Consider the following 115343-nt stretch of genomic DNA (forward strand, 5'->3'; position numbering starts at 1 on the left):
TGGCCGGTGTAGCTGCCGTTGTGACAGCTGTCGCAGCGCGCGGTCGATACCGCCGCGTGGTTCATGGTGTAGGTGGCGAAGCTCGCCGCGGTGTTGGTGTGGCAGTTCGAGCACTGCAGCGTCCCGGTCGGGATGTGCGGCGGCGTCGTCATCCCCATCGCGGTCTTGCCGTTGTGGCAGGTCGCGCAGTTGGTGTCGGTCGCCGCATGCTTGAACGCCGCGCCACCGAAGCTGGCCGTGCTGGTGTGACAGGACTCGCACGGCAGATTGGTCTGGAGATGATTGCTGGACTTGCCGCGCGCCGTCGTCCCGTTGTGGCAGTTGGCGCAACCGGCGACGATGCCGGCGTGGTCCATCTTCATTCTGATGCGGAAACTCGCCGTCGACCTGTGGCACACATCGCATGGCGCCGCCGTCGTGATGTGGTTCTTCGACTTGCCCCGTGCCATCACGCCGTTGTGGCAGGTCGTACACGACGCTTTCGCCTGGGTATGATCGATCGCCCGAACGTCCTTCCATGTCGAAGTCTGATGGCAGCTCTCACAGCGCCTCGTGGTCATCGGATGGTTGACCGACATGCCGGCCGTCTGAGCGCCGTTGTGGCAACTGGCGCACTGCGTCTGCGTGCCCTTGAACCGCCCACCGACGTGGCAGGACGAGCACTCCACTCCAACATGGCTTCCGGTCAGCGGAAACCCGGTCGAGACATGATCGAATGAACTCTGCGCAGCAGCGTGCCCTGCCAGCGCCAGAGCGAGCAGCATACCGGCAAGCAACCACCGCACCACGTAGTGCGATGCTTGCGCCAACAGCCCCCGCTTGCTGTAGCAGCTGCTCAACTCAAACTCCGATCTTCACTCTCGACTCGATCGCCATCCGAATATTCAACGGAGACCGGTCGCCCCGAATCCAGCCGAAACCCTTGAGCGGCCCGCTGCTCGCCGGTCGCCCCAACAAACCCAAGACACTCCTGCGGATTTCCTCCCCAAACGGCCCGGCAGCATGCCTTCCCTGCTACCGAACACGCGGAACGCCCCCGGCCCCTTCAATCGAGCGCTACGTTGATCGGCGGCGACCAAGTCATCAGCCAGATCACGCAGCGTCACGCCCAACACAGGGCTTCATAGACCGGCAAAGCTGGCCCAAAACTGGGCCAAGCTGAACTCAAGCTGAATGGGTGGTAATGTTTCTGGCGTCCTTCGCTCACGAGGTTCTCGCAAGCGCATCGCGCAAACCGTTGATCTGCAGGCGAACTGATAGCTGCTGCGAGCTGATGTCAGCTCGACACGATGTCGGACGACCGATGCGCCAGCGCAGCCGTCCGAATCAGTTCCTGATCTGAACGTTGCGCCATCCCGTTGCGACATGGCAGCGCTCGCACGTCTGACCGAAAGTGCCATTGTGCACGTCCGAGCTGCGATGACAGCTGAAGCAATCCATCGGCAACTTCAGATCCGGCGGCGACTTGGCCTTGTGGCAGGCCTCGCATGTGATCTTCTGGTGGACACCAACCAGCGGGAATCGTGTCTGCCGCGCGTGATCAAAGCGCCACAGCCGCCACCCATTCGGATTGTGACAACTGGCGCACCGTCCTCCGAGCTTCCCCTGGTGGAAATCCTTGTGGCAGCTCTCACAGGCCATCGGCGTATTCTTGTAGGTCGGCGTCCGGTGGCACTCCTCGCAAGGCACCGACTTGTGCAGACCTATCAACGGAAAACGCGTAATCTCGTGATCGAAGGAGAGCCTCTTCCGCCAGCCCGCATCGCTATGGCAGGTCTCGCAACGTTCGCCGAGCTTACCCTGATGCGGGTCCTGCTTGCGGTGACAGGACACGCATGACGTCGCGAGCTTGTCCCGATAGAGATCACCCGTATGGCAGCTCTCACACTTCACCTTGGCATGCGCATTTCGCAACGGGAAGCGGGTCTTGTCGTGATTGAAGCGGACCGTCTTCCACTTCTCCTGATCGTGACACGTCTCGCACTTGTCGCCGAAGCGGCCGGCATGGACGTCTTGAAGACGGTGGCATGAGCCGCACGACGTCTGCAGATCCTTGTATTGCTGGCCGGAGTGGCACGTTGCACAAGCGACCGACTTGTGGGCGCCCACGAGGGGAAACCTGGTCTTCGTGTGGTCGAATTCCTTGGTCGCGCGCCATTTCACCGCCGTGTGGCAGTTCTCGCAGCGCTCACCGAGCCGGCCGCGATGAGGATCGAGCGCCTTGTGACACTCGAAGCAGGTCGAGGGCGTGTTGCGGAACTTCACCTTCGCGACATGACATCCAGCACAAGGAACGTTCTTGTGCGCATCGACCAGCCTGTAGTTCGTCATGTCGTGGTTGAATGTTTCCTTGTCGAGCTGGACGATGTCGGTTCCACGCCCTTTGTGGTCGGTGTGACACTGCCTGCATTCCTGGGTCAGCGCCGCCTGCTCGCGTCCATGCAGGCGCTCATGCTGCCTGCGATCGACTGCAATCTCCTTGTGGCAATCGAGGCAGAGGCCCGACTGCGCCTTCCGCGTGAAGGCTTCGTGGCACTTTCCGCATTCGCTTTCGAGCTTGGCATGCTTCTCGGCCAGCGGGCCCGGCATAACCAATTTTTCAAGCAACGTCTGCGCTCGAAGCCCGGCCGACAGCAGCGCAACACCGACCATGACAGCGACAACCGCCGCTAGGCGCCACCTCATCACGAAACTCCGTCAATAGTGATGGACGGCCCAGACATGAACGAAACCCGCCAGCAGCATGAGAAAAAACAGCGGCAGATGCAGAACGTGCCACAGCGAAAATAGCCGTTCGAAAAATGTCAGTTCTGCGGCCTTCCGCACCGCAGCGGTGTACCTCCGCACGACTTCTTCGATTCGCTTCTCGCGCCGTCGCCGCTCGAACCACGACCATCGCGCACGCTTGGCTTCGGCGCGAATGAGCCGGCGCGCTTCCGCAACCACGTTGGCACGCAGCCGCCTCGTCCGCGCCGCGATGATCGCCCCCGTCCGCAGGCTCCCCAGCGCAGTTCGCGGCACCCTGTTGTCGAGCCCCTTGCTGAAGGCAGCCAACTCCCGCGACACGAATGACGCTGCCTGCATCTCCTGACCGAGCTCCATCCTCATCGCCTCGGCTTCCGCAAGCAGCTCCTTGATGCGCGCCCTTCCACCATGAAGACCCATGTGGATCTTGCCGTAGATATACCGGCCGATCACGCCGCTGATCGCAACGATCAACATGGCAAAGAATGCCACGTTGCTGTTGAGTGCTCCCAGCTTGAAGTTGGCATGAAACAGGATCAGCACGGGGCCAACGACGCCCAGCAGCATGTGCGTTTTGAACCAGAATGGCACCGAGCCGATCCCGCGGAGCGACTTGAAGCGCTTGCGCATCGAATAGGCCAGCAACGATAGCATCGCGACGCTGCCGTATATTCCGAGCCAGTAGCCGGTCCCCGATCCCGGCGTAATATATTCCTCCTCCTTCTGCAGCCATCCGATGCCGATCGCTGCGACAACGAGAAGTGTGACGATGACCGGGATGGTTCCTCGAAGAGGATCGCCGTTCGCGCGAACGACTGCTGTTCTGCTCATGTTCTCGACGCTTCCTGTGAAACCCAAATGCCGGATGGGCGAATGTCCGGCTTGCCTGCGGATCTCCGGATCTCAGTCGAGAGATTCCTTCCTGATAACCACTTGCAAATAACTGTTGCGTCCTCCGGCACTGACATCATTCGTGTGAGATCAGTGCGAGCCATATTTCCGCCGACGGCATCTGTTCAACGAATGAACTACTCCTTGTCCGCAAAACTACAAATCATTCTGGAATTTCTATGTCGGCATCTGTTGAGACGAATTTGCATCTAGCGATGCGGCCGACCTTTCCGGGCGGCCACCACAGCCGGCACCTGCTGCCGCCTACTGTCAGGACTTAAGAAGGGGAAAGAGAGGACATGGCGCTCGATCTCCTGATCGTCTACGCCGCGCCGATGCTTGGCGTCTGGGCCACCTACATGGCCGTGCGCAAGCGTAAAGAAATAAAGAGCGTCGCGAAGCTCTCGGCCGCCAAGGACGCCGGTCTTCTCGAACCGGCATCGCTCCACCCCATCATCGATCCTGCCTTGTGCATCGGCTGTGGCTCATGCGTCAGGGCATGTCCGGAGGGCGACATTCTCGGCCTGATCGGCGGCAAGGCGGCGCTCGTCGAGCCTTCGCATTGCATTGGACACGGCGCCTGCAAGGCGGTGTGTCCCGTGAATGCCATCACGCTGGTGTTTGGCACCGAAACGCGCGGCATTGACATTCCAAACGTGGACAAGGCGTTTCAGACCAATGTGCCCGGCATCTTCATCGCGGGAGAGCTCGGCGGGATGGGGCTGGTGCGAAATGCCATCGAGCAGGGACGCCAGGCAATCGACTCCGTCCGCAAGATCAAGAACATCGGCAAGTCGGACATGCTCGACGTCGTGATCGTCGGCTGCGGTCCGGCCGGACTCTCCGCCAGTCTCGCCTGCCTGCAGCATCGGCTGCGCTTCGTCACCCTCGAACAGGACTCGCTCGGCGGCACCGTCGCGCACTTCCCCCGCGGCAAGCTGGTGATGACCGCTCCCTTCACGCTGCCGCTCGCGGGCAAATTCAACTTCAGAGAGCTCAGCAAGGAGCAGCTGATCGCCTTCTTCATGAGCATCGTGCGCAAGTCCCGCCTCAAGGTGAACGTCGGCGAGCGCGTCGAAGCGGTCGCCCGCGTCGGCGATGGCTTCGACGTCAAGACGAACTGCAGCAGCTACAGAACGCATGCGGTGCTCTTGGCAATCGGACGACGCGGAACACCGCGCAAGCTGGACGTCCCGGGCGAAGAGCAGACCAAGGTCGTCTATCGACTGATCGACCCCGAACAGTATCGCGGCCAGCACGTGCTCGTCGTCGGTGGCGGCGACGCCGCGCTGGAAGCCGCCTGCTCCATCGCCGACGAGCCCGGAACGACGGTGACTCTCTCCCATCGCAGCGACTCGTTCAGTCGCGCCAAGCTGAAGAACCGTCAACGGACGGAAGCAGCCGCCCAATCGGGACGGCTCCACGTCATGTACAATTCGTCAGTCAAACGAGTTGGCGGTGACGACGTCGAGATCGATGCCGATGGTAGGACGAGCACGATCCGAAACGATGCCGTCATCGTGTGCGTCGGCGGCATTCTGCCGACGGCGTTCCTGAAGAGCATGGGTATCGAGGTTGAGACGAAGTATGGCACGGCATAAATCCTCTCCTGTCATCCTCCCGCTGATCTGTCTCGTCAGCTTGACCGTACCATCGGTCGCCCTGGCCGGCGACACGGCGGTGCTGGGCGGCAATCCAGCGGGCGCGAGCTCCGAAGTCCCCGGCACGAGCCAGGCTGCGGACGCAGCAATCCGGGCCGGACGTCCCGAGGAAGCACTGAAGCTGCTCGAGCGCGCGGCCATCGCCGGGGATCCAGAGGCGCAGTACCGCCTTGCATCACTCTACCGCGCCGGCCTCGGCACCAGATCAGACGACGCGCTGGCGTTCAAATGGATGGAGGCAAGTGCAAGGAAAGGACACGTCAAGGCACAGTACAATGTCGCAGCGATGTGGCTCGCAGGACGCGGAACGCCCGCCGATCCCGACCGGGCGCGGGATTGGCTGCGTAAATCGGCTGCGGCCGGTTATCAGCCCGCCGAGCAGTTGCTGGCCGATACGGCCAATCGAAACGCGCGCCCGCGCGCCAGGGAGCCGGAGCGGGAAACCGCGCGCAGGCCCGCGCCGACGCTCGATGCGCAGGCCGCAATGCGAAACGGCCATCCGGCCATCATCGACGCCGCCCTGCGCGGCCAGCTCGATCCGATGCGCCAGCTCATCGCTGCGAAGGCTGACGTCAACGCGGTCAACCAGGACGGCGATACGCCTCTGGCGATCGCCGCGGCCGCCGGGCATCTTCGGCTGGTGGAGCTCCTGCTCGCCTCGGGAGCCAACCCGAACACCGGCAACCGGCGCGGCGACACGCCGTTGATGCTGGCAGCGGACAAGGATCATGGAGACATCATCAAATTGCTGCTGACAAAGGCGGCCGACCCATCTGCAGCGCGTGCGGATGGCGCGACCGCACTGCTGATGGCACTCAGCCGCTGCAATGGTGCCGCTATCGCCGCGCTCCTCGACGGCGCTTCCGGCAGCCTGCCTCCGTTGGCAGACGGCCGGACCCCACTCATGATCGCGGTCGCGTCGTGCACCAATGGCCCGCTCGATCGGCAACTCGTTCAGAGATCCGACCTCAACGCCGCCGATGGGCAGGGCCGCACCGCACTTTGGCACGCGGCCGGCAATGGCAATACGCAAGCGATCGGGCAACTGATCCGCGCAGGTGCGGACGTCAACCGCGCTGACGCCGACGACAAGACGCCGTTGCTGAATGCAATCGAAGGCCGCAGCGCCGCGGCCTCGCTGCTTCTGTTGGACCACGGCGCCGATCCGAAACGCGCGACAAGAGGCGGAAATACCGCTCTCATCCTCGCTGCGCGCGCCGGCCTTGCCGATGTCGTCGGTGAACTTCTCAGGCGCAAGGCCGATCCGAACGCGCGCAACGGCCAGGGCATGAGCGCGTTGATGATGGCGGCCCATGAGGGAGACATCGGCATTGCGCAAAGCCTTCTGGCCGCCGGCGCCGAAAAGCAATTGAGGAACAAGCGGCGCGAACGTGCCACGGACATCGCCGCCGCCAGCGGTCACAGCGATATTGCCAAGCTTCTGGAATAGCAGCCGATCTCGTTTCGCCTTCCTGCCCATCATGCGGTCGACGCAGCGTTCGCTGTTCCATGGCGCCGCAGACGATTCGACCGCTATTTACCAACGAATACAACGCTCCGTGCCGAGACGACCGATGATACCGTTCTCCGGCAGTGAGTGAGAATGAGTTGCAATTTCACGACGATACGCGTCGATGGATCATCATCTTTCCGTACAAATGATGCCTCATTCGGCGCATTGATTGTCGACGCATCACAGACACTTGATAGTTAGCTGCAGGAATATCCGCTGCAGTCGGAGATACTACATGACAGCGGAGGCCGGATCGTTTGCGCTCATTCTCGCGCTCATCGTGTCGCTGGTACAGTCGATCGTTCCGTTCGCAGCGCTGCGTCGTCAATCCGCGATGATCGCCGGCTTCGTTCGTCACGCTGCCCTGACTCAGTTTCTCTTCGTTGCGATCGCATTCGCGTGCCTGACGTCGCTGTTCGTCCACTCCGACTTTTCAGTCCAGGTCGTCGCAGCGAACTCGCACACGCTGAAGCCGCTGCTCTACAAGGTCTCCGGAGTCTGGGGAAACCATGAGGGATCCATGCTGCTGTGGGTCCTGATCCTCTCCTTGTTCGGCGCGGCGGTAGCATTGTTCGGAACGAACCTTCCCGAGCGGCTGCAGAGCAACGTTCTCGGCGTGCACGGCATGATCGGTCTCGGCTTTCTGGCGTTCATCGTCTCGACCTCGAATCCGTTCGCGCGGCTGGTCGATGCTCCCCTCGAAGGCAACGGACTGAATCCGATTCTGCAGGATCCCGGCCTCGCCTTTCATCCACCATTTCTGTACCTGGGTTACGTCGGCTTCTCGATGGCGTTCTCGTTCTCGGTCGCCGCGTTGATCGAGGGAAAGGTCGATGCCAGCTGGGCCCGCTGGGTTCGACCGTGGGTGCTCGCCGCCTGGTGCTTTCTCACGATTGGAATCACGCTGGGCAGCGCATGGGCGTACTACACGCTCGGCTGGGGCGGCTGGTGGTTCTGGGACCCCGTCGAGAACGCCTCCTTCATGCCGTGGCTTGCGGGGACTGCGCTGCTGCATTCCGCCCTTGTGGTCGAGCGTCGGAGCGCCCTCCAGAGCTGGACGATCCTGCTGGGGATCGTGACCTTCTCATTGAGCCTGATCGGGACTTTCCTGGTGAGGTCCGGCGTGCTCACCAGCGTTCATGCCTTCGCACAGGACCCGTCGCGTGGCGCATTCATCCTGGCGCTGATCCTGGTAGCGACCGGCGGGGCATTGACGCTGTATGCGATCCGGGCGCCAAGCCTGAAGCACGGCGCGCTGTTTGCAGCGGTCAGCCGCGAGAGCGGCCTCGTCCTCAACAATGTGCTGCTCACGGCAGCCGTGGCCACCGTGTTTCTCGGCACGTTCTACCCGCTCCTCGTCGACATGCTCGGGAACGACAAGATCTCGGTCGGCCCTCCCTACTACAACTTGACGTTCGTTCCGATCATGGTTCCGCTGCTGCTTGCCATGGTGATCGGCCCGGTTCTGAAATGGAAGCGCGATCTCCTCGTTGCGGCGCTGCAACGGCTCCGCCTGGCCGGGGGGCTTGCGGCATTCGTCGCCGTCGCAATCCTCGTCGCGACGTTCGGACAGCGTTTCCTGGTCGCATTCTTCTTCGGCATCGCCGTCTGGCTCGTGATCGGCTCGTTGATGGTGCTGGCTCATCGCGTCCGCCTCGGCACGACGACTCCCTTGGCGACCTCGCTCAACCTCGCGCGCACCACCCCGCTCGCGGTCTACGGGCTGGTGCTGGCCCATGCGGGAATGGGCGTCACCGTCGCAGGCATTACCGGGATGACCGCGTGGGCCTCCGAGAAGGTGCAGATGCTGCGGCCGGGCCAGAGCCTGCAGCTCGCGGGCTATGACATCAAGTTGCGCTCGATCGGAAAATTTCCGGGCCCCAACTACGAAGCCGAGCGTGGCTCGTTCGACATCACGCGGAACGGAAAGCCGTTCACGCAGCTTTCCAGCGAGCGCCGCTTCTATCCCGTCAGACAGCAGCAGACGACCGCCGCCGGCATTCGAACCAACCTGATCTGGAACCTCTACGTGACGCTCGGCGACCCCGACGACAAAGGCGCGTGGGCGGTGCGCTGCTACTATCACCCTCTGGTGCCGCTGGTCTGGATCGGCGCACTGATGATGGCTTGCGGCGGCTTCATCTCGCTGGCCGACCGGAGATTTCGTGTCGGTGCTCCGCGACGGGCGATGCGGGCCGTACCGACTGCCGTTCCTGCTGAATAGGACGAGATATGCCGCGCCTACCCTATCTCATACCTCTCGTGGCCTTCGCCGCACTGGCCGCTGGATTGGCTTTCAGCCTGACCAACGATCCGCGGCGAATGCCCTCGACCCTGATCGACAAGCCGACGCCGCGCTTCCAGCTCGCGTCGCTCGACGGCAAGGGCGGCGGTCTTGCCAGTACCGATCTGCAGGGCGATGTGGTCCTGCTCAACGTGTTCGCATCCTGGTGTCCCGGATGCCGCGTCGAGCACCCGATGCTGCTCAAGCTCGCGGAGAGCTCCGCCATCCCGATCTACGGACTGAACTGGAAGGACGATCGGAACGACGGCAAACGCTGGCTTGCCAAGCATGGCAGTCCCTATGCCCGTGTCGGCTCCGATGAGTCCGGCCGGGCCGGCATCGACCTCGGCGTGACCGGCGTTCCCGAAACCTTCGTGATCGATCGGGCCGGCCGCATCCGCTACCGCTATCCCGGCCCGCTGACCGAAGATGTATGGCGTGACGATTTCGAACCTCTGCTGAAGGCACTCAGGAGCGAGTCATGAGCTGCCGGCGGATGAAGGGATTAACCGGAGCGCTGCTCGTCAGCTCGCTCGTGCTGACGGCGACCTTGTCGCCGTCCCGTGCGGTGCTTCCGGACGAAATGCTGCGGGATGAGGGGCTGGAGGCCCGTGCGCGCGCGCTGGGCCAGGAGTTGCGCTGCGTCGTTTGTCAGAATCAAAGCATCGACGATTCGAACGCTCCATTGGCGCATGATCTGAGGGTTCTGTTGCGCGACCGCCTGCAGGCCGGCGACAGCGACCGGCAGGCGGTGGACTTCCTGGTCGCACGCTACGGCAACTTCGTCCTGCTCAAGCCTCCCTTGCAGTGGAATACGATCCCGCTGTGGATCGGCCCGCTCCTGGCGCTGCTGGCGGCCATCGTCGGCTTCGGCCGCTACGTGCGCCGCGCGGCAGCCAATGCGACCGCGCTCGGAGCGGAGCACGTCGCTCCGCTCAGCGCCGACGAACTCAAAGCCATCGAGGCGATCCTCGATCGACGGAGCCTTTCATGATGCTATGGCTGATCCTGACGGCGATGATTTCCGTGGCCGCCGTGCTGATATCGACGCCCTTCATCCGCAACTACGAGCGGAGACGGTTGGCTTCGGCTCAGGGACTTGCCGTCCACCACGACCAGCTCCGCGAGATCGAGAACGAAACCGCACGGGGCCTGATCGACAAGTCGGATGGCGAGAACGCGGCCAGCGAGATCAAGCGGCGCATTCTCGCCGCAGCCGCCGCCGAACAGCCGCCGGCGCCCTCCCTCACCAGCTCCGAACGAAAATTTGCGCTCGCCGTCGTCACGATGACGGTGGTGTTCGGCTCCGTCATCCTGTACGCGGTCATCGGAAATCCGGATGTCCCCGCAGCCGCGCCGGGCCAGACCGCCAGCAGCACGACGGCGAGGTCGGTTGGCGAGGCGCGATCCGACGCCGGCACCCGGGCCATTGCCTCGCTGGAGCAGATGACCAGCCAGGACGGTCGCGACCGACCGCAGCAGGGCAGCGGACTGCCGCCGGTCGAAGAGATGATCCAGCGTGTGCAGACCAGACTGGAGCGGAATCCCAAGGACGCCGACGGATGGCGGCTGCTGGGCTGGTCGCTGTTCAACATCGAGCGCTTTGCCGAGGCGGCACAGGCCTATGCGCGCGCAATGGAGCTGCGGCCGGGCTCGGCCGAATACCGCAGCGCACGCGGCGAAGCGCTGGTGCGGGCCGCGGACGGCACCGTCACGTCCGAAGCCCGCGCGGATTTCGACGAAGCACTCAAACTGGATCCCAAGGACGCGCGCGCCCGCTTCTTCATCGGCGTCGTGAAAGAGCAAGAGGGCGACAAACGGGGTGCGATGGCCGACTGGACGGCGATCGTATCGGAGGCCGATCCGAACGAGCCGTGGCTGCCCGATCTCAAGCAGCGACTCGGCGCGCTTCGTCGCGAGCTCGGGGAGGATGACGGCTCGCCATCGCCTGCCCGGCCGAACCTGTCCGCCGAGCGCATGCAGGAGCTCCTGCGCTCCGGCAAGACGGCGGCGACCGAGCCGGCGGAGCCGCGCGGCCCCCGCGCCGAGGACATCCGCAAGGCCGAAAGCATGTCCACACAGGACCGCAACCTCATGATCCGCGGCATGGTGGATGGCCTTGCAAGCCGCCTCGAACAATCACCGCGCGATGTAGAAGGCTGGATCAAGTTGATCCGCTCGCGGGTCGTGCTGGGCGAGGTCGAAGCGGCGAAACAGTCGCTGCAACGCGCACTGTCGGTCTTCGCGGAGGACGTCCCGGAGCGCACGCGCATAGCTGACGCAGCCAGAGAGCTCGGAATCAATCCATAACGTTCGAGGGCCCGATCCGCGTGTCATCATCGTCGGAACCCGTTCGGCAACCGGAGGAATGGCAATGCGCATTCTGCTCATAGAGGACGAGCCCGTCTACGCGGAGCGCATCAGGGAAAGCTTGGCCGATGCCGGTTTCGAGGCGGATCTCGCCACCGATGGCAAGCAGGGCTGGATGCTGGGCAACAGCCAGCCCTATGATGCCGCGGTCCTCGACCTCGGCCTGCCGTGCATTTCGGGCCTCGACGTGCTGCAACGCTGGCGTCATACCGGGCACACGCTGCCGGTGCTGATCCTGTCGGCCCGCAGCGGCTGGGCCGAGCGTGTCAACGGCCTGAACGCTGGCGCGGACGACTATCTCGAAAAGCCCTTCAAGGCGCAGGAGCTGGTCGCGCGGGTCAAATCGCTGCTCCGTCGGGTCTCCAGCAGACCGGAGGCCGTGCTCCGCCTCCGGCAGATCGAATTCAACGCGGCGGCTGGCCTGGTCAAGAAGGACGGGCAGATCGTCGACCTGACTGCACTCGAGTTGCGCGTCCTCGAGCTCCTCATGCGCCGCGCCGATCATATCGTGTCGCAGACCGAGCTACTGGAGCACATCTATCCGAGCAGCGACCATCGCGACTCCAATACGGTCGAAGTCTACATTGCCCGGCTCAGGAGAAAGCTGGGGCGTGATTGCATTCGCACCGTCAGAGGCATGGGATATCGCTTCGGATAGAGCAATGTTCAGCCGCAACTTCCGAGCCCGCATGATCGTGGTCGCCGCGATCTGGATTTCCATCGTCTTGTTCGCCAGCGGGCTCGGACTCTCGATCGTCATTCGCCGTGTCGTCGTGGCCCACTTCGATCATGACCTCCTGGATCACGCCCGCGAGCTCGCCGACCTCGTGGAAATCGACGCAACGCAGCGGCTATTCATCGCCCGCAATCTGAGCGATCCGCGTTTCTCCCCTGCCAGGTCCGGAATGTATTGGCAGGTCATTCTGCAGAACGGCGAAACCGCGCGTTCGCCGTCGCTACAGGATGACCTTTCTCTTTCATTCACGCCCGACCAGACTCGCGAGGGTTCCCTGCCCCCCTCCACGGCGCTTACGAATGTGGAGGGACCGACTGGGCCGATGCGCATGGTCCGAAACATCAGCGAGCCGTCTCGTCTCGGGCAACCCGTCGAAATCCGTGTCGGTGCCGACGAGCGACTGATCAGTGACGAGATGCAGCACCTCAATCTGACGCTGATCGCGACGCTGGGTATCATGGCCCTCGCCATGGTTGGCACCGCCTACGCTCAAGTCGTTTACGGCCTGCGGCCACTCCAGCGCATGAGTCGCGCCATCGTGGACGTGCGCAGCGGCAAGACCACGCGGCTGCCCGAGGACCTGCCGGAGGAAATCATGCCGCTCGTCACCGAGTTGAACGGAATGATTGCGGCAAATCTCATCATGGTCGATCGCGCTCGCGTGCTCGCAGGAAGTTTTGCACACGCGCTGAAGACGCCTCTGGCAATTCTCGACGAGGAGGCAGCACGGCTGAAAGCATCCGGCCAGGAGAGCCACGCTCAGATTCTGTCGGAGCAGTGTTCGCGAATGGCGCTGCTCATCAACTACCAGACGGCGCGCGCAAAGGCCTCCACGATCGCGAATGCAGGTGCGTTTGCGGTCGTCGCAGACGTCTTGAGGAGCGTCATCAATACCTACTCGCGATTCAGCCCGGGGCACGACCGGCGGTTCGAAGTCGAAGGAGCAGCCGACGTCGTCGTTGCCTGCGATACGAACGATCTGACCGAACTCATCGGCAACCTGCTCGACAATGCGGCAAAATGGGCACATGACCGCGTCGTGATTTCGATCGAGGATCTCGACAGCACCGTCTTGATCACGGTGGAGGACGACGGGCCCGGCATTCCAGTCGAAGAGCGAATGCGCGTATTCGACGTGGGCACGAGACTTGACGACGCGAAGCCGGGCACTGGGCTCGGTCTGGCGATTGCCCGCGACCTGACCAGTCTCTATGATGGCCGACTATGGATCGAGGATTCGAGAATTGGGGGCGTCGCCCTGAAGCTCGCACTTCGAAAGAAGGGTGATCCAAGCTCATCGTGACATGACTTGTGCCCGCAGCGCCACACGAAGCCGCCCTGGTCGATGCGTTTGGTGAACAGACGCCCCCCATTGCCGTCACAGAACCGGACCTTCAGCACCAACGCCTTCTTGCCGCGGAAAGCAAACGGGTAGCCGAAGAACGGCCCTTCGTCGGCGCGTCGTGTACCAGCATCGAGCCCCCGAAATGCCGGCTCACGACATCGCCCAAGCCAACCGTGAGAAGCCTGGCATCAGCGGAATGGACGAGGTGGTCGCGTTCGACCAGAGCCTGTCATCGGAGGATTTTCTCAAGCCCGTCGCAGAAAACAGGACAGCAACGCCCCGCGGGAACGATCGGCAACATTCCCGAGCAACAGACAGACAGAAAGTTCAAGGATTTCAAGGATTAAACGAGGATTTATGGTGCGCTCGGAGGGACTCGAACCCCCACGGTGTTACCCACTGCCACCTCAAGGCAGCGCGTCTACCAATTCCGCCACGAGCGCGAAGAAGAAGCCGGGGCCAGAGGAAGGGCGGCACCGGATCAGTGGCGCCCGTGTATCAAATCGATGTCGGGGGGACAAGGCCCGCCCTGCCCTAAAATACCGGATTGTGGATGGTTTTCGCGCCGCCCGGGGCTGCTATCGCGACGTCGGCGTCGGCGAGCGCGGCAGCATCTGCTTGACCTCGACCGCGATGCGGTTGCGGTCGACCAGCACGACCCCGTTGGCGATCGGCAGGTTGTTGGCGAGCACCTTGACGTCATCAGCCTCGGTGGCGTCCAGCTCGATGATGGCGCCGCGGGACAGGCGCAGAACCTGGTGGATGGGCATGGAGCAGGTGCCGAGAACGACCATCAGGTCGACTGTCACTTTATCGAGGGTTGACACTGCAGGACCACCGAAGTCACGACTGGATTTTCGTTGCCCAGACATCACCATGTTGTGGTTAGCCAATGGTTAACAGCCGCCAAACACTCGACCTGACCACCTTTGCGGGCCCCCCCGGCAACGCCGTGGCGTGGTGCATCTCCGATTCGCTGGTCGACTACGCCCAGGCCACCGAATTCATGGAGGCGCGGGCGGCCGCAATCGCCGCTCACGAGGCCGCGGAGTTGGTCTGGCTGCTCGAACACCCGCCGGTCTACACCTCCGGTACGTCGGGCAAGGCGGAAGACCTGCGCGATCCGCGCTTTCCGCTGGTGCCGACCGGCCGTGGCGGCCAGGTCACCTATCATGGGCCCGGCCAGCGGGTGGCCTATGTCATGCTCGACCTGAAGCGGCGGCGCCCCGACGTACGCGCCTATGTCGCCGCGCTCGAGGAGACGATCATCCGCACCCTCGACGCCTTCAACGTGCGCGGCGAGCGGCGCGAGGATCGCGTCGGTGTCTGGGTCAAACGGCCCGACAAGGGCGAGGGCCATGAGGACAAGATCGCCGCGATCGGCGTGCGGCTGAAGCGCTGGGTCACCTTTCACGGCATCGCCATCAATGTCGAGCCGGACCTGTCGCACTTTCAGGCCATCGTGCCCTGCGGCGTGACCGATCCGCGCTACGGCGTCACCAGCCTGGTCGATCTCGGCCTGCCGGTGACGCTCGCCGATGTCGACATCGCGTTCCGGCAGGCGTTCGAGAGCGTGTTCGGCGCCGTCAGCGTCGCGCAGCCGGAGACGGCATGAGCTCACGCAGCGCCCTGCTGCGGCGGCACCCCGAGCTTCGCCGCGACATAGCGGCGCTCCTGGCTCAAGCCACCGAAGCCGTAGGCATCCGCCTTGACCTCATCGACATGAAGGTAGGTCTCGTGATGCAGCGGTCCGATCAGCTCGGCCATGCGCGCGAACACCGCGGCGAGATAGGCGGCCTTCTCGTCCTTGGTATTGGTGCCCTCGCTGACGTGAACGTCGATCCAATAGCTTGAAAGCCCCTGCTCCGCCAGCGCGGCGCCGCCGGCGAACCAGTCCGCGGCATCCGCTTCCGAGACGATGACGGCGGTGACCTTGGGATCCTTGCGCAGGATGCGTGCGGTCAGTTCGGTGACGGCGTCCGCAATGTCCTTCTTCAGCGCGGGCGAGCGACGCTGGCTGGCATAGACGATGTTGATCAATGGCATTTTTGGCTCCCGATCTCGAGCGCGTGACTGCGCTTCGAGAGCAAAGCTAGCCCCACGCCGCCCATTTTGGTACGTTATCGATATGGATATCAATGATAACAGACGCATATGACCGCCACGCTCGACATCGCGACCGTCCGCGCCTTTCTGCTGGTGAGCGAGCTGCACAGCTTCACGCGGGCGGCCGAGACGCTCGGCACCACCCAGGCCGCGGTCAGCCTGAAGCTGCAGCGACTGGAAGCGCTGCTCGGAAAGCGGCTGGTCGAGCGTTCGCCGCGCGCGGTCCGGCTCACCGCCGACGGCGCGGCTTTCGCCGAAAACGCCCGCGCGCTGGTTGCCGCTCATGACCTTGCGCTCACGGGAGCGCCCCGCACCCGCCCGCTTCTGTCGCTCGGGATCAGCGATCACGTCGCCGGCCCCGAGCTGGTGCCGATGCTCGAGCAGATGCATGCAGCCATGGCGGACCTCGTCCTGTCGGTCAGCATCGGCTTCTCGCGCGACCTGCTCGACCGCTACGATGCCGGCAAGCTCGACGCCGTGATCGTCCGCCAGGAGGCGAGCCGCCGCGGTGGCGAGGCGTTGATCACGGACGAGTTCGGCTGGTTCGCAGCTCCCAGATTTCGTCTGCCGGCGGGCGGCACGCTGCCGCTCGCCACGCTCGCGCCGCCCTGCGGCGTGCGCAGCATCGCGGTCCGCGCTCTCGAGCGCGCCCGAATCAGCTTCAGCGAGACGTTCGTCGGCGGCGGGGTGACGGCCGTTGCGGCGGCCGCGCGCGCCGGTCTTGCCGTTGCGCCGCTGGCCCGCCGGATCGCGCCGAGCGGACTGATCGATGTCGGACCGGATCTCGGCCTGCCCAAGCTCGGCCGTTCCAAGGTGATGCTGCATGCAAAGGCGGGAGATGCGGCCAAGCGCGCGGCCTTGCGCACGCTGGCCGCGGCCTTCCGAAGCGCCGCGATGTCGAAGTAATTGACGCCCGCGGAGCCTGATGTAGCATGGGTTGATGATCGGAGCTCAGGAGCAGCGGCTTGAACCGTCTCTTGACCGCAGCTGACCTCGTCAGCGCCCCAGCAAAGCCGAGCCCGGCCTCGACCGGCGCGACCGGCCTCGAACCTTTACATCGCCACGCGCTGATCCGAACCTCCAACGCCGACGTGCTGCGCGACCTCGCGGGGCGCCGGCTCGGCGCCGAGCGCGTCGACTTCAGGAACGCTGAGCGCTTCGAGGCGATCGTCAACCTGATCGAACTCGAGACCATCGGCCTCGCCTTTGGCACCACGACCTGCGACATGGTCTGCGACCATCGTGCGGCCGACTTCATCAGGGTGCAGATCGCCCTGAAGGGACGCGCGGTCAGTTGCGCCCGCGGCGAGGCGACCGACGTCAACGAGCATCAGCTCGCAGTCGCGCCGGCTGGCGTGCCATGGCAGATGGCGTGCCAGGGTGGCCATCGACGCCTCACTTTGCGGCTCGATCCGCAAGCGCTGCGGCGGCGCCTGACGGCGCTGGTCGGCGTGCAGCCGCGCGCCGACTTTGCGATCGCCCCCGCCATTCCGGCCGCCGATCCGCAGGCCCGCAGCCTGATGCGGCTGCTCGATTTCCTGACGACCCAGCTGAACGAGCAGGATGCGGCGTTCCCCGCTGCGGTCTATCGCGAGCTGGAGGATGCGGTGCATGTCGCCTTCCTCTGCGCGAGCCGTCATCGTTTCCGCGACACGCTCCTGGATCCCTCTCCGATGCCGGATTTCGGCCTGGTCAAGCGGCTCGAAGATTACATCGAGGCCAACTGGCGCGAGCCGATCACGATCGAGCGCCTTGCGCGCGAAGCCGGCGTCAGCGCCCGCTCGATCTTCCGTCTGTTCGAGCGCGTGCGCGGCTATTCGCCGATGGCCTTTGCCAAGTCGGTGCGCCTGCGGCGCGCCCACGAGATGCTGCGGTCCGGCGATCCGGCCGTCACGGTTGCGGCGGCGGCCGCCGCCTGCAACTTTGCCAATGCCGGACACTTCGCCCGCTACTATCGCGCCACGTTCGGCGAGTTGCCATCGGCGACGATGACGCGCGCCGAGCAATCGTGACGCTTTCGGCCGCTCACAGGATGGCTTCGAGCGCGCTGCGCAGGCTCTGATGGCGGAACACGAAACCGCTCGACAACGCCTTGTTCGGCACCACGCGCTGGCCGCCGAGCAAAAGCTCCTCGGCGAGGTCGCCGCCGATCCGGCGCAGCAGGCCGGCGGGAACGCGCAGCAGCGCCGGGCGCCGCAGGCAGCGCGCGAGCTCGGCGGCGAAGGCGAGGTTGCGCACTGGCAGCGGCGCCGTCGCGTTGATGGGACCGGTGATGCTGTCGGTCGCAACGACATGCGCGATCAGCCGGATCAGGTCGTCGCGCTCGATCCAGGACATCCATTGCAGGCCGGAGCCGAATGGCCCGCCCAGGCCGAATTCGAACGGCGTCAGCATCCGCGCCAGGAAGCCGCCGTCGCGGCCGACGACGAGACCGATCCGCAGCAATGCGACGCGGACGCCATGTGCTTCGGCACCGCGAGCCGCCTGCTCCCAGGCGTCGCAGAGGTCATGACTGAAGCAGGCATGCGACTTGGCGGATTCGGTCAGCGGCTGGTCCTGCCACAGGCCGTACCAGCCGATCGCCGAGCCGTTGACCAATACATTCGGCTTGCGGTCGAGCCGAGCAATCAGAGAGACGACGGCTTCCGTCGTAGCCAGCCGCGACTGCAGGATCGTCGCGCGCTTGGCCGCCGTCCACGGTGCGTTGCCGATCGGCTCGCCGGCGAGATTGACGATCGCGTCGATGCGGATGTCGGAGGCGAGCTGATCGAGACCGGTGATCAAGGTCAGCGGCGCCGGCAACATTGCGGCCTTGGCCGGGTCGCGCACCAGGGCGACGACATGATGGCCGGCCGCGGCGAGACTGGCCGCCAGCCGCGCGCCGATGAAGCCGGTCGCACCGGTGATGAGAATGGTCTGCGCCGCCGGCAGCGCCGCGACCAGCCCAGCGGCATCCGGCCGTGACATCCGCGCGAGGCGTCGCGCCGCGGCGAAGTCGCGCAGACCGCATAGGCCAGCGCCAGCCGCGGCGGCAGCCGCAATCCAGCTCAGCACGCCGGCATTGGCCGGCACGATTGCCGAAGGCCACATCGCCCAGCCGATCAGCAGCGGCACCAGCAGCATCAGGATCGCGCCGTAGTTGATGGCGAGCAGCGTGTGATTGATACGCTCGCTCGGTGGCAGCCTGCGCGTCAGATCCTCCTCGACGAAATCGGTCAAGGTGATGGCGATCTCGGCCACGAGCACCGCGAGCACGAGGATTGCGAACAATCCATGCACCTCGCACCAGCCGAGGACGGCGAACAGCAGCGCATAGAGCACGTTGCGGATACCGTGCAGCTTGAGCTCGCCCCGCTGCGACGGCCGCCACGCCAGGCGCTCAGTGAACTCATGGTGATAGAAGGTGTCGAACACGCCCATCACGATCTGGAGCGCGATCAGGGGCCAGAGCAGCGGCGTCATGGTGTGGACTCCCGGAACACGGCGCTCTGGCGGATGATGCGCCCGAAGCGCGGGTGGGTGATCTCGAGCGAGAAGCGAAAGACGCCGCTGCCGAGATCGGAATGGGTGACGGTGAGGTCGCCGGGCGCGAGCCATGCCGGCAACGCCCAGCGCCGGCCGGCGAAGTCGAACGTGTAGCCGGCGCCATGGAAATGAAGCGCGCCATCGGCGACGCCGACGCGCAGGCTCATGCTGAGGCCCCAGCCGAGATACTCCTCGAGTCCCGTCGGACCGGCGAAGCGCTTGGCGGAATGGATCACCTGCGGGAAGCCATGCGGGCGCCCGCAGATGCGCGTCCAGATCTGACCGCCTCTCGCCGCGTCCTCCGTCACCGCGACGATCATCGGCACACCGATGTCCGCGCGCGTCGGCAGCGGCCCGCCGATCAGCCGTGCCAGATGCGCGAACCAGAAGCCGGCACGGCTGATCTCGGCCTGATCGACCTCGCCGACATAGACGACGGTGGCGCCATCGGCGAGTTTCTTGGAGAAGCGGCGCCAGATCGACACCGGCAGTCGTCCCCAGTCTTCGGCGGACAGCAGCGCGCGGAACCTGTGATCATCATGGAGCCGGGCGCTGGAGGGCGTTGAAAGTCCGAGATGTCGCATGGTGACCATGACGCCCTCCACTCTCCTCAAGCGCTGCCGGACCTGGACCTTCCCGACGGCAACAGATTTGCAATCTTCTCGCCGAGCTTGATCAGCGCGACGAGACGCGGCCGCGGCACCTTCAGCATCTGCACGTACCAGCGGTCGATCAGCTCGGTGAACGCCAGCATGTCTTTCAGACGCTTGGCTGCGACCGCGCTGATCGTGGGATCGCCGGTCGCTTCCGCGACGCAGGCGCGCAGCGCCGCGATGGCCGGGTCGATCTCGCGTTCCTTGCGGCCGGCCGCGATCCGCTGCGCCACCTCCCAGATGTCGGTCTCGGCCTCGAAATGATCGCGGCGGTCGCCGAGGATCGGCACGCGCCGGATCAAGCCCCAGGCGAGCAGCTCCTTCAGCGAGTTCGAGACATTGGAACGGGCCATGCCGAGCGTGTCGGCGATGTCCTCCGCCGTCATCGGCTTCTCGGCGAGATACAGCAGGCCGTGGATCTGGCTCACCGAGCGGTTCACGCCCCACTGGTCGCCCATGTCGCCCCAGTTGAGGATGAAGCGCTCGACGGCGGGCGGAAGCTTCCGATTGCCTGGTGTTTCTGTCATGACAGAAATATCTGACCGTAGAGAGTGAATGTCAAGAGCGTCTTATTTGAACCGGGCGGGTGGCCGGCAAGACGGATGTTACAGCGCCCCTCTTGCGCGCGCCGAGACCGCCTGATCCCCGCCTGCCCCATCTGCAACAGGAGCAAGCCATGACGGCATCCGACAAGGCTTTCACCGGATCGATCCCGCAGATCTACGATCAACTGCTGGTGCCCTTGATCTTCGTGCCCTACGCGCAGGATCTTGCGCGGCGCATCGCGGCCTGCCTGCCGCGCGACGTGCTGGAGACGGCGGCAGGCACCGGCGTGGTCACGAGGGCGCTGCACGCGCAACTGCCGCCGGAGGTCCGGATCACCGCCACCGACCTCAACGAGCCGATGCTCGCACAGGCGAAGACGCATCTCGCCACCGAGAGCCGCATCGCATTTCGTCAAGCGGATGCGCTGGCCCTGCCCTTTGCCGACGCGAGCTTCGATGCCGTCGCATGTCAGTTCGGCGCGATGTTCTTCCCCGATCGCGTCAAGGGTTATGCTGAGGCCCGCCGCGTGCTCAGGCCCGGAGGACGTTTCGTCTTCAATGTCTGGGACCGGATCGAGGAGAACGAAATCCCTCACGTCGTTCACGAGACGTTGCAGCAGGTGTTCCCCGAAAACCCGCCGCAGTTCTTCACCCGGACTCCGCACGGCTACTACGACACCGGGCGGATCGAGGCCGATCTGACAGCAGCAGGCTTCACCGATATCGTGATCGAGACGGTTGCACATCGCAGCCGCGCCGCCTCGCCACATCAGTCGGCAATGGCGTTCTGCCAGGGCACGCCGATGCGCGGCGAGATCGAAGCGCGCGGCACGCCCGGCCTCGCAGCCGTCACGCAGGCGGCCGCGGACGCGCTGGCGCGCCGGTTCGGCGACGGACCGATCGAGGGCCGCATACAGGCGCTGGTGATCTCCGCGGCGTGAGCGACAGCGGCCGCTCTACGGTGCACCGCGGGTGAAATGCACCCGCAGCAGGACCAAAGCCGTCCAGAACAGGAAGCCGACAAATGTGCACGATCGGTAGTCGGCAACGGAAGACGACTACGCCGTCTGCAGCACCGAGAACGATTCGCCGGGCCGACGCAATGCGAGCTGATCGACCGTCCCGGCGACGTCGATCACGTCGTCGACACGCGCAGCCGGCGGCCCTTTGCGGCAGGCCGTGACCATCGCCGCGACGTCATCGGCGGGACCGGCGAAGACCGCCTCGACGCTGCGGTCGCTGCGGTTGCGGACCCAGCCTTCGAGCCCGTTGAGGATGGCCTGGTCCTCGACCCAGGCGCGGTAGCCGACGCCCTGGACGCGGCCGCGGACCGTGACGTGGACGATGGCGCGACCGATCATGAACCAAGCCCCAGGAACTCGCGAAGTCTCTTCTTCACGTCGCCATCGCGCATGACGCGCGCGGTCAGTTCGGCCGACGGCAGCCCCTTGAGCTGCTTCGGCGAGGCGCCCTCGCGCAGCGCCTTCAGCGTCTCATACACCGCCTGCGTCGCGGCCGCGATCGGCGCATGGCCCTGCAGCGCGACGCGGACGCGGCGCGAGGCGAGATAGCCGAGATCGGACATCTCCTCCGGCGCGCCACCGAGCACGATCGGCAATGTGGCGACTGCCGCAATTGCATCGAGCTGATGGCGCGAGGTGATGCCGGTGAAGAACAGGCCGTCGACGCCGCAGGCCTCGTAGGCCTTGGCGCGCGCGATGGCGTCGTCGAGCGAGGCGATGGAGACGGCCCCCGTTCGTCCCAGAATGACCAGCGCGGGATCGCCTCGGCCGTCGAGCGCCGCCTTCACCTTGCCGACCCCTTCGGCAAGCGAGATCAACTGCGGCTTCGCCTCGCCAAAAGCCTGCGGCAGCAGCGTATCCTCGATGGTGAGACCCGCGGCACCGGCCGCCTCCAGCTCCTGCACCGTGCGGCGCACGTTCATCGCATTGCCATAGCCGTGATCGGCATCGACCAGCACCGGCAGCGCGGCGGCGCGCGACATCCGCCGCATCTGCTCCGCCAACTCGGTCAACGTGATCAGCGCGATGTCGGGATCGCCGAGGACGGCGAGCGAGGCAGCCGAACCGCCGAACATGCCGAGCTCAAAGCCGAGATCTTCGGCGATGCGGATCGAGATCGCGTCGTACACCGAGCCCGGGTGGATGCAGCGATCGCCGGCGAGGATCGCACGGAGCGCCTCTCTGCGTGCACGGAAGGTCATCCTCGCCTCCTCTCTCCCGTCATTGCGAGGAGCGCAGCGACGAAGCAATCCAGAGCTATCTGTCGAACTCTGGATTGCGTCGCTGCGCTCGCGATGACGATGACTGCTGCTTACGCAAACTCCAGGATCAGCGCGTCCACCGCGAGCGTAGCGCCGGCTGTCGCGTGGATCTTCTTCACCGTACCGTCCTGCTCGGCGCGCAGCACGTTCTGCATCTTCATGGCTTCGACCACGGCGAGCGTCTCGCCGGCCTTGACCTCCTGCCCTTCGGTCACGGCGATCGAGACCACGAGGCCGGGCATCGGGCACAACAGCTTCTTGCCGCTGTCGCCGGCGGTGACGACCGGCATCAGCCGCGCCGCGGTCGCCTCGGCTTCCGTGTAGACGTAGACTGGCGCTTCGACGCCCTGATGCGCAAGCCGCACACCGTTCGCAATGAGGCGCGTCTGCACTGCGATGGCCGCGCCATCGATGGTGCCGTGCCAGACCGCATCGCCCGGTTTCCAGTCCGACACCAACTGATGCGCCGGGCCGACCTTGCCGTCGGCCCCGACGAAGCGAACCGTGATCGCGCCGTTCTCCCTGGTGATGTCGAGCAGGATCTCGTCGCGTCCGAGCCACACCGCGCGGCGGCCCTGCCGCTTCACGGGCCGGCCGATCATCTGCTGCGAGATCTGCCGCTTGCGCTCGCCGAGCACGTGGTCGATCGCGGCGCCCACCGCCGCCAGCCGGCGCGCGATCTCGCCTTCCGGCGCACGCGCGGCGAAGCCCTTGGGAAACTCCTCGGCGATGAAGCCGGTCGACAGCCTTCCCTCGCGCCAGCGCGGATGGTTCATCAGCGCCGACAGGAACGGGATGTTGTGGCGGATGCCGTCGACATAGAACGCGTCGAGCGCGGTCGACTGCGCCTCGATCGCGGCAGCCCGCGACGGCGCATGGGTGACCAGCTTGGCGATCATCGGATCGTAGTAGATCGAGATCTCGCCGCCCTCCTGCACGCCGGTGTCGTTGCGCACGGTGACGCCGTCCGCCTTGCTCTCGGCCGGCGGGCGATACTTCACGAGGCGGCCGATCGACGGCAGGAAGCTGCGGAACGGATCTTCCGCATAGACGCGCGACTCCACCGCCCAGCCGGTCAGCGCGACGTCCTTCTGCGCAAGCGCGAGCTTCTCGCCGGCAGCGACGCGGATCATCTGCTCGACGAGATCGATGCCGGTGACGAGCTCGGTGACGGGATGCTCGACCTGCAGGCGGGTGTTCATCTCCAGGAAGTAGAAGCTCTTGTCCTGGCCGGCGACGAACTCCACGGTGCCGGCGGAGTCGTAGTTCACGGCCTTGGCGAGCGCGACCGCCTGCTCGCCCATCTTGCGCCGCGTCTCCTCGTCGAGCAGCGGCGACGGCGCCTCCTCGATGACCTTCTGATTGCGGCGCTGGATCGAGCACTCGCGCTCGCCGAGATAGATCACGTTGCCATGCTTGTCACCGAGCACCTGGATCTCGATGTGGCGGGGATCGACGATGAACTTCTCGATGAAGACGCGGTCGTCGCCGAACGAGGCCTTGGCCTCGGCCTTGGCGAGGTTGAAGCCCTCGGCCACCTCGGCGGTCGAATGCGCGATGCGCATGCCCTTGCCGCCGCCGCCGGCGGAGGCCTTGATCATGACGGGATAGCCGATCTCGTCGGCGATGCGCACGGCATGCTTGTCGTCCTCGATGACGCCGAGGAAGCCTGGCACGGTCGAGACCTTGGCCTTGGCGGCCGCCTTCTTCGATTCGATCTTGTCGCCCATCGCGGCGATGGCGCCGGGGTTGGGGCCGATGAAGACGATGCCAGCCTCGGCCAGCGCCCGCGGAAACGCCTCGCGCTCGGACAGGAAGCCGTAGCCCGGATGCACCGCCTCGGCGCCGGTCTTGCGGCAGGCCTCGACGATGCGGTCGATCAGGAGATAGCTCTCGGCGGCGGCGGGCGGGCCGATCAGCACGGCATCATCGGCCATCTCGACATGAAGCGCATCGCGGTCGGCTTCCGAATAGACCGCAACGGTCCGGATTCCCATGCGGCGGGCGGTCTTGATGACCCGGCAGGCGATCTCGCCGCGGTTCGCGATCAGAATGGTTTTGAACATTTCTTGCTTGATACCTTTGGGCGGGCTCCCCGCTCGTGGCACAGGCGTAACACCGCGAGCTTGACCGGTTCGTCTATACCAAAATCGCCCGCGCGCAACCCGCCTCTCGTTCCGACGTTGCCGTCCGGCGAGGCATGCCAGCTGCGTCCCTTGCCGTCAGCCGGAATAGCTGTGGAAACGTCCGCGGGCATAGGCGTGCGACACCGCCTTCATCAGTTCGCCGACCTCGGTCTCGAGAAAATCGTTCGCAACGATCAGGGCACGAATGGCCGCCCGCGGATCGCCCCCGCAGGCAGCAATGGCCTAGTCTACGGCGGCGTCCAGCGCGAGGTCTTCGGTGTCCGCGGCATCGGTCTTGGATTGCGATCTGGGCATGCGCGATGACGGTCCTCGCTCCGGTCACGCCGCCATGTTCACTTTATGTTCGAAGGAGTCAAGGCGGATCACGCCGCCCCGATCTCTTCCTGCTGCGGCTCGGCCTGTGGCTTTTCGGGAGCCAGAGCGACAGACTTTTGCTGTGCGCCCTGCCGCACCAGATGGTGGACGAAGCCGAGCTTGCCGATGACCGGCGGCGTCAGGATGAATGGATAGAGATCGCGCGCGCCCATCGCCCGTGCGACGCTGTTCATGGCGAAGGTGAATGGCAGCCAGGCGTTGACGATGGTGTCGAAGTCCTCCGCGACATACGGATCGAAGGTGACGCGCGCCGTCAGCCCGCCGATCTGGTCGGCGGGCGGATCGATCTCGATGCCGAACTCGGAGGCCATCTCCAGCGTGTCGACGATGTGGAGGTAGTGCGCCCAGGTCTCGGCAAAATCCTCCCACGGATGCGTGGTGGCGTAGGCCGAAACGAAATTGTCCTGCCAGTCCACCGGAGGCCCCTGATCGTAATGCCGCCTCAGCGCCTCGCCGTAGTCCTGGGTATCGTCGCCGAACACGGCCCGGCATTCCTCGCGCCTGCCGGCATCGCGCACCAGCACGTCCCAGAAATAGTGCCCGACCTCGTGGCGGAAATGACCGAGCAAGGTCCGGTACGGCTCGTCCATTTCGAGCCGCCGTCGCTCGCGCTCGAAATCGTCGGCCTCGGCCAGCGCGATGGTGACGAGGCCGTTGTCGTGGCCCGTCATGACCTTCTGCTGGCCGGCGGGGTCATCGGCGAGGAAGTTGAAGATCAGCCCGTGCTCAGGATCCTCGATCCGTGTCTTCACAGGGAGCTTCCATCGGATCAGCGAGTAGAACAGTCGGTGCTTGGCCACCTCCAGCTCGCGCCATCCCGCGAGCTGCGCGGGATCGGACAGATTGGGAATGGTGCCGTTGTGCCGGCAGGCGCGGCAGAAGCCTGCGGTCTCGCCGGTCTCGAGCAGCCAGTTGCAGGCGTCGTGCTCGGCATTGGCGCAGAAGAAGCGCCCCGTCCCGTGGTCGGCGAGCGTCCGAAAGCCCTCCTCCGCCGGCTCGATCGCCGACAGGATCTGGCGCTCCGGCATGAAGGCGAGCTGATGGCCACAGCGCCCGCAGCTCCGATTCTCGAAGTACAGGATGTTCGTGCAGACCTGACAGACGAAGAGCTTCACGGCGTGGACCTACGTGTTGCGGTGTTCAGGGCCTGACGACGCACGACAGTAACAGTCCGTTCCGGGAGCGCGGAACTTTTTGTCTGCCCCGACGTTCTCGTCATGCCGGCGTTTGCCCGCCTTAATCTCTGGTCAGTTTGCTTTCCTTGGTCCCAATGTCGCCAAGCTTCCGAACACCCGCGATGGAATTCTCGGGCGACTGCTCGCCACATCAGTGCAGGTCAGCATGAACAGCGCGGATGCGCCCAGAGACGACGTGAGGCCGGAGGCTGCCGCCGACGCGCTGCGCCAGCATATCGAGGAGATTGCGCGCGATCGCGATGAGGCCTATCGCGCGCTGCAGGAACGCGAGGCGGAGCTCGCGCGCATCCAGCGGATCGCCCGGGTCGGCGGCGTCGAGGTCGACCTGCGCGAAGGCTACCGCAACCGCCGCTCCCCCGAATACCTGATCATTCACGGCCTGCCGCCGGAAGCCGTTCACGAGACTCACGAAGACTGGGTCAGGCGCGTCCATCCCGACGACCGCGTCAAGGCCGAGCAGGAGTTCATCGCCGCGGTCAAGAGCAAGCAGGAGGACTACACCACCGAATACCGCATCATCCGTCCCAGCGATGGCGAGATCCGGTGGGTCCGCGTCATCGCCCGCATCGAGCGCGACTGGAACGGCCGCGCCATCCGCCTGGTCGGCGCGCATATCGACGTCACCGACCAGATGCTGGCTCAGGCCAAGCTGCGCGAGAGCGAGGAGCGCTTCCGGCTGATCGCCGACAGCGCCCCGGTGCCGATCTGGGTGACGAAGCTCGACCGCACCCGCTCCTTCGTCAATCGCGCCTATGTCGATTTCCTCGGCCTGCCCCATGACGAGACGCTGGCCTTCGACTGGCGCAAGGTGCTGCATCCCGAGGACCTTCCGCGCATCCTGGAGCAGCAGCAGTCGGGAGAGCGCTCGCTGAAGCCGTTCTTCCTCGAGGCGCGCTACCGCCGCGCCGACGGCGAATGGCGCTGGCTGCGCTCGGAATCGCAGCCGCGCTGGGACGCGAACGGCAAACATGTCGGATTCATCGGCGTCGCTCACGACGTCACGGCCGCCAAGCAGGCCGAGATCGAGCTGCGCCGCATCAACGAGACCCTCGAAGAGCGGATCAAGGAGCGCACCGCCCAACTCGAGGCCAATGAAGCGCGCATGCGCGCGATCTTCGACACCAGCAATCAGTATCAGGCCATCCTCGACGTCGAGGGCCGCGTGCTGCATGCCAACCGCATCGCGGTCGCCGGCATGCGCGCCGGTGAAGTGAACGTCATCGGCCAGCCGCTCTGGGATGCGCCCTGGTTCACCCATACGCCGGGCGTGACCGAGATGCTGCGCAAGGCGTTCGCCCGCGTTCTCGCCGGCGAGAGCTTTCGGACCGAGATGCGGCTCGATTTCGCCAGCGGCCAGCGACATTTCGAGCTTTCGATGCGGCCTCTGTTCGACCAGCATGATGTGGTCACCGGCGCGGTCGCCGAGGCGGTCGACGTCACCGAACGCATCCAGGGCGAGGAGCTGTTGCGGCAGTCGCAGAAGATGGAGGCGATCGGCCAGCTCACCGGCGGCGTCGCGCACGATTTCAACAACCTGCTCACCATCATCCGCTCGGCCACCGACTTCCTGCGCCGCCGCGATCTCCCCGAGGAGCGGCGCCGGCGCTATGTCGACGCGATCTCCGAGACGGTGGAGCGCGCCTCGAAGCTGACCGCGCAACTTCTGGCCTTCGCGCGGCGGCAACCCTTGACGCCGCAGGTGTTCAATGTTGGCGAGCAGGTCGAGAATGTCGTGCAGCTGATCCGTCCTCTCGTCGGCGGCCGCATCCAGATCGAGCTCGCGGTCACGAACAGCGGACTGTTCACCCTCGCCGACGTCGCGCAATTCCAGACCGCGTTGATCAATCTCGCGGTCAATGCGCGCGACGCCATGAATGGTGAAGGACATCTGAAAATCGGCGTGCAGCGGACCGAGAGCATCCCGGCCTTGCGTGGCCAGGGCGCCCGGCCCGGTGCCTTCATCGCGATTTCGGTCGCCGACACCGGGGGCGGCATCGCGCCTCAACATCTCAACGCGATCTTCGAACCCTTCTTCACCACCAAGGAGGTCGGCAAGGGCACGGGTCTCGGCCTCAGCCAGGCGTTCGGCTTCGCCAAGCAGTCCGAAGGCGACATCGCGGTCGACAGCCGCATCGGCCACGGCGCGACCTTCACGATCTACCTGCCGCAGGCCACGGCACCGCAATCCGGCACGGAAGCCGGCTCCGCGCGCATCGAGCCGGCGACCATCGGGCGCGGCTACCGCGTGCTCGTGGTCGAGGACAATGACGAGGTGGGGCAGTTCTCGACCGAGCTGCTCGAGGACCTCGGCTATGTGACGCGCCGCGTCGCCAATGCCGCCGATGCACTGGCAATCCTGGCGAACGACGAATTCGCGGTCGACCTCGTGTTCTCCGACGTCATCATGCCCGGCATCAACGGCCTGGAGCTCGCCGGCATCATCCGCGACCGCTATCCCGGCCTGCCGGTGGTGCTGACATCCGGCTACAGCCACGTGCTCGCGGAGAACGCCCATCACGGCTTCGAGCTGATCAAGAAGCCCTATTCGGTGGAGTCGCTGTCGCGCATCCTGCGCAAGGCGATGGCCGAGAAGGCGCCGCTGCCGCGCTGAGTAGGTAGTGCGCGCTTCGCGCGCCCCGGCGCCGGCATCTTCGGCGCGATCATGCCGGTGATCGTCGCGGACCTGATGCGCGGCACCGGCCGCTTCAACATTGCTCAGGGCGCCGTGATTACAGCGCAGAGCATTGGCGCGGCGCTGTCGACCGCGCTGGCGGGCCTGGTCGTCGTCCATGGCGGCTACAGCGCCGCATTCCTGGCCCTCGGCGCGGCCGCCGCGCTCGCCGTGATCGTATGCTGGCGGCTGCTTCCCGAGACCGGTGGACCGGAGGCCGCGCATCCGGATGCGGCGTCCTCGCCCGCTATCCCCGCCGAATGATTTGCTCTATCGATCCCTGATCATGTCCCTGCAAGATACCTGGCTCGCTTACGCCATCATCATTCCCGCCACCGCCGGCGTCATCATCCGCCCGTTTCGGCTGCCCGAGGCCGTGTGGGCCGTCGCCGGCGCGATCCTGTTGGTCGCGCTCGGCCTGCTGCCTGTCGCTGATGCGCTCACCGGCATCCGCAAGGGCGTCGACGTCTATCTGTTCCTGATCGGCATGATGCTGATTGCCGAGCTGGCCCGCCGCGAGGGCTTGTTCGACTATCTCGCGGCCTATGCCGTGGAGCATGCGCGCGGCTCGCCGCAACTCCTGTTCCTGTTGGTCTATGCGGTCGGTACCCTGGTCACCGTGGTGCTCTCCAACGATGCCACCGCGATCGTGCTGACGCCGGCCGTCTATGCCGCCACGCGCGCCGCCGGCGCTTCGCCGCTGCCCTATCTCTACGTCTGCGCCTTCATCGCCAATGCCGCGAGCTTCGTGCTGCCAATCTCCAATCCGGCCAATCTGGTCGTGTTCGGCGAACGCATGCCGCATCTCAGCGAATGGCTGCGCCAGTTCACTTTGCCCTCGATGGCCGCGATCGCCCTGACCTATGTCGCGCTGTGGCTGACCCAGCGCCGCGCGCTCCGTGAGGAGACGCTGCGGACCGATGTCGACAAGCCGCATCTGAGCCGCGAGGGTCGGCTGGCCGCGGTCGGAATCATGGCGATTGCCGCCGTGTTGCTGACCGCCTCGGCGCTCGACGTCCAACTGGGCCTGCCGACCTTCGTCTGTGGCGTGGTCACGGCGGCCGCAATCCTGCTCGTCAGCCGGCAGTCGCCTTGGCCAACCATCAAAGGTGTGTCCTGGGGCGTGCTGCCACTGGTCGCCGGCCTGTTCGTGATGGTCGAGGGTCTGAATCGCGCCGGAGCGATCGGCCAGCTTAGCGCCTGGCTGCATCAGGGGGTGGCCGGCTCGCCTGTCGGTACGGCCTGGGCGGCCGGCCTGATCACTGCGGTGGCCGACAACATCGCCAACAATCTTCCCGTCGGACTGGTCGCCGGCTCGGTGGCGGCCAGCGATCACCTGCCGCATGAGGTCATCCGTGCAATTCTGATCGGCGTCGATCTCGGCCCCAACATCTCGGTGACCGGCTCGCTCGCCACCATCCTGTGGCTGACCGCCCTGCGGCGCGAAAAAATCGAGGTGTCCGCCTGGCAGTTTCTCAAGATCGGACTCGTAGCAACGCCGCCGGCGCTGATGGCGGCGCTGGCCGCAGCGATCTGACATCGATGTGATGGCGGTGGCACGGTGACGAAGGCGGGAGCCCGCCCTACCTTTCCAGGGCACCGTTGAAGAAGTCGACGAGCCCGAATGGTGCGCTGTCGCCGAGGCACAGCTTGAGGATTTGATGCGCGCCTGCGGCCGCCGACGAGCTGCGCGGGAATAGCGCCGCTTCGTAGACGGTGAGTGCCGCTTCGATGTCGCCGGGGTGGGCGGCGATCGCCTTGCCGAGCTCGGCGCCGTCGAACATCGCCAGGTTCGCGCCCTCGCCGGCCGGCGGCGCCAGGTGCGCGGCATCCCCAAGAAGCGTCACCCCAGGCACACGGTCCCACCGATGGTCGTTCGGAAGCGTGTGGATCATGCGCGGGACCGGCGGGGTTTCGCCGTCGGTGATCAGCGCGGTGAGCGCAGGCGCCCATCCGTCGAACTCGGCCGCAATTCGGGCCGTCGCGGCGGCAGCGTCCATGAAGTCGATGCCGGCGATCCACTCGGCGGAGCGGTTCAGCGCGACGTAGGCGTGAAGAACCTGTCCTGCCTCACGGTGCGCGCAGATCCCCTGTCCCGGAGCGAGCGCGAACAATGCGCCGCCGCCGACTGCTTCGGCCGCCGCGGTGTGCCGCTCGTCGGCGTCATGCAGGTAGGTCTCAACGAACGTCGTGCCGACATATTCTGGCTTGGCGGCCGACAGCAGGGGCCGGACCTTCGACCAGGCGCCGTCGGCGCCGACCAGCAGGCTCGTGACCACGCTCGCCCCGTCCGCGAACCTCAGCTCGTGCCTGTGGTCGCCAAGGGGCACCACGCCGGTCAGCTTCTTGCCCCACTGGATCGTCTCAGCTGGCAGGGACTCGAGAAGAATCCGCCGCAGATCACCCCGCAGCACCTCGGGGCGTCGGCCGTCATCGGGCTGCGCGAGCAGCACCGTGCCATGCCGGTCAAGCACGCGCGACGCCGCGCCGCCCTCATGGATGATCGCACGGAACGCATCGATGAGGCCGGCGTCTGCGAGGGCACGTTGCCCGTCGTGCTCGTGAATATCGAGCTGGCCGCCTTGCGCCCGGGTTTCGGCGGATGGCTCCGCCTCATAGATCGTCGCCGGGATACCGTGGACATGGAGGACGCGTGCGAGCGTAAGGCCGCCGAGGCCCGCGCCGACGATCGTGACGGGTGTCGTCATCATCTGCCTTTCAAATTGACTGGAACGTCGTTCCATGAAAGTTGATTGGAACAACGTTCCAATCATGTCAAGATGATGGTCATGGCGAGCAGAACACAACGGACGGAACGGCGCGCGGATGCGCTCTCGAAGGAGAGAATCGTCGAGGCCGCGATCAAGATCCTCGACACCGAGGGCGAAAGCGCTCTGACCTTCCGCGCGCTCGCAGCTCGCCTGGCGACCGGCAGCGGGGCGATCTACTGGCACGTCGCCAACAAGAGCGATCTGCTCGCAGCGGCCACCGATGACGTCATTGCCCGTGTCATGACCGGCGTCGTGGGCGATGCAGAGCCGCGACAGGCGATCCGTGCCGTTGCCCTCGGGGTGTTCGACGCCATCGACGCCCACCCCTGGGTGGGTGCCCAGCTTTTCCGTGAACCGTGGCGGTCCGCGATGCTGCAGATCGTCGAAAGCGTCGGCGGACGGCTCCAGACGCTCGGTGTCCCCGAAAGCGCCCTGTTCGATTCCGCGTCCGCGCTCTTGAACTACATCCTTGGCGTGGCCGGGCAGAATGCCGCGAACGCCCGCCTCCTCCCGCGCGAGACGGACCGCGCGGCGTTCCTCCGATCGGTCGCCGCACGGTGGACACAGCTCGATCCCGCGGAGTATCCGTTCGTGCATCGGGTGGCGACGGAGCTGCGCGAGCACGACGACCGCGAGCAATTTCTTGCCGGCATCGACCTCATCCTGGCCGGGATCGGGACCATCCGATAGGCAGCGGCTGACTTGCAGCCCACCTGCCTCCTCCGAACGCAAGGAGATGCGCAACCGGCGGGAGAATATCGAGGTCGGCGCCTTGGCAGGCTCCAACCAGGCTCCGAAGGTGCGACTCGTGACGCCGCCGCCAGCGCTGGTGGCACGCTGGCGGCGTTGTGATCACGATCGGCCGATGGTCAGGCCGCGGCTTCGTAGTTGACCGCAGTCTCAGCGATCTTGGTCAGCGTCTCGTCGGTCTTCCGCTCTTCATTCAGCGTCTGGTCGAGCAGCTTGGCGGCCTTCGGCAGGTTGAGCTTGAGCGCCCAGGCCTTCAGGGTGCCATAGCGCGACATCTCATAGTGCTCGACCGCCTGCGCTGCCGCAAGAAGGCCGGCGTCGAGCGCCTGTGTCCCCTTGTACTCGTCCATGATTTCCTTGCCCTCGTCGATGATGCCCTCGATCGCATCGCACTTCTTGCCGCGGGCGGGCTTGCCGATCAGCTCGAAGATCTGCTCGAGCCGCTCGATCTGGCCTTCGGTCTCGTCGTGGTGCTTCTCGAACGCCGCCGCCAGCTTCTCCGACTGCGCCGCCTTGGCCATTTTCGGCAGCGTCTTCAGGATCTGCTTCTCGGCGTAGTAGATGTCCTTGAGGGTATCGAGGAAGAGCTCGTTGAGGTCTTTGTCGGCAGGCATGGTGTGCTCCTGTTGATTGTGAGCCGACAACCAGAAAGCCATACCCTAGTTCCTGCCACCGACGAGCCCGCCGCAAGAAAATCCTGCCCGGAGCGCTGTCGGCGGCCTCCGAGCCTCTTGTAACAAAACTGTCACCCGGCAAAACTACAGCTCTTCCCTGCGGCGAGACGCCGCGATTCCGCCGATTGCCTTCAGGAGTTTTCAATGCGCCGCCCGCTCGTGCTGCTGTGCGCCGGACTGACCTTGCTGTCGTCCGGAGCCGCATTTGCGCAGAACGCCACCCCCCATAACCTCATCCTGTTCATTCCCGACGGCCTGCGTGCGCTTAAGGTGACGCCGGAGACCGCCCCGGCCATGGCCGCCGTCCGCGACAAGGGCGTCAACTTCAAGAATTCGCACTCGCTGTTTCCGACCTTCACGATGGCCAACGGCTCGGCCATGGCGACCGGCCACTATCTCGGCGACACCGGCACGTTCTCGAACACGATCTTCACGGGCTACACCTCGGCGCCGGCCGGCGGCACCGTCGTGCCCTTCATCGAGAACGACGCCGTGCTCGGCGATATCGACGAGCATTTCAACGGCGACTACCTCAACGAGGACACCATCCTGAAGCTCGCCCGCAAGGCCGGCTATTCGACCGCCGCGATCGGCAAAGTCGGCCCGACCTACCTGTTCGACCACACCGGCTGCCCTTGCAAGCCCGGCGCGACCTCCTCGATCGTGATCGACGATTCCACGGGCAATAAGAACGGCGTGCCTGTCACCGACGAGGTCAAGGATGCCATGACCAAGGCCGGCCTGCCGCTGGCGACGCCGTCGCGCGGCGACAACGGAAAGGCGGGCGACGCCAAGACGCCGGGCACGACCTCGGCCAACGTCGCGCAGCAGGCCTACATGGTCGACGTCGCCACCAAGGCGGTGCTGCCGATGTTCAAGGCCCGCAACAAGCCGTTCGTTCTGGTGTTCTGGTCGCGCGATCCGGACGGCAGCCAGCACAATCACGGCGACAGTCTCAACACCATCACGCCGGGCATCAATGGCCCGACGTCGATGGCCGGCATCAGGAATGCCGACGACAATCTGGCGGCGCTGCGCAAGGCGCTCGACGATCTCGGGCTCGCCGCTTCGACCAACATCATGGTTCAGGCCGACCACGGCTTCTCGACCATCTCCAAGGAGAGCAAGACCAGCCCATCGGCCAAGGTCAGCTATGACGACACGCCGAAGGACTTCCTGCCGATGGGCTTCCTGGCGATCGACCTCGCCAAGGCGCTCGACCTGCCGCTGTTCGATCCGAACGACAAGAACGCGGCGGTGCCCGACGGCAAGCACCCGAAGGCCGGCAACGGCGTGCTCGGCAAGGATCCAACCAAGCCCGATCTCGTCGTCGCCACCAATGGCGGCTCCGACCTGATCTATCTGCCCAACAACGACAGGAAGCTCGCCCGCCGCACCGTCAAGGCGCTGCTCGCGCAGGACTACGTCTCCGGCATCTTCGTCGACGACAAGCTCGGCGAGATTCCCGGCACGCTGCCGCTGTCGCGGATCAACCTGCAGGGCAAGGCGGTGACGCCGCATCCGGCGATCGTGGTCAACTTCCGCTCCTATGTCGCGCCGGGCTGCGATCAGCCGAGCAACTGCCAGGTCGAGGTCGCCGACACCGTGCTGCGCCAGGGCCAGGGCATGCACGGCTCGTTCGGCCGCGGCGACACCTACAGCTTCATGGCGGCCATCGGACCCGACTTCAAGGCGGGCTTCGTCGATCCGCTGCCCGTCAGCAATGCCGATGTCGGCATCACCGCGGCGAAGCTGCTCGACCTCAAGGTCGCTCCGAAGGGCAGACTGATCGGCCGCATCATGACCGAGGCGATGCCGAACGGCACCACGCCGAAGGCGACGTCGGACGTCATCAAGTCGGATCCGGCCGCCGGAGGACTGCGCACCGTGCTGAAGCTACAGCGCGTCGGCACCCAGCGCTATTTCGACGCCGCCGGCTTCCCCGGCCGCACCGTGGGACTCGACGACGAGGCGCCGAAGCAGACGGCGGCGGCGAGGTAGTCAGTCCGCCACCTCTACGCGATCAGCAGAGTGCCCTGCGAAAGTGGGGCATTTCTGTTTCGACTAGACGTGGTGCCGTAGCCCGGGTGAGCGCAGCGATACCCGGGGAGACCGTTCCCGCATGTCGCACCGCCGATTGATTCACCGGCCGGGCGGCGCCATCAAGAGCCGTCATGCGATCGCCGCCGGTCAAAAAGAAAAGAGCGCGATGAGGTCATCGCGCTCGTCGAACTCGTGCCTTTGGATGAACGCGACGCGCTTACATGCCGATGTCGATCATCGACGGCAGTTGTGCCAGCGGCAGCACGGTGACGCCGACCAGCGTCGCGACCATCGCCATCAGCGCACGGTTGCCCTGGCGCTTGCCGCGCATCTGCTTGGCGACCCATTCCAGCGCATCGGTGCGGAGGCCCCGCGCATTGACCGGAGCCCAGCTCTCGATCGCCGTCTCCGGCGACAACGCCACGCTGCGCGGCGGCACCGGCAGGCCGGAGGCGGCCGCGGCATGATGCGCCACCGCCTTGGCGAGCAGATCCTCGAACCGGCCATCGTCCTTGCGCTCGGTCGCGGCTGCGTCGATCTCGAACATGGCCTCGGCCTCGGCGCGGCTGACGGGCACGTCGTTGATCGCGGCAGCGCTCAGAATGCGCGCGCACCAGGCGGCGTCATCGGCATCGAGCACGCGGGAGAAATGCACGCGTCCCGCGGTGGTCGGACCCTCGCCGGTGATCACGCCGTCGCGCACGATGCCGAGCGCGAAAGCAGCGGTCTCACAGGAGGACGGTTCGAGACCATCGATGCCGATGGTTTTTGGTGCAGAGGTAGCCATGTTCTCTTCTCAGTTGCTGTGTTGACCCACCTTGTCGGCCCGCGTCTGAACGAGTGGTTAACGGTTCGAAACGGTGCTGTGGGTTTTTGTATCGGTTGCCGATTTGCCGCAGTGACCTCGATCACGGTTCAAAGCCAGGGGGCGTCAGGGGGCGGCGTGTTGCGACCAACAGATGGCCAAATCTGGGCAACCGGTCGTCTCATGGATGTTTCGCCGCAGCCCGGAAACTCAAAAGAAGTTGTTGGCCGCGTGAGCTTTGGAGCAATTATCTTCTCTTTTCCGTCAGCCAGTTCCCTTCCGCGGCGGCATTTCCTATAGTGTTTAGAAGATTTATTCCCGCCACCTGTACTGAAAGGGACTGCCATGGCTCTCCAGATCGGCTCCACTGCCCCGGACTTCGAGGCAGACACCACCGAAGGCAAGATCAAATTCCACGACTGGATCGGCGACAGCTGGGCCCTCTTGTTCTCGCATCCGAAGGATTTCACCCCGGTGTGCACCACCGAGCTCGGCGCGCTGGCGCGGCTGAAGCCGGAGTTCGACAAGCGCGGTGTCAAGCTGATGGGCCTGTCGGTCGACCCGGTGGACAACCACGCCAAATGGTCGGAGGACATCCGCGAGACGCAGGGCGCGGCGCCGAACTATCCGATGATCGGCGACACCGACTACAACGTCTCCAAGCTCTACGACATGCTGCCGGCGGCGATCTCCGGTGATCCGTCCAAGCGCACCCCGGCCGACAATCAGACCGTCCGCAACGTCTTCATCATCGGACCCGACAAGAAGATCAAGCTGATCCTGGTCTACCCGATGACCACCGGCCGCAACTTCCAGGAAATTCTACGCGTCATCGACTCGCTGCAGCTCACGTCAAAGCACCGCGTCGCAACCCCCGCCGACTGGAAGCAGGGCGAGGACGTCATCATCGCCGGCTCGGTGTCCGACGACGAGGCCAAGACGATCTATCCGAACGGCTGGAAGGCGCCGAAGCCCTATCTGCGCGTGGTGCCGCAGCCGAAGTGAGTGCTCGAGCGGCCAAGTTCATTCGCCCTTCTCGGATGGGAAGGGCGAATGCCGCGGCAGGTCCATACGGTCATGCAGGATGCGGCCGATCTCGATGATCCCACGGCCACCCACGCGGTAGAGCAGCAGATGGCGCCCAGCGCGGCCGTGTCGTGCGACATGAAGTGTGCGAACGCCGTGCATGATCTCATCTCGAGCCCTGGATCCCGCAACATCGGGACCATACGCCAGTTCTCCGATCGCGCGCAGCAGCGTGTCCCGGTACACTTCGGCCTGGCGGCGACCGAAGTTCTCTACCGTCCATTTCAGGATATTCGCGAAGTCGAGCTCTGCGACGGCACTGAGACGAACTCTCCACGTCTCCTCCATCGTCAGATGCTCCCGTGCGGGCGCGACGATCAATCGGCGCGGCTGATAAGCCTGTCCGAGAGGCCGTTGAGATAGGCTTGAAGCTCGTCCATGCTGGTGAACTCCTTGAACTCGCCGCGATCGAGCGCAGAAAAACCGGCCTGCGCGGCCTCGCGCAGGCCGTTCAGCCGTGCAGCATCTTCGGCCTCGCGCTGCTCGATCAAACGCAGCCCATCGCGCAGCACCTCAGTCGCGTTCTGGTACCGGCCGGACTCCACCAGACCTTGGATGATCTTTTCCTGATCGTCCGTCAGAACGACGTTTCGTACCGGCATCGCAAAGCCCATTGCGTGAGTTATAGGCTCACTATGCCACGGGCGACGGCTCCTGTCGCCAGGCTTCCAGGCCCAGGAACGTGCTAGCCCCGCGGCGTGACCCAGTCCGCGATCAGCAGCCCGAGTGTCGCCGACACCGCCGTCACGAACACGCCCCAGCCGATGTCGACCGCCACCACCGCCCAGGTCCACTGCTTGAGCATCGCCAGCGACGTCAGCTCGAAGGTCGCGTAGCAGAACAGCCCGAACAGCGCGCCGTAGAGCAAGGTCGAGCGCCATGTCGCATCGGCCGTCCCGCTGACGAAGATCAGCACGCCCACGACATAGAGCAGATAGAACAGCACCGCCGGCACGGGGCGGATCTCGCCCAGCATCTCGCCGACCTGCGACTGGAAGAAGCCCCTGGCGACGATGCTCAGGAACGGGATGTCGAAGCCGAGCAGCACGGCCAGCGTCGCAAAATACAGAACGGCGTACCGGCTCATGCGCGGCTCCTCCCTGGTGGCTCACCTGCCGATAACGCGGAGCGACGGCAGCCCCCGCCTGGGCCGGGCCAATCAGCCGCGGCGCTTGGCCTTGGCCTTCTTTCCACCCGGCGCCTTCGCCCGCGAGGGTCTGTCTGAATACGTCTGTCCGCCGTGGCTGGACTTGTCGCGATGCTGCTTTTTGTTCGCGAACGCCGGCTGTTGGCCGGGTTTCGCCGGCCCCTCGCGATGCGGCTTGCCGCGCGGCTTGGCGTCCCTGCCCCCGCGCGGCTCATCGCGCTGCAGCGGATGGTAGGCCGTCTCGTCCGCCTCGCGCCGCGGCGGCCGCTTGTCGGCGCGCGGCCTGTCCGGCGACGCCTGCCCCGAGGGCGCGCCCGCCAGCGGCTCGATCCGGATATTGTCCTCCTTGTCGGGACGACGGATGTTCGCAGTGAAAGCGTCGGCGACGCGCGCGGCGATCTCGAACTCGGTCGTCGTGTCCTGGATCTTGATGGCGCCGATGTCGTGCTTGTCGATGCCGCCGCGGCGGCAGATCATCGGCAGCAGCCAGCGCGCTTCCGCATTCTTCCTGCGCCCGATCGCCGCCCGGAACCAGATGCTCGGCTCGCCCATGCCGTGGCGCGCCGACGGCTTCCCCGTCTTCGTTCGGGGCGACGGTGGCCGCTCCTCGCCGCGCGCCGGCCTGACGGTGTCGCGACCGCGATCCTCGCGCGCACGGCCACGATCCTGGCCCGGATCGAGAATGTCCTCGGGCGACGGCAGCCGCGCGCGATAGAGCCGCGCCAATGCGGCGGCGATGTCCTCGGCCGACCGCTCCGCCAGCAGCGCCTGCGCGAGCGCCAGATCCTCCGCCGTCGTCTCCTCGGTGAACACCTGGTCGTGGAGCATGCGCTCCTGATCGAGCTTGCGGATCTCGTCCGCCTGCGGCGCCGCGCCCCACGCGGCCTCGATGCCGGCGAGGTTCAGCAGCGTTTCCGCCCGCCGTCGGCGGGCCGGCGGCACCAGCAGCACGCTGACGCCCTTGCGGCCGGCGCGGCCGGTGCGACCCGAGCGATGCTGCATCACCTCGGGATCATTCGGCAGCTCGGCGTGGACGACGAGGTCGAGCTTCGCGAGATCGATGCCGCGTGCTGCGACGTCGGTTGCCACGCACACCCGCGCGCGCCCGTCGCGCAGCGACTGCAGCGCCGTGGTCCGCTCGTTCTGGGTCAGCTCACCCGACAGCGCGACGACGGAAAAGCCGCGCTCCAGCAGCGCCGCCTGCAGATGGCGCACCTTCTCGCGGGTGTTGCAGAACACGATCGCGCTCGGCGACTCGTAGAAGCGCAGCACGTTGACGACCGCATGCTCGACATCGTCGGCGGCGATGCGGATGGCGCGGTACTCGATGTCGGCATGCCCGCCTTCGTCGCCCTCGACCTCGATCCGGAAGGCGTCGTCCTGATACTGTTTGGCCAGCGCGACGATGCCGCGCGGGAAAGTCGCCGAGAACAGCAGGGTCCGGCGCGTGTCCGGCGTGGTCTCGAGGATGAACTCGAGGTCCTCGCGAAAGCCGAGATTGAGCATCTCGTCGGCCTCGTCGAGCACCACGGCCTTCAGTTCCGAGATGTCGAGACGCCCGCGCCGCAGATGATCACACAGCCGCCCGGGCGTGCCGACGACGATATGGGCCCCTGCCTCCAGCTCGCGCTGCTCGCGGCGCGGATCCATGCCGCCGACGCAGGAGACGACGCGCGCGCCCGCGTGCTGATAAAGCCATGCGAGCTCGCGCTGGACCTGCAAGGCAAGCTCGCGCGTCGGCGCCACGATCAGCGCCAGCGGCGCGGTGGCCCGCTCGAACCGCTCGGCCTCGCCCAGCAGGTTGTTCGCGAGCGCCAGCCCATAGGCCACGGTCTTGCCCGAGCCGGTCTGCGCCGAAACCAGGAGGTCACGGTCGACGGCGTCATGCGCAAGCACGGCGAGCTGTACGGGCGTCGGAGTTTCATAATTGCGCTCGGCCAGAGCGCGGGCGAGCGGCGGATTCGTCGTGGGAAAGGACAAGTGACCGGAAACCTCGTTTCGATCCGGCTGCTTTACGCCATGCCGCGCCGGAACACGAGGGCCGTGAACGGTCAAATCCTGTCCTGCTCAGTGCGCCCAGCCTGGCCAGGCGATACCGATGGTCGACGGCCGCGCGGCCCGGAAGATGCGAGACGCATGGCCACCGCTGCGCCAGATCTCGGCTACTCGTCGCTCCACGGCCAATGCCAGTGACGCCAGCCCCAGTTGCGCGGACCGCTGGCGTCCATGGCCGCCTTCTGCTTGTCATCGAGCGAGTCGTAGAGCGCCTGAAACGCCGGCCGGACGATCTTGATCGCCTGCTGCATCGTGTCGAGCCGCTGCTCCGCCAGTGCGAGGCGGTCGGTCGCCTTGACCGGCGGCGTCGCCGGGCAGTCCTTCGTGATCAGCTCCGCCGCCTTGGCCGATGCCGCTTTGAGATCATCGAGCCGCGCCCGCTGCGCGTCGTTCGGCTTGATGGCGGCCTCGATCTGCGACATCCGCCATTCGGCAAATCCGGCCATGCGGGGATTGCAAAGGAAGCCGAAGCCCCGGCCGCCCATCATCCCCGGCCCCATCATCATGCCCGGGCCCCAACCTGGTCCGCCCGCCCCCGGCTGGGCAAAGCCCGGTGCGGCGGTGACGGTGACGATTGCGGCCGCGAAGACCAGCGCGCGTGGATCTAATCGCATTGCAGAACTCCTTGACGTGGCACCAATGACTTTGCGCAAACTAAGCGAGCGGCAAGCTTGCGTGCTTGAGCGAGATCAACGAGCCACGGACGAGCCATGGCGAATAGAGGAGATGACAACGATACGTAGCTATCGCTGGATATGGACGTCGGCGGTCGCATCGGGCTGCGGGACGCTGGCGCATATCGGCCTGATGGAGCTCAAGAGCCGGCTTCACCTATTGCCGCAGTTCGATCCCGCCTCGGCGCTTCTCGACACGCTCTCGCCCCTGTTCGCCCGAGCGATGCACGATGGGGCGCCGCTATGGTTGCTGTCGCAGCTCAACGGAGCCTTCCTGATCGGCCTGCTGTTCGGCCGCTTCTTCCATCGCCTGCCCGGCGGCAGCGGCGTCGCCAAAGGCTTCCTGCTCGGGCTCGCCGGCTGGGTGTTGCTCGGAATCGGGTTGTTTCCCGCCATCGGCCTTGGACCGTTCGCAACGTCGCTCGGGCTGGGCGCCGGCCCGGCGCTGTTTTCGCTGGCGATGGTCGAGGCGTACAGCGTCGTGCTGGGCGCCGTGTATGCGGCCCTGCAGAGACCGGATCCGAAGGCCGAGCTTCGCCGAGTCGGAGAAAGCGATCACGTCTGAGCGCCGCCGTCTCGGCTACTTCGAAAAGACCGAAATTTTTCGCTTTCGTTTTCTCGAAAATCATGTATGATCCGCGTCGTCCTGCCCCATGCAGAGGGACGTACGCGTCGTCACGAACGTCGGGTGCGGGATGCGGTGGCCGCAGTCATGCCGGACGCGCCTTCGGCGCAGACGACCGGCATGATTGCGGACGCGAAGTCGCAGCGTCCTGACACCCCGATGCTGGTGTTACGTTCGCGACGGCGCTCGAGGCGCCGCGCGGATCATGGTGGCCAACACGCTCGGCGCACCAGGGAGACTGCGTATAAGCGTGAAGACATCGCGCAGGGAATGCCGGTTGATCGGCTTTGCCTGTGGTACCTGCCGCCTGCATTTTTTTTCGCAGGCGGGCCATGGGTGAGGCCTTCACCCGGCATTCCCTGCACCCTCTCGTTTTGCAGAGGGTAAACAGGCCGCAGAACTCGGGCTGCTCATGCCGCGGGAATGCGAACGCACGTCTTCGAGATGCTCCCCACGCGCTCCGATCTCCGCTGTCGTCCCGGACAAGCCACGGCGCGCGTCAGCGCGACGCGGCGCCGATCCGGGACCCATACTCCACGGCGGATATGATGTGGAGGGTGTCAAACGATCGGCCTGCCCCAAACCGCTCCCTGGGGTTATGGGTGCCGGCTTTCGCCGGGACGACAGCGGAGCATGTGAGCAGCACTGAACGCGGCGTCGTATTCAATGCTGCTAGCAAACAACCGCCCCACGATCAGCAAGGTTGCGCGCCCATCGCACCGCGACCTCAAATCCGCACCGCACCAAACGCAGAGCAGCAAGCTGCATCTCCGCTGGCGCAATGGCATAGGAATTGCTGAACTCGCACATCAATTCGTCGCTTGCGGAGACCATCGAATGCTTGAAGGAGCCGAAGTCCGGCTGGCCGTCGATATCGGAGGCACGTTCACCGATATCGTTCTCGACATCGGCTGTCAGCGCCGGACACGCAAGCTGTTGACCACGCCGGCGCAGCCCGAGCAGGCCGTGCTCGACGGCGTCAGCCTCATTCTTGCCGACGCGAAGGCTCGCATCAGCGACATTGACGTCTTCATTCACGGCACCACGCTCGCGACCAACGCCATCATCGAGCGCCGCGGCGCCAGGACCGCGCTGATCGCCACGTCCGGCTTTCGCGATGTTCTGGATATTGGAACCGAGAGCCGCTACGACCAATACGATCTCTCGATCGACAAGCCGAAACCGCTGGTGCCGCGCTCCCTGCGCTTCACCGTGCCCGAGCGCGTCGATGCCCACGGAGACGTCAGGCTGCCGCTCGACGAAGCGGCGGTGCGTGCGCTGGTGCCGCAACTGCGCACGCTCGATGTCGCCAGCATCGCCATCGCCTTCCTCCACGCCTATGCCAATCCCGCGCATGAGCGCCGCGCCGCGGAGATCCTGGCCGAGGAAATGCCGGACATGTCGATCACCATGTCCTCGGCGGTCTGTCCCGAAATCCGGGAATACGAACGCACCTCGACCGCGGTCGCCAACGCCTATGTGCAGCCGCTGATGAACAGCTATCTCGCGCGCATGGAGCAGGCGCTAAGGATCGAGCAGTTCCGCGGCGCGATCTATCTCGTCACGTCGGGCGGCGGCGTCACCTCGATCGCGACCGCCCGGCGCTTCCCGGTGCGCCTCGTCGAATCCGGTCCTGCGGGCGGCGCCATCTTCGCCGGCCAGATCGCAGCAAGGCTCGGCGAGCGCAAGGTGCTGTCGTTCGACATGGGCGGCACCACCGCCAAGATCTGTCTGATCGAGAACTTCGAGCCGGAGAGCTCGCGCGTGTTCGAGGTCGATCGCGCCGCGCGCTTCCTGAAAGGCTCTGGCCTGCCGGTGCGCATCCCCGTCATCGAGATGGTCGAGATCGGCGCCGGCGGCGGCTCGATTGCGCGGATCGACGCAATGAAGCGCGTCACCGTCGGCCCTGAGAGCGCCTCCTCCGAGCCCGGTCCTGCGTGCTACGGCCGCGGCGGCCAGCGTCCTGCCGTGACCGATTCCGACGTCGCACTCGGCATGATCGATCCCGATGCGTTCGCCGGCGGCACCATCAAGCTCGATCCCGAGCTGTCGAGACAGGCCCTGCTCCGCGACGTCGGCGCGCCGCTCGGCCTCGATGCCGAGACCGCGGCTTATGCGGTGCATGAAGTCGTTTGCGAGAACATGGCGAGCGCGGCGCGCGTCCACGCCGTCGAGCGCGGCGCCGTGATTGGTCAGCACACGCTGATCGCGTTCGGCGGCGCGGCGCCGCTGCATGCCGCCCGCGTCGCCGAGAAGATCGGCGTCGCCAGGGTGATCGTGCCGTCCAACGCCGGCGTCGGCTCGGCGGTCGGATTCCTCGCGGCACCCATCGCTTATGAGCTGGTGCGCAGCCGCCATGCCCGGCTCGATGATTTCGATCCGACGCTCGTCTCGGGCCTGCTGCAGGAGATGGCGGACGAGGCGCGTGCGCTGGTCGAGCCGGGTGCGGCTGGAGCTGCGGTGCGCGAGCGCCGCGCCGCCTTCATGCGCTATGTCGGCCAGGGTCACGAGATCAATGTCGAGCTGCCGAACCGCCCGCTCACCGCGCACGACCTGCCAGCACTGCGCGCCTCGTTCGAGGCGGGCTATGCCGCCTTGTTCGAGCGCCCGATCCCCGGTGCAGCGATCGAGGTGCTGAGCTGGTCTGTGCTCGCGACCACGGACGCGCACCAACCGCCCGCTGTCGCCGAGGTGCAGCGCAAGCCCGCGGGGCAAGCCGCCGGCCATCGCAAATTCTTCGACGGCCGCGCCGGCCGCTTCGTCGACATCCCGCTGTATCGCCGCGAGCAGATGATGCCGGGCGCCGTCATCGCGGGACCGGCCGTGATCGCCGAGGACGAAACCTCGACCTTCATCTCCAACAGTTTTGACGCACATATCGACGGTGCCGGCAGCATCGTCATGGAACGGAAGGCGGCCTGAGATGAGCCAGTCCCAAGCGACGAGCCTGATCGACCTGCAGATCATGTGGCACCGGCTGATCGCCGTGGTCGAGGAGCAGGCCCAGGTGCTGCTGCGCACCGCCTTCAGCCCGATCGTGCGCGAATGCGGCGACCTCTCCGCCGGCGTGTTCGACCTGAAGGGCCGCATGCTGGCGCAGGCCGTCACCGGCACGCCCGGCCACGTCAACTCGATGGCCGAGTCGGTGAAGCACTTCATCGCGCATTTCCCGATTGCGGCGATGAAGCCGGGCGATGCCTACATCACCAACGATCCCTGGATGGGCACCGGCCATCTCAACGACTTCGTCGTCACCACGCCCTGCTTCAAGGACGGCGAGCCGGTCGCGCTGTTCTCCTGCACCAGCCATCTGATGGACATCGGCGGCATCGGCTTCGGCCCCGATGGCACCGACGTATTCATGGAAGGACTGTACATCCCGATGCTGAAGCTGATCGACCAGGGCGTCGTCAACGAGACGCTGATGGCGATGATCAGAGCGAATACACGCCTGCCGGTGGACACCGAGGGCGACACCTACTCGCTCGCCGCCTGCAACGATGTCGGCTGCCAGCGCCTGGTCGAGATGATGACCGAGTTCGGCATTGCCTCGCTCGATGAGCTCGGCGACTACATCTGCGACCGCTCGCGCGAGGCCGTCCTGGCCGAGATTGCCAAGCTGCCCAAGGGCACCTGGCGCAACGAGATGGTCGTCGACGGCTACGACGCGCCGGTGACTTTGAAGGCAGCGCTGACGATCTCGGACGACGGCATCCACGTCGATTTCGACGGCACGTCGAAGGCCTCGAAATTCGGCATCAACGTGCCGCTGTCCTACACCACGGCCTACACCGTGTTCGGGCTCGGCTGCGTCGTCGCCTCCGCGATCCCCAACAATGCCGGCTCGCTGTCGCCGCTCACTGTGTCAGCGCCATCGGGCGCGATCCTCAATGCGCCGAAGCCCGCGCCGGTCGCCTCGCGCCATGTCATCGGCCAGATGCTGCCCGACGTGGTGTTCGGCTGCCTGCGCCAGATCATCCCGGAGCGCGTGCCTGCCGAAGGCACCTCCTGCCTGTGGAATCTCAATGTGCGCGGCCAGACCCGCTCCGGCGCTGGCGGCAATTACGGATTCTCGATGGCGGTGACGAGCAATGGCGGCACCGGTGCCCGCTTCGACAAGGACGGGCTGTCGGCGACCGCGTACCCCTCCGGCGTGCGCGGCACGCCGGTCGAGATCGCGGAGACGCAGACGCCGCTGATCTTCTGGCGCAAGGAGCTGCGGCCGGATTCCGGCGGCGCCGGCCGCACCCGCGGCGGCCTCGGCCAGATCATCGAGGTCGGCAGCGGCGTCGATGCGCCGTTCGACATCCTCGCCGCCTTCGACCGCATCGATCACCCGCCGCGCGGCCGCGACGGCGGCCACAACGGCCAGGCCGGCTATGTCGGGCTCAAGTCAGGAAAGAAGCTGCGCGGCAAGGGTTTCCAGACCGTGCCGCCGGACGACCGGCTGGTGGTGCTGACACCCGGCGGTGCCGGCATCGGCGATCCCAGGGAGCGGGCCGCAGAGCTGGTGCGGAGCGATGTCGAGAGCGGACTGGTGTCGGCGGACAATGCAGCAAAGCTCTACGGACAGGCGCGGTGAGATCTCATGCCCGCCGGAACATTTGTGGCCTCATGGTTCGAGACGCGTCGCAAGGGCGACGCTCCTCACCATGAGGGTTTAGTACCGCGATCGATGCTGCACATTGACCATGAGAAAAGTCCTCATGGAGAGGATCAGCATCTTGCCGCGCAACGTACCCTCATCCTGAGGAGCCCGCCGCAGGCGGGCGTCTCGAAGGATGGCCGCGAGCATAGTGCTCGCCCAACCTTTTTCGATCTCATGCAAATAGCTCAGCAACGAACCCGGAGACACTCATGATCACGCGACGGACGTTCACGGCAGGTGCAGCTACCCTGCTCGCAGCCAGCCATGTCTCAACGAGGGCACGCGCCGCAACGACGACCTGGGACATGTCCACGGTCTGGCCCGACGGCAACTTCCACACCCAGAATGCGATGGCCTTTGCCGAGGAGGTGAAGAAGCAGACGGGCGGTGCGGTCAACATCACCGTGAAGGCCGGCGGTCAGCTTGGCTTCAAAGGGCCTGAGCATTTGCGCGCCGTGCGCGACGGCCTGGTGCCGCTGGCGGACGTGCTCAACATCCAGCAGGTCGGCGACGAGCCGTTCATGGGTGTCGAGAGCATCCCGTTCCTCGCCGGCTCGATGGACGAGCTCAAGGTGCTGCACAAATATGTGCGGCCCGAATATGAGAAGATCGCGGCGCGCAACAACCAGAAGATCCTCTACATCGTGCCGTGGCCGACGCAATATCTGCACCTCAAGGCCAAGGTTTCCGACGTCGCCGGGCTGAAGAACATCAAGATCCGCGTGCCCGACAAGAACGCGGTCGACATGCTCAACGCCATCGGCATGGCCGCTGTCATGATCCCCTGGGGCGAGACGATCCCGGCGCTGGCCTCGGGCGCCGTCGCCGGCGTCTCGACCTCGTCGGTATCGGGTGTCGACGGCAAGTTCTGGGAGTTCCTCAAATACGTCTACCCGACCAACCATGTGTGGTCGTCGCAGATGCTCAACGTGAACCTGGATTCCTGGAAGGCGCTGGCGCCCGAGCAGCAGACAATCATCACCGACGTCGCCGCGAAGATGGAGCCGACCTTCTGGGCCAACTCGGTCAAGGCCGACGTCGACAGCCTCAACCGGCTCAAGGAAGGCGGCATGGAAGTCGTTGCGGTCTCCGACGCCATGATGACGGAAATCCGGACCAAGACCGCGCCGCTGATGGACGCCTTCCTCAAGCGCGTGCCCGCCGCCGAAGCGCCGGTGAAGGCCTATCTCGCCGAGATGAAGCGTGGCTGAGGGCCTCGTGGAGCCGTCGCCGGGCCAGACGGCGAGCCTCAACGCAGCGGCGCCGGCGCCGCTGCGCATCCTGCTCGACGTCATCGACCGGCTCGGCCGGCTCGATGGCTGGATCGGCGGCGGTTGCCTGCTGACGCTGACGTTGCTGATGCTTGCCGAGGTCACGACGCGGGCACTGTCGAACGTGCTGCCGTTCTTCCCGCCGACGATCTCGATCGCCTGGGAATACTCGTCCTACCTGATGGCGGCCTCGTTCACCTTCGGCGCCGCCATGACGCTCCGCGTCGGCGGCCACATCCGCGTCGTGCTGCTCCTGAAGAACGTGCCGGCACCGCTGCAGCGCGCGATGGAGGTGCTGGCGGCAGCCGCCGGCTTCGCCTTCATGGCATTCCTGACCTGGGCGATGACGAAGTTCGCCTTTGGCTCGTTCATGCGCGGCCAGGTCTCGACCTCGAGCGACACGCCGCTGTGGTTTCCGCAGGCCGTCGTCACCTTCGGCATGCTGCTGCTGACCCTGCAATTCCTCGCGCGTGCAATCCAGGCCGCGCTGGGGCTGCCCGTGGAGGATCACCGGATGAAGGCCTCGCCGGTCGAATGAAAACGTCCTCCCTCCGTCATGCCCGGGCTTGTCCCGGGCATCCACGTCCCTCCCCGCCCGCCCCACTCACCGCGGACTCCGTCGCCTCATGACCATCGAAGTCATCGCCCTGTTCGCCATCCTGTTCGCGCTGCTCGCCGGCGGCCTGTGGATCGGGCTGACGCTTGCCTTCACCGCAACCCTGCTGCTGGCGATGTTCCGGTCGATCCCGCTGGACAAGCTGCTTCCGCAATATGCCTGGAACATCCTGACCACCCAGGAGCTGCTGGCGCTGCCGCTGTTCATCCTGATGGGCGAGCTGCTATTCCGCACCCGGCTGTCGCGCTCGCTGTTCCAGGGCCTGGCGCCGTGGGCCGGCCTGCTGCCGGGCCGCCTGCTCCACGTCAATGTCATCGGCTGCACCATCTTCGCCGCGATCTCCGGCTCGTCGGCGGCGACGACGCAGGTGATCGGCCGGATGTCGCTCAACGAGCTGCTGCGCCGCGGCTATTCGCGCGACATCGCGATCGGCTCGCTCGCCGGCGCCGGCACGCTCGGCTTCCTGATCCCGCCGTCGAACATCATGATCATCTATGGCGTGCTCGGCGACGTCTCGATCCTCAAGCTGTTCACCGCCGGCGTGCTGCCGGGGCTGCTGCTGGCCGGCACCTTCATGGGCTGGGTGATGCTGCACACCACGCTGAAGCCTTCGATGGTGCCGAAGGCGGAGGCGCTGCTGTCGCAGGTCCCCTGGGCCGAGCGCTTCGCGGCGCTGAAGGACCTGGCGCCGGCCCTGTTCCTGATCGCCTGCGTGCTCGGCTCGATGTATGGCGGCCTCGCCACGCCGTCGGAGGCCGCCGCCGTCGGCGTGCTCGGCGCGGCGCTGGTCGCCTATTTTCAGGGGTCGATGTCGCAGCAGGTGGTGCGCGACGTGATGATCGGCTCGGTCATCACCTGCTCGATGATCGCGCTGATCGTGCTCGGCGCGTCGGTCCTCGGCAACGCCGCAGCCTTTCTCGGCATCCCGCAGGCCGTGGCCGCCTTCGTGAAGGGGCTCGGCCTGTCGCCGTTCATGCTGATCGCCGTGCTGATCGTGTTCTACCTGATCCTCGGCTGCTTTCTCGACGGCTTCTCGATGATCGTGATGACGCTCCCGATCGTGCTGCCGATCGTGAAGGGCGCCGGCTTCGACGAGGTCTGGTTCGGGATCTTCCTGGTGCTTGCCGTCGAGATGGCCCAGATCACGCCGCCGGTCGGCTTCAACCTGTTCGTGATTCAGGGACTGACGGAGGACGGTCTCGGCTACATCGCCCGCGTGACCGCCCCCTACCTCGTCATCATGATCGCCTTCGTGCTGCTGCTCACGCTGTTCCCGGGCATCGTGACCATCCTGCCACGATTGCTCTACGGGTAGCGCTTGTCAGGCCGCGCGCATCCCGTCGAGGAACTTCTGCACCTCGGCCTTCAGCCGCAGGCTCTCGCTGGACAGCGCCTGGGCCGAGGCGAACATCCGGTTGGAGCTTTCGCCGGTCTCGCCTGCCCCACGTGCCGCGCTACGGATGTTCTCGACGACCTCTGCGGTGCCGGTCGCGGCCGAGCGGACGCTCTGGGTGATGTTCTGCGTGGCGGCGCGCTGCTGTTCGACGGCGGCCGAGATCGAGGCGGCGATCCCGTTGATGCGCTCGATGGTCGAGCCGATCGCCTTGATGGCGTCGACCGATTCCTGGGTCACGGTCTGCATGTTGGCGATCTGGCTGGAGATCTCCTCCGTCGCCTTGGCGGTCTGCCCGGCCAGGGTCTTGACCTCCTGAGCGACCACCGCGAAGCCGCGGCCAGCATCGCCGGCCCGGGCCGCCTCGATGGTGGCGTTGAGCGCCAGCAGGTTGGTCTGCTCGGCGATCGAGGTGATCAGCTTGACGACGTCGCCTATGCGGTTGCCGGCGTCGGACAGCTCCTTGATGCGCTGGTCGGTCGCGGTGGCTTGGTTGACTGCCTCGGCGGCGATGGCGTTGGACTCCTGCACGCGACGGATGATCTCGGCGATCGAGCCGGACAGCTCGTCCGAGGCAACGGCCGCGGTGCGGACGTGCTCGGAAGCGGTTTCCGAAGCGCCGGCCGAATGGCCGGACAGGTCGGCGGTGGTCCGCGCGGTCTGGGTGAGCTGGCGCGCCTCGCGCTCGAACTCGCCCGACGAGGTCAAGACGTTCTCGATGATGCCGCCGATGCTGGCCTGGAACGAATCGACGAAACGCTGCAGCTCGGCCTTGCGCTGCTCGACGGCCGCGGCGGCCGCAGCCGTCTGCTCCTCGCGCATCCGGCGCCGCTCACTCGCGGCACTGCGGAACACGACCAGGCTGCGGGCGATCTCACCGATCTCGTCGCTGCGGTCATCGGACTTGATCGCAACGTCCTCGCGGCCCTCGGCGATGGCGGTGAGCGCATCGGTCACCGCGGCGAGAGGCTTGGTGACGCGGCGCACCGCCAGCATGGTCAGGCCGAGCACCAGCAGCGCGGCGATCGCAGCGGCGACGACCATGGTCCGCATCGCCTGCGACAGCATGGCGTCGAGCTCGGCCATGGGCACGCCGACATACAGAATGCCGATCACCTTTCCAGCCGGATTGGTGACGGGAAAATAAGCGGTCATGAACGACTTGCCGAACAGCGTCGCGGGGCCCTTGTAAGCCTCGCCGCGGCGCAGCAGCGCCTGCGCCGGATGATCCGCGGCAAGCTGGGTGCCCACGGCGCGGTCGCCATTCTCCTTCTTCACGTTGGTCGAGCGGCGGACGAACTGGCCGCTGTCATCGACCACGAACAGCGTGGCGCTGCCGCCGACATAGGACACCGCGCGATCGACGATCGCGTGATCCTTGATCTCGGGAATCGCCGTAATCTCGATGCGCGTAACGACGCCGTTCTGCACGCTGACTTTCGCGTCCTTGAACGTTTCGGTGAACGTCAGCGCAAAGGTGCGCAGATTGCCTTCGATGTCGCGCTTGGCGCGGTCGGCGAAGTCAGAGGACAGCGACCAGTACGCTGCGCCGACGACCAGGGCGGTATTCAGGGCGATCACGACAACGGCGCCGATCAGCGCCTTGGTGCCGAGCTTCAATTTGACGGACACGTCATAAACCTTCCAGGGGAACTGCAACTGAATCTCAAAGTGCCCGTAGTTCGTTTCAAAGCAGTTATTTTCCGGAACGTAGAATACCGGAACTCTCTATAAAAACGGCAGTAAGATACCCTGATCATGTCCTCCTCCCCCATCATCGTGTGGTTTCGCGAGAGCCTGCGGCTCTCTGACCACCCCGCGTTGTATGAAGCAGCAAGGTCGGGCACTCGGATCGTTTGTAGTTACGTCCACGATCAGGAAAGCCCTGGGTTGCGTCCGCTCGGCGGCGCGACGCGCTGGCGGCTCGCGCAATCGTTGCGTGCACTCCAGGCCGATCTACATGCGCTCGGCGCCGGGCTCGTGATCCGCCGCGGAGCCGCGGCCGAGGTGCTCTGCGAACTGGCGCGTGAGACCAAGGCCGGCGCGGTGTACTGGAACGATGTCGCGCAGGCCGCTCCCCGCGCCGTGGCTGCCGATGTCGAAGCAGCACTCGCCGAGATCGGCGTCTCTTCACGCGTGCTTCCCGATGACCTTCTGGTCGATCCGGCCGAGTTGCGCGGCAAGGATGGACGCGGGCCGCGCGTGTTCACGCCGTTCTGGAAGCGCGTGCTCGCTCTGGGTGATCCGCCGAAGCCGCTGCCGCGGCCGGCCCGGCTGTCGCACGGCCCCGGCGGCGCGAGCTTGCCGATCGACGAGCTCGCGCTCGAGCCACGCAAGCCCGACTGGGCGGGCGGTCTGCGCGCGTCATGGCAAGCCGGCGAGCGCGCGGCACAGGCGCGCCTCGCCAGCTTTCTCGAAACGGCCGTTCAGACCTATGCCGCCGATCGCGACCGGCCCGACATCGAGGCGACCTCCCGGCTGTCGCCGCATCTGCGCTTCGGCGAGATCAGCCCGCGCCAGGTCTGGCATGCGGCGCGATTTGCCGCCGCCGAGCGTCCGGCTTCCGCCGCCGGCATCGACAAGTTCCTGAGCGAGCTCGGCTGGCGCGAGTTCAGCCGCCACCTGCTCTACAACAATCCCGACCTCGCAACCCGCAACCTGCAGCCGTCATTCGACGCCTTTCCCTGGGCTCAGGATGATGCAGCGCTGCAAGCCTGGCAGCGCGGGCGAACCGGATATCCGATCGTCGACGCCGGCATGCGCGAGCTCTGGCATACCGGAAGCATGCACAACCGCGTCCGTATGGTGGTCGCCTCGCTGCTCGTGAAGCACCTTCTGATCGACTGGCGGCTCGGCGAACAGTGGTTCTGGGACACGCTGGTCGACGCCGACCCGGGCAGCAATCCGGCAAGTTGGCAATGGGTTGCAGGATCGGGCGCCGACGCCGCGCCGTACTTCCGCGTCTTCAATCCCGTGCTGCAGGGCGAGAAGTTCGATTCTCACGGGACCTATGTCCGCCGCTGGGTGCCGGAGCTGGCGCGCCTGCCGGCCGCGCTGGTCCACCAGCCCTGGGCGGCAAAGCCGCTCGAGCTCGCGGAGGCCGGGGTTGCACTCGGCCGCACCTACCCGGCGCCGTTCGTGGATCACAAGCCCGGGCGGGAGCGCGCGCTGGCAGCCTACGCGAGCTTGCGCACAAGTGATTAGTTGGGGTGCGCTTTGACAGCACGGAGAATCCAGCTATCGTCGCAGGGTTTCCAACAAATCGGGGGACCCGATATGGACGACACTCCACTCTCTGATCCGACCGAGACCGAGACCAGCATGCCCGCCGAGGCGCCGAAGGATCCGGTGATCACGACGGCACCTAAGGCCCGGCGAGCGGCCAAGAAGACCGCGAAGAAGACCTCCAAGAAGGCTGCACCCAAGCGGGCCGCCGCCAAGGCCAAGAAGGTCGCGACCAAGAAGTCCGCCAAGAAGACTGTGAAGAAGACCGTGAAGAAGGCGGCCAAGAAAGCTGCGAAGAAGACGGCCAAGAAGGCCACCAAGAAAGCGGCCAAGAAGACGAAGAAGGCCAAGCGCTGATTCTGCTCGGCCCGGCCTGAAGGCAGGCGATCGGCTTGCCCCGGCCGACTCGGCGAAACAATCCAGTGCCCGGTCGTGGGGACAATCTGGCGCTGGATTGTTTCGTGTGGTGTGGTCCGGATGCCGGCCCGGAACCACGATCCGGTGTCCAGGGCATAACGCAGCATACATGCTGCAACCCGGCGCGACGATCGGAGCCGTCGGAGAGGCCAGCGTCTCGAGGAGGAACGTCGTCCTCACCAGACGTCAGGACAGGGGTCGACGATCTTCCAGAGCTCGATGCCGTTCTTGATCCGCTTCATCTCGGTGGTGAGCCCGCCGTTGCGCCGGATCCAGTCCTTCACCGAATCGGGGTAATAGGACATCAGCTCGGACGTCCCCTCCACGCTGGTGACCTTGATGCCGAACGTGAACGCCTTGTCGTAATAGGCCTGGTGGAAGCCGAGGCTGGCCCTGGGCGTGACGCAGATCCTGTTGAGCGGCACCAAGCCGAAGACGAGCGTACAGGCCGAATTGCAGATGCCATCGATGGTGACGCGCTGATGCGTTTCCCGGATGTGCTTGTACTTGGCCTTGTACTCTTCGATGTAGCCACCATGATCGCGCGTAATGTGCAAATCCGCACGCACCGGGCTAGCGGCGACCAGCAGGAGCACGACGCTTGGGATCAGGCGATTCATGGATCGGACGGGCAAACCCGGTCTTTTCTGGCGCTGTCGCGACAACGCCTCGAGCCCAATGCACGACGGCACTGCCGGACCTTGTCATGGCTCCTTAAGCATGCGGAAAAGGCCAAAATTTTGACGAACTATCGCCTTTTGCGCACCCTTTCCGCCACTTCCGCGTTAGGCTACCGGCCAGACGGCCGGCCTTGACGTCGTTTTCCGGAGAAGAGAAAAGTCATGAGCAAGCTCGCATCCCTCGCCGCCGCCTTGATCGTGTCAACTGCCGCCCTGGTGCCCGCCACGTCCGAGGCACGCAGCCATCATCGGCATCATCGCCACCACTACGGGCTGCCCTACGCCATCAGCTTCCTGCACAATTATGGCCCCGGCCCGCTGCCCGGCACCTTTGCGTTCTATGACGGTCCTTCCACCAACCACTGCTACCAGAGCTCGGCCGCCTATATCGGCCAGGACCGACGCCGGCATCCCTGCTTCTGATGCCATCCGGGGACGCTGAGCCAGCTTCGGCGAACGACCATTCATGCGCGGCGGAGGCTGGCCTTGCCCATCCAAGTCTGATATCCCGGTGACGCGGGAGATTTGGCCCGCACCGCGCGCTCGTAGCTCAGCTGGATAGAGCATCGGATTTCGATTCCGAGGGTCGGGAGTTCGAATCTCTCCGAGCGCGCCAGCCATCACCCGACCCAGCACTCGACCCTTGAGCCCGTACCACCCGACGCTGCGGGCGGCATGTCCAGATGATCTCCGGCGACGGCCGCAGTTTCGATGCCGGTACCGCCTTCAGGCGCTCGCGATGTCGTGAGTGAGCCGGCCGACCTGGATTAACGGCTGCGTCGCATCGCCGACGCCACCGAAGACCTTCAGCTCGATCTCGACGCGGGCATGGCCCGACGTCGTTGGCTTGGTCGTCGCCCGCCACATATCGATCATCTGCGCGAACGGGGCCACGAAGGGCGGCTTCACGCCCGGATCGACCGCTGACGGGGTCGGCGTCAGCAGGTTGATCGGCAGCCGTACGCGCGGGATGGCCGGCTGGCCGGCTACGACCTCGTAGCTGTACATGCCCTGCATCGCGACCTCGTCGCTGGTGCTGCCATTGCCGTCAGCATAGAGTCCCGCGAAGAACTTGGTCAGGCGCGCGTCGAGGTCGCCGGAGGCGCCCGACATCGCGTCGAGCGAGAACGCCGTGTAGTTCAGCTGCGGGACCACCGTGGACGCGAAACGCACCTCGGGCGTCTGGAACAGGAATGCCGGATTGGTGCTGGTGGTCTTGAGATCTGCCAGCGGGAACAGCGCGAGATTGCGCTGCACGAACACCGACGCCCAGCCGCTCTGGTACAGCAGCACATCGAGCGGAGCGATCGACACCGTCCGCGCCGGCAGCCCGCGCGCCTCCGCTTCGCGGAGATAGACCGTCTTGCCGTCGACCTGACGCGTATAGACGTAGGCGATCTCTACACCAGGGGGGAGTTCCGCCGGAGGCACGGCTTGGGCCGTATAGAGCTCGGGCGCGATGATTGCGATCACGGGCGCCGGAAGCGTGGTGGTGCCGTTCGAGATCGTATTGGCCGCCGCATTCCAGCTCGCCGCCACGCCATCGATGGTGATGTTGACGAGATTGGTGCGCGCGTGCCCGTCGCTGGTGCTGTCGAGCGTCGACATAAACTTCACGATCACATGCGCCGGTGCGACCGCCAGCCTTGCAGGCCCGACCGTCTCCCGCGCATAGGCATCCGCGATCTGCCTGGTCTCAAGGGCAAAGGCAGCGGTCGCCTTGCGCGCGGCGGCCAGCGTCGCCGGATCCGGCTCGGCGCCATCGATGCCGACCAGATACTGGTTGAGGTCGCGCAGGATCGCCGGATAGTTGGTGACGAATTGCGCGAGCGCGGTGAACAGGTCGGGCTCGCCGCTCAACTTGGCCGAGCCGCGCAGCGTCGGCTCGGTCGGCCGGTTGAACTCCATCGTGCAGGACACTGCGTCGGCTGCCGCCTGCTGATAGAGATAGTCGAACGAATAACCCCAGGCGTTCAGCTTCGATGGATCGGTCGTGCCCTCGCCGGTGAGCTGCCGCGCCTGCTGCGCGGAGACCGTCGGCGGCGTCGGCAGATCGCGGTTGACCACCGGAATGTTGGTGACCTGCGTGCCCAGCGGATAGCTGAACGGCCCGTTGACGAAGGCGAGCCATCGCGAATCGACATAGCCGTCGATTCCGGGGACGGTCCGCCGCTCGAATTCGAGATGAGTGAGCGAGAGCGTGAGCTCGAGCGGCACATAGGCCTGGTCGACGACGTTCTTGGTGGCGAACACGAAGGCCAGCCGCGGATCGTACCAGGTCTTGCTGGCGGGATCGTAGACCTCGCCGAGCGGAATGCGCGTCGGCGTCAGTGTGAAATTCTGATTGTCCGCGGCGCCCTTGATGCTGCCGCCCGGCTGACCATAGAGGTTCGGCGGACCGGCCGGGTTGCTGTCGCCTCCGCCGGTCACCTCGGTCAATCCGAACACGACGGCCGCACCGGCGCGATAGGCTGCGCCGAGCTGATTGAGCAGCTGCTGGCGCAGCTTCTCGCTGGCGGCGAATCCGGTTGAAGGATCGCCCGCGCTGGTCGACAGCACCGGCAGCGTCTTCAGGCCGATCGTATCAGCCAGGGATTCCTTGGCCGACAGCACGCTTCCCAGCGAACCGTCCTTGAGCGGATCGGTCACGCCGTCAATCCGGTCGAGGATGAAGGCCTGCGGCGCGTAGTCGGCCGACAGGAACTGATCGATTGCATCCAGCGCGCTCTGGAACCACTGGTTCAGGTCGACGCCGTCGAGATGCAGCGTGTCGGTGTCGCCGCTGTCATAGCGCGTGATCGTCGCATCGCCGCTGGCCAGCGCCTTGGCGATCGGCTTCGGCGCGAAATAGCTCGGTGACGTGCCGAGCTTGAAATGGATGCCCTGCCCTGCCGCCTTGCCGAAGCGCACCGCCCAGAGCTGCTGAGCGCCGTCGGCCGCATCCTCGCCGTCGCGGGACAGCCCCTGCCCGACCTTGAGATACCAGTCGGCAGTGGCGAACACGGCCTCGACCGCTTTGCTGAACACCGTATAGGACACATTGCCGTCGCCATCGGCACGCGGCAGGATCGCCGCGGCCACGCCGCTGCCGCCCTGCAACGCCGCCACCGCCGGATCGACCAGCAGCGGATTGCGGCTGAACGCGAGTGTTACATCCAGCTCGAGGATGTTGCCGGCGGCGATCGCATTGACGTCGACCGGAAGCGACAGGGTCACAGCCGGGGCTGCGGGCGCCTGGCCGCGCGTCACGAACTTCAGATACAGCACGCAGGCGCGCACATAGCCGCGAATGATGTCCGCCTGCGGGTCGCTGAGGTCCACATCGGGCTTGGCCATCAGCGAATTCGACAGCCGCATCGCCACCGCGTTGCCGGAGACGCCCGGCACATGCACGGCGACATCGGCCGAATAGTCCTGATGCAGCTGATAATAGATCCGGGTGTAGAGCGAGAGATCGTCGGCGGCCCGCGCCGCGCCGTCCGGCCCAGCATAGGCGGCGGCGTTGAGGGAAAGAGCGAGCTTGAACGCGGCACCGGCCGTGCCGTCATAGCTGTAGCTGGCGTTGGTATTGATCCAGGACCCCAGCCCGATCAGCTCGTCGCGATACAGCATCGGCACCGCCGCACCGTTGAGCGCGCCGCGGTACCCTTGCGGCGGTGCCTCGAACGGCGTCACCGTGGTGTTGCCGAAGATGTCGCGCCATTGCAGCGCGACCTGCGCCATGGTGCCGACGCCGAGATAGGGGTTGGCTGCCTTCGGCGGCAGATCCGGATCAGACGGGTCCGGCGCGGCGTTAACCAGCGCGAACTGCGCGCCGATGCCGATCGATTGGCGATAGTCGAAATCGGCGAGGGCAACCTGCGCCAACCGGTTGCCGCGCGTCCGCGCCGAGCGCGCATGGCTCTCGAACGCGCCGGACTGATCGTCGTCATGGTCCTGAGGACCGAACGGCATGCCCAGCGGAGTAGCCTTGTAGAAGACGTTGCCCGCGAGCCCCGCGGCCAGCGAGGTGTAGAGCTGATACATTGTCTTCTTGGCAAAGTCCGGCGCCGCTGGATCGTCCGGCGGCAGGCCGAGATTGTCGCGCGTCAACGAGAACCCGATGTTCTGCGGCGGCAGCTGGTCGCGCAGCGAGAACAGCTGCGGGTCGAGATCGAGCACGGCATTGACCGGGAACAGTCCGGGCGCTGCGCTGGCGCCACGGGCGATCAGGTCGACATCCAACCCGTAATAGGCGGCCATGCTGGCAAAGCTCATCCCGGGCGCGGCGGAGGAACTGACCTGATAGGTCAGCGGCGGGATGTAGAAGACGGCCGCGAGCGCAACAGCGACTTGCGGATTGAACGCGGCGATGTCCTGGCCGCTGATGGAGTGGATGGCGCCGGCAGAGAACAGCCTGGCGAGCTTGTCGAGGGTGGCCTGCGCGTCGATGGACCCGCCGGCACCGCGGACCAGATCCGCGTCGGTCAGTTGGCGCACCGCGCCCACGATCGGCACCAGCGCGCCCGCGGCGAGCGGCTTGGTCGCGTTGACCTCGGCGATCCGCCCGGGCCCAGGGCCGTAGATCGCCGCGAGCGCATCGAGCGATGCCCCCGCCGCAACCGGCGCCGTCTGGCCGGTCGAGGCGAGCGACACCGTCTGTACCAGATCGCTCTGCGGATCGACGGCGTCGGTCGTCACGAAGGCGTTGACGAAATCGGGAAGCGTGGTGCCGAACGACTCGCTGCCCTGCGTAGCGAACGTCACGACCACCGTCACTATGCCCGAGCCGGAGGAATCGAAGACGGCGGCCGGCAAGCCCTCGCCGCTTTCGACGTTCTCGTAATAGAGATAGTAGCCGCCGCTGCGGACCGTGCTGAGCTCCCACATCAGGCGGATGAACTGCGCCGGGGAGTTGGCAATGCCGCGCGGCGGAGCGTCCTCGGTAGCCAGCGTCAGCCGGAGCGCCGCCGCCGGATTGGTCTCGGTCGAGAGGTTGGTCTGGGTGATGAAGGCGAGGAAGTTGGCATCCGCAGGCGTCACCAGCATCGGCGCGCCGGGTCCAGACTGGTTGTAGAGCAGGAAGACGGCGGAGGCGATGCCTTCGCCCAGGGCGTCCATGGCGGTCAGGATGCGCTGCAGTCGCACCGCATCCTCCGAGCTGGGGCCAACCAACTCATAGACGAACGGCAGCGACGGCGCGGACGCCGGACCGCTCGGCAGATCGCCTGCGCCCACGCCCTGCGCGGCCAGCGCCGCCGCGTCGGGCAGACGCTTGATCTGAACGTCGAGCCGCGTGCACCAGGCCCAACGTGCGATGTCGGCATAGTCGGTGCGTCCCGTAGCAGGATTGCTGCGGCCGGTCTGCGGCTGGAATTTCGGCAGCAGCGCGTAGGTCGAACGAAGATCCGGCATGACGGCGCGGATCGACTGCTCCCGCGTGTCGACCAGATTGGTCTGCGCCGGCGGCAGGCTCCACAGCGTCGGCTGCACCTGCGCGCCGGCATCGGCCGCCGCGGCCACGCCGCTGCGGTTCGTCAGGGCCAACAAGCTCGCGACGGAGCCGCTCGACCAGCGCGCGTAGCCGCTGGCGGTAAACGGCCGCGGCTGGCGCTCGGCGAGCGGCAGCGCCGCGAATGTCGGGCTCGGGACGAAATTGCCCGGCCCCCTGGCCCAGCTGACGACCACATCGAGCGCCGCATAGGCCTGGCTCAGATCAACCTCCATGCTGAGGTCGGTGCCGTCGTTCAGCAAGATGAAATCGAGCGGGACGCCGTGGCTCTGAGTCTCGCGTGCGAAGCCGACCTTGTAGCTCGTGGCAGAACTGGGTGTCGGAAACTGCTGGCCGGTGAGCTGATAGACTCCATAGGCCGACTGCGTCCTCGGATAGAGGAACGCATTGGACAGCGTCAATCCGTCCTGGACCGGCAGCCGCAACCCATAGACCAGGAAGCGCGAGACCATGCCGGCGGTCTGCCCGACCTGACCCGTGGCCGCGATGGCCGACCACAGCGCGCCAACCGACAGAGCCTGAAGATTGGCGACCGTGAGCAGGCCGCGCTCCGCCTGCACGGAGAACAGGCCGGCGACGCCGCGATTGGCGTCCGCAACCGCAACGGCGGTGGTCTGGAAGAGGCTCGCCACCGTCGCCAGCGTATCGGATGACGGGGCGGATGTCCCTGCGGTCTTGTAGGCGATCGGCCAGATCGCGAGCGGCAAGGTCGGCTGCAGCAGTCCGGCGACGCCGTAGAGCACGCTCTGTGCAGCGAGCGCGTCGATCGAGATCGCGCCGAGTTGCAGCGCGACGTCGTCGAAACTGTCGCCCTGCCGCGTCACATAGATCTGCTCCTGACCCTGGCTGTTGATGAGCAGCAGGACGACGCCGCCCTGCAGCATGTGGCGGGACCGGTTGGCCACGATCAGGCGGTCCGGCGTCGTGGTCCAGCGCGGAGGCGACGCCGCATCGGAATAGCGGCCAGCGATGCCTTGCAGCGTGTCCCCGCTTTGCACCACATATTCGAGGCCGTCGACATGCAGCGACAGCCCGGCCCCCAAGGCATGATCGACGTTGGGCTGTACGATATCGGCAATCGTCAAGGAATTGCCGGCGATCCCGTTCAGCTCATCCAGGATACCACCGACGTTGCTCGTCGGTGTCAACGGATAGGCATAGCTCTGCAGCGCGTCGGCCGCGGCCTGGAGCAATTGGCGTGCGATCAGGGTGAAGGTGTCGACGAACACCAGGGCCGCCATCGACTCCGCCGAGCTGCTGTCGTCCTCCGCGGCAAGCCGGCGCGTTTCCTTGTTCTGGGCCTCGATGTTCGCGGCGACCTGCGCGAATATCTTGCTGACCGCGGTCGCGTAGCCGGGCGTGGCCGTGGTGTAGGTCTCGAACGCGATCGGCGAGGTCTGACCACCGGACATGCCGGGGACCTGCAGCTTCAATCCGTCGAACACCGGAAACAGCACCGAACCGGCATCGAGCTTGGTCTTCAGCCCCGACGATTGCGCCGTCGCCGGATTGAAGATGTCGAGCGTGAATCCGTCGGCCAGGAACTGCAGCAGGCCCTTGATCGACAGGAACGGATCGGCCGTGTCGGCGAGACGCGCGACATAGGCCTCGAGCTGGGTGAGCGTCACCGACATGGCCAGCGTCTCGCCGAGCTCGGCCGCATCCCCGCTCTCGTTCCCCAGTGCGTCGATGATCCAGGGGAAGTAGACCTCGGCCAGCACGTCGAAGGACGTCTTGGTGGCGGACGGCGCGCTCGCCGCGGCATCCGGCGCGTCCATTGCGAGCAGGAGCACAAATGCCCCCTGGTTCGAGGCTGCGTCGGTGGCTGCCTCCGGAGCAAGCACGGTGTACTGCGCGCCCGCCATCAGCGACAGCTTCGGCTTGTTGCCATCTGCGGCGGCAAGGCCCATCCGGCGAGCGGTAGCGGGCCCGAGCCGCTTCGGTCGCGGCTTCAAGCTGCGCGCCAGCCGCATGGCCGCGTCCGGTCCGCGTGCATGGGCCCGCTGCATCAGCAAGGCATCCGCGCGCGCCCCCTGGACCTCCCACGGCGCCGTACTGGTCTGTCCGATCACAAAGGTCGCGGAGACTTGAGCCGAGAACGACAGGCTGATCGAAATCGAGAACAGGCCGAGGTTGATCTTGACCTTGAGGCTGATCGTCACGCTCGCGCTGGCGATCACTGGAATCTCGCGATAGCTCTCATAGGTGAGCTGGATCGACAGCACGATCTTGACGTTGACCGAGGCCGAAATGATCGCGAAATCGACGCTGCCGTACAGCAGGCCGATGATGCCGACCGTTCCCGACAGCTTGAAATAATAGTCGCTCTGCAGCGCACCGCTGCTGGCGCGCGATGCCAGCGTGCGCGCGGGATTGTAGGGATGCCACGGCGCCACGACGCCTTCGACGATGCCGAACACCGTGAGCGCGAAGCCCGCCTTCAGAGGCCCCTTCTCGAAATTGTAGCCCAGGCCGAGCTGCAGTCCGATGCCGAACTCGATGACGGGATCGAAAGTGCCGAGGTTGGTCTTCGGGATCTTGGTCGATGTCGCATTAGAGAGTTTTCCGATGTAGAAGCCACCGGCGCCCAGCACCGGCACGCCGTACACGATCACCGAGATCGAGAAGGAGCGGCGGAAATCGAGATTGTACGGGAAGCCGATGTCGATGAAGAAATCGCCGTTGGTGTAGACCTTGATCCCGAGCTGCGGCAGCGTGATCGACACCGCGCCGAAATTGAGGTTGCGAATGATGTCCGGAAAGGTGAAATCGATCTGGTAGACGCCGATGTCGTCGGTGATCTTCTTGTAGAGGATGTCGACGACGAGATTGGCGAGCCCGCCCATCTTCTCGCCGGCAAGCGCCAGCCGCAGGCCGTAGAGATTGGGGTCGTTGAACACCAGCATGGCATCGATCGACCAGGCGCCGGCCACTTTCATCAGGCCGAGATGCCCGGCAATGAGCCAGTTGTTCGACTGGTCATAATAGGGCAGCCCCGGCGCGCCGCCCTCGTCCGCATTGGGATCCACCGGATTCATCTTGCCCGTCGTGCTTGGGACGGACTGCAGCGCGCAGATCACCTCCTTGGTGCTGTTGAAGCTGGAATGGCCGGTGATTCCGATGCGCTGTCCGAGCACGAGCAGGAACAGCTTGAACCATTCCTCGCCCCGGCCGGGCACCGACGGCAGGTTCTGCACGTCCTGCCCCTTGGCGGGATCGAGCAGATTCTTGAATGCCGGATCATCGGCGACGAGCGGGCTCGAGCCCTCGATGGCGAGGGTCACCTTGCCGTCGGTGCCGCGGCGGAAGGTCAGCGCCGTGATGCTGATGAAGCCGAGATTGATCGGGCTCGACAGCTCGTAGCTGGCCGAAAGGCGTTGCGAGAAGCTCTCGCCGCTCTTGAGCGAGACGTTGACACGGAGCGCATCGAGCGAAATCTGGTTGAGCAGGTCCCATGGCGAATCCAGCGTGAAGTAGGGATTGCCGAGCGTACGCACCAGCGCCTGCACCAGCGACCCGATGCTCCAGCCCTTGAGGCTGAAGGTGACCAGCTCCTTGCCGCTCTCCCAATCCGCGCGGAATCCTTCCCACTCGACGAACAGGATGTTGTTGGAGCCCGCCTCCGTCGTCTTGAACTCATAGCCCATCGTGAGCTTGAGGTTGATCGCCGAATAGACCCAGGTTCCCTGCGCGAAGCCGGAGAACTGTTGCTGGGCCGGCTTCTGGCCGTCATAGCTGACGCCGAGCCGCGCCGGATCGATGCCGACGGTCTGATCGCCGAAGGTGAACGTCCAGCTGAAACCGACGGTGATGCCGTAGCTCGTCTTCAGCTCGCCCTGCTCGGCCGGAATGGTCGCGGTGATCGCAAATTCGGAGATGATGAGATCTCCGGGCAGGAAGCTGGGGAATCCATAGGCGCTGCCGGGCGAAAAGAACTGGTTGATCAGTTCCGAGACCTCGAGCGGCTCCTCCAGCGAGGCGGCGAGGTCCCACCGCTTCGGCGTTTCGAACCCGTCATAGGTCACGCTGACCTTGGTGTGCAACGGCCCGACATTGAGGAAGCCTCCGACGCTCGACTTCCATTGCGTCTGCGAGGTGGTCTGCAGCGCGACCACTCGCGAGGTCCGGAGCATCGGCAGCGGCGCCGCGCGCAACAGCGTCGTCGCATTGCCCCCGTCTGGCGTCTGCGTCGGAGTCTGCGCCGCGATTGAGACCGTTCCCTCCCGCACGGCAAGGATCGGCTGGTTGTTGATCTTGAGCAGATTGAGCGTCAGGCTGAAGCCAGCATCGAACTGAAAGCTCTGCGCGCCGTAATCGACCGCGACCGCGATGTCGCCAAGTTCGAAATCGCCGACATTCTCGACGTCGAGCACGACGGCACCGCCGGACAGTGCCGTCAGGAAGTCGCTCAGCTTCGCGGTCCCGGCGAAGGACGCGAAGAACTGCTTCGCGGACGTGAACTGGACGGTGAACACGCCGTCGCCCTCGCCGTCCGGCCCCTTGAAGACGCTTGGCGCCAGTACGAACTCGGTCGTGAAGTCGTAGGTCTGCTGCCGCTTCGTGCCGTCGAACGGATAGGCCATCGACCATTGCAGCGCGAAGCTCGTGATTTTGAAGTCCAGCACGCCGGTCGGCGGCAGGATCTGCCAGCTCGTATCCTTCGAGCTGCCGATCTCGATCGAGACCGCCGTGATCGTCGGCGAGCGGCCGAGCGTGCCGGCGATCGAGAAGCCGTTGAGACCGACGAAGGCAAGGAACTGCTGCAGCACGTCCGGGGTCGCGGCGAGATAGCCGCCATTGCCGCCCATCACCTCGATCACCGTGGCCGGCGTCAGCGGCGCGCCGCCTTCGACGACCGCGAGCGCCACCGAATAGCTGGTGTCCGCGCCGGGCGTGATCTCGACGTCGAGCTGATAGGAGCCGGTGCTGCCGACGTCGAACTGCGAGGAGATCGCGAGCGTCGGCGCCTGATCGCCGGCATCCGGATCGGCGGGATCGGCCAGCACCAGCACGCCATCGACCTCGTCCGCGCCATCGGGCGCGGGAATGGTCAGAGCCAGGCTCGGATCCTTGACCGTGAACTGCGACGCGAGCTTGAACGTGCCGTCCTGGATCGCGGCCCGCAACTGCCCCGGCGGGAACAGCACGGTCTCGCCGTTGAAGATGCCCATGTTGAGCGCGCCGCTCAGCAGCAGATCGCCGGCCGGCGCGGTGAGGCCAGGAAACAGCAGCAGGAACGGCTTGGCGACATCCGGCAGAGCGACCTTGGCAACGAAATTCTGCACCGCGCCGCCGCTCACGGCACGCCCTGCGGAGTCACCATACGGGTAGGTGCCGGTCGCCGTCGAGAACACGAAGCTGACGTTCTTCAGCGTGCCGAATTGATTGAACGGGAAGCCCCCCATGAAGGCGAAGCTGCTGGTCCAGGTCCAGTTCGACGGCGTCGCCTCGGCCTGCACGATCAGTTGGTCGCCGTCCACGGTGAACACGAGCGTGGCCTTCGCGGCCAGCGGGGTCGCGGCGCCGATGAAGGGGATCGTCGCCGACTGCACCGTGAACGCCGTCCCCTCGACCGGGCCGACGTCGGATTTTGCCACCGTCACCTTGAAGTCGGCCGCGGCCTTGAGGAAAAAGGCCTGGCTCAGCCAAGTGTCGTAGTCGGCGGGAACCTTCACGGCGGGATCGGCGAGGCCTGCCGTCAGGAACGCTGCATCGAGCGCGAAGGCGGTGTCGCCGGCGGCGGCCTCGACAGCGGCGCGAAGATTGTCGATAGCGCTCATGAGCCGGCGCTCCCTCAGATGTCGGCAGAGATGCCGAAGTGATCGCTGGTGTTGCGAACGCGCCCGTAATTGCTCCAGCCGGTCAGATTTCCGGCGCCGCCGATCCCGGGATAGTTCGCCGCCGTCGGCGCGCCCGGCCACCCCATCGGCGCCGCGGTGAACTGGTGGGCCAGCGCAACCGCGCCCGGGGGAGGATTGTCCGGCGGCGCCATGACCGCGTTCATCGGCGTGCCGGTCACCGTGTTCATGATCGTGGTCTGATAGTTGTGCATGCCGTTGTGCGGCCAGACCAGGATGTTGTCGATCGAGTAGAACGGCGCAGCGACGAAGTTGGAGCCGACATAGCCGTAGCCGGGATAAAAGCTCTGCCCCGGGCCGCCGCCGTTGGACCAGAGGAATTTGGAGGCCGCCGTCTTGTCCTTGCCGCGGATATGGGTGGAGAAATAGCCCTTATACTGGTCGAGATTGACAGGAACTCCCACCGCCGTCGGACTGACGAGCAGCGTGTAGGCACCGGGCCCCCCGGTGAGCGGATTATAGAGGCCCGAGGCCGTGCCGTTGACGGCGAACAGATTGACGTTGAAATCGCCGCCGATCACCCGCGTCTCATTCACTCCCAGGGCGCCGACGATATCGTTGATCGTCGACAGCGTGGTGATGTAGTTCGCCGCCGCGGGATTGTTCGGCGGGGAATGGATGCCGAAGATGGTGAGGTCTCGCTGCACGACGCCGAGATTATCGGTCTCGGTGAACGTTGCCATGAACGGCTCGCGCAATCCGCCAAAGGCAACGGGCGCACCGAGCGTGGTCGTGAAGGCGATGCGCGCGGCGACGACGTCCTCATTGAGGCCGCCATTGTGCTGGGCGCCCACAGGAATCTGGCGCACGCCGCCAAGCCCCGGCGGCACCAGCATTCCGTTGACGTTCACGGCACCGATAGGCACCACCATGCCATTGTACGGCGCGGCGGCGCCGCCGCCCGGCGGCACCGACAGGCCGCCATGACCGCCGGTCCAGATGTTGGGCCCGGTGAAATAGCGACGGAGGTTGCCTGCAGTGTCGGTGCGGCGATAGAGAATGCCGACCGTTTCGGCGCGCCCGCCGGTCCCGGTGTAGAGCGGCGGCACGGCGTTCCAGCCGCCTGCCACCATCGTGGCGGGGTTGTTGAGCCCGAACTGCACCATGGCGAGTGCATTGATGCCGCCGGTCTGGCTCGCCAGCGCGTTGGGCGCATTGTCGCCGGAGCTCACCTCGATGATGACGATGATGTCCGGCTGCGTGGCCGTCAGCACGGCATTGATCACCGCGCGGCGCTGGATCGCGCTCTGCATGTCGTTGAGGCCGCCATGGCCGCGCTGCCGCTTGATCGACGCGGAAAAGATCTTGTTGACCGAGAAGCTCTCGATATTCCAGAACAGGATCCGCGTCATGATGACGGCTCCTGCAGCTCGGGCTTGCGTGAGGCGAATGCGAGCGACTGCTCGCAGCCCGGATTGTCGTCGGCGACATAGGCCGCGTACCAGCCGAGGCTGCCGGTGTTGTCGGGATCGCCGAACAGGAAGAACTGGATGTTGGCGGACGGCGGCAGCTTGGCGATGCCGAAGATCTTGATGGCGATATCGTCGATCCGCAGGCAGTAGAACCACTTCGGACCGTCCTCGGCCAGCATGCGCCCTTTTGCGGTCGGGACCGGCTGGCGCAGGATCGAGATCGCACCGACCGCAACCTTGATGACGCCCTGGATGCTGAACAGGCTGGCGCCGGGCGCCGCGCCCGGCAGGCTCATGCCGATGAAGACCGCGTGCTGCGCATCCGACCCGGTGGTGACCGGTGACCATGCCGCGAGCAGCTGCGACTGGAAGCCGACGCCAGAGGCGAGCGCCCCCGGACCGCCCAGCGTGATGTCGTAGACGACGCCGAACCAGGGCCCCTCGAGTTCGGTCAGGTTGAGCTGCGACGTCACCGGCAGGAAGCCGAGATCGGACGGCTTCTGATCGCCGGTCGCGTTGACGAAGCTCTTCAGCTGCAGCGCGAAGCCGCGGAACAGGCTGGTGTCGCGCATCGTCGAGCCGTTGAGATTCCAGGCCAGGTTGCCGGTCGCGACCTGAAACCGCTTGGCTCCGGGCGTCGCCTGCGGATAGGTCATTCCGACGGCGAGACCGGAGAAGGCGAGGCCGACGCCGAGCGCCGCCTCCGGCGTGTCCGGCGGACTGCCGAACGACAACAGGTCGAGCGTCTCTTCGGCGGTGCTCTGAAGCGCCGTGAAATCGAGCTGCCCCCAGATGAGGAAGTTGCTCGCCACCGTGGCGCCCTGGTCCTGGGTGCCGATCGTGTTGAACTGCACACGGTCGAAGGCGACGGCCGGCAGCACGTTCGATGGGCTGGTCAGCACGTTGGTCGTGTTCTGCTCGAAGACATAGGCGCCGCGGCCGCCCTGATCGACATAGCTGCCCTTCAGCACGATTCCCGTGAATGGCTGCGGCTTGCCGCGTGAGTACAGCCGCGACACCGGCGCGCCGAACAGCGCCGCGACCGAGAGCTGGACGTGGCTGTCGAACCGCGTCAGCCTGGCGTTCTCGAACAACGACTGCAGCTGCAGCACGGTGAAGTCGAACTCGCCGCTCATCTGCACCGCCACGGGCACGTCGGGCGCAACGCCGCTCGAGACGTTCACCGCATAGCGCGGATCTTCGTAGTCGATCAGGCCGAACAGGCTCGAGCTGCCCGAGGGCATCGTGATCCGACCGCTCCGGCCGTCGACCGTGACGCGGCTGACGGTGAAGCCGAAATGATGAGCGTTGAAGCGGGTGAAGTCGATGCCGGCGGCAAGCCCCGCAATCTCCGGCGGCATGTCGCGCTGGCCGAGGTCGGCCGCGAGCACGATGACGCCGGTCCAGTTCGGGTCTTGTGCGATGCGCGCGAAATTCTCGTAGAATGGGCCGGACGCTCCCTTCGAGCGTGCGATGGCGTCCGCGATGTAGTCCTGTAGCCATTGCGACAGGCCGGTGTAGGACAGCGCAGCGGTCACCGGCGGTGTGCCGGGCAACAGCGAGAACTGCTCCGCGGACGTCCAACGATTGGCATTCGTGACCCGCTCCAGCAACGAGCCGGAGCAGAACTTCATGATCATCACGTTGCGGTAGGCGGTGGCCGACGCGCCGGCGCCGACCGCCGCGGTCATGGTCCAGCCCGCAATGTTGACGGTATTGGCGAACTGGGCGCCGGTGCCGAACGGCTCCGGATTGACAGCGACCAGAAAGAGCTGGTTGGTCTGCAAGGCGTCCTGCATCGCCTGGGTTGGAGCAGATAGCGCGAATGGCAGGGTATTGCCGTCGCGGTCGAGCGATTGCGCCATGCTGACCTTCAGATAGGCCCCCGTCGCCGGATCGCGCTCGATGATGAAGCCCTGAGGCGTCGTCCCATCGGTGCTGGGGCCGTCCGCCAGCGTGCCGTGCAACGCGTGAGCCCGCGCCGCCTGCACCCGCGCCGACCACGTCTTGCTGCCATAGCCCGAGATCAGCGACTTGCGGGTTGCGGCCACGATCTGGCTCTCGAACTGGACGAGCGTCGCGCCATCGAGGCCGCTGCTCGCAGCAGCTCCATAAGGCGCCAGCGGGAACGTCTTGTCGCTGCCCTGGGCGAGCGGCATGAACGGCGGCGCGGATTGGAGTATCTCCGCATTCGCGGCGCCGGCCGCGGCCGCACCGTAGATCGCGCTGCCCTCGGGCTCGGCCAGATAGTCGACGGCCCCGCCCCCGGCGACGATGGTCACCCAGGAGGTCTGGTGGTCGTCGGTCAGGCGCGGCGCAACGGCGCCGCTCGCGGGACGGTTGAGATCCGCCGTCTCGAACGGGAACACCGGCGCGTAGCCTGGTTTCGAGGGGATCGCGTTGAGGCGATCGTTTTGTGTTGCAGGCAGGCTGACGTCGTACGCCTTGAAGCTGAGCGCTTCCGATCCGAACAGTCCGCCCATCAGCTTCGCAAGCTGCCCCGCCGAACTGCCATCGGCGCCGAGAGCATAGTGGCCGGCCAGGCTGAGATAGGTCGTGCCAGTGTCGACCGCGGCCGTCTTCGCGGCGCTGGTCGCAAAGGCGAAGCCCCCGGCTCCGAGCGCCGGCGCCGTATCCGTGCTGCCAGCCCCTAGCGGCGTCAGTTGCACGACACGCCCGCCGGTCGTGCGGAATTCGCTCGTCAGCGCAGGCGCCCCCTTGATGGCGAACCCCGAACGCAGATACCCCTGCTCGAGCTGCTCTCGGCCGATCACGCGGTTGGCCGGATCGCCGAGGTCGAAGGCACCTGCGATCGAAAGCTGCGATGGCAACGCCGCCACCGTCATGGCTGCATACTGCGCAGCTTGCAGCGACGCCGTCGCATTGTTGTTGATGACGTAGCGGACGCCCTGCCCCAAGCCCTGGCTGACGAACGCCTGTTTCGAATCGAGCAGCCCATCAAAGGTCACGCAGCCGGTGTTGGCGCCGCCGAAGGGCACGTAGGCGTAGATGCGATTATTGGAGGCCGGCGCAAGCCGAATGCCGAGCGGGTTGTCGCCCTTGCCCGCGAAGCCGATGAACGGAGGTGAACTCAGCGCCGAGCCCGACAGGCGCAGCGCCCCACCGTCAATATCGATCCGGCTCTGATCCAGGATGTAGAATTTGGCGTTGCTGGCGAACCAGAGGTTCATGTTGCCCGAGACCTGGTAGACCGGCGGCAGATTGATGAAGGAGACGCCATAGCGCTCGAAGTCGCCAAACACGACCGGATTGGCCGAGGCAAGCCAGACGACGGCGCGATTGCGCGTCGCCTTGCTGATATAGGTCCGTGCACGCTCGGCGAACCCGCCGGGATCCCGATCGAGATCGGCGGGCCGCTGTGTCGCGAACAGATAACTGCCACCGTACTTCTTCAGCGAGTCATCGTAGTTGATGAACGGTGGCAGCGACGAGCCCGCGCCGAGAAGGTAGCCGGCCCAGCCAACCGAGCCGGCAACCCTGGTCTCGTAGATCGCGGAGGAGTCGACCTGCTCGAACTGCGCTGACGCGGACGCGTCCATGCTCGTATCACCCGATCGGGAAGATGCCGAGCAAGGTGCCCGCCAGTGAATAGAGGGCGCGATCGTCGATGATGTCGCCCTTGATGATGGTCACCGTATATTGCGTCGAGCCCAGCGCCGCATATTGCACCGTGATGCCCGCCTTCCACGTCGTCGCCCCGATCGTGATATCAGCACCGAGGACCGCAGTGATCTGCGACTGCGAGACGATCGGCGTCCAGACCGGGATTCGGCCCTGATACTGGAACGAGACGTAGGTCGTGTTGTTGGTGTCGCCGCTCGGCGTCGTCACCACGTTGCTGTTCGGACTGGTCGGGGTGTTCACCGTCGGCAGCGCCGTGAAGGCCGCGCGCGGATACTCTTCGGTCCGCGTCGCCGCGGGCGCCGCTGACTTGACGGACGAACTGATCGGGAAGATGCCGAGCGTCACGCCCTGGAGCGAGTAGAGCCCACGATCGTCCACGATCTCGCCCGAGATGATGGTCACGGTGTACTGGGTCGATCCCAGCGCCGCATACTGGACCGTGATGCCCTTGCGCCAAGTCGTTGCGCCGATCGTGATGTCGGCCCCCAAGACGACTTGAGGTTGAGCCTGCGAAACCACCGGCGTCCAGACCGGAATGCGGCCCTGATACTCGAAGACGAGCTGCGTCGTGTTGTTGGGATCGCCCGTCGGCGTCGCGACGACATCGGTGTTGGGACTCGTGGGGGTTTTTACGACGGCGGGAGCGGTGAAACGAATACCTTCACGATCAGACATGACTATCTCCTTTTGTAAAACACAGGTCGAAACCTGCAGCGCGCAGCTGCTGAGCGCAGCTGAGGCGAGTCGAAAATCAATAAACTACCAATGATCGAAATCTATCAGAGGTTGCATCGTGTAACAGAGTTCGCAGGGGCGGTCAATCGGGCCAGATCACAGTCCTGCCCCCCACGCCCGATAACATTCTGGTGTTTACATTTCACGCGAAGCCGGGCCGGCCCTCAGCGGCTGCCTTGTCTCCGAAGCATTTGCATCGCACGCTTCATCGCTGCGGACCGGGTGAACGAGCCGAGCACGATTCCGGTAAAGCTGCTCTCCTTTCCGGAATCGACGATCGCTCCTGTCATCGTGACCGTGTAGTAGGGACCCATGGGGTTCATGGTCACGGTCAGCCCCTTGCACAGGACAATGCCGGCAACAGCGACATCCTCGGCCAGCGTGACCTTCACCTCGCCAATCGACACGAGCGTCCTCCAGCACGGGATCGTACCGTTGACGAAAAAGGTCACCCAGGTGCTGTCGTTGGTGTCGAACGTTGCGGCCACCTGCGCATTGCAATTCGTCGTCAGCTGGGTGTCGACGGTTTGATCGGTGAGCTGAGATGGCGCAGCGGGCAAGGCGGCTTCCGTCCTCGTTCAGGCGCTCAGCGTCATGCAAAATGACCAGCTGGAGGGTGACAAATAACTAGCCGCCGTCGGTTTGCGAGTCCATTTGCAATCCGGCCCCTGCAGCAATCCGGCCGGGGCTCCGCATCCCACGCAGGTGCGACCAAGGCCCTGGCCGTAACCTCCCGCTGGCCAAGATTCCCGGCGGGGTTTCGCAACAGGCACGATCCGCTGCAAAAGCTGCTCTTCCCGGATTTCTTCAAACGCTACCAGCCTGTTGCCCGCCCCTCCCGCCGATCGCATGCCGCACCGGGAAACGCCTCGCCCCTTGGATGGGACGCCGCCGATGCCAAGGCTGATTTCCCTTTATTTTTCAGCTCGTTGTTGTCGACAGCAATGTGAGACGCCGCCGCGTCGGACGCCGCAAACGGCAGACGCCGGACCGATCGGGCGCAGAGTCATCTCCGGCCTGAACGCCAGATCGTCGCTCGAGCGGGCGGCAATCCCGTCTCCGGCCGGCGTGCGTCGGGTTGCCTCCGGACCCTGCTGTTTCTACAACAGCCGGAGCGCCTCCCAAGTATCAGGACCATCCCTCAAAGTGAACGAGCAACGCTTCATCGGCTCGCTGACCGGCTTACGCTTCGTCGCGGCCGCAACGGTCGCCATCGGCCACGGCGCCCCGTCGTTGGCGCAAGGCCTGCTGCCGGAGCTCATCGCTCAGGTCAGCAGCATCGGAATGACGATGTTCTTCGTGCTGAGCGGATTCGTCCTGTGGCTCAACTATGCCGCGCGCTTCCAGTCGCAACCGTTCGGAAACGCTCTTCGTGAATTTGCCATCGCGCGATTCGCCCGGCTCTACCCGATGTACGCCGTGATTGTGCTCGCGGTCGTCGCATACGTCGTGATCGCGCGAGACCTCTCCGCGCCCTCGCTCGGCTTCATCCTCACGATGACGCAAGCCTGGTTTCCCGTGCAGAACGGCACCATGCTGGTCGCGGTCGTGCCGTCGCTGCAGCACCTCTGGTCCATCAGCGTCGAGCTGTTCTTCTACCTGCTGTTTCCGTTCGTCTGCCTGCTGTTTGCAGGCGTCGCCAGGCTGCCCACGATCATCTGGATCGCGCTTGCGAACATCGTGACTTTCGCGCTGACGATCGCCGCCGCTTTCACCTTTGGCGATGCGTTGTTGCGGACCGCCGCGCCAAGCCTCACGCAAAACGGGATGCAGTGGCTCACCTACTACTCTCCCTATCTTCACATCGCTCAGTTCCTGGCCGGCTGCCTTGCCGCCATGATCTACAAGAACCGCGCCGATGCCAGCATCGGTGACGGGGAGCGACACTGCGTGAGGCTCCTGTTCTGGCTTGCGCTGGTGAGCCTCATCTGTGCGCCTGTCCTGCTGTTTCTGCAGCCTCGTCTGCCCGGCTGGTCGTTCGCGATCGAACTTGCCGTACGTCTCATCGAGATCTCGGGATTCTCGATCGTCTTCGTCGCAGCCAGTCGGTACGGCCATGCCGCTTGGCTGTCGTCCAGAGCCCTGATCATTGGTGGCGAATGCAGCTATTCGATCTATCTGCTGCATCCCTTTCTCATTCGGCTTGCGATGATCGGAAAGTCAGATGCTCCCGGCGCTCTCGAGCTCGCACTGCGGCTCGGTCTGTTCGTTGCGATTGCGACGGCGGTGGCCTGGGTCACCTACATGCTCATCGAGGCGCCCTCGCGAACATGGTTACGGAGAGCCTTCCGCACCAGCGCACCGCGCGACGTGATCCATGCGACGCCGGTCTGAGCGCCGTGTCACCGGCCGTCCGTGCTTCGCGGTGCGCCTCTACCAGCGGCTTATCCGGAGCCTTGCCGTGCCTTGAATCAGGAGCCAGACGAAGCTGCCGCCGCTAACGACAGGGCGCGACGTCCAACGTGAACAGTCGCTGATCCCTCGCGGCAGCCAGCAGCCCGATGCACCCTCCCGCGGCGATGATCAGCCATCGCATATTCACCTACTGACACAGGCCCTCGCCTGTCTGCTCCATTTGAACGCGGTTCCGCATGGCGGCCTTGGCCGAGCGCCCGCAGGGCATTCGTTCCACACCGGCGCTCCCACCTCCCAGCCATTCACGACGCAGCCGCCATTGGGCGCGACGTGGCACCCTAGGCCGCAGGACTCATTGGCGACCGACCGGCCGCCTCCTGCCGCAAGGCCAGTCAGCAGCACAACCCAAAACATCAGCCTCATCGCTTTTGCTCCATTGACTCCGAGGCGACGAGCCCCTGCGACCGCGCCCCAGCGGAAACCATGAACGTATCAAACCGTTCCCCCGTTGATCGCAGCCTGCTCGCGCTGAGATCTCGTCGGAGATGGTCGCCGCCAGCCTGTGACGAAACATCGCGCCGTCACCACACTCTAGCCCTACTACGCGCACGACCGCGCCATATCCGTGCACGGAAATGGGAGACCATCGTAGCGAGAAGGTTTTCACCATGTTGGGCGATGATTGCGCAGCCTGGGCGAGCGATAAGCGGAAAAATCACCTCTCCACGCCAATTTGATCGTGGTGAGCCAGCAAGGCGTTGGGGCGCGCGCGCTCAGAAACGTGACGAGCCGAACAACATCAGGAGCCGGCGGCACGAACTGCCGGCCAGCCTTGGATCGTCCGGATGCGCGCCGGACGAGCCCGTGGCGAATGCAGGGAGCGATAGATCGACATGATGGCACGAAAGCTTTCAGTCCGCGAAGTCATTGCCAGATCCTATCCCAGCTGGGACTATGCCATGGCCGACCGGTTGATCGCATGGCTCGATCATTGTGGGTACGAGATCGTGGAGAAGAAGCCGGAGCGCACCGCGGCTCCCGTGACCGACGACGCGCAGCCACACGTGATCAGCGCTTGATGAATTCTGCCCCGTTTCGCCGAGGCGCTGCGAATGATCAGCGCTCCTCAAGCGGCAGCGCTCGGGCGCCGCAGGAACCGCGCATCGCGTTCTGCGGTTCAAGATGACAAGACCAGACGCTCGACGTCTCATCGAGCACCATGAGATCAGGGAAGGATCACCAATGTCTCGCAAGCTCACGCCACGCCAGGTCATCGCACGCTCCTACCCGACCTGGGACTACGCCATGGCCGATCGCCTGATCGCCTGGCTGGATGATTGCGGCTACGAGATCGTCGAAAAAGGAGCCGCGCACCTGGACACAAGTCTGGTGCCTGCTGCGCCGGAATCGACACCGTCGCATGAAAGCACACATTGATCCCGTCGCGGTCGAAGCCGCGAACGGGGCCTCCCGGCACTCATTGGTATGAGAGAGCCGGCCTCAGGCGAGCAGCTGCTTCTCGATTTCGTAGACCGGAAGCTTGACCAGATCCTTGTGGATCTCGCCATGCAGCACCTTTCGTACCGCGTCGGAATAGTCGGCGCGGATGATCCCGAGTGCGCGCGGCGACGCCACCATCGTGACGGCTTTGGTTTCGCCCGACAGGACAGCCTGATGCAGGCGATCAGCAAGCTGCTTGAGAAAGGCGCGCTCAGCCTGATCATGCCAATCCGTCTGATCCACCGAACTCCGAGCATTGCCAAATGACTGCTGCACCGAGCCGGGCGCATCAGTGCCCTGAGCGCTCGTGCGGTCGTTCTCCTGCTCACGGACCTCTTTGGTGTGCAGGTTCGGAAACATGCTGTCACCGACGTTCTCGAGGATCAGTGCCTTGCGGCCGTCGCACACGACGATCCAATCACCGGTTCCGACCTTCAGCTTGTCCATGAGATTACTCCATCATCCGAATTGCAACGAAGAACGTGCTGGGAATCCATCGGGAGACGCCGCCCAGCTATATGCCTTCTTCGAAGTCTTCCAAGGAAAGGCCGAACTCCGAGAGAGCCTCCTCCAGATAGTCGCCAAGCATCGGAGTTTCGATCAGGTACGTCGCGGTGCGATTGTTGTGCGCCTGAGCGGCCTGCGCACGAAGCTCATCCCAATTGTCCAGCGAGCCGTCACCCCGGCCCAGCCACATCAGCGTGACCAGATCGATCTGTTCGTCGACATTGAGGCCCCTGATGAAGCTGACGAGCTCCGACCTGTCCGTGTTCAAACCTCGCCCACCGGTACCGGGCGCCGCGTCGTCATCCGCCAAATCTGCCAGCAATTCGGGTTCGGCCGCTTCCATTTCATGCTTGTGGATCTTGGTCACGACGAAGGCGACCTTCTCCGGCGAGATCGAGAGGGTGGGCGTGGTAGTCGTCATTCAGCGTCTCCTGGGTCCCCGGGCAAACGCTCCCAGGTCCCATGCAAGGGACGCTAGGCGTTCCGGAAGGAGCGCACTTTGCGCAAGATCAAGGCAGAGCGGCGGCGTGAAAAACGGCGCAGCAGCCCACGTGAGTTCGACCGCCCCCGACGCGCGATTGCACCGGGACTGCTTGGATCGACCAGGGACTGCGGGCAATCGATACTACCAGGTCCAAGCGAAGGGGCCGGCATGCGGCTGCTGCGCGACCAGGATCATCGGTCTGCCCAGATGAGCTCTTGCGACCTTTCGCTTCTTCGCCTTGCTCGTGTCGGCAATCCGCATCGCGCGAGGCTTCTCGGCGGCCTTCACGGCCGCAACCTGCGGGTTGGCTTCGACGGCGCTCATCTGCGCGAAGGCGTCGCGGAGACCGTTCTTGGCCACTTCTCCCGCAGGTTCTGCCGGAGTCTGCTCCGCCTTCGCGAGCTTCACCGGAGCTGGCGTGGCGATCGAGGTGTCCATCACGATCCGCTCCGGCCACTTTCGCGTCGACTGAATGCGCACCGGGGGAAGATCCGACGCAGACGACAGGCTTGCAGGCAATGGCACGCTGGGAAGCACGGCATCCGCCAGGACGAGCAGCGCCAGCAGAGTTCCACCGACGAAAAGAAAGTAACGGAGAATGGGCATAATTTACCGCTCCGTCGGCACCTGCGCCGACATCCACCTAACGGAGGATCATGACAGTATGTTCCCGCGTCGAACGCTCGGGTTCAAAGACCGTGGGAGACTAGCGCGACATAATTAGATTTTGGTCGCTGCAACCAGCGCGCATTTGGCCGCGCTGACGTTAACGTTGACGAATCCGACATGGACCGCCGCGAAGGTCTTGCGGCTGCGCGACCCGACTTGGCCGGGCACGATCCGTCGGCGGTCGGTGACGTGACTGCCGTCGCGCCGGCTGAAGGCGCAGCTGATTTCGACGTCCTTGACTGCGAAACTGTTGGCATTCCGTAGCGTGAAGGTCACCAGCGCCTTCGATCCAAGCCCGCCGCGCCGCCAGGACTGGGAACTGATCCGCAGGCCGGACAGAGCGGCCGGGTCGAGCGCAGCGGATGACGCAGGTAGCATCGTCGGCGACAGACTGGCATGCGCGTCCATGACGTTCCGGCCGGAGCCGACGACCGGGGACGAATCGGGGTGCGCATTGGACCCCAGACTGGGCACCACGGACGAGAGCCCATGCGATGGCTCCGTCCCGTCTTCATCTCCTTCATACCGGCCGCTCGGGGAGGCCGATGTGACTTGCGCAAGGCGGAGGTCGGCCATCTCCTCCTCTTCGACCGACATGATCAGCCACCCGACTGCGCCGAACATGATCAGCGCGAGGATCGCCAACCCCGACACGGCGGCTCCCAAAGGGATGGACGCTCCGCCGCTTCGGCGCATGGCCAGCGACGCCGCGGCATCGGGCTTGCGTCCCAGCAAACGAGAGAGACCCGCGCTCATGTCTGCACCATCGGCTGCCCGGCGGGGGCATCTGGAAGCTTCAATCGGCAAACATCGATAGGGTTGCATGCAAAGCCGACAATTGGAGGGCAGGCCCGGATACCGGTCGGGCAGCCGGGCTGGCGCGGCCGGCGACGGGCCGGTAAACATCCGCTCCGCTGCCGACGCCTCAAGGAACGCCGCCGCGCCGCAAGCGGTTCACTCTTTCGAAAGATCTCGACGATGTTGAATGTCACGTGGGACCATATCCATCTGCGCAGCCCTGACCCGGAAGCCACCGCCAACTGGCTTCACGACATTCTCGGCGGCGAAATCGTCCGCAATCCCGGCCGCATCGACGTCAAGCTTGGCGGCGCCAGCGTGTTCATCGCCAAGGTCGAGCCGGGCGACGGAGTGAACGAGCCGCCGGTGACCCCGCACCAGGGCCTCGATCATTTCGGCCTCACCGTGAAGGACATCGACGCCGCGGCCGCCGAGCTCAAGGCCAAGGGCGTCACCTTCACGACCGAGCCGACCACGATCCGCCCCGGTGTTCGCATCTGCTTCATCCGCGGGCCCCAGGGCATTTCCATCGAGCTCCTGGAGCGCGACAAGAAATACGTCTGAGCGCCGCCCCGCTCGTCTACGTCATGCTGCCCGGCATGAAGCAGCGGATCGAGAGGCCCTGATAGCCGCGCATCGGCCACACCATGGTGCGCCCGACGCGGTTGGGCTCGGTGATGACTGCTTCGTCGGGAACGTCGAGCCATTCCCCCTCGATGCGGACGCGGTAGTGACCGCCCCTGCTCTCCCAGTCGACATCGCTGACGGCGCTGCCGTCGGCATCCGAGCAGCACGGGCCCTTGCCGCTGCGCAGGCCGTCGAACCATGCCTTGATCTCCGGCGACGAGTTCGCATACTGGCCGCGATCACGCGCCAGTGACGGTGGCGCGGCGAGTGCGATCAGCAGCGCCGCACCGCCGACCTGGATAGGCGGCTTCCATGGAGCGACCGCCGGTCGCCTCGAACCCGTGTTGCTGATGTCGGCACGATCAGCTCGATGCGGCTCATGGCCGCGGGACACGATCCATTTGCTCATTTCCATCTGGTCCATCTGGCTCCTGCACCACCCCAGGGTGCACGGATAATGATGCATCAACTGGGCCAGATTTCGATTCGATCTCGGCTTCGTGAGAGTCAATCCGGAGTTTCACGCAGCGGCGCGGCATCCCCGCGCATTGCGGATCTCCCTACTCGGCCGCCTGCTCGAGAGGCGCGACCCGCGGCAGAATGATCTGGACGCGCGTGCCGGCGCCCGGCTCGGAGTCGAGATCAAGCCGGCCGCCGAGCCGGTTGGTCACGATGCTGTAGACGATGTGCAGGCCGAGGCCGGTGCCGCCCTGGTCGCGGCGCGTCGTGAAAAAAGGATCGAAGGCGCGGCGGCGGACGTCGAGCGACATGCCGCAGCCATTGTCGGAAAAGATGATCTCGACATTGTCGCGCCCGGACTCCCGCGCCCTGATTTCGATCACACCGCTCCTGCCATCCGGAAACGCGTGCGCGACCGCATTGAGGAAGAGATTGGTCAGAACCTGCCCATAAGGCCCGGGGTAGCTGTTCATCACCAGATCGGGCTGGCAATCCACATTCACCGTCAGGTTCTGTCTGCGCACGCCCGGGCGCAGACTCATCACCACCTGCTCGGTGAGATCGGCGAGATCGAAGGTGCGCTTGTCGGAGTAGTTGCGGTCCGCTGCGACCTGCTTGAACGACTGGATCAGCTCGGCCGCGCGATTGAGATTTGCGACGAGCTGCCCAGCCGCACTGCGGCTCATCTCGATGAACTCGTTGAGGCTCGACCGCCGCAGTTCGCCCCGCGTGACCGCCTCGCTGAAGCGCTCGGTCTTGCGCTCGAGCGCGGAGGCGACCGTGAGGCTGATGCCGACGGGGTTGTTGACCTCATGGGCAACGCCAGCGACCATGCGCCCGAGCGCCGCGAGCTTCTCGGCTTCGATCAGCGAGGCCTGGGTCTCGCGCAGGTTCCGGAGCGCCGTCTCAGCGGCCTCCTTGGCCTTGCGCATCTCCAATTCGCTCTTCTTGCGCTCTCCAATGTCGAGCGCCACCGTGACGATCTTGTCGACCTCGCCGTCGGCGTCGAGAAGCGGCAGCTTGTTGACCAGCCATTGCCGCATGACGTTGCAAGAATCGAGGTATTCCTCCTCGTAGAACCCGAGGCCGGCCTTCGTCGCCAGCACGCGCTTGTCGTTCGAGTCGGTCTTGTTCGCACCGTAGCGCGACATCAGCTCGCCGGTGGTGCGGCCGAGCGCATCCTCGGGCTCGACGTTGAAGATGCCGGCCATGTAGCGGTTCATCAGGACATAGCGTAGCTCGCTATCCTTGACGTTGATCACCGCCGGCACGGTGTCGATGACCTGCTGCAGCAATCGCCGGCCTTCCGCGATCGCGTCCTCGGCACGCTTCTGATCCGTGATATCGCGAACCACGCCTTCGTAGCGAATTACCTCGCCGTTCTCATCCCGCACCACCGTGGCGCTGTCCGAAAGCCAGCGGATCTCACCGGTGCGCCGGCGCACCTGGTATTCGAACTCGCGCACCATGCCGTCGCGCCGCATCAGCCGCTGATAGCGTTCGCGCGCCAGGGGATGGACATAGATCGTATCCGCGATGTCGTTGACGCTCTGGATCAGCTCGCTCGCGGATTCGTAGCCCATGATGCGCGCGAGCGCCGGATTGGCATTGAGCACGAGACCACTCGGTGTGGTCACATAGATGCCGTCGATCGAAGCTTCGAACAGCTTGCGATAGCTCTCCTCGGCCAGCCGCTGCTCGGCCAGCGCGCGGACGGCCGCCTCGCGCGCCGCGTCGGCATCCTGCAAAGTCTGCCGAAAGACTTCTGCCGCCCGCGCGATGTCGCCGATCTCGTTCTGAACGTCGGTCTGCGGGATCGACGCAGCTTTTTCGCCCGCCGCCAGCGCCCGAATCGAGCGTGCGATCGAGGCCAGCGGCTTCACCGTGCGGCGCACCACGAACGAGGCAGCAAAGATGCCGATCAGAACGCCCGCCGTGCCGAAGATGATGCTCTGCCATTTCGTCTCCGCCAGCGTGCGGGCGAAGTCGCGCGACAGCACCTTGCCCTGGCTGGCACTCAAGGCGCGCAGCAGCTCCGTGACCCGGCCGATCAGCCGCCCCTCGATGCCCAGCACCTCCTTGTCGAGGCGTGCGATCTCGTCCTCGGTGCCGGCAATGGCGATGATCGCCTCGGCGTAGCGGTCCGCTGCCGCGCGCAGGGCGCTGTCCTCGATCGGCATTGCGCGCATGCTGCGGGCGGCCTGCTCGGCGCCAGCCGGGTCGCGCGCCAGCAACGCCGCGCCGACCTGGTTCTGCACTTGGAACAAGGCCCGCGCCGTGGCGCGATCAGTCAGGCCGGCGATGGCGTCCTCGAAGCTCTCGCGCGCCGCCGGCAAACCCGACAGCAGCTCGGCACGCCGGGCGATCAGCGCGCTGATCCGGTCGATGCCTTCGCGGTAATTGGCGAGCCGCTGGGACACACCATCGATGGTCGCCTGCTGCTCCGGTGCCAGCTGCAGGCGCGTCTTCTTCAGGAGCGCGCTGAGCTCGGTCGCCGCCTCCATGGCACGGTCGGAGCGCGAGCCGGGATCGGTGACGAAATCGCGCGCCGCGAGCCGCAGCTCGTTCATGCGTTGGTCGATCTCCTCGGCGAGATCGCCGACGCCCTGCAGCCGCTGCAACTCGGCAAAGGTCGAATCGATGTGGCGAATGGCGATCACGCTCGCCATGCTGGTCGCGGTGATCACGGCAAGCAGCAGCAGAAAGCTGCCAAAGATCATCCGCCCGATCGTCATCGATCGGAGGCTGCTGCAGGCCGTGTCGAGGTCCGGTAATCTACTCATGGGATCCGATGGTCGGAACCGCACTATATACGAGCCGCCGGGCGGCCAAATGAACATATAGAGAACAATTCTCGTCCGCGCATCATCCGCCGAACGAAAAATAGCCTGTGCGGTTAACCGGCCGCACCGAACTCGAACACCTCGCCATCATAGCCCGCCTCGCGCGGAATGCGCAGCTGCCGGCCACCATCGGCAGTCCTGGTCATCACCGGCATCACGGTGACGACGTCCATGTTCCGCGCCACCGCCAGGGCCTCGGCCACCGCCGGCTGCTTGCCAAGCCGGATCAGGTTGCGCGTGGTCGGGAACGGCAGCTTGAACCGGCCATCCTCGCCGCCGGCCAGCGCCTCGCGCGGCGAGACCCAGACGGAGTCGGTCGATTCCCGGCCGTCATGGGCGCCGAGTTGGTCCGGCGGCGCCGCCGCCAGAAAGAACCAGGTGTCGAAGCGCTTGGGCATGCCTTCGGGCGTGATCCAATGGGCGTAGGGAACGAGCGCATCGAGTGCGAGCACGAGGCCGTGAGCCTCGAGGACCTGGAAAAAGCTGATCTTGCCCTCGCACAGCGCCAGACGATGCGCAGCCTCGATCTCGCGGGCGGCAGCGGCATCGATCAGCGCGTCCGATCGGCCCGGCCGCGCCAGCAGGATGCCGCTCTCCTCGAACGTTTCGCGCACCCCGGCGATGCGGAAGCCGAGCGCCTCGGCCTCCAGGCCCTCATCGCCGGCATAGAGCTCCGGCCTACCGGCGATCTCCTGATCGCCTCTGTCGACGCTGCCGCCAGGAAACACCAGGGCGCCCGAGTTGAACTCGATCTGATGGTGACGCACCATCATGAACACCTCGATCTCGCGTGCGGCCGCGCTGTCGCGCAGCAGCAGCACGGTCGAGGCGGGACGGACGGCGGCGGCGTCAGCCATGGTCACTCCGCGGCGGTGGCACGAGGTTGCAGGTTGGCGCGGGCATCATAGCGCGCCACGCGCGACAAGAGATAGTCGACCTCGGCCTTGGCCGCGGCGCTGATGCCGGACGCCGGCTTGCGCTGGGCGCTGGAGGCAATGGCGCCGCGCTTCTGCAGCACGTATTTGCGCACGGCAAGCCCCGCCCCCGGCTGCTGCTCGTAGCGCACGAGCGGCAGATGCGCGTCGAACAGGTCGTGCGCGGCGTCGCGTTTTCCGGCCTGCGACAGCTTGACGACATCGACCAGCATTTCCGGGAAGGCATAGCCGGTCATGGCGCCGTCGGCGCCGCGCTCCATCTCGAAGTCCAGGAACAGACCGCCATTGCCGCACAGGATCGACAGCGGCCGCAGCGAGCCGTCCTTCTGGAACCCGCGCAGCGCCGAGATCTTCTCGAGGCCCGGCCAGTCCTCGTGCTTGAGCATCACGCAGGACGGGCTGTCCATGACGATCTTGCGGATCACGGCCGGCGTGAACTGGACGCTCAGCGTCAGCGGGTAGTCCTGCAGCACCCACGGGATGTCGTCGCCGATCGCCTCCTGGGCCTGCTTGAAATACCCGGTGATCTGATCATCGGTGCGCAGGCTGGGCGGCGGCGCGATCATCACGCCGGCGGCGCCCGCATCCATCGACTTCAGCGCCAGCGCGCGCATGGTGGCAAAACCCGGCGCGGAGACACCGACGATGATCTGCAGGTTCTTGGCTCGCTTGGCAAAGCGCACTGCAACCTGCTCGGATTCAGCGGCGTCCAGCTTCGGCGCCTCGCCCATGATGCCCAGCACGGTGATGCCGTCGCAGCCGGCCTCGGCATAGAAATCGACCAGACGGTCGATCGAGGCCTCGTCGATGCGACCGTCATCATGGAACGGCGTCGGCGCGATCGCGAAGGTGCCTTTGGCGGCGGCGGTGAGCTTCATCTCGTCTGGTCTCCAATCTCTCTGGCGTCATTCCGGACGCGCCAGGCGCAGGCCCGAAATGACGTCCTGAATACATCAAAACCGCCGTGCGGACTTGGCTATATCGGCCTCCGAAAAGAATATCTCCTCTGCGTGCGCGGCGATGTCCTGGGCGTTCCAAGCCGAGGACGGTGGCTTCCAGCCCTCCATCTCCATCATCCGCATCTCACGGACGCCGCGCGCGGCGGACACGCCGAGCACCTTGCCGGTCTGATCCCCCGAGAGTCTGCTGACCATGTAGAGCACGGCTGGCGCGATGCCCTCAGGTGTCAACGCCGCGTCCGGGTTCTCCTTGTAGCGCGGCAGGTCCGCGGTCATGCGGGTCAGCGCGCCCGGCGCGAGCGTCCACACCCGGATGTTGTACTTGCGGCCCTCGATCGCCAGCACGTTGGACAGGCCCCAGATACCGCCCTTGGCGGCGCCGTAGTTGGACTGGCCGAAATTGCCGATCAGGCCCGAGGTCGAGGAGGTGTTGACGATGACGCCGCCGCCGTTGTCGCGCATCCAGCGGAACACCGGCAAGGTGCAGCAGAACGTGCCCTTGAGGTGCACCTGGATCACCTTGTCCCAGTCGGCCTCGCTCGACTTGGCGAAGGTCTGGTCGCGCAGGATGCCGGCATTGTTGATGAGGATGTCGGCGCGGCCGAAATGGCGGATGGCGTCGTCGAACACCGATTGCCCACCGGCCATGGTCGAGATGTCGGCGCCGTTGGCGACCGCGCGCCCGCCCTCGGCCTCGATCGCGGCAACCACCTGCTCGGCCATCGACAGGTCCGAACCGGAGCCGTCGCGCGGCCCACCAAGGTCGTTGACGACGACCGCCGCGCCCTCGCGCGCGAACAGTCTTGCGTAGGCCTCGCCGAGACCGCCACCTGCGCCGGTGATCAGCGCCACCTTGCCGTCGAGCAGTCCCATATGTGCCTCCTCCGCTGTCTTCTTTGCTTTCGTTCGTCATGACCGGGCTTGACCCGGCCATCCATCTTCGGAAGCGGATGGATGCCCGGGTCAAGCCCGGGCATGACGACAACGAACAGACGTGTCTCACATGGCAAGTATCAACCCAGCACCGTCTTGCCGTTCTTGATCACGGTGACGTTGCGTGCCTTGACCCGCGCCTCGAACGACACGACGTCGCCGTCCTTCCACAGATCGACCGTGACGGTCTCGCCGGGAAACACCGGCGAGGAGAACCGCGCGGCGTGCTGCCGGAACGCCGAGGCATCGTAGTCGGCATAGGTCTGCAGCACCGCGCGACAGGTGAGACCGTAGGTGCACATGCCGTGCAGGATCGGGCGCGGGAAACCGGCGCGGCGGGCGAACTCGGGGTCCGAGTGCAGCGGATTGCGGTCGCCGCACAGGCGGTAGATCAGCGCCTGGTCCGGCCGCGTGGAAATGTCGACGCTGCGGTCGGGCGCGCGCGACGGCACCGGATGCGGCTCGGGGATGCCCCCGGACGGGCCGCCGAAGCCGCCATCGCCCCGGGCGAAGCGCGAGGCGACCAGGGTCGCCATCGGCGCGCCGCCCTCGTCGCGCAGGATCGTCTGATGGCGAATGACGGCGCCCTTGTCCTTGCCCTTGTCGGACACCGCGAGCACGGAGGAGTCGGCCGTGATCTTCGCCGCGGTCGCCAGCGGCTTGTGAAAGGTGATGTCGCGCTCGCCGTCGACGACCAGCACGCGGTTCAGCTTCATGTCGCCGGGGCCCGCGCCCCAGGCGGCGACGGAGGCAAAGGTCGGCACCACCTTCAACGGCCGCGGCTCGGCGGTGGCCTCGTTGACGAAGGCGAGCTCCCTCTCGTCCATCGGATCGGCGCCCATGCCGATGCCATAGGCGTACAGCATCACCTCGCGATCGCCGTAGGCATAGGGCTGCCCGATCGCCTTCATCGCCATCAGCTCATCGTAGTTGATCGGCATGTTGTTGGTGTCCTCCCCGAAACGCGTTCCTTGTAGGGTGGGCAAAGCGAAGCGTGCCCACCGCCTTTTCGTCTGGCAACGGTGGGCACGGCGCTCCGCGCCTTTGCCCACCCTACGCGCCTGTCGTTGCGCGGCGCCCATTGCTGCGCCCTCTCCCCCAAGCGAAGCGGAGCTTCGCAAGGGCGGGAGAGAGCTCCACCGACGTCAGCCTCACACTCACTCGGTCGTCATTGCGAACAGCGCAGCGACGAAGCAATCCAGAGTCTTGGAAATAGCCCTGGATTGCTTCGCTTCCGCTCGCAATGACGTCCACCGGCATTGTTGCTCCTCAACTACACCGGCGTGAAGAACGGCAATGGCGCGCCGTCGGTCGGCTTGAACACCACCCTCACCTTCTGGCCGATCTTCAGGCTGTCGAAATCGCAGTCGACGAAATTGGTCTGCAGCGATGGGCCTTCCTTCAACGTGACGTAGCCGATCGCGTAAGGGCCGGTCGGCGACTTGCGCATGATCGAGAACGTGTAGATCTCGCCTTCGCCTGCGCTTTGCTCCCACACCGTCTGGTCCGAGAAGCAGAACGGGCAGATCGAGCGCGGGAAGTAATGCGCCTCGCCGCAGGCGGTGCAGCGCTTGATCATGAACTTGCCCTCGGCGGCGGCATCCCAGAACGCCTTGGTCTCGGGATTGGTGACGGGGGCCGGCAGCTTTTTCGCTTCAGACATCACACGCGCTCCAGAATGCAGGTCGAGGCGGCGTGGCGCACGCCGAGCAGGCCGCCGGTGCCATGGGCGATGGCGAGATCGCAGTTTGGCACCTGCACCTTGGGATGGGCTTCGCCGCGCAGCTGGCGCACGGCCTCGATCACCTTGGTCATGCCGCCGCGGTTGACGGGATGGTTGCTGCAGAGGCCGCCGCCATCGGTGTTGAACGGCAGCTTGCCGACGCCGGAGATGAGATTGCCGTCGGCGACGAACTTGCCGCCCTCGCCCTTCTTGCAGAAGCCGAGATCCTCGAGCTGCATCAGCACGGTGATGGTGAAGCTGTCATAGATCGAGGCGTACTTGATGTCCTTTGGCGTTACGCCCGCTTCCTCGAAGGCGCGCGGGCCGGACCACACGCCGGCGGAATAAGTGAGATCGAGGTCCTTGCCGCCACGCGGCCCCTTCATCGCCTCGCCATGGCCGATCAGGCGCACCAGCGGCTTCTTCAGGCTCCTGGCAATCTCCGGCGTGGTCACGATCAGCGCGCCGCCCCCGTCGGTGACCACGCAGCAATCCATGCGATGCAAGGGATCGGAGATCATCGGCGAGTTGATGACGTCCTCGACGGTGACGACCTCCTTCAGCATCGCGTGCGGATTGTACTGCGCGTGATGCGAGGCCGCGACCTTGATCCAGGCGAGCTGCTCACTCGTGGTGCCGTAGTCGTGCATGTGGCGCATGGCGCACATGCCATAGGCGTTGTGCGTGGTGGCGCCATAGGCCATCTCGAAATCGGCCTCGGCGCCGGCGGCACGCGGCGGCATCGGGCCGGTGCGCGGCTTGCCGGCCAAGGTGATCAGCGCGATCGAGCATTTGCCGGCCGCGATCGCTTCCGCAGCGTGGCCGACGTGGATCAGATAGGAACAGCCGCCGGTCTCGGTGGAATCGATGTGGCGCACCTTCAGCCCGAGATAGTCGATCATCGGCCAGGCACCGCCCGGCGCATCGCCGCCGCAGAAATAGCCGTCGACATCCCGCGCGCTGAGCCCGGCATCCTCGAGCGCGCCCTTGGCGACCTCGGCATGCAGCTGCGCCGTGGATTTGTCCGGTGCATGCCGGGTCGGATGCTCGTGGATCCCGGCAATGTAGGCCTTGCCCTTGATGGTCAATTCCGTCTCCGCTGCTCGTCGTTTCGTCCCGAATGGTTGGAGATTTTCTGGACCGTTGCATGAGGGTTGGCAAGCGTGGAAAATATTCCGCGAGGTGGAGATGAGCCGTGGTCTTGCCCTTCACTCCGCTGTCGTCCCGGGCTTGACCCGGGACCCATACCCACCGGCCAATGTTGTTAAGCGCGATGGTCGACCAGCGTGCGCGACAACTTCTCCCTGTGGATATGGGTCCCGGGTCAAGCCCGGGACGACAGCGGTGATGACGCGCGATCGTGCCCATATCGAACTACGCACGACATCGCATTCCCGCGGCAGACACTGCCCGGGTGATGCTGGTCTCGCTCACCCTCATCAAGTCGGAGGGCGCAGGGAAGGCCAGGCGTCGGCTGACGCCTGCGGCCCGCCTGCGAAAAAAATGCAGGCGGCAGGTACCACAGGTGCAGCCGGAAAACGCCCGGCCTTCCCTGCGCGATGGTCTTCACGCTTATACGCAGTCTGCCTGGTGCACCGGGCTTGTTGGCCACCATGCGCACAATGCTTGCGCATTGCGCGGGACACCAGCATCGGGGTGTCAGCACGCTGCGACTTCACGTCCGCGCCATGCCGTTCGTCCGCGCATCCGTGAGGACACGCTGCGGCACGTCGCGGCCACCGCTCCCCGCCTCGCGTGTCGTGACGATCGCGCGCAACGCCCCTCCGAAGTGAGGCGGGATGCGCTCATCAAAGCACAATTTCTGAATTTCGTAAAGAAGATTCTGCCCGACGGGCAGTTTGCGCAAGGCACATCTGTGGCGACTCCTGCCTCGAGCCAGCAGGACCGATTGCTCCGTTCGAGATCGGGCCGGACCGCTCGGAGGTCGACCTACACCCGATCATGGCTGCCAGGACCGTGCAACGGAACGAACCGCGTGACCGGCCGTTGCCCCTGCGCTGCATCATTTCTCGGATCCTCCGGATGTCGTGCACGCCTTTCCATGAGGGCAGATGATGACCGCAGCCCGGACCACAGCGCGCGCGCTCGCGGCGTCGACGCCCAGCCGCCTGACCAACCCGACACCATCCCTCCAGCCGCTGGCGCATCGCAGCCGGTCGCTGGCGAAGACACATCCATTTCTTCTGGCGGCAGCGGCCGCCACGGCCGTTCTGGCCGTCACAGCCCTGATCAATCGCCGCCTCGCCAAGTCTGCCGAGCGGGCCAATCCTCCCGCCGGCCAGTTCATGGACGTCGACGGCGTCCGGCTGCACTATGTCGAGCGCGGCACCGGCGTGCCGCTGGTGCTGCTGCACGGCAACGGCAGCATGATCCAGGACTTCGCCTCCAGCGGCCTGATCGATCTGGCGGCGCAGAACTACCGTGTCATTGCGTTCGACCGGCCGGGCTTCGGCCACAGCGACCGGCCGCGCAACGTCGTGTGGACGCCGACGGCGCAGGCCGGGCTGATCAAGAGCGCGCTCGATCGCCTGGGCGTATCGGAGGCCTTCGTCCTGGGTCACTCCTGGGGCGCATCCGTGGCGGTGGCGCTCGCCCTCGAACATCCGGCCATGGTCAAGGGCATGGTGCTCGCCTCCGGCTATTACTATCCGACCTTCCGGTCCGACGTGGTGGCCGGATCGGCTCCGGCCATTCCGTTGCTGGGCGATATTCTGCGCTACACCATCTCCCCTCTGATCAGCCGGATGATGTGGCCGCTGCTGATGGCCAAGCTGTTCGGCCCGCGATCGGTTCCGGCGAAGTTTGCCGGCTTCCCCAAGGAAATGGCGGTTCGCCCGTCGCAGATCCGCGCCTCCGCCGCGGAGGCCGCGCTGATGATTCCCGATGCTTTCCGCTTCAGGAGGGCGTACGGTGAGCTGAAGATGCCGGTCGTGATCGTCGCCGGCGATCAGGATCGGCTGATCGACATCGACGCGCAGTCCAGACGGCTTCATCACGACGTCAGCCAGAGCACCTTTCGCCGCGTGCGCGGCGCCGGTCACATGGTGCATCAGACGGCCACCGAGGCCGTCATGTCCTCGATCGACGAAGTCGCAGCGGCGGCGTAGTCGGAGGGCGAACATGGCTGCGGCTGCCGGATTGCGGGATCCGTAGCCTGCAGAGCGGCGAAGAAAGCGGGGATCGAACTCATGGCGGCCGAGGACGCGTGCATGCCGATCTGGCACGAAAAGCATCTGCGCGCTGCCACCAAAGCTGCCGGCGTGGCCCTGTGGTCGTGGAACGTCGACACCGACGCGATCACGATGGACGAGCGCGCCTATGAGCTGTGGGAGGTGCCCAAGACCAAGAGCAGGATCACGTTCGAGGTGCTCTCCCAGAACATTCACCCCGCCGATCTCGAACGGGTGAGATCGGCGTTTTCGGCGACACGGGCGATCGTCGGCGCTTATGAGATCGATTTTCGCATTCTCGCGGATGGCGAAATCCGCTGGATCTCCGCCCGCGGCCAAGGTGACGATGCCGACATCGCCGAGCGGCTGATGTTCGGCATCTTCCTCGACGTGACCCAGCGCAAGCAGGCCGAAGAAGCCAACGAGCTGCTGGCGGGCGAGATGAGCCATCGGGTCAAGAACCTGCTGACGATCGCCACCGCGCTGACGCAGATGACGTCGCGCACGGCGGCGACAAAGGAGGACATGGCCCACGAGCTCGCCAGCCGGCTGATCGCGCTGGGCCGTGCGCAGGATCTGATACGTCCGCGGCCGGGCGGGACGAACCAGGCAGCCCTGCTCGGCGATCTCGTCTCGGTGCTGCTTGCCCCCTACGACGAGAAAGGCGCCAGCGTCCGCATCCGCGTGTCGGTGCCCAAGATGAATGTCGGAGAACGCTCGAGCACGACATTGGCACTGGTCATCCACGAGCTCGCGACCAACTCGGCGAAATACGGCTCGCTGTCGGTTTCGAGCGGCACGCTGGACGTGTCGTGCAGCGCGCATGACGACGAAGTGGTGATCATGTGGACCGAGCGCGGCGGGCCGCCGAAGTCGGCCGACACCAGCGAAGGCTTCGGCAGCAAACTGATCCATCGCAGCATGAACGCCCAGCTCGGCGGCACCATCGCCTTCGACTGGTCCGCCGAAGGCCTGGTCGTGACGCTGCGCATGAGCCGCGAGCGGATGGCGAACTGACGCCCCTGGCCGCCCGTGTCGCTTCGTTCACGTGGGCACTATATGCAATCCTCCCAGGACATGACCGCCGGCAAGATTCCCGTCCTCCAGTAGATCACCTTATCATCCCGGGTCTCGAAAATGATCGCTCTCTTGGCATCCGGGCTCTTGGCGATCACCCAATGATTGGGTGCGGGTGGCGGCTCCGTGACACCCTGCTTCAGCCGCTCGGCCTTGTCTTCCTCGGTCTCCTCGCTCTCGTATAGCGCGAATGTCCGCTCCGTCGCTCCATAGGCACCCGCGATGTCGGCCTCCGTCGACCCCACTCCAACTCCGTTCGCGTCGACGATCTTCGGATCTGGTCGACGCCCATCGTCGAGAAAGAGGTAGATCACGGCAATCCTGCCATCGACGATCACGTAGGACAGCGCTTCGTCCTTGCCGTCGGCGCGACTGGCGACATAGCACTCCTTCGTGTACGGCGGCTCCATCGGACCAAGCTTTGCGTTCAACGCACGCTCGGCCTCGGCAACGGTCATGCCCAGGTCGACCGGCCCCACGCCACGCCAGGACATGACCTCGGCGTGGCTCGAGGTCGATATCGCCGCGATAGCCGCGAACAAGAAAACCAGAACTCGCATGGATCACCCCTATCGACGCCTCCATGCATATAGCAACATGTAGTGAATACGGCAGATTTATGCGACATCCGCACGAGTGGGTGAACGGGAGTCATCCAGAGTTGGGCAAGGACGCTAGATTGCTTCGCTACGCTCGCAATGACGGTGGTGTGAGCGCACGACACACTCCCAGGCGTCATTCCGGGGCAGACCGCTCGACAAAATAGCGGAGCCATTTGACGTGAGAGCTGAGCGCGGGTTCCAGAGCCACGACGGGCCGCTGCGACGACGAAAGCGAAAATCTCGCGCAATGATCCCGTCTGTGGTTATGGATTCCCGGCTCGCGCAGGCGCGCACGAGCGCCCCGGAATGACGAGAGGTATACAGATCGCATGATGGTGGGCACGGCGCTCGCGCGCCTTTGCCCACCCTACGGCACGTCGCCTGGAGTGCCTACTCCGCCGCCATCTGCCGTGGCGCCGGCGGCGGGCTGGCGAGGTCGGCGGCGAGTTGCGCATAACGCACTTTCGCGTCATTCACCGCCTTCTCCTTGACGGGGCCGTAGCCGCGGATCTTGTCGGGCAGCGACAGCAGCTCGACGGCGATCTCGGCATTGGCCGGCGACAACAAGTTCAGCACCGTCGCGACGTCCTTCTCATAGCCCGCGATCAGGTCGCGCTCCATCCGGCGCTCGGCCGCATAGCCGAAGATGTCGAGCGGCGTGCCGCGCAGGCCCTTGAGCTTCGCCAGCAGCCGGAACAGCTTCATCATGCCCGGGCCGAAGCTGCGCTTCTTCGGCCGCCCCTGGGGATCGAGGCCGGAATTGAGGATCGGCGGCGCGAGGTTGAAGGAGATCTTGTAGTCGCCCTCGAAGGCGTCGTGGAGCTGCCTCTGGAAGGTGCCGTCCGAGAACAGCCGCGCCACCTCGTACTCGTCCTTGTAGGCCAGCAGCTTGGCATAGTTGATGGCGACGGCGCGCGGCAGCGCCTCGCCGTAGCCGCCCTTGTCGGCGGCCTCTCGCACCTGATCGACCAGCTTGCGGTAGCGCTTGGCGAGCCGCGCATTCTGATAGCCGGTGAGGTGCGCCATGCGGTGGGCGATGATCTCGTCGAGCGTCATCGCCTCCAGCGATTTCGGCGGCACCGCCTCGTCCTTGCCGGTCATCATGTCGGCGAGCCGCTCCGGGTTGACCACCGCGAGGCGGCCGAGCCGGAACGCCTCGGTGTTCATCTTGACCGCGACGCCGTTGATCCCGATCGCCTTCTCGATCGCCTCGGCCGACAGCGGCAGCAGGCCCTTCTGGTAGGCGTAGCCCATCATCATCATGTTGGTGGCGATGCTGTCGCCAAGCAGCGCCTCGGCCGGCTTGGTGAAATCGAGGAAGCTCGAGTCCTTGTGCAGCGCCGTTTCCAGCAGGCTCGTCACCTTGCGGTTCTGGAAATTGAAGTCGCGGTTGAGCACGAAATCGGCGGTCGGGATCAGATGGCTGTTGATGACGCCATGGGTGCGCTCCGCATCGCACAGCGTGATCGTCTCCTTGGCACCCGCCACCACCTCGTCGGCGGCGATGACGAGGTCGGCAGTCCCCGTGACGATGCGCGAGCAGGTCACGTCGGCGGTGTTCTCCGACAGGCGCACGTGGCTGAGCACCGCGCCGCCCTTCTGCGCGAGGCCGGACATGTCGAGGATCATCGAGGCCTTGCCCTCGATATGCGCGGCCATGCCGAGCAGCGCGCCGATCGTCAGCACGCCGGTGCCGCCGACGCCGCCGACCGCGACGTTGTAGGGCCGCTCCAGCGACGGCTTGGTCAGGGGCTCCGGCATCACGCCGATGTCGCCAAGCTCGGCCGGCGCGCGCGAGCGCGGCTTGCCGCCGTCGATCGTGACAAAGGACGGGCAGAAGCCCTTCACGCAGGAATAGTCCTTGTTGCAGGAGGACTGGTTGATGACGCGCTTGCGCCCGAGCTCGGTCTCCAGCGGCTCGACCGAGATGCAGTTCGACTGCACCGAGCAGTCGCCGCAGCCCTCGCAGACGGCCGGATTGATGAAGACGCGGCGCTGCGGATCCTCCATCGTGCCGCGCTTGCGGCGGCGGCGCTTCTCGGCGGCGCAGGTCTGCACGAACACGATGGCCGAGGCGCCCTTGGTCTCGCGGAGCGTCTTCATGACGTTCTCGAGCTCGTCGCGATGCGCCAGCTTGACGCCGGGCGCGATGCTGTCGGCCGGATAGGCGTCGGGATTTTCCGAGACCAGATAGATCTCGCGGATGCCCTCGGCATGGAGCTGGAAGGTGATCTGCTGCGGCGACAAATCGCCGTCATGGCGCTGGCCGCCGGTCATCGCAACCGCGTCGTTGTAGAGGATCTTGTAGGTAATGTTGGCCTTGGAGGCGATCGACTGGCGGATCGCGAGGCTGCCAGAGTGGAAATAGGTACCGTCGCCGAGATTGGCGAAGATGTGCTTCTCGTCGGTGAACGGCGCGATGCCGACCCAAGGCACGCCCTCGCCGCCCATATGGGTGAAGGTCTCGGTGTTGCGGTTCATCCACAGCGACATGAAGTGGCAGCCGATGCCGGCGAGCGCGCGGCTGCCCTCGGGCACCTTGGTCGAGGTGTTGTGCGGGCAGCCCGAGCAGAAATACGGGGTGCGCGCCACCGGCGAGATCAGCTGCATCTGCGAGGCGTCGCGGCCGTTGAACCAGTCGGCCTTGGCGCGCAGCATCGCCTTGATCTCGGGATTGAGGTCGAGGCGGAGAAGACGCTCCGTCAATGAGCTCGCGAGCGAGGCGACGGAAAGCTCGGTGGCAAACGGCAGGAAGCGCTTGTCGTGCTCGTCCATCTTGCCGACGATGCGCGGGCGGACGTCGTCGCGCCAGTTGAACAGCTCCTGCTTGACCTGGTTCTCGACGATCTCGCGGCGCTCCTCGATGATGAAGATCTCCTCGAGGCCGACCGCGAACTGCCGCACGCCTTCCGGCTCCAGCGGCCAGGGCATGCCGATCTTGTAGAGCCGCAGGCCGATCTTGGCGGCGACCTCCTCGGTGATGCCGAGCTCGCGCAGCGCCTGGCGGATGTCCTCGTAGCTCTTGCCGGACGCCATGATGCCGTAGCGGGCATTCGGTGAGTCCATCGTGATGCGGTTGACCTTGTTGGCGCGGGCAAAGGCGATCGCGGCAAAGCCCTTGTAGTCCTGCAGCCGACGGTCCTGGTCGAAGCGGTCGTCGGGCCAGCGCAGATTGAGACCACCCGGCGGCATCTCGAAATCGGGGGGAATGACGAACGGCGTCATCTCGTCGTTGAGGTTGATCTCGGCGGTGGTCTCCACCGTCTCGGTGATCACCTTCATGCCGACCCAGCAGCCGGAATAGCGCGACATCGCAATGCCGAGCAGGCCCATCTCGATCATCTCGTGGATCGAGGACGGGTAGAGATAGGGCATCAGCGCCGAGATGAAGGCATGGTCGGACTGATGCGGCACGGTCGAGGATTTGGCGCCGTGGTCGTCGCCGGCGAGACAGAGCACGCCGCCGTTCTTGGCGGAGCCGGCCGCATTGCCGTGGCGAAACACGTCGCCGCAGCGGTCGACGCCGGGGCCCTTGCCGTACCAGATGCCGACGACGCCGTCATACCTGCCGCCGGGCGACAGTGCGAGCTGCTGCGAACCCCAGATCGCGGTCGCCGCGAGGTCCTCGTTCACGCCGGGCTGGAACTTGATGTTGTACTGCTCGAGATGCTTGCGGGCGGAGAACAGCTGCTGGTCGTAGCCGCCGAGCGGCGAGCCGCGATAGCCGGAGATGAAGCCGGCGGTATTGAGGCCGGCGGCGCGGTCGCGCCGGATCTGGGCCATCGGCAGCCGCACCAGCGCCTGGATGCCGGTCAGGAAGATGTGGCCGGAGCTTGCGGTGTATTTCTGGTCGAGATTGATCTCGCTCTCGTTGAGTCCCATTCCGCCCTCTTGCCGTGCCTTGTCGGGGTGCGCAGCTGCCGCCGGCCGGCGGAAGCGCGCGTTCTGCCAATCATTTATGTCTGCTTTTGAAGAATGCGCATCACAAATCTCGTTTGCGCAGGGCAGCCAACCGAAATCGCAATTTCGTGGCGGGAGCCGGTCGCGGCTTTTGCGGTTTGTGTCGAAAACCCCCGCCCCCGCGAAATGGGATGATGCGTGCCATGGCTTTGGCGGCTCGGCGGACGGTTACTGAAGCGTTGTGGCCGGCGCGATTCCGGCACCAAACGAATTGTGCGATGCGACAAGACCGCCGCCGTTCATCCCCGATCGTCGCCCGCAAATACGAAGCGCGGCATGTTCCATTTGTAGCGGATCGCGAGCAGCCGGAACGACAGTCCGAGCGCGAAGGTCAGCGCCGTCCACCATCCGCTGGCGATGCCGAGCGACAAGCCGGTCGCATAGACCAGGCCCGTGACGAGGGACACGCTGGCGTAGAGTTCGGCGCGAAACAGCAATGGCACGTCATTGCACAGGATGTCGCGCAGCACGCCGCCGGCGCAGCCCGTGATCATCCCAGCGACGATGACGATGCCGATCGGCACGTTCATCTGCCAGGCGATGTCGCAGCCCGTCATCGTGAACACGACGAGGCCGACCGCATCGAGAACGAGGAAGGCCATGGTCAGCCTGTGAACCAGGCGCGCCATCGCGATCGTCACGAACGGCGCCAGCACGGTCAGCAGCAGCAAGGACGGCCGCTCGACCCAGGCAAGCGGATAGTGGCCGAGCAGCACGTCGCGCAAGGTGCCGCCGCCGAGCGCGGTGATCGCCCCCAACAAGCAGACGCCCATCCAGTCCATGCTGCGGCGTCCCGCCGCCAGCGCGGCCGTCATCGCCTGCGCCGCCAGCGCCACCCAGGTCAACAGATGCAACACGCTGTCACCGGGCGGCAGGTTCCACATGAGGTGAGCTCCAGAAGTTCCAATAGAACGAGAATCGCAATGCTCGCGAGGAACCTTAGCGCGCCGTGCAACGATACAAATTGGGATTCGCGCAGGTTTCGCGGAACGGCCCGGAGCCGCCCTGGTTGTCAGGTGACAATCACCAGGAGGATGAGATGGCCAACGAACGGCTTCCCAACGAACGTTATCCCGACGGCATGAACCGTCCCGACATGTCCACACGTCCCGACATCACTGGGGCTGGAATGACGGGAACAGATTATGAGCGCACGCCGCCAGTGGACAACCGGCTGCAGCCCGATCTCGAGCCGACGAACGCCCCCAGCTCGACGGGCCGCATCGCGGCCTATGCCCTGGGCATCGCGATCCTGCTCGGCGCGGTGTTCTACGGCCTGAACAACATGTCGATGCGCAACGACCAGGCGAGCACCACACCGGCTTCGCAATCGGCATCGACCACCAAAGATAACACCTCGACCGGCGTGACGACCGGCGCCGCGGGAGATCGCACCACACCGCCGCCGGCGGCCCCGAGCGACAAGCCCAACGCCGTCAAGTAGTCTCGCGGACGGCAATTAGCGGTCTCACTCCTGGGCGGCGGGTGAGCAATCATCCGCCGCCGCTTTTTTGGCGAGTCCTCCAACAAATTACGCGAAATGTGCGAGGGCCGCCGTGGAACCATAGCAGCGCGAACCGATTGGCTCATTGACACTCTCACCCAGGAGATACGTAATGAAAGCTCTCTCCATAGCTATCGCAGCCGCGGCAAGCACGCTGGCCGTGACCGCCGCTTCGGCGGCACCGATCTCTCCCGCAGCCTCGGCGGTCCCGCAACGCGACATCCAGAACGTCCGGATGGTCTGTAACGAGGAAGGCCGCTGTTGGCGCGAGCGCAGTGAACGCCGCGTCATCATTCAAGGCGAAGATCGCGATTCCTACGCGTACGCTCCGCGCGAGCGCTACATCGAGCGGCGCAGCTATGAAGACCGCGGCGGCATCGGCTTCCGCGCTCCGGGCGTGAGCGTCGGCATCGGGACGGATCGCTACTAAGCGATTTCCGCGAACTCAGACTGAAAAGCCGCGGCAGAGTCCGCGGCTTTTCTACAGGCGGATGAGATCGGGATCTGCGGGAGGCCGGGCGCGCAGCCTGATCTCAACCGAAGATCCTGTTCAGCTCGCCGCCGGGATAGCCGTTGGCCAGTTCGGTGAAGGTGCCCTGCTCGGCCATCTCCTTGGCCGCCCGGATGAAGCCGGCCCAGGCCATCCGGGCCAGCGAACCGCCGACGCTGATGCGGCGCACGCCGAGCTCAGTGGCTTGCCCCAACGACAGGCCGGAAGCGCCGATCAGAAGGTTGACCGGCTTGGGCGCCACGGCTTTCACGACCGCAGTGATCTCCTCGATCGTCTTGATCCCGGGCGCGTAGAGACAATCCGCGCCCGCTTCGGCATAGGCTGTGAGGCGGTCGGTCACGAGCTTGAGGTCGGGCTTGCCCCAGAGAAACGCCTCGCAGCGGCCGGTCAACAGCACGTCGGCGCCGGTCGCATCGATGGCCTGCCGGGCCGCGCGGATACGCGCGATGGCGAGCGCGCGCTCATAGAGCGGATCATCCTTGTCGCCCGTGGAATCCTCGATCGACAGACCGGCGACGCCGGTCGCGACCGCGCGCGTGACGTTGGCCGCCACACCCACCGGCGCATCGGCGAAGCCGCCCTCGAAATCGGCATTCACGGGAATGTCGACGGCGGCGCTGAGCGATTTCAAATGGGCGAGCACCTCATCCAGTTCGACCTTGGTGTCCGCCTTGCCAATCGACCACGCGAAGCCGGCGCTGGTGGAGGCGATCGCGTTGAAGCCGAGATGCTGCAGCATCTTCGCCGTGCCGACGTCGAACGGGTTCGGCAGCACGAAGCAGCCGGCCTCGTGCAACTTGCGAAAGGCCGCGCGCTTGTCCGCCGTGTTGGTCACCGTCATGTCATCCTCCCATGCATCGTCGCGTTGTGTGGCAGCATAGAGCCGCGATCATTGCGCCGCCACGACATTGCGCAAGAATGTTCGCTCTTCGCCCAGAATGAGCTTGTGCTCCTCGGCCAGCGCGAAGTTCGCCCGGCCCTCGGCATCGCCGCGCAAGGTCGCGCGATAGCGCTCGTAAGCCGCGAGACTGTCGAATGAAATCAGGCCGTAGGCGATGTCGTTGGTGCCTTCGTGAGGCATGAAATAGCCGATCAGGTCGCCGCCACAGCGAGGAATGATCGACAGCCAGCGCTTGGCGTAGGCTTCGAACACGTCGCGCTTGAACGGATCGATGCGATAGCGGATGAAGACGGTGATGGTCATGACAACCTCCGGTGAGTTCTGTATCATCGACACTATCCGCTTGCCCGACGAGAATGCTTCGGCTAGCATCGAAGTATGAAATCAGGTCCGGACATTGCGATGGTGGCGGCGCTGGTCGGCGATCCCGCCCGCGCCAACATGCTGACTGCGCTGCTCTCGGGCCGCGCGCTGACCGCGACCGAGCTCGCTCAGGAGGCCGGCGTGACGCCGCAGACGGCGAGCTCGCATCTTGCCAAGCTCGAAGGCGGCGGCCTGATCGAGCCGGAGAAGCAGGGCCGTCACCGCTACTACCGGCTCGCCGATCCCGACGTCGCCGACGTGCTGGAGAAGCTCGCCGGCCTCGCCGCGCGCGCCGGCCACATGCGGGTGCGCACCGGACCAAAGGAGCCGGAGCTGCGGCGCGCGCGCATCTGCTATGACCACCTCGCCGGCGATCTCGGCGTGCAGATGCTCGACAGCATGACGCGGCAGAAGCTGGTGCGCCGGCGCAAGCAGGAGATCGTCCTGACCGAGGACGGCGAACATTTCCTGGCGCAGCATCTGCGGATCTCGCCGGAAATGCTGGCGCATCCCCGCCGGCCCGTCTGCAAGGCCTGTCTCGATTGGAGCGCGCGGCGGCATCATCTCGCGGGCACGCTTGGTGCAGCGTTGATGAAGCGCTTCACCGAGCTGAAATGGGCGGCGCGCGATGCCACCCCAGGCAGCCGCGTGGTGAATTTCAGCCGCGCCGGCGAAAAGCATTTCGCGGCGCTGTTCGGTCCGGCCGAAGACTGACGATCACGCGCTCTTTATCGCAGCGCCTTCCTGCCTTGCGGCCAAAACCAACGCGGGGCACGGAACGACCATCTCATCCCCGTCTTTCCTGGAATCTCCATGTCCCGTTTCGCCGGGCGCGACAATCGCCGCGAAAGCGAGCACCGCATCGCAGAGGACGACGCCGCGCGAGCCCTACGGCATCAATCTCGAAGGCTTCCCTACCCCGTACCGGTCAGCCTGCTGCCTCTGTTCAATGACGGCGAGCAGAACGCGCCGAAGGCCCCACTCGCGACGGAAGCAGCGCTTGTCGTGAGGCAGCCGTGCCGACATCACCAGTGGTGACGACGGTGCCAACGGCGGCGCCAGTGCCGATGATGGTGATGCCAGCCCCAATGACGGCGCCGCCAACCCCAATGCCGCCGGCGCCAGCCCCAATGATGGCCGTGACCATGGTGTCCGTGATGATGACCGTGATGCCCCCAGCGAACCTGCTCCGGCGCGAGCCGATCGGCCTCATCCTGCGAACCGACCGCGCGCTCGACGTGCTGATCCCTTGCTGAAGGCGCCGCTTCGTTCAGCGGCAACGGCGAGAGCGGCGCAGCGACCGCATCGGTGGTGCGGAGCACGGCGCCGGCCGCCGCCGCGCAGCCGAACCCGAATGCCAGCTTGAGGAAATTCCGTCGTTCCATCGCACGCCTCCATGATCCACGAGCCAGAGCATGAAGTGAGTATTCGGCCGATCACCTGAACGTGAGCTGAACTGGCGCATGCCCGCGGCACCACCATGGCTCTGCCACCTTCGCCGATCCTGGTACGCGCCGCCGGCCGATCACTCCTCGACCGCCTGCTCCAGCACGAAGCTCTCACGCGTCCGCGTCACGTACGACGAAGATGGCTGACGGCATCGAGTTTCCTCCGGTCCGTGTTGGTGTCGTCACGGAGCACGATCAAAAACGCGACCCTGCCGTCGTCTCGATCATCGCCGCGCGATGACGGGAGACTATCAAAATCAACGAGGCCCGGAGTGCCTAGGAGTCCGGGCCTCGTCACCTCGCGACCTCGCGCGAGCGAAGCCGGTCGGTATTCGATGAAATCTAGCGCCCGTTCACACGGATCGCATTGAGCTGGCTCAAAACGTCAGTAGCAGCGCGTGATCGTGACGGAGTGATCGCCGCCGCGGCGGCCCGGTACCGTCACGGTCTGCATCGGACAGCTCGACACATAGGGGCGATCGGACGGCACGACATTCGGCGGATAGCGGTGAACCCAGTCCCACGGGACGTCATAAGTATAAGTGTAGCGCACGTCGGCCGATGTGTGCTCGGGGATCTGCTGCGGCACGGGCTCACCAGGGCCGCCATAGGCGAAAGCGCCGGCGGCCGGCAGATAGGAACGATAGCCGCGGTGGTGACGGACGAAGGGCCGCGCGCCAAGCGCCGGCGGGACGACCTGGCTCGGGCCCGCCTGACCGGCGGCGACGGGCGCAGCCACCGCGGCGCCGGACTGGGCCGACGCGGCCTCGGAGGAGAACATCAGCGCGGCGGCTGCCGCGCAGACGACCAGAACTCTGGAATTCCGATATGCCGATGTTCCGACAGCCATGATACGCGACCCTACTCTTCTGACCCACCAGCGATCGATAAATGCTAGGCCAGCGGCCCAGTTCCCGCAAACCCATCGTTAAAGGTTAGTTAAGCCGTAAGCTTAACGCCAGTGGGCGGAAACGGCGCAGATTGCCGCGCCGCTCCGGCGGCAGCGCGCTGCGGTCGCCGGACTTCGTCAAATACGAAGGCGACACGCCGGTGCACTGCCCTCCCACTTCGTCACTCCCCCTCAGAGCGGCAGATTGTCGTGCTTCTTCGCCGGCATCTCCATCTTCTTGTCGCGGAGCATCGCCAGCGCACGGGCGATGCGGCGGCGGGTGGAGTGCGGCATGATGACGTCGTCGATGTAGCCGCGCTCGGCGGCGATGAACGGCGACAGGAAGCGGTCCTCGTATTCCTTGGTGCGCGCGGCGATCTTCTCCGGATCCGCCATGTCGGCGCGGAAGATGATCTCGACCGCGCCCTTGGCGCCCATGACCGCGATCTGCGCCGTCGGCCAGGCGTAGTTCATATCGGCGCCGATCTCCTTGGAGGCCATGACGTCGAAGGCGCCACCATAGGCCTTGCGGGTGATGATCGTGACCAGCGGCACCGTGCACTGCGAATACGCGAACAACAGCTTGGCGCCGTGCTTGATCAGGCCGCCATATTCCTGCGCGGTGCCCGGCAGGAAGCCCGGCACGTCGACGAAGGTGACGATCGGGATGTTGAAGGCGTCGCAGAAGCGGACGAAGCGCGCGGCCTTGCGCGAGGCATCGCTGTCGAGCACGCCCGCCAGCACCATCGGCTGGTTGGCGACGAAGCCGACGGTGCGGCCGGCGATGCGGCCGAAGCCGGTGACGATGTTCTTGGCGAAGCCTTCCGCGATCTCGAAGAAGTCGCCCTCGTCGACGACCTTCAGGATCAGCTCCTTCATGTCGTAGGGCTTGTTCGGATTGTCCGGGATCAGCGTGTCGAGCGACATGTCGACGCGCTCGATGTCGTCGAAGCTCGGCCATTCCGGCACGCCGTCGGTGTTGTTCGAGGGCAGGAAGTCGATCAGGCGGCGCATCTGCAGCAAGGTCTCGACGTCGTTATCGAACGCGCCGTCGGCGATCGAGGAGCGGGTCGCGTGCACCGAGGCGCCGCCGAGCTCTTCCGCGGTCACGACCTCGTTGGTGACGGTCTTCACGACATCTGGGCCGGTCACGAACATGTAGCTCGTGTTCTTCACCATGAAGATGAAGTCGGTCATGGCCGGCGAATAGACGTCGCCGCCGGCGCACGGGCCCATGATGACGGAGATCTGCGGGATCACGCCGGAGGCCAGCACGTTGCGGCGGAACACATAGGAATAGCCCGCGAGCGCCGCGACGCCCTCCTGGATGCGGGCGCCGCCGGCGTCATAGAGGCCGATGATGGGCGCACGCGCCTTCATCGCCATGTCCTGCAGCTTGGTGATCTTCAGCGCGTGGGTCTCGGACAGCGAGCCGCCGAACACGGTGAAGTCCTTGGCGAACACGAAGGTCTTGCGGCCGTTGACAGTGCCCCAGCCGGTGACGACGCCGTCGCCCGGGACCTTGGTCTTCTCCATCCCGAACTCGGTCGAGCGATGCTCGACGAACATGTCGAACTCCTCGAAGCTGCCCTTGTCGAGCAGCAGCTCGATCCGCTCGCGGGCCGTCAGCTTGCCGCGGGCATGCTGCGCCTCGATGCGCTTCTCGCCGCCGCCGAGCCGCGCGCCGGCGCGCCGCGTCTCCAAGGTGTCCAGGATGTCCTTCATGCGCGTCCCGCCCGTTCCCGATGTCGTGAGTGTTGGCGGCCTTCTAACACGGCTATTTCGGAGGCGAAAAGCGGCTTTCGGACGGGCCGCCCCTCCTCCCACAGTTCGGAATTGGAAGCAGAATCATGGATATGGCCGCTCGACAAAGCCTTGCCGATCCGGCTGACGACGCAGCCCGGGGCGCCGTGCGGGGCGGCGTCCGCCTGCTGTTGCGGCTCGAAGGGCTGGTGCTGGCGGCCGCGGCAATCGCCTTCTACGCCCATCGAGGGGACTCGTGGTGGCTGTTTGCGGCCCTCTTCCTGGGGCCCGACCTCAGCTTTGCCGGCTATCTCGGCGGCCCCCGGATCGGAGCGGCCGTGTACAACGCCGCGCATGCCACGCTGCTGCCGGCCGCCCTGCTCGCAGTCGGACTGGCGCTCGGCGTGCCGCTGGCGACCCAGCTCGCCACCATCTGGCTCGCCCATATCGGCGTCGACCGGCTGGTCGGCTACGGCCTGAAATACACCGACGGCTTCGGCTTCACCCATCTTGGCCGGATCGGGCCTGCCGCGCCGCGAGGCTGAACGCCGGATGCAGGGACCTGCCGCGACGGGTAGGATGCCGGCATGATCCGATTCCGAGACATGGCCGGCCTGGACCGGCGCAGCCTGCTGCGCGGCGCACTGCAGGCCGGGCTGGTGACGCTCGGCGTGCCGCTGGCGCGCACGGCGCTCGCCCAGGCTCCGCCGCTGAAATCCAACCCGTTCACGCTCGGCGTCGCCTCCGGCGATCCCAGCCCCGACGGCTTCGTGATCTGGACCCGGCTCGCGCCCGAGCCGCTGCAGCCGCGTGGCGGCATGATCGCGCTGCCGCGCGAGGTGAGCTGGGAGGTCGCGACCGATCCGGCGATGACGACCATCGTGCAATCCGGCATTGCGGTCGCCCGCATCGAGCTGGCGCACTCCGTCCATGTCGAGATCGAGGGCCTCGCTCCGGCCCGCGACTATTTCTATCGCTTCCGCCTGCCCGAGGCGGAGAGCCCGGTCGGGCGTGCGAGGACCTTTCCCGCCGCCGGCGCCGACGTCGCGCAGATGCGGTTCGCTTCCGCCGGCTGCCAGGAATGGGACCGCGGCTTCTACACGGCGTGGCGTGCGATCGCGCAGGACCATCTCGACTTCGTCTTCCACTATGGCGACTACATCTACGAGAATGCGTACGCCGCCGAGTCCAAGGGCGTGGCGCTGCCGCGCACCATGCCGAAGCAATTCGCCACCTGCTACACGCTGCCGGAGTACCGGCAGCGCTATGCGCTCTACAAGACCGATCCCGACCTGCAGGCCGCGCACGCCGCCTGCCCGTTCCTGCCGAGCTTCGACGATCACGAGGTGATGGACAATTGGGCCGGCGATCGCGACAAGCGCGACACGCCGCCGGAGGCGTTCCTGTTCCGGCGTGCCGCCGCCTTCCAGGCCTGGTACGAGCACATGCCGGTGCGCCGCGCGCAGTTGCCGCGCGGACCCGACATCCTCGCTTTTCGCCGCCTCGCCTTCGGCAGGCTCGCCGACATCGCCGTGCTCGACACCAGGCAATACCGCTCGAAGCAGCCCTGCGGCGACGGCATCAAGGCCTGCCCCGAGGCCGACGAGCCGAGCCGCACCATGATGGGCGCGCAGCAGGAGCGGTGGTTCGCCGAGGGTCTGCGCGGCAGCCGCGCAACCTGGCAGGTGCTGGCACAGCAGGTGATGTTCGCCCCGCTCGACTGGCGCTCGTTTCCGTGGCTGCCGTCGTCGGACGTGCCGCTGCGCAGCCTCGACAAATGGGACGGCGCCAGCGCCGCGCGCGACCGCGTCATGCAGATGCTGCGCGAGGCCGGCATCACCAACACCGTCGTGCTGACCGGCGACCTGCACAAGGGCGTCGCGCTCGAGCTGAAGCAGGATTGGCGCGATCCGGCCTCGCAATGCGTCGGCGTCGAATTCCTGGCGACCTCGATCTCGTCGGACGGCGACGGCTTTGCGCGCTACGACAACGAGCCGACATTGTTCGCCAACAATCCGCATCTGAAGTTCTTCAGCAACCAGCGCGGCTACATCAGGCATGTCGTGACGCCGGCCCGCTGGCAGGCCGACTACCGCGTCGTCGACCGCATCAGCGTCGCTGACGGCACCGTGTCGACCGCGAAATCCTTCGTCACCCTGGCCGGCAGGCCGGGGCTGGCCGACGCCTGAGGCGACGCGCGCGCGGCAAGGCCGCCGCCGCGTCGTGTGGCGATCTGCTCGCTGACAGCAGCCGGTCGTCCTGCCGCGTAGGGTCGAGGTCCGGCGACGATATCAAGAGCTTCGGACCCGACGGACGGGATCGACTCATCGAGGTCAAGACCACCAACGGCTGGGAACGGACACCGTTCTACGTCACTCGCAACGAGCTGGCGGTTGCGGAGGCGTACCGCGATGACTGGCGGCTGATGCGACCGTGGAATTTCGCCAGCGCCCCGCGCGCTTTCGAGCTGCGACCTCCTCTCCGAAGCGCATGTGTCGCTGATGGCGACGAGCTTTCAGGCCAGCTTTCCATAACGATCAGTCCAACCGCACGAGATCCGTCGACTTGACGACAACGAACTAATCGCTGCGTGGCATACTGCCGAACGCAGAGCTCCGCGCAACGTCAAGCGAACGGCCGTTACAGCACCTCTCCCGCGGCGCAGCATGCCTGAGCCTGCGCCACGTGTTGTCCACCGCTGTCCGTCGGCGTCGCTCACCAGTCTGTTTGACAGCCTCCTGATCCCTGGTTCTACTCGGTGCCAAAGCCGCGCAACAAGCGGTGAGCCAGGAGGACGGTCATGGAGCGACACGTTGGTGGCGCGCCGGTGGCGTTTGCCGCGCGCGCTGGTTTCAATCGCACGCGTGCATCACGCCGCACGGATCTGCGATCGCTACGCATCATCGCGGCAGCGGCCGTCACGATGCTGCTGACGGCTTTCGGCTCCGTCAGTTCCGCCCACGCCCAAGGCATCTCCAAGGACACGCCTGCCCGGATCGAGATGTATCCGATCCCCTCGCTCACATTGTCCGACCGGCAGTTCCTGTCCGGCGACGACAATGGCAAGCCGGTCACGGTCGTGGGCGAGCTGCGCGTCGCGCAAGGCAGCGGCCGGCTGCCGGTCGTGGTGCTGATGCATGGATCGGGCGGCGTCGGCGGCAACATCGCGGCGTGGAGCCGCACCTTCAATGCGATGGGGATCTCGACCTTCGCGATCGACGGCTTCACCGGACGCGGCATCACCGCCACCAGCACCAACCAGGCGCAGCTCGGCCGGCTCAATTTGATCATGGACATCTATCGCTCGCTCGACGTGCTGGCGAAGCATCCGCGCGTCGATCCCGAGCGCATCGTGCTGATGGGATTTTCGCGCGGCGGTCAGGCGGCGCTGTATGCGAGCCTGGAGCGTTTCCACAAGCGCTGGAACAATTCCGGGCTGCAATTTGCCGCCTACATCCCGTTCTATCCGGACTGCTCGACGACCTATGTCGGTGAGACCGATGTGGTGGCGCGGCCGATCCGGATCTTTCACGGCGGACCGGACGACTACAATCCGGTGCGGACCTGCAAGGCCTATGTCGAGCGGCTGAAGGCAGCGGGCCGCGACGTTGCGCTGACCGAATATCCGGACTCGCCACACGGCTTCGACCTCGGCCTGCTCGGCGCCAACATGCTCGCCGTCGCGCCGAAGGCGCAGACCGTGCGCAACTGCCGCATCAAGGAGAGCGACGGCGGGATGCTGATCAATGCCGAGACGCAGCAGCCCTTCACCTATCAGGACGCCTGCGTCGAGCTCGATCCGCATGTCGGCGGCAATCCCGCCACCGCGGAGGCCGCGCGCCAGGCGGTAACGGACTTCCTGCGCACGCTGTTCAAACTGTCGTGAGCAAAAATAGAACGATTTGGATCAATTCTTGAGGTGACAGATCGAACGCATCGGGTGTTCCTGCGTTGTCGCTCACTTTTCGACGATGAAACGGAGCCCGATGATGCGCGCCTCTCGCCTTGCGATCCCCACTTTGCTGACTGCCCTTGTTCTAGCTGGCGCCGCCCATGCCGCGCCGGCCTCGCCGTTCCGGGGGCTGGAAGGCTCCTGGAGCGGCGGCGGCGTACTCAGCATGTCCGACGGCAACCAGGAGCGGCTGCGCTGCCGCGCGGCCTACGACGTCGGCGGCGCCGGCGAGCAGCTCCGCCTCAACATCCGCTGCGCCAGCGACAGCTACAACATCGATCTCTCCAGCGACGTCGCCTATCGCGGCGGCGAGATCACGGGGCAATGGAGCGAGGCGAGCCACAATGCGTCCGGCACCATCGAGGGCCGCGCCGTCGGCAACCGCATCGAGGCCCAGGCGCGCGGGCAGACGTTTTCGGCCGGGCTGTCGCTGACGACGCAGGGACGCCGGCAGACGGTGTCGATCCGGCCGGCGGGCACGGAGATCACCGGCGTCAACCTGGAGCTGTCGCGGCGGTGACGAGAATGTAGGGTGGGCAAAGGCGCGCAGGAGCGACGCTCGCGTCGCTCCGAGCACCGTGCCCACCGCGCCGGGCAAGACGGTGGGCACGGCGCGCGACGGCGTCATCTACGACTAAGAATGTGCCTCGCGCCTTTGCCCACCCTACTGTCAATCACCTACAGCGCGCCGATGTCCTTCAGGCAGGCTTGCGCCAGCGTCATGCGGTCCGCAACATGGCGCTCCTCGGGGCAATCCATGTTGAGCGCGAACACGGTGGGCTGGTCACCCTTGTCGACCCAGCCGACCATCCAGCCGAGCGAGCCCTGCTCCTTCCCCAGCAGCCCCGACTTGAAATGGATCACGGCCTCGCCGACCTTGGTGGTCGGTATGATGTCGCGGGTCAGATCCTGGCTGCGCTTCGACACCGGCAGCGCGCCGCGCCTGAGGCGATCGATGAAATCGACCTGCTCGACGGGATCGATGCGAAGCGCGCCTGTCAGCCAGAACTGGTCGATGCCGCCGCCGATGTCGTGATTGCCGTAGTCGAGCTCCTCGAGATATTTCTGCATGCGCTCAGGACCGATCCGGCGCGCGATCTCCTGATAGACCGGGACGGCGGAGACCGCGATCGCGCTGCGCAAGGTGTGATCCTTGTTCCAGGCCTCGATCGATCTCGTGACGCCATCCCATTTGAACACGTCCTTGTCGGGATCCTCGACGACGCCGGTCTCCAGCGAGATCAGCGAATTGGCGATCTTGAAGGTCGAGGCCGGCAGCTTCGCCTCGCCGGAGCGATCGGTGTCGCTGGCGATGATGAGATAGTCCTCGACCTTGTAGGCCAGGAACGTGCCCTTGGTGCCCTCGTCGGTGAAGCGCTTGACGAGATCGCCACGGACCTCGTTGCGCGGCGGGGCGACATGCGCGAGCGAGCGCGCGGGCAACAGGCTGGCGCCGGCCATCAGGGCAAGCGCATGGCGGCGGCTCATCATGGACATCGCAAGTCTCCGTCGTCGTTCGCCCTCCCTACCACACGGCGGTGACGACCGACGCATGACGGAGATCACAAATGCGGCGCTAGCGCATCGGACGCGACAGATTGAGCACGAACACCAGCACCTCGGCGACGGCCTTGTAGAGCTCCTCCGGGATCTCGTCGCCGAGCTCGACATTGGAGAGCGCGCCGGCGAGCACCTCGTTCTCCTCGATCGGGATGTCGTGCGCCTTGGCGACCTCGATGATCTTGGCGCCGATCGTGCCCTTGCCCTTGGCGACGACGCGCGGGGCGCCCTGGCCCTTGTCATAGTGCAAGGCGACGGCGAGCTGGGTCTTGTTGGCGGCCTTCACCTCGATGCTCATAGCGCGCGATCCAGGAAATGGCCGGCCTTGGGCGGCATCACGGCCGGCGGCGCGCCGTCCTGCACCACGAGATCGCCCGGCGACAGCTCCGCGCGGCTGAGGGCTTGGCTGAGTTCGGAGAGACCGGCGCGCAACCGCGCGGCGGTGACCGGACGCTCGGCCCACATCCGCACGGAGGTGCGCTCGGCGCTGAAGCTGATCATGGCATGCACCGGGCCGGCCGGCTCGACGTCGAGCGAGAAGCGCGCCCGCCAGACGCGCTTGGCCGCGTCCGGCGACTGCGTGCCGCCGTCACGCGAGATCTCGAACTGTGCCATCGCGGTCCCTTGCGGGGTGGCGAAGGGAATCTCGAAATTCCACCGCGGCAGCGCCGGATCGGTGCGCGCGGTCGAGGCGTCCGGGCGATCCGGCAGCGAGGCGACCTGCAGCAGGGTCTGGCGCGACAACGCCTGGTCGGTCTCGTCGAGCAGGCGATGCGCGATCGCCGGCAGCGGCGTGTCGGGACCGAGCGTCGCCGTCGCCACGGCCTGCGGCATCGGCGCGGCCCCGCGGAACGGCGGCGGCGGCGTGTTGGTGCGCACGACCATTTCGGCGCGGCCATTGGCGTTGCGTCCGGGAACGAGGCCGGCGGCGCGCGGAATCTGCTGCTGCGCTTCCTGCAGCACGGCCAGCACCGTGCCGGGCGCGAGCGACTGCGCCTTGGCGCCCGTCAGGGTCTCGATCAGCGCCGAGCCGGTGAAGCCGGCAGACACGGTGTCGGGCCGCCCCATTGCCGTTGCCCAGGGCTGGGGTGGCAGCTCGATCTCGATGTCGGGCACCAACGAGGGTGCGCCGCTCTGTTGCTGCGCGGCGGCGGCGCGGCCGGCCTCGGACAGCACCGAGGCATAGGAGCCTCCCGGCGACGCCGACGTCGAGGCCGCCATGCCGGGGTCGACGGTCTGCAGCACCGTCGCCAGCGTCTGGCGCAGCACGATCAGCGCCGCCTTCAGGTCGGGCGTGCCGGCGCCGGCGGTGCCATTGGCGAGCGAGGATTCCAGAAACAGGCCGGAATGCCGCACCGCGCTCTGCACATCCTCCGCGGTCAGCGCCGGCGATAGCTGGGTCTGCTGCGCCAGCACCTGGGCCACGGCAGCGCGCAACGCCGGCGGAAGATTGGGCGCGTCGGCGACGGCCTGGAGATCGGCAAACAATTGGCCCTGGCTGCCCTGGCGGGTCGCCGCCTCCTCGCTGGCAATCGACAATGCGAGCCGCTCCAGCCCGGTCAGCGGATCCGGCGTCGGGGGCAAGGTTGGCGCCAGCCGGCCGGTGACGTCGACGACGGTGGCGGCCGGCGTCGGGGTGCCACTGGTTCCAGTGGCAGCGCTGCCGCCCTGCCCGACGATGGCGAGTTGCAACCCCTGCGCCGTCTGCGACACCGCCACCTGCACGGTCTGGCCCGCCTGCAGCGGCAGCTCGCTGGCGAGCTCCACCGACAGGTTTCCGATCGCGACCTGGACCAGGTTCTCGGCGAGCACCTGCTGCACCCTGGCGCTGAGCAGCGCACCGGCCTGTAGCGTGGTCGCGGCCTGCGGCGCGGTTCCGGCCGGCGAGCTGCCGACGCCGCGGACGGCGCTCACGGAAGGCGACGGGGTGACACTCTGGACCATGCGCGTACTCGGGTTACGCGCAGAGCCTAGCGGGTGCCCCTAAACCCGGCGTTAACCGGCCTCAGAGGGCGGCGTCGACCGCCCGGAGGATGCGGACGGCGGCCTCATAGTCGATCTGCTTGGCGGCGCGGCGGCTCATCGCCTCCTCGTCGGCCCCCCATTGCGCGACGTTCCAGTCCTCGTCGACATGGGCCGCCGCCCAGACCTGGCCGGGGTCGCGCACCCCATGCACCAGCGCCAGCGCCAGCAGCGCCGAGCCGGTCAGCGTGGTGACGACATGCGTCGCCGCGACCGTCCACGGGCCGGTCGGCAGCGCGCCCCGCGCCGCCTGCACCGCGGCGCCCGGCTGGGTCACATGCATGATGCCCTCGGACAGGATGAAATGCGCGCCCAGACTGTCGCGCGCCCAGTCCAGCACCGGGTCCCAATGCTCGGCCTCGCGCGCGACCAGCCCCTCGGGATGGCCGGCGCGGTAGAACAACAGGTCGGACTGGAGATATTTGGCGATGTCCTCGCGCACGTCATCGGTGCGATCGACCACTGACTGCACGACGCTGTTGGCGAACCGCGTCAGCGGCATCGTGGCGGGATCGATGCTGTCGCCCTGGGCCTGCCACTCGGCGGCCACGGCCTCCGCCAGCTCCCCGGCGGGAACGATAACAACGCGCCCCGACGGCGTGCGGATCGGCCGACCGTCGAGGGTCACGTTGAAGCCGCCCTCGGCGGCGGCGGTCCCGGCCTCCTTGTAGAAGCGCTTGCGCAGCGGCGTCCGCATCGCCTGGCGCGCCGATTCCTGCGGATCGAGCGGCGACCGGCCGACGACGTCGTCAAACAGTTCACGCATCAGAATTCCAGCCCTCTCGCGGGATGATCACAAGGGATCCGTCATTTTCGCGCTAGATAAACCCTGTCCGCCCGAAATGCGAGCTGCCGATGCGTGCCCTGCTGTCCGCCCTCGTCCTGATCGGCAGTGCCGCCCCGGCCGCCGCCGGCTTCCGCACGCCGGAATCGCTGGTCCGCAACGTCTATGCCCATTACGGCCAGGGCGCCCCGGAGCTCTCCGGCGGGCTGCCGCGGACGGCCGAGGTCGCCCGGCAGTTCTTCGATCCGAGCCTGGCGAAAGCCTGGACCGCCCCGCGGCGCGAGCCCTACGACTTCCTGGTGCAGAGCCCGCGCTGGAAGCTCGGCCCGGTCGCGATCTCGATCCTGCGCCGGCAGTTCGACAAGACCTATGTCACAGCCGCCTTCGACAACCAGGGCCGCCGCATCACCCTGAACTTCATCGTCGTCAAGGGACCGGACGGCTGGGTTATTCTGGACGTCGAGACGCCGCACGATTCACTGCGGCTGTTCCTGGAGCAGTTCCGGAACTGAGCGGCTGCGTAGATGCCGCTCACTCCTCCGGCGCGTTCTCGATCGGGTCGAAGCGGTCGTGCTCGAGCCCGAGCAGATTCCACGACTGCAGCATGTGCGGCGGCAGCGGCGCGGTGGCGTCGATGACGCCGCCGCGCGGATGCGGGATGACGATGCGGCGCGCCAGCAGATGCAGCCGGTTCTGCAGGCCGCCGGGCAGCGCCCAGTTCTCGATGTTGAAATATTTGGGATCGCCGACGATGGGGTGGCCGATATGGGCCATGTGCGCGCGCAACTGATGGGTGCGCCCCGTGACCGGCTTCAAGGACACCCAGGCGAGCTTGTTGGCCGAGGCCTCGACCACGGCGTAGTAGGTCACCGCGTGGCTGGCGCCCTCGTCGCCATGCGCAGCGACGCGCATAATGGTATCCTCCTCGCTCTCCTCCTTGGCGAGATACGTCGAGATGCGGCCCTGCTTCGGCTTTGGCACGCCGGCCACCAGCGCCCAATAGACCTTGCGCGCGGAGCGGCTGCGGAAGGCGCCGGTCAGATGAGTGGCGGCGAAGCGGGTCTTGGCGATCAGGAGGCAGCCGGAGGTCTCGCGATCGATGCGGTGCACGAGCCGCGGCTTCTGGCCCTTGGCGTCGCGCATCACCTCCAGCATCTGGTCGATGTGGCGGGTCATGCCGGAGCCGCCCTGCACCGCAAGCCCCGCGGGCTTGTTGAGGACGAGCACGTCGTCGTCCTCGTACAGCGTCATCGCCTTCAGGCTTTCGAGCGTCTTGCGCTCGCCCTCGGTGAGGCCAGCGCGCTCCCTGGGCGCATCGAGCTTGAGCGGAGGGATGCGCACGCTCTGGCCTTCCTCCAGACGATCCTTGCTATCAGCGCGCTTGCCGTTCACCCGCAGCTCGCCTTTGCGGACGATGCGCTGGATGTGGGAGAACGACAGGCCGGGGAAGCGCGCCTCGAGGAAGCGGTCGACGCGCATGCCGTTCTCGTCGGCGGTGACGACGACGGTCTGCACCTTGGTCGGCAGCACCGGCGTCTCGGGCTCGGGCTTCTTCGGCGGCGGTGCGGCGACCGGCTTGCGCTCGGCCCGCTCGGCGCCAAAGCGCACGGGCTTGCCGGCACTGGCGCGCTTGGCCGGCGGCCGCTCGCGCGACTCGAACGCGTCGCGACGATCCTCGCGCTCGGCGCGCGGGGCGCGGACGCGATCGCCCTTGCCCCGACCAAACTCGCTACGCGGTGCTGCCTCGCGCTCGCCGGCAAAACGGTCGCGCCGCGGCCGCTCGCCATCCGGACGCTTGGATGGCTCGCGCTTGGCTGGCGCGCCTGCGCTGCGCGCAGCCTCGGCCTTCGGCCGCTCGCCCTTGCGGCGGTCGGCGGGGCGATCGGATTTGCTCTGGGTTCGCTTGATGCGGCGGCTCATGGCAGGTTGCGTATCTCAAAAGCCACTGCCAGTCACGGCGAAATCGGGATAAATCGGCCCGACGAGGCCTTGCCCCGCGAAATCGGACGTGATCGGAGCGAATTGAATGACGCTGACGAAAGTGGCCCTGACCATCGTAGCGACCGCGCTGACGCTGGGTGCCGCGCAAGCTCAACAAAGCCCGATGCCCGACGACATTGCCTGGAAGCTGATCGAGATCGGCCGGGCCATCGACCCGCCGAAGACCGCCGCGATCTACGCGCCGCTGCAGGCCAGGGAACCCTACATCGGCGTCAAGGTTCAGCGCGATGTGAGATACGGCACGGCCGAGCGCAATCTGCTCGACGTCTTCACGCCGGACAGCGCCGCCGCGCCCCGCCCGATCCTGATCTTCGTGCATGGCGGCGCCTTCATCGGCGGCAACAAGCGCACCACGCCGGACGGCCCGTTCTACGACAACATCATGCTATGGGCCACCAAGCACGGCTTCGTCGGCATCAACATCACCTACCGCCTGGCGCCGAAATTCCCCTGGCCCGCCGGCGTCGAGGACGTCGCCAGCGCGGTGCAATGGGTGGCCGCCCACGCCGCCGAGAACGGCGGCGATCCCGCGCGCATCTATCTGATGGGCCATTCGGCCGGCGCGGTGCACGTCGCGACCTATGTGGCGCATCCCGAATTCCACAAGGTCGCCGGTGGCGGCCTTGCGGGCGCGATCATGGCCTCGGGCGTCTACGACCTCACCGCGACGCCGCTCGGCGACCAGGAGATGGCCTATTTCGGCACCGATCCCTCGCGCTTCAAGGAGCGCTCGTCGCTATCAGGCCTGCAGGCCTCGAGCCTGCCGCTGATGATCGCCTCCGCCGAGCTCGACCCGCCGCGCTTCGTCGAGCAGTTCGACCTCCTGAAGCAGGCCGCCTGCAAACGGCCTGCGGGCTGTGCGCGCGCGGTGATGCTGCCGCAGCATAGTCACATGTCGGAGGTCTACTCCATCAACACCGAGGACGACCGGCTGACGCGGGAGATCGTGGAGTTCGTGCAGAGCGGGAAGTAAACTAACGTTCTGCTGTCACCGCAACGACGGCAGCTCTCTCAACCTAGGACGCGCCGGGTCGTCGGGCGCGTCCTCCGGCCCTAGCGCTGCGCGTGCAATTGGAGAGACTGCATTTCCGCTGCAGCGCTTGCGTCTATTTTCCGATCACCGATATGCTGACATTCTTTGGAATGTTGATTGGGTCGTTGGACTGGTTGGCAAAGTCCATGTGCCACCAGGTATTATCTATGAAGACGCTGATTACAGGAAGCGCCCCCGACTGTTTAACGGTGATGTTGTTACCGTTGCTCTGGAAGCTTGTTCCGATGCCGGCATTCACAGTATCGATGGTGCCGCCAGAAGACTTGGCAAGATCGAAGACCTCGGTCTCCTTGTCTCCAATGAATTTGATCTGCGAATGCCAGTTTAAGCGGACCGGTCGTGCCGCACTGGGCACAACGCTCAACGAAACTGCGTAGGTGCCAGCCCTCAACCTGTCGCAAGTCCATGAGAACGAATTGCCTCTAGTCACGGGTCCGGGGTCATCGGTCTGTGTAATAACACACCGGTTGGCGAATTTTTGCTCCGGAGGAATCGGAGGCGGCAAAGGCGTCAGAATCAGCGAATCGGAAAAACCGGCGTTTGCATCGTCGTTGAGCGCCAGCATGGAGGACTTGGCCGGTCTGTCGATGACGATAATTTTTTCACCGGCACTCACCGTTCCCGGCAGGGAGGCGTCCTTCGCCGCGGCACCCATCCATTTCACAGGAAGCGGGTTGGGACTGCCGCCAACCACGCCGTAAACTACACGGAACGACAGGTCGGAATCGGTTGCCTTATCGGGAACAATGTACAAGCCTCGACTCTTCTGCCTGATACATTCCTTGTAAGCATCCGCCGCCTCGGCCCCGAGGCCTGTCCAAGAGATGTTGTGGAATTGCTCCTGCGAAAAACTCTCCGTCGTGCTTGTCTTGTAGCGGTCGATACTCTCGCGGAACTGGTCGTAATTTGCGCCCACCGGCACTCCGTATATGACAGCAGATGCACCGGCCGATTCCTTGATCTTGTTATAAGCCTCCTTGTCTACGAACGTCGCCATTCGCCAATCGGACTTGGAAGCATCTATTTTGTTGTAGGTAGAGACGATCAGTGCTGCGTTGCACTCCGACAAGGACGCAGCCGCTGCACTTCCAGCGCCGAAAATCACAAGGCTTACAGTGGACGCGACCGCTCCCAGCTTGAATATCATGGCTCGCTCCTGCGGGTATGAATTGTAAAAAAAGCTTTCCTAATGAGAGGAAGCTGCCCTTAAAGAATCGCTTTGTCCAGCTCCGAAAATGAGTTGCGACCGGACAGGGTCTCACAACAACTAGGGCTGCTGTCGAACTGCAGTCCCGCCTTCACAACACTCGCCGACAACGCACTTGTTGGGCCAACGAGAAAGATGAGCTGGACGCGCGACGCAAAAATCGGTCTCGGGATTTCAAAAGTAGTCGCCAGAGTCGATGAAGGTGTCAAGCGAAGTCCAAGATCGATCCCGCCTGCTTAACAAGGCCGCATCGCGACCGCTGCACCCAACGGCAGGCTTGCTGCACTGCGCAAAATGGCGGAAGCTAGAAGAAGGGCCGCGGTACCAGTCTGATTTTCTTGCTGGACGGTAAAATCAACGTAGTCCGGCGGAGCAACGATCAACGCCTCTGGAACGAGGCGCTATTCAACCGCCCCGCTCCTTCCTCAGCTTCGCCCAATAATCCAGCCGTTTCCTGATCTCGCGCTCGAAGCCGCGCTCGGGCGGGTCGTAGAACTGCTGGCGGCCGAGGGCTTCGGGGAAGTAGTCCTGCCCGGAGAACGCATCGGGGGCGTCGTGGTCGTACTGGTAGCCGGCGCCGTAGCCTTCGCCCTGCATCAGCTTGGTCGGCGCGTTGAGGATGTGCTTCGGCGGCAGCAGCGAGCCGCCCTCCTTCGCCACCCGCTTGGCGGCGCCGAAGGCCTTGTAGGCGGCGTTGGATTTCGGCGCGGTCGC

The 115343-nt window shown here is 65.7% G+C and carries 99 protein-coding genes, 2 tRNA genes and 2 pseudogenes (1 of these 103 running past the window's edge); 45 read left to right on the top strand and 58 right to left on the bottom strand.

What is annotated here, in order from left to right:
• Together QX121_RS05970 and QX121_RS05975 are read right to left on the bottom strand one after the other, a co-directional pair.
• Positions 1-839: cytochrome c3 family protein (locus QX121_RS05970; RefSeq protein ID WP_315811426.1), on the bottom strand; the 839-nt coding region annotated here is incomplete at its 3' end.
• 487 nt (positions 840-1326) lie between these two features.
• Positions 1327-2331 (bottom strand): cytochrome c3 family protein, encoded by a 1005-nt coding sequence (locus QX121_RS05975; protein ID WP_315776555.1) that lies wholly within the window; start codon positions 2329-2331, stop codon positions 1327-1329.
• Between QX121_RS05975 and QX121_RS05980 the strand changes: the two genes are divergently transcribed.
• On the top strand, positions 2302-2673 hold the full coding sequence (locus QX121_RS05980) for a hypothetical protein (protein ID WP_315811427.1): 372 nt from the start codon (positions 2302-2304) through the stop codon (positions 2671-2673). The genes QX121_RS05975 and QX121_RS05980 overlap by 30 nt on opposite strands.
• A 24-nt stretch (positions 2674-2697) precedes the next feature.
• Here the strand turns inward: QX121_RS05980 and QX121_RS05985 are convergent, their stop codons facing one another.
• On the bottom strand, positions 2698-3603 hold the full coding sequence (locus tag QX121_RS05985) for a pyridine nucleotide-disulfide oxidoreductase (protein ID WP_315737700.1): 906 nt from the start codon (positions 3601-3603) through the stop codon (positions 2698-2700).
• A 332-nt stretch (positions 3604-3935) separates the two neighbouring features.
• On the opposite strand from QX121_RS05985, the gene QX121_RS05990 reads away from it, so the two are divergent.
• The 8 genes from QX121_RS05990 (at position 3936) to QX121_RS06025 (ending at position 13503) form a co-directional block, all read left to right on the top strand.
• Positions 3936-5237, top strand: coding sequence for an NAD(P)-binding domain-containing protein (locus QX121_RS05990; protein WP_315811428.1), 1302 nt, complete (start codon positions 3936-3938; stop codon positions 5235-5237).
• Entirely contained in the window at positions 5224-6747 is a 1524-nt protein-coding gene (locus QX121_RS05995) for an ankyrin repeat domain-containing protein (protein ID WP_315811429.1), read from the top strand. The genes QX121_RS05990 and QX121_RS05995 overlap by 14 nt, the downstream gene beginning before the upstream one ends.
• Positions 6748-7045: 298 nt before the next feature.
• The gene (locus QX121_RS06000) at positions 7046-9034 is read left to right on the top strand and encodes a heme lyase CcmF/NrfE family subunit (RefSeq protein WP_315811430.1); all 1989 of its coding nucleotides are present in this window, start codon (positions 7046-7048) and stop codon (positions 9032-9034) included.
• 8 nt (positions 9035-9042) lie between these two features.
• Positions 9043-9579, top strand: a complete 537-nt coding sequence (locus QX121_RS06005) for a DsbE family thiol:disulfide interchange protein (protein WP_315737696.1) — start codon at positions 9043-9045, stop codon at positions 9577-9579.
• Positions 9576-10088 (top strand): cytochrome c-type biogenesis protein, encoded by a 513-nt coding sequence (locus QX121_RS06010; protein WP_315737695.1) that lies wholly within the window; start codon positions 9576-9578, stop codon positions 10086-10088. The genes QX121_RS06005 and QX121_RS06010 overlap by 4 nt, the downstream gene beginning before the upstream one ends.
• Positions 10088-11404, top strand: coding sequence for a c-type cytochrome biogenesis protein CcmI (gene ccmI, locus QX121_RS06015; protein WP_315811620.1), 1317 nt, complete (start codon positions 10088-10090; stop codon positions 11402-11404). The genes QX121_RS06010 and ccmI overlap by 1 nt, the downstream gene beginning before the upstream one ends.
• 64 nt (positions 11405-11468) lie before the next feature.
• Positions 11469-12122, top strand: a complete 654-nt coding sequence (locus tag QX121_RS06020; protein ID WP_315737693.1) for a response regulator transcription factor — start codon at positions 11469-11471, stop codon at positions 12120-12122.
• 4 nt (positions 12123-12126) lie between these two features.
• On the top strand, positions 12127-13503 hold the full coding sequence (locus QX121_RS06025) for a HAMP domain-containing sensor histidine kinase (RefSeq protein WP_315737692.1): 1377 nt from the start codon (positions 12127-12129) through the stop codon (positions 13501-13503).
• On the opposite strand, the pseudogene QX121_RS31615 reads toward QX121_RS06025, so the two are convergent.
• The 3 genes and pseudogenes from QX121_RS31615 to QX121_RS06035 all read right to left on the bottom strand — a co-directional run.
• A pseudogene (locus tag QX121_RS31615) lies at positions 13410-13643 on the bottom strand (hypothetical protein); the annotation flags it as partial. The gene QX121_RS06025 and the pseudogene QX121_RS31615 sit on opposite strands and share 94 nt — an antisense overlap.
• A gap of 260 nt (positions 13644-13903) precedes the next feature.
• A tRNA-Leu gene (locus tag QX121_RS06030) sits at positions 13904-13988 on the bottom strand.
• A 135-nt stretch (positions 13989-14123) separates the two neighbouring features.
• The gene (locus tag QX121_RS06035) at positions 14124-14372 is read right to left on the bottom strand and encodes a FliM/FliN family flagellar motor switch protein (RefSeq protein ID WP_315717718.1); all 249 of its coding nucleotides are present in this window, start codon (positions 14370-14372) and stop codon (positions 14124-14126) included.
• Between the two features lie 65 nt (positions 14373-14437).
• Between QX121_RS06035 and lipB the strand changes: the two genes are divergently transcribed.
• Positions 14438-15160 carry a lipoyl(octanoyl) transferase LipB gene (gene lipB / locus QX121_RS06040; RefSeq protein WP_315811431.1) on the top strand — a complete coding sequence of 241 codons (723 nt, stop codon included), beginning with the start codon at positions 14438-14440 and terminating at the stop codon, positions 15158-15160.
• A gap of 2 nt (positions 15161-15162) precedes the next feature.
• On the opposite strand, the gene QX121_RS06045 is transcribed toward lipB, so the two are convergent.
• Positions 15163-15591, bottom strand: a complete 429-nt coding sequence (locus QX121_RS06045; RefSeq protein ID WP_315774009.1) for a 4-oxalocrotonate tautomerase family protein — start codon at positions 15589-15591, stop codon at positions 15163-15165.
• 108 nt (positions 15592-15699) lie between these two features.
• Here QX121_RS06045 and QX121_RS06050 point away from each other — a divergent pair, with 108 nt between their 5' ends.
• Together QX121_RS06050 and QX121_RS06055 are read left to right on the top strand one after the other, a co-directional pair.
• Positions 15700-16557, top strand: coding sequence for a LysR family transcriptional regulator (locus QX121_RS06050; protein WP_315737689.1), 858 nt, complete (start codon positions 15700-15702; stop codon positions 16555-16557).
• A gap of 59 nt (positions 16558-16616) precedes the next feature.
• Complete coding sequence (locus tag QX121_RS06055; protein WP_315780961.1) at positions 16617-17663, top strand: AraC family transcriptional regulator; 1047 nt, start codon at positions 16617-16619, stop codon at positions 17661-17663.
• 13 nt (positions 17664-17676) lie between these two features.
• Here QX121_RS06055 and QX121_RS06060 read toward each other — a convergent pair whose 3' ends face one another.
• Genes QX121_RS06060 through QX121_RS06070 form a run of 3 tightly spaced genes read right to left on the bottom strand, consistent with a single transcriptional unit; the run spans position 17677 to position 20356 of the window.
• Complete coding sequence (locus tag QX121_RS06060) at positions 17677-19113, bottom strand: TIGR01777 family oxidoreductase (RefSeq protein WP_315811432.1); 1437 nt, start codon at positions 19111-19113, stop codon at positions 17677-17679.
• The gene (locus tag QX121_RS06065; protein WP_315811433.1) at positions 19110-19769 is read right to left on the bottom strand and encodes a DUF4166 domain-containing protein; all 660 of its coding nucleotides are present in this window, start codon (positions 19767-19769) and stop codon (positions 19110-19112) included. The genes QX121_RS06060 and QX121_RS06065 overlap by 4 nt, the downstream gene beginning before the upstream one ends.
• Before the next feature lie 17 nt (positions 19770-19786).
• Complete coding sequence (locus tag QX121_RS06070) at positions 19787-20356, bottom strand: GbsR/MarR family transcriptional regulator (protein ID WP_315780954.1); 570 nt, start codon at positions 20354-20356, stop codon at positions 19787-19789.
• Between the two features lie 149 nt (positions 20357-20505).
• Here QX121_RS06070 and QX121_RS06075 point away from each other — a divergent pair, with 149 nt between their 5' ends.
• Entirely contained in the window at positions 20506-21315 is an 810-nt protein-coding gene (locus QX121_RS06075) for a class I SAM-dependent methyltransferase (RefSeq protein ID WP_315776566.1), read from the top strand.
• A gap of 117 nt (positions 21316-21432) precedes the next feature.
• On the opposite strand, the gene QX121_RS06080 is transcribed toward QX121_RS06075, so the two are convergent.
• From QX121_RS06080 to QX121_RS06095, 4 genes are all read right to left on the bottom strand, one after another.
• Positions 21433-21735: an acylphosphatase gene (locus QX121_RS06080; RefSeq protein ID WP_315737684.1), complete on the bottom strand. Its 303-nt coding sequence runs from the start codon at positions 21733-21735 to the stop codon at positions 21433-21435.
• Entirely contained in the window at positions 21732-22598 is an 867-nt protein-coding gene (locus QX121_RS06085; RefSeq protein WP_315811434.1) for an isocitrate lyase/PEP mutase family protein, read from the bottom strand. Before QX121_RS06085 ends, QX121_RS06080 begins: the two co-directional genes overlap by 4 nt.
• A gap of 110 nt (positions 22599-22708) precedes the next feature.
• The gene (locus tag QX121_RS06090) at positions 22709-24724 is read right to left on the bottom strand and encodes an acetyl/propionyl/methylcrotonyl-CoA carboxylase subunit alpha (protein ID WP_315811435.1); all 2016 of its coding nucleotides are present in this window, start codon (positions 24722-24724) and stop codon (positions 22709-22711) included.
• A gap of 443 nt (positions 24725-25167) precedes the next feature.
• The gene (locus QX121_RS06095; protein ID WP_315811436.1) at positions 25168-26295 is read right to left on the bottom strand and encodes a putative zinc-binding peptidase; all 1128 of its coding nucleotides are present in this window, start codon (positions 26293-26295) and stop codon (positions 25168-25170) included.
• A 226-nt stretch (positions 26296-26521) separates the two neighbouring features.
• Between QX121_RS06095 and QX121_RS06100 the strand changes: the two genes are divergently transcribed.
• The 3 genes and pseudogenes from QX121_RS06100 (at position 26522) to QX121_RS06110 (ending at position 30584) form a co-directional block, all read left to right on the top strand.
• Positions 26522-28987, top strand: coding sequence for a PAS domain-containing protein (locus QX121_RS06100; RefSeq protein WP_315811437.1), 2466 nt, complete (start codon positions 26522-26524; stop codon positions 28985-28987).
• A 27-nt stretch (positions 28988-29014) separates the two neighbouring features.
• Positions 29015-29311, top strand: a pseudogene (locus tag QX121_RS06105) (MFS transporter); the annotation flags it as partial.
• 22 nt (positions 29312-29333) lie between these two features.
• Positions 29334-30584 (top strand): arsenic transporter, encoded by a 1251-nt coding sequence (locus tag QX121_RS06110; RefSeq protein WP_315811438.1) that lies wholly within the window; start codon positions 29334-29336, stop codon positions 30582-30584.
• Between the two features lie 46 nt (positions 30585-30630).
• Here the strand turns inward: QX121_RS06110 and QX121_RS06115 are convergent, their stop codons facing one another.
• Complete coding sequence (locus tag QX121_RS06115) at positions 30631-31755, bottom strand: NAD(P)/FAD-dependent oxidoreductase (RefSeq protein ID WP_315811621.1); 1125 nt, start codon at positions 31753-31755, stop codon at positions 30631-30633.
• Positions 31756-31800: 45 nt separating this feature from the next.
• Between QX121_RS06115 and QX121_RS06120 the strand changes: the two genes are divergently transcribed.
• A complete protein-coding gene (locus QX121_RS06120; protein ID WP_315780942.1) occupies positions 31801-32508 on the top strand; it encodes a TetR/AcrR family transcriptional regulator in 708 nt (235 codons plus the stop codon).
• A 179-nt stretch (positions 32509-32687) separates the two neighbouring features.
• On the opposite strand, the gene QX121_RS06125 is transcribed toward QX121_RS06120, so the two are convergent.
• Positions 32688-33182 (bottom strand): ferritin-like domain-containing protein, encoded by a 495-nt coding sequence (locus tag QX121_RS06125; protein WP_315737676.1) that lies wholly within the window; start codon positions 33180-33182, stop codon positions 32688-32690.
• Positions 33183-33386: 204 nt separating this feature from the next.
• Here QX121_RS06125 and QX121_RS06130 point away from each other — a divergent pair, with 204 nt between their 5' ends.
• Positions 33387-35243, top strand: a complete 1857-nt coding sequence (locus QX121_RS06130) for an alkaline phosphatase family protein (protein WP_315811439.1) — start codon at positions 33387-33389, stop codon at positions 35241-35243.
• Between the two features lie 259 nt (positions 35244-35502).
• On the opposite strand, the gene QX121_RS06135 is transcribed toward QX121_RS06130, so the two are convergent.
• The gene (locus QX121_RS06135) at positions 35503-36072 is read right to left on the bottom strand and encodes a hypothetical protein (RefSeq protein WP_315811440.1); all 570 of its coding nucleotides are present in this window, start codon (positions 36070-36072) and stop codon (positions 35503-35505) included.
• Positions 36073-36435: 363 nt separating this feature from the next.
• Here QX121_RS06135 and QX121_RS06140 point away from each other — a divergent pair, with 363 nt between their 5' ends.
• Positions 36436-37095, top strand: coding sequence for a peroxiredoxin (locus QX121_RS06140; protein WP_315811441.1), 660 nt, complete (start codon positions 36436-36438; stop codon positions 37093-37095).
• 18 nt (positions 37096-37113) lie between these two features.
• Here QX121_RS06140 and QX121_RS06145 read toward each other — a convergent pair whose 3' ends face one another.
• From QX121_RS06145 to QX121_RS06165, 5 genes are all read right to left on the bottom strand, one after another.
• Positions 37114-37464 carry a type II toxin-antitoxin system RelE/ParE family toxin gene (locus QX121_RS06145; RefSeq protein ID WP_315811442.1) on the bottom strand — a complete coding sequence of 117 codons (351 nt, stop codon included), beginning with the start codon at positions 37462-37464 and terminating at the stop codon, positions 37114-37116.
• A 29-nt stretch (positions 37465-37493) separates the two neighbouring features.
• Entirely contained in the window at positions 37494-37778 is a 285-nt protein-coding gene (locus QX121_RS06150; RefSeq protein ID WP_315811622.1) for a type II toxin-antitoxin system ParD family antitoxin, read from the bottom strand.
• 83 nt (positions 37779-37861) lie between these two features.
• Positions 37862-38263 (bottom strand): DUF2177 family protein, encoded by a 402-nt coding sequence (locus tag QX121_RS06155; RefSeq protein WP_315811443.1) that lies wholly within the window; start codon positions 38261-38263, stop codon positions 37862-37864.
• A 72-nt stretch (positions 38264-38335) separates the two neighbouring features.
• On the bottom strand, positions 38336-40303 hold the full coding sequence (locus QX121_RS06160; protein WP_315811444.1) for a DEAD/DEAH box helicase: 1968 nt from the start codon (positions 40301-40303) through the stop codon (positions 38336-38338).
• 182 nt (positions 40304-40485) lie between these two features.
• Positions 40486-40992: a Spy/CpxP family protein refolding chaperone gene (locus tag QX121_RS06165; protein WP_315737670.1), complete on the bottom strand. Its 507-nt coding sequence runs from the start codon at positions 40990-40992 to the stop codon at positions 40486-40488.
• 112 nt (positions 40993-41104) lie between these two features.
• Between QX121_RS06165 and QX121_RS06170 the strand changes: the two genes are divergently transcribed.
• From QX121_RS06170 to QX121_RS06195, 6 genes are all read left to right on the top strand, one after another.
• Positions 41105-41617: a DUF6789 family protein gene (locus QX121_RS06170; protein WP_315776578.1), complete on the top strand. Its 513-nt coding sequence runs from the start codon at positions 41105-41107 to the stop codon at positions 41615-41617.
• An 897-nt stretch (positions 41618-42514) separates the two neighbouring features.
• Entirely contained in the window at positions 42515-44599 is a 2085-nt protein-coding gene (locus QX121_RS06175) for a hydantoinase/oxoprolinase family protein (RefSeq protein WP_315811445.1), read from the top strand.
• Between the two features lies 1 nt (position 44600).
• On the top strand, positions 44601-46259 hold the full coding sequence (locus QX121_RS06180; RefSeq protein ID WP_315811446.1) for a hydantoinase B/oxoprolinase family protein: 1659 nt from the start codon (positions 44601-44603) through the stop codon (positions 46257-46259).
• A 275-nt stretch (positions 46260-46534) separates the two neighbouring features.
• The gene (locus QX121_RS06185; protein WP_315811447.1) at positions 46535-47536 is read left to right on the top strand and encodes a TRAP transporter substrate-binding protein; all 1002 of its coding nucleotides are present in this window, start codon (positions 46535-46537) and stop codon (positions 47534-47536) included.
• On the top strand, positions 47529-48134 hold the full coding sequence (locus QX121_RS06190; RefSeq protein WP_315737665.1) for a TRAP transporter small permease: 606 nt from the start codon (positions 47529-47531) through the stop codon (positions 48132-48134). The genes QX121_RS06185 and QX121_RS06190 overlap by 8 nt, the downstream gene beginning before the upstream one ends.
• 88 nt (positions 48135-48222) lie before the next feature.
• Positions 48223-49527 (top strand): TRAP transporter large permease subunit, encoded by a 1305-nt coding sequence (locus QX121_RS06195; RefSeq protein WP_315811448.1) that lies wholly within the window; start codon positions 48223-48225, stop codon positions 49525-49527.
• A 6-nt stretch (positions 49528-49533) separates the two neighbouring features.
• Here the strand turns inward: QX121_RS06195 and QX121_RS06200 are convergent, their stop codons facing one another.
• A complete protein-coding gene (locus QX121_RS06200; RefSeq protein WP_315737663.1) occupies positions 49534-51237 on the bottom strand; it encodes a methyl-accepting chemotaxis protein in 1704 nt (567 codons plus the stop codon).
• 126 nt (positions 51238-51363) lie between these two features.
• Between QX121_RS06200 and QX121_RS06205 the strand changes: the two genes are divergently transcribed.
• Complete coding sequence (locus QX121_RS06205; RefSeq protein WP_315811449.1) at positions 51364-52809, top strand: deoxyribodipyrimidine photo-lyase; 1446 nt, start codon at positions 51364-51366, stop codon at positions 52807-52809.
• 72 nt (positions 52810-52881) lie between these two features.
• Positions 52882-53187, top strand: a complete 306-nt coding sequence (locus QX121_RS06210; RefSeq protein WP_315811450.1) for a histone — start codon at positions 52882-52884, stop codon at positions 53185-53187.
• Positions 53188-53423: 236 nt separating this feature from the next.
• Here the strand turns inward: QX121_RS06210 and QX121_RS06215 are convergent, their stop codons facing one another.
• Positions 53424-53867 carry a hypothetical protein gene (locus QX121_RS06215; RefSeq protein ID WP_315811451.1) on the bottom strand — a complete coding sequence of 148 codons (444 nt, stop codon included), beginning with the start codon at positions 53865-53867 and terminating at the stop codon, positions 53424-53426.
• 222 nt (positions 53868-54089) lie between these two features.
• Here QX121_RS06215 and QX121_RS06220 point away from each other — a divergent pair, with 222 nt between their 5' ends.
• Entirely contained in the window at positions 54090-54350 is a 261-nt protein-coding gene (locus QX121_RS06220; protein WP_315737659.1) for a hypothetical protein, read from the top strand.
• A 116-nt stretch (positions 54351-54466) separates the two neighbouring features.
• Positions 54467-54543: transfer RNA gene (locus tag QX121_RS06225), tRNA-Arg, on the top strand.
• A 110-nt stretch (positions 54544-54653) separates the two neighbouring features.
• Here the strand turns inward: QX121_RS06225 and QX121_RS06230 are convergent.
• The 5 genes from QX121_RS06230 to QX121_RS06250 all read right to left on the bottom strand — a co-directional run bounded on the left by QX121_RS06230 (position 54654) and on the right by QX121_RS06250 (position 71628).
• On the bottom strand, positions 54654-65198 hold the full coding sequence (locus QX121_RS06230) for a LysM domain-containing protein (RefSeq protein WP_315811452.1): 10545 nt from the start codon (positions 65196-65198) through the stop codon (positions 54654-54656).
• A 14-nt stretch (positions 65199-65212) separates the two neighbouring features.
• Entirely contained in the window at positions 65213-66628 is a 1416-nt protein-coding gene (locus QX121_RS06235) for a hypothetical protein (protein ID WP_315811453.1), read from the bottom strand.
• Positions 66625-70248, bottom strand: coding sequence for a hypothetical protein (locus QX121_RS06240; protein ID WP_315811454.1), 3624 nt, complete (start codon positions 70246-70248; stop codon positions 66625-66627). Before QX121_RS06240 ends, QX121_RS06235 begins: the two co-directional genes overlap by 4 nt.
• Before the next feature lie 7 nt (positions 70249-70255).
• Positions 70256-71008: a hypothetical protein gene (locus QX121_RS06245; RefSeq protein ID WP_315737655.1), complete on the bottom strand. Its 753-nt coding sequence runs from the start codon at positions 71006-71008 to the stop codon at positions 70256-70258.
• 224 nt (positions 71009-71232) lie between these two features.
• Positions 71233-71628 carry a hypothetical protein gene (locus tag QX121_RS06250; RefSeq protein WP_315737654.1) on the bottom strand — a complete coding sequence of 132 codons (396 nt, stop codon included), beginning with the start codon at positions 71626-71628 and terminating at the stop codon, positions 71233-71235.
• Between the two features lie 334 nt (positions 71629-71962).
• Here QX121_RS06250 and QX121_RS06255 point away from each other — a divergent pair, with 334 nt between their 5' ends.
• On the top strand, positions 71963-73402 hold the full coding sequence (locus tag QX121_RS06255; RefSeq protein ID WP_315811455.1) for an acyltransferase: 1440 nt from the start codon (positions 71963-71965) through the stop codon (positions 73400-73402).
• A 204-nt stretch (positions 73403-73606) separates the two neighbouring features.
• Here the strand turns inward: QX121_RS06255 and QX121_RS31620 are convergent, their stop codons facing one another.
• Positions 73607-73846, bottom strand: coding sequence for a hypothetical protein (locus tag QX121_RS31620; protein ID WP_409999316.1), 240 nt, complete (start codon positions 73844-73846; stop codon positions 73607-73609).
• Between the two features lie 473 nt (positions 73847-74319).
• Here QX121_RS31620 and QX121_RS06260 point away from each other — a divergent pair, with 473 nt between their 5' ends.
• Together QX121_RS06260 and QX121_RS06265 are read left to right on the top strand one after the other, a co-directional pair.
• On the top strand, positions 74320-74502 hold the full coding sequence (locus QX121_RS06260; protein WP_315811623.1) for a hypothetical protein: 183 nt from the start codon (positions 74320-74322) through the stop codon (positions 74500-74502).
• Positions 74503-74665: 163 nt separating this feature from the next.
• Entirely contained in the window at positions 74666-74860 is a 195-nt protein-coding gene (locus QX121_RS06265; RefSeq protein WP_315737652.1) for a hypothetical protein, read from the top strand.
• Between the two features lie 63 nt (positions 74861-74923).
• On the opposite strand, the gene QX121_RS06270 is transcribed toward QX121_RS06265, so the two are convergent.
• The 4 genes from QX121_RS06270 to QX121_RS06285 all read right to left on the bottom strand — a co-directional run bounded on the left by QX121_RS06270 (position 74924) and on the right by QX121_RS06285 (position 77339).
• On the bottom strand, positions 74924-75370 hold the full coding sequence (locus QX121_RS06270) for a host attachment protein (RefSeq protein ID WP_315754304.1): 447 nt from the start codon (positions 75368-75370) through the stop codon (positions 74924-74926).
• A gap of 67 nt (positions 75371-75437) precedes the next feature.
• Positions 75438-75851, bottom strand: a complete 414-nt coding sequence (locus tag QX121_RS06275; protein ID WP_315737650.1) for a DUF3775 domain-containing protein — start codon at positions 75849-75851, stop codon at positions 75438-75440.
• A 204-nt stretch (positions 75852-76055) separates the two neighbouring features.
• The gene (locus QX121_RS06280) at positions 76056-76520 is read right to left on the bottom strand and encodes a hypothetical protein (RefSeq protein ID WP_315811456.1); all 465 of its coding nucleotides are present in this window, start codon (positions 76518-76520) and stop codon (positions 76056-76058) included.
• Between the two features lie 114 nt (positions 76521-76634).
• The gene (locus QX121_RS06285) at positions 76635-77339 is read right to left on the bottom strand and encodes a hypothetical protein (RefSeq protein ID WP_315811457.1); all 705 of its coding nucleotides are present in this window, start codon (positions 77337-77339) and stop codon (positions 76635-76637) included.
• Positions 77340-77561: 222 nt separating this feature from the next.
• Here QX121_RS06285 and QX121_RS06290 point away from each other — a divergent pair, with 222 nt between their 5' ends.
• Positions 77562-77945 (top strand): VOC family protein, encoded by a 384-nt coding sequence (locus QX121_RS06290; protein WP_315754297.1) that lies wholly within the window; start codon positions 77562-77564, stop codon positions 77943-77945.
• A 16-nt stretch (positions 77946-77961) separates the two neighbouring features.
• Here QX121_RS06290 and QX121_RS06295 read toward each other — a convergent pair whose 3' ends face one another.
• The 9 genes from QX121_RS06295 to QX121_RS06335 all read right to left on the bottom strand — a co-directional run bounded on the left by QX121_RS06295 (position 77962) and on the right by QX121_RS06335 (position 87727).
• The gene (locus tag QX121_RS06295) at positions 77962-78423 is read right to left on the bottom strand and encodes a hypothetical protein (protein ID WP_409998103.1); all 462 of its coding nucleotides are present in this window, start codon (positions 78421-78423) and stop codon (positions 77962-77964) included.
• A gap of 145 nt (positions 78424-78568) precedes the next feature.
• On the bottom strand, positions 78569-81250 hold the full coding sequence (locus tag QX121_RS06300) for a PAS domain-containing protein (protein WP_315754293.1): 2682 nt from the start codon (positions 81248-81250) through the stop codon (positions 78569-78571).
• A gap of 113 nt (positions 81251-81363) precedes the next feature.
• Positions 81364-82167 carry an NUDIX hydrolase gene (locus QX121_RS06305; protein ID WP_315811458.1) on the bottom strand — a complete coding sequence of 268 codons (804 nt, stop codon included), beginning with the start codon at positions 82165-82167 and terminating at the stop codon, positions 81364-81366.
• Between the two features lie 2 nt (positions 82168-82169).
• Complete coding sequence (locus QX121_RS06310) at positions 82170-83123, bottom strand: dihydrodipicolinate synthase family protein (protein WP_315811459.1); 954 nt, start codon at positions 83121-83123, stop codon at positions 82170-82172.
• Positions 83124-83198: 75 nt separating this feature from the next.
• On the bottom strand, positions 83199-84077 hold the full coding sequence (locus QX121_RS06315; RefSeq protein WP_315811460.1) for an SDR family oxidoreductase: 879 nt from the start codon (positions 84075-84077) through the stop codon (positions 83199-83201).
• Positions 84078-84217: 140 nt separating this feature from the next.
• Complete coding sequence (locus QX121_RS06320) at positions 84218-85078, bottom strand: MaoC family dehydratase (RefSeq protein WP_315811461.1); 861 nt, start codon at positions 85076-85078, stop codon at positions 84218-84220.
• A 332-nt stretch (positions 85079-85410) separates the two neighbouring features.
• The gene (locus tag QX121_RS06325; protein WP_315811462.1) at positions 85411-85800 is read right to left on the bottom strand and encodes a Zn-ribbon domain-containing OB-fold protein; all 390 of its coding nucleotides are present in this window, start codon (positions 85798-85800) and stop codon (positions 85411-85413) included.
• Entirely contained in the window at positions 85800-86948 is a 1149-nt protein-coding gene (locus tag QX121_RS06330; RefSeq protein WP_315811463.1) for a thiolase domain-containing protein, read from the bottom strand. The genes QX121_RS06325 and QX121_RS06330 overlap by 1 nt, the downstream gene beginning before the upstream one ends.
• A gap of 587 nt (positions 86949-87535) precedes the next feature.
• Entirely contained in the window at positions 87536-87727 is a 192-nt protein-coding gene (locus QX121_RS06335; RefSeq protein ID WP_315798645.1) for a hypothetical protein, read from the bottom strand.
• Positions 87728-87935: 208 nt separating this feature from the next.
• On the opposite strand from QX121_RS06335, the gene QX121_RS06340 reads away from it, so the two are divergent.
• Positions 87936-88988: an alpha/beta hydrolase gene (locus QX121_RS06340; protein WP_315811464.1), complete on the top strand. Its 1053-nt coding sequence runs from the start codon at positions 87936-87938 to the stop codon at positions 88986-88988.
• Positions 88989-89090: 102 nt separating this feature from the next.
• On the top strand, positions 89091-90068 hold the full coding sequence (locus tag QX121_RS06345) for a sensor histidine kinase (RefSeq protein WP_315811465.1): 978 nt from the start codon (positions 89091-89093) through the stop codon (positions 90066-90068).
• A 38-nt stretch (positions 90069-90106) separates the two neighbouring features.
• On the opposite strand, the gene QX121_RS06350 is transcribed toward QX121_RS06345, so the two are convergent.
• From QX121_RS06350 to QX121_RS06360, 3 genes are all read right to left on the bottom strand, one after another.
• Positions 90107-90586 (bottom strand): hypothetical protein, encoded by a 480-nt coding sequence (locus tag QX121_RS06350; RefSeq protein ID WP_315811466.1) that lies wholly within the window; start codon positions 90584-90586, stop codon positions 90107-90109.
• 534 nt (positions 90587-91120) lie between these two features.
• Positions 91121-94612 carry an indolepyruvate ferredoxin oxidoreductase family protein gene (locus QX121_RS06355; RefSeq protein WP_315811467.1) on the bottom strand — a complete coding sequence of 1164 codons (3492 nt, stop codon included), beginning with the start codon at positions 94610-94612 and terminating at the stop codon, positions 91121-91123.
• A 317-nt stretch (positions 94613-94929) separates the two neighbouring features.
• On the bottom strand, positions 94930-95574 hold the full coding sequence (locus QX121_RS06360; protein ID WP_315737635.1) for a trimeric intracellular cation channel family protein: 645 nt from the start codon (positions 95572-95574) through the stop codon (positions 94930-94932).
• A 155-nt stretch (positions 95575-95729) separates the two neighbouring features.
• Between QX121_RS06360 and QX121_RS06365 the strand changes: the two genes are divergently transcribed.
• Positions 95730-96134 (top strand): hypothetical protein, encoded by a 405-nt coding sequence (locus tag QX121_RS06365; RefSeq protein ID WP_315798650.1) that lies wholly within the window; start codon positions 95730-95732, stop codon positions 96132-96134.
• A 172-nt stretch (positions 96135-96306) separates the two neighbouring features.
• The gene (locus QX121_RS06370; RefSeq protein WP_315798651.1) at positions 96307-96624 is read left to right on the top strand and encodes a hypothetical protein; all 318 of its coding nucleotides are present in this window, start codon (positions 96307-96309) and stop codon (positions 96622-96624) included.
• Between the two features lie 103 nt (positions 96625-96727).
• Here the strand turns inward: QX121_RS06370 and QX121_RS06375 are convergent, their stop codons facing one another.
• Both QX121_RS06375 and QX121_RS06380 read right to left on the bottom strand, forming a co-directional pair.
• Positions 96728-97546 carry an isocitrate lyase/phosphoenolpyruvate mutase family protein gene (locus tag QX121_RS06375; RefSeq protein ID WP_315798652.1) on the bottom strand — a complete coding sequence of 273 codons (819 nt, stop codon included), beginning with the start codon at positions 97544-97546 and terminating at the stop codon, positions 96728-96730.
• 48 nt (positions 97547-97594) lie between these two features.
• Positions 97595-97909: an NIPSNAP family protein gene (locus tag QX121_RS06380; RefSeq protein WP_315798653.1), complete on the bottom strand. Its 315-nt coding sequence runs from the start codon at positions 97907-97909 to the stop codon at positions 97595-97597.
• 75 nt (positions 97910-97984) lie between these two features.
• Here QX121_RS06380 and QX121_RS06385 point away from each other — a divergent pair, with 75 nt between their 5' ends.
• Positions 97985-98683, top strand: coding sequence for a winged helix-turn-helix domain-containing protein (locus tag QX121_RS06385; protein WP_315737631.1), 699 nt, complete (start codon positions 97985-97987; stop codon positions 98681-98683).
• A 311-nt stretch (positions 98684-98994) separates the two neighbouring features.
• On the opposite strand, the gene QX121_RS06390 is transcribed toward QX121_RS06385, so the two are convergent.
• The 3 genes from QX121_RS06390 to QX121_RS06400 form a co-directional block, all read right to left on the bottom strand.
• Complete coding sequence (locus QX121_RS06390; RefSeq protein WP_315737630.1) at positions 98995-99354, bottom strand: twin-arginine translocation signal domain-containing protein; 360 nt, start codon at positions 99352-99354, stop codon at positions 98995-98997.
• A 448-nt stretch (positions 99355-99802) separates the two neighbouring features.
• Positions 99803-100267 carry a hypothetical protein gene (locus QX121_RS06395; RefSeq protein WP_315780852.1) on the bottom strand — a complete coding sequence of 155 codons (465 nt, stop codon included), beginning with the start codon at positions 100265-100267 and terminating at the stop codon, positions 99803-99805.
• A 231-nt stretch (positions 100268-100498) separates the two neighbouring features.
• Positions 100499-102031 (bottom strand): acyl-CoA carboxylase subunit beta, encoded by a 1533-nt coding sequence (locus QX121_RS06400; protein WP_315776609.1) that lies wholly within the window; start codon positions 102029-102031, stop codon positions 100499-100501.
• Positions 102032-102156: 125 nt separating this feature from the next.
• Here QX121_RS06400 and QX121_RS06405 point away from each other — a divergent pair, with 125 nt between their 5' ends.
• The 5 genes from QX121_RS06405 (at position 102157) to QX121_RS06425 (ending at position 106521) form a co-directional block, all read left to right on the top strand.
• A complete protein-coding gene (locus QX121_RS06405; protein ID WP_409999317.1) occupies positions 102157-102594 on the top strand; it encodes a DUF4260 domain-containing protein in 438 nt (145 codons plus the stop codon).
• Between the two features lie 42 nt (positions 102595-102636).
• Positions 102637-104238, top strand: coding sequence for an alkaline phosphatase D family protein (locus QX121_RS06410; RefSeq protein ID WP_315811468.1), 1602 nt, complete (start codon positions 102637-102639; stop codon positions 104236-104238).
• Positions 104239-104375: 137 nt separating this feature from the next.
• Complete coding sequence (locus tag QX121_RS06415) at positions 104376-104618, top strand: DUF3883 domain-containing protein (RefSeq protein WP_315811625.1); 243 nt, start codon at positions 104376-104378, stop codon at positions 104616-104618.
• Between the two features lie 231 nt (positions 104619-104849).
• Positions 104850-105935 (top strand): dienelactone hydrolase family protein, encoded by a 1086-nt coding sequence (locus QX121_RS06420; protein WP_409999318.1) that lies wholly within the window; start codon positions 104850-104852, stop codon positions 105933-105935.
• 100 nt (positions 105936-106035) lie between these two features.
• Positions 106036-106521, top strand: coding sequence for a hypothetical protein (locus QX121_RS06425; protein WP_315811469.1), 486 nt, complete (start codon positions 106036-106038; stop codon positions 106519-106521).
• 158 nt (positions 106522-106679) lie between these two features.
• Here QX121_RS06425 and blaOXA read toward each other — a convergent pair whose 3' ends face one another.
• From blaOXA to QX121_RS06445, 4 genes are all read right to left on the bottom strand, one after another.
• Positions 106680-107498, bottom strand: a complete 819-nt coding sequence (gene blaOXA, locus QX121_RS06430) for an OXA-1091 family oxacillin-hydrolyzing class D beta-lactamase (RefSeq protein ID WP_315811470.1) — start codon at positions 107496-107498, stop codon at positions 106680-106682.
• A gap of 79 nt (positions 107499-107577) precedes the next feature.
• Positions 107578-107859: an EscU/YscU/HrcU family type III secretion system export apparatus switch protein gene (locus QX121_RS06435; protein WP_315714536.1), complete on the bottom strand. Its 282-nt coding sequence runs from the start codon at positions 107857-107859 to the stop codon at positions 107578-107580.
• Positions 107856-109505 carry a flagellar hook-length control protein FliK gene (locus QX121_RS06440; protein ID WP_315811471.1) on the bottom strand — a complete coding sequence of 550 codons (1650 nt, stop codon included), beginning with the start codon at positions 109503-109505 and terminating at the stop codon, positions 107856-107858. Before QX121_RS06440 ends, QX121_RS06435 begins: the two co-directional genes overlap by 4 nt.
• 61 nt (positions 109506-109566) lie before the next feature.
• Entirely contained in the window at positions 109567-110349 is a 783-nt protein-coding gene (locus tag QX121_RS06445) for an ATP12 family chaperone protein (RefSeq protein ID WP_315811472.1), read from the bottom strand.
• Between the two features lie 89 nt (positions 110350-110438).
• Between QX121_RS06445 and QX121_RS06450 the strand changes: the two genes are divergently transcribed.
• Positions 110439-110879 (top strand): hypothetical protein, encoded by a 441-nt coding sequence (locus tag QX121_RS06450; protein WP_315811473.1) that lies wholly within the window; start codon positions 110439-110441, stop codon positions 110877-110879.
• Between the two features lie 19 nt (positions 110880-110898).
• Here QX121_RS06450 and QX121_RS06455 read toward each other — a convergent pair whose 3' ends face one another.
• Positions 110899-112287 (bottom strand): RluA family pseudouridine synthase, encoded by a 1389-nt coding sequence (locus QX121_RS06455; protein WP_315811474.1) that lies wholly within the window; start codon positions 112285-112287, stop codon positions 110899-110901.
• A gap of 106 nt (positions 112288-112393) precedes the next feature.
• Here QX121_RS06455 and QX121_RS06460 point away from each other — a divergent pair, with 106 nt between their 5' ends.
• Positions 112394-113341, top strand: coding sequence for an alpha/beta hydrolase (locus QX121_RS06460; protein WP_315776616.1), 948 nt, complete (start codon positions 112394-112396; stop codon positions 113339-113341).
• 133 nt (positions 113342-113474) lie between these two features.
• Here QX121_RS06460 and QX121_RS06465 read toward each other — a convergent pair whose 3' ends face one another.
• Together QX121_RS06465 and QX121_RS06470 are read right to left on the bottom strand one after the other, a co-directional pair.
• Positions 113475-114569, bottom strand: a complete 1095-nt coding sequence (locus QX121_RS06465; RefSeq protein WP_315737616.1) for a hypothetical protein — start codon at positions 114567-114569, stop codon at positions 113475-113477.
• Positions 114570-115034: 465 nt separating this feature from the next.
• Positions 115035-115343, bottom strand: partial view of a replication-associated recombination protein A gene (locus QX121_RS06470; protein WP_315754231.1) — the end only. The gene runs 1026 nt beyond the window's last position; only the last 309 of its 1335 coding nucleotides appear in the window; its start codon lies beyond the right edge, outside the window; the stop codon is at positions 115035-115037.

It is taken from the genome of Bradyrhizobium sp. SZCCHNR2028 (genome assembly GCF_032380995.1).
Taxonomy (GTDB): Bacteria; Pseudomonadota; Alphaproteobacteria; order Rhizobiales; family Xanthobacteraceae; genus Bradyrhizobium.

Coding starts and splice junctions, on each gene's coding strand:
- QX121_RS05975 (WP_315776555.1), bottom strand. CDS start 2,331: ATGACGAACTACAGGCTGGTCGATGCGCACAAGAACGTTCCTTGTGCT.
- QX121_RS05990 (WP_315811428.1), top strand. CDS start 3,936: ATGGCGCTCGATCTCCTGATCGTCTACGCCGCGCCGATGCTTGGCGTC.
- QX121_RS05995 (WP_315811429.1), top strand. CDS start 5,224: ATGGCACGGCATAAATCCTCTCCTGTCATCCTCCCGCTGATCTGTCTC.
- QX121_RS06000 (WP_315811430.1), top strand. CDS start 7,046: ATGACAGCGGAGGCCGGATCGTTTGCGCTCATTCTCGCGCTCATCGTG.
- QX121_RS06005 (WP_315737696.1), top strand. CDS start 9,043: ATGCCGCGCCTACCCTATCTCATACCTCTCGTGGCCTTCGCCGCACTG.
- QX121_RS06010 (WP_315737695.1), top strand. CDS start 9,576: ATGAGCTGCCGGCGGATGAAGGGATTAACCGGAGCGCTGCTCGTCAGC.
- ccmI (WP_315811620.1), top strand. CDS start 10,088: ATGCTATGGCTGATCCTGACGGCGATGATTTCCGTGGCCGCCGTGCTG.
- QX121_RS06020 (WP_315737693.1), top strand. CDS start 11,469: ATGCGCATTCTGCTCATAGAGGACGAGCCCGTCTACGCGGAGCGCATC.
- QX121_RS06025 (WP_315737692.1), top strand. CDS start 12,127: ATGTTCAGCCGCAACTTCCGAGCCCGCATGATCGTGGTCGCCGCGATC.
- lipB (WP_315811431.1), top strand. CDS start 14,438: ATGGTTAACAGCCGCCAAACACTCGACCTGACCACCTTTGCGGGCCCC.
- QX121_RS06045 (WP_315774009.1), bottom strand. CDS start 15,591: ATGCCATTGATCAACATCGTCTATGCCAGCCAGCGTCGCTCGCCCGCG.
- QX121_RS06050 (WP_315737689.1), top strand. CDS start 15,700: ATGACCGCCACGCTCGACATCGCGACCGTCCGCGCCTTTCTGCTGGTG.
- QX121_RS06060 (WP_315811432.1), bottom strand. CDS start 19,113: ATGACGCCGCTGCTCTGGCCCCTGATCGCGCTCCAGATCGTGATGGGC.
- QX121_RS06065 (WP_315811433.1), bottom strand. CDS start 19,769: ATGGTCACCATGCGACATCTCGGACTTTCAACGCCCTCCAGCGCCCGG.
- QX121_RS06070 (WP_315780954.1), bottom strand. CDS start 20,356: ATGACAGAAACACCAGGCAATCGGAAGCTTCCGCCCGCCGTCGAGCGC.
- QX121_RS06075 (WP_315776566.1), top strand. CDS start 20,506: ATGACGGCATCCGACAAGGCTTTCACCGGATCGATCCCGCAGATCTAC.
- QX121_RS06080 (WP_315737684.1), bottom strand. CDS start 21,735: ATGATCGGTCGCGCCATCGTCCACGTCACGGTCCGCGGCCGCGTCCAG.
- QX121_RS06085 (WP_315811434.1), bottom strand. CDS start 22,598: ATGACCTTCCGTGCACGCAGAGAGGCGCTCCGTGCGATCCTCGCCGGC.
- QX121_RS06090 (WP_315811435.1), bottom strand. CDS start 24,724: ATGTTCAAAACCATTCTGATCGCGAACCGCGGCGAGATCGCCTGCCGG.
- QX121_RS06100 (WP_315811437.1), top strand. CDS start 26,522: ATGAACAGCGCGGATGCGCCCAGAGACGACGTGAGGCCGGAGGCTGCC.
- QX121_RS06110 (WP_315811438.1), top strand. CDS start 29,334: ATGTCCCTGCAAGATACCTGGCTCGCTTACGCCATCATCATTCCCGCC.
- QX121_RS06115 (WP_315811621.1), bottom strand. CDS start 31,755: ATGACGACACCCGTCACGATCGTCGGCGCGGGCCTCGGCGGCCTTACG.
- QX121_RS06125 (WP_315737676.1), bottom strand. CDS start 33,182: ATGCCTGCCGACAAAGACCTCAACGAGCTCTTCCTCGATACCCTCAAG.
- QX121_RS06130 (WP_315811439.1), top strand. CDS start 33,387: ATGCGCCGCCCGCTCGTGCTGCTGTGCGCCGGACTGACCTTGCTGTCG.
- QX121_RS06135 (WP_315811440.1), bottom strand. CDS start 36,072: ATGGCTACCTCTGCACCAAAAACCATCGGCATCGATGGTCTCGAACCG.
- QX121_RS06140 (WP_315811441.1), top strand. CDS start 36,436: ATGGCTCTCCAGATCGGCTCCACTGCCCCGGACTTCGAGGCAGACACC.
- QX121_RS06145 (WP_315811442.1), bottom strand. CDS start 37,464: ATGGAGGAGACGTGGAGAGTTCGTCTCAGTGCCGTCGCAGAGCTCGAC.
- QX121_RS06150 (WP_315811622.1), bottom strand. CDS start 37,778: ATGCCGGTACGAAACGTCGTTCTGACGGACGATCAGGAAAAGATCATC.
- QX121_RS06155 (WP_315811443.1), bottom strand. CDS start 38,263: ATGAGCCGGTACGCCGTTCTGTATTTTGCGACGCTGGCCGTGCTGCTC.
- QX121_RS06165 (WP_315737670.1), bottom strand. CDS start 40,992: ATGCGATTAGATCCACGCGCGCTGGTCTTCGCGGCCGCAATCGTCACC.
- QX121_RS06170 (WP_315776578.1), top strand. CDS start 41,105: ATGACAACGATACGTAGCTATCGCTGGATATGGACGTCGGCGGTCGCA.
- QX121_RS06175 (WP_315811445.1), top strand. CDS start 42,515: ATGCTTGAAGGAGCCGAAGTCCGGCTGGCCGTCGATATCGGAGGCACG.
- QX121_RS06180 (WP_315811446.1), top strand. CDS start 44,601: ATGAGCCAGTCCCAAGCGACGAGCCTGATCGACCTGCAGATCATGTGG.
- QX121_RS06185 (WP_315811447.1), top strand. CDS start 46,535: ATGATCACGCGACGGACGTTCACGGCAGGTGCAGCTACCCTGCTCGCA.
- QX121_RS06195 (WP_315811448.1), top strand. CDS start 48,223: ATGACCATCGAAGTCATCGCCCTGTTCGCCATCCTGTTCGCGCTGCTC.
- QX121_RS06205 (WP_315811449.1), top strand. CDS start 51,364: ATGTCCTCCTCCCCCATCATCGTGTGGTTTCGCGAGAGCCTGCGGCTC.
- QX121_RS06210 (WP_315811450.1), top strand. CDS start 52,882: ATGGACGACACTCCACTCTCTGATCCGACCGAGACCGAGACCAGCATG.
- QX121_RS06215 (WP_315811451.1), bottom strand. CDS start 53,867: ATGAATCGCCTGATCCCAAGCGTCGTGCTCCTGCTGGTCGCCGCTAGC.
- QX121_RS06220 (WP_315737659.1), top strand. CDS start 54,090: ATGAGCAAGCTCGCATCCCTCGCCGCCGCCTTGATCGTGTCAACTGCC.
- QX121_RS06230 (WP_315811452.1), bottom strand. CDS start 65,198: ATGAGCGCTATCGACAATCTTCGCGCCGCTGTCGAGGCCGCCGCCGGC.
- QX121_RS06235 (WP_315811453.1), bottom strand. CDS start 66,628: ATGACGCGGATCCTGTTCTGGAATATCGAGAGCTTCTCGGTCAACAAG.
- QX121_RS06240 (WP_315811454.1), bottom strand. CDS start 70,248: ATGGACGCGTCCGCGTCAGCGCAGTTCGAGCAGGTCGACTCCTCCGCG.
- QX121_RS06245 (WP_315737655.1), bottom strand. CDS start 71,008: ATGTCTGATCGTGAAGGTATTCGTTTCACCGCTCCCGCCGTCGTAAAA.
- QX121_RS06255 (WP_315811455.1), top strand. CDS start 71,963: ATGCCAAGGCTGATTTCCCTTTATTTTTCAGCTCGTTGTTGTCGACAG.
- QX121_RS31620 (WP_409999316.1), bottom strand. CDS start 73,846: ATGAGGCTGATGTTTTGGGTTGTGCTGCTGACTGGCCTTGCGGCAGGA.
- QX121_RS06260 (WP_315811623.1), top strand. CDS start 74,320: ATGGCACGAAAGCTTTCAGTCCGCGAAGTCATTGCCAGATCCTATCCC.
- QX121_RS06265 (WP_315737652.1), top strand. CDS start 74,666: ATGTCTCGCAAGCTCACGCCACGCCAGGTCATCGCACGCTCCTACCCG.
- QX121_RS06270 (WP_315754304.1), bottom strand. CDS start 75,370: ATGGACAAGCTGAAGGTCGGAACCGGTGATTGGATCGTCGTGTGCGAC.
- QX121_RS06275 (WP_315737650.1), bottom strand. CDS start 75,851: ATGACGACTACCACGCCCACCCTCTCGATCTCGCCGGAGAAGGTCGCC.
- QX121_RS06280 (WP_315811456.1), bottom strand. CDS start 76,520: ATGCCCATTCTCCGTTACTTTCTTTTCGTCGGTGGAACTCTGCTGGCG.
- QX121_RS06285 (WP_315811457.1), bottom strand. CDS start 77,339: ATGAGCGCGGGTCTCTCTCGTTTGCTGGGACGCAAGCCCGATGCCGCG.
- QX121_RS06290 (WP_315754297.1), top strand. CDS start 77,562: ATGTTGAATGTCACGTGGGACCATATCCATCTGCGCAGCCCTGACCCG.
- QX121_RS06295 (WP_409998103.1), bottom strand. CDS start 78,423: ATGGAAATGAGCAAATGGATCGTGTCCCGCGGCCATGAGCCGCATCGA.
- QX121_RS06300 (WP_315754293.1), bottom strand. CDS start 81,250: ATGAGTAGATTACCGGACCTCGACACGGCCTGCAGCAGCCTCCGATCG.
- QX121_RS06305 (WP_315811458.1), bottom strand. CDS start 82,167: ATGGCTGACGCCGCCGCCGTCCGTCCCGCCTCGACCGTGCTGCTGCTG.
- QX121_RS06310 (WP_315811459.1), bottom strand. CDS start 83,123: ATGAAGCTCACCGCCGCCGCCAAAGGCACCTTCGCGATCGCGCCGACG.
- QX121_RS06315 (WP_315811460.1), bottom strand. CDS start 84,077: ATGGGACTGCTCGACGGCAAGGTGGCGCTGATCACCGGCGCAGGTGGC.
- QX121_RS06320 (WP_315811461.1), bottom strand. CDS start 85,078: ATGCCGATCAACTACGATGAGCTGATGGCGATGAAGGCGATCGGGCAG.
- QX121_RS06325 (WP_315811462.1), bottom strand. CDS start 85,800: ATGTCTGAAGCGAAAAAGCTGCCGGCCCCCGTCACCAATCCCGAGACC.
- QX121_RS06340 (WP_315811464.1), top strand. CDS start 87,936: ATGACCGCAGCCCGGACCACAGCGCGCGCGCTCGCGGCGTCGACGCCC.
- QX121_RS06345 (WP_315811465.1), top strand. CDS start 89,091: ATGCCGATCTGGCACGAAAAGCATCTGCGCGCTGCCACCAAAGCTGCC.
- QX121_RS06350 (WP_315811466.1), bottom strand. CDS start 90,586: ATGACCGTTGCCGAGGCCGAGCGTGCGTTGAACGCAAAGCTTGGTCCG.
- QX121_RS06355 (WP_315811467.1), bottom strand. CDS start 94,612: ATGGGACTCAACGAGAGCGAGATCAATCTCGACCAGAAATACACCGCA.
- QX121_RS06360 (WP_315737635.1), bottom strand. CDS start 95,574: ATGTGGAACCTGCCGCCCGGTGACAGCGTGTTGCATCTGTTGACCTGG.
- QX121_RS06365 (WP_315798650.1), top strand. CDS start 95,730: ATGGCCAACGAACGGCTTCCCAACGAACGTTATCCCGACGGCATGAAC.
- QX121_RS06370 (WP_315798651.1), top strand. CDS start 96,307: ATGAAAGCTCTCTCCATAGCTATCGCAGCCGCGGCAAGCACGCTGGCC.
- QX121_RS06375 (WP_315798652.1), bottom strand. CDS start 97,546: ATGACGGTGACCAACACGGCGGACAAGCGCGCGGCCTTTCGCAAGTTG.
- QX121_RS06380 (WP_315798653.1), bottom strand. CDS start 97,909: ATGACCATCACCGTCTTCATCCGCTATCGCATCGATCCGTTCAAGCGC.
- QX121_RS06385 (WP_315737631.1), top strand. CDS start 97,985: ATGAAATCAGGTCCGGACATTGCGATGGTGGCGGCGCTGGTCGGCGAT.
- QX121_RS06390 (WP_315737630.1), bottom strand. CDS start 99,354: ATGGAACGACGGAATTTCCTCAAGCTGGCATTCGGGTTCGGCTGCGCG.
- QX121_RS06395 (WP_315780852.1), bottom strand. CDS start 100,267: ATGGCTGTCGGAACATCGGCATATCGGAATTCCAGAGTTCTGGTCGTC.
- QX121_RS06400 (WP_315776609.1), bottom strand. CDS start 102,031: ATGAAGGACATCCTGGACACCTTGGAGACGCGGCGCGCCGGCGCGCGG.
- QX121_RS06405 (WP_409999317.1), top strand. CDS start 102,157: ATGGATATGGCCGCTCGACAAAGCCTTGCCGATCCGGCTGACGACGCA.
- QX121_RS06410 (WP_315811468.1), top strand. CDS start 102,637: ATGATCCGATTCCGAGACATGGCCGGCCTGGACCGGCGCAGCCTGCTG.
- QX121_RS06420 (WP_409999318.1), top strand. CDS start 104,850: ATGGAGCGACACGTTGGTGGCGCGCCGGTGGCGTTTGCCGCGCGCGCT.
- QX121_RS06425 (WP_315811469.1), top strand. CDS start 106,036: ATGATGCGCGCCTCTCGCCTTGCGATCCCCACTTTGCTGACTGCCCTT.
- blaOXA (WP_315811470.1), bottom strand. CDS start 107,498: ATGTCCATGATGAGCCGCCGCCATGCGCTTGCCCTGATGGCCGGCGCC.
- QX121_RS06435 (WP_315714536.1), bottom strand. CDS start 107,859: ATGAGCATCGAGGTGAAGGCCGCCAACAAGACCCAGCTCGCCGTCGCC.
- QX121_RS06440 (WP_315811471.1), bottom strand. CDS start 109,505: ATGGTCCAGAGTGTCACCCCGTCGCCTTCCGTGAGCGCCGTCCGCGGC.
- QX121_RS06445 (WP_315811472.1), bottom strand. CDS start 110,349: ATGCGTGAACTGTTTGACGACGTCGTCGGCCGGTCGCCGCTCGATCCG.
- QX121_RS06450 (WP_315811473.1), top strand. CDS start 110,439: ATGCGTGCCCTGCTGTCCGCCCTCGTCCTGATCGGCAGTGCCGCCCCG.
- QX121_RS06455 (WP_315811474.1), bottom strand. CDS start 112,287: ATGAGCCGCCGCATCAAGCGAACCCAGAGCAAATCCGATCGCCCCGCC.
- QX121_RS06460 (WP_315776616.1), top strand. CDS start 112,394: ATGACGCTGACGAAAGTGGCCCTGACCATCGTAGCGACCGCGCTGACG.
- QX121_RS06465 (WP_315737616.1), bottom strand. CDS start 114,569: ATGATATTCAAGCTGGGAGCGGTCGCGTCCACTGTAAGCCTTGTGATT.